At 72.2% G+C, this 111,722-nt stretch carries 101 protein-coding genes (2 of these 101 cut by a window edge); 35 read left to right on the top strand and 66 right to left on the bottom strand.

What is annotated here, in order from left to right:
• A protein-coding gene (locus tag AB8O64_RS10725) for a hypothetical protein (RefSeq protein WP_370418925.1) crosses the window boundary here: on the bottom strand, positions 1–58 show its 5' end (the start). 470 nt of this gene lie to the left of the window's left edge; only the first 58 of its 528 coding nucleotides appear in the window; its start codon is at positions 56–58; its stop codon lies beyond the left edge, outside the window.
• A 263-nt stretch (positions 59–321) separates the two neighbouring features.
• On the opposite strand from AB8O64_RS10725, the gene AB8O64_RS10720 reads away from it, so the two are divergent.
• Positions 322–1,098: an ALF repeat-containing protein gene (locus tag AB8O64_RS10720; RefSeq protein ID WP_370418924.1), complete on the top strand. Its 777-nt coding sequence runs from the start codon at positions 322–324 to the stop codon at positions 1,096–1,098.
• A gap of 11 nt (positions 1,099–1,109) precedes the next feature.
• A complete protein-coding gene (locus AB8O64_RS10715; protein WP_370418923.1) occupies positions 1,110–1,667 on the top strand; it encodes an EF-Tu/IF-2/RF-3 family GTPase in 558 nt (185 codons plus the stop codon).
• 9 nt (positions 1,668–1,676) lie between these two features.
• Here AB8O64_RS10715 and AB8O64_RS10710 read toward each other — a convergent pair whose 3' ends face one another.
• Positions 1,677–1,928, bottom strand: a complete 252-nt coding sequence (locus AB8O64_RS10710) for an SCO4226 family nickel-binding protein (protein ID WP_356455706.1) — start codon at positions 1,926–1,928, stop codon at positions 1,677–1,679.
• Between the two features lie 207 nt (positions 1,929–2,135).
• Between AB8O64_RS10710 and AB8O64_RS10705 the strand changes: the two genes are divergently transcribed.
• Entirely contained in the window at positions 2,136–2,609 is a 474-nt protein-coding gene (locus tag AB8O64_RS10705) for a hypothetical protein (RefSeq protein WP_370418922.1), read from the top strand.
• Positions 2,610–2,648: 39 nt separating this feature from the next.
• Here the strand turns inward: AB8O64_RS10705 and AB8O64_RS10700 are convergent, their stop codons facing one another.
• From AB8O64_RS10700 to AB8O64_RS10690, 3 genes are all read right to left on the bottom strand, one after another.
• A complete protein-coding gene (locus AB8O64_RS10700; RefSeq protein WP_370418921.1) occupies positions 2,649–3,053 on the bottom strand; it encodes a hypothetical protein in 405 nt (134 codons plus the stop codon).
• A gap of 124 nt (positions 3,054–3,177) precedes the next feature.
• On the bottom strand, positions 3,178–3,861 hold the full coding sequence (locus AB8O64_RS10695) for a hypothetical protein (RefSeq protein WP_370418920.1): 684 nt from the start codon (positions 3,859–3,861) through the stop codon (positions 3,178–3,180).
• Between the two features lie 145 nt (positions 3,862–4,006).
• A complete protein-coding gene (locus AB8O64_RS10690) occupies positions 4,007–4,909 on the bottom strand; it encodes a PhzF family phenazine biosynthesis isomerase (protein ID WP_370418919.1) in 903 nt (300 codons plus the stop codon).
• Positions 4,910–5,016: 107 nt separating this feature from the next.
• On the opposite strand from AB8O64_RS10690, the gene AB8O64_RS10685 reads away from it, so the two are divergent.
• From AB8O64_RS10685 to AB8O64_RS10675, 3 genes are all read left to right on the top strand, one after another.
• Positions 5,017–6,504, top strand: coding sequence for an alkaline phosphatase (locus AB8O64_RS10685; protein ID WP_370418918.1), 1,488 nt, complete (start codon positions 5,017–5,019; stop codon positions 6,502–6,504).
• A gap of 84 nt (positions 6,505–6,588) precedes the next feature.
• A complete protein-coding gene (locus AB8O64_RS10680) occupies positions 6,589–7,863 on the top strand; it encodes a Bcr/CflA family multidrug efflux MFS transporter (protein ID WP_370418917.1) in 1,275 nt (424 codons plus the stop codon).
• A gap of 323 nt (positions 7,864–8,186) precedes the next feature.
• A complete protein-coding gene (locus AB8O64_RS10675; RefSeq protein WP_370418916.1) occupies positions 8,187–9,203 on the top strand; it encodes a small ribosomal subunit Rsm22 family protein in 1,017 nt (338 codons plus the stop codon).
• 293 nt (positions 9,204–9,496) lie between these two features.
• Here the strand turns inward: AB8O64_RS10675 and ddaH are convergent, their stop codons facing one another.
• Together ddaH and AB8O64_RS10665 are read right to left on the bottom strand one after the other, a co-directional pair.
• Positions 9,497–10,336: a dimethylargininase gene (ddaH, locus tag AB8O64_RS10670; RefSeq protein ID WP_370418915.1), complete on the bottom strand. Its 840-nt coding sequence runs from the start codon at positions 10,334–10,336 to the stop codon at positions 9,497–9,499.
• Between the two features lie 115 nt (positions 10,337–10,451).
• Positions 10,452–10,634 carry a DUF6243 family protein gene (locus AB8O64_RS10665; protein ID WP_130877491.1) on the bottom strand — a complete coding sequence of 61 codons (183 nt, stop codon included), beginning with the start codon at positions 10,632–10,634 and terminating at the stop codon, positions 10,452–10,454.
• A gap of 130 nt (positions 10,635–10,764) precedes the next feature.
• Between AB8O64_RS10665 and AB8O64_RS10660 the strand changes: the two genes are divergently transcribed.
• Both AB8O64_RS10660 and AB8O64_RS10655 read left to right on the top strand, forming a co-directional pair.
• On the top strand, positions 10,765–11,358 hold the full coding sequence (locus tag AB8O64_RS10660) for a TetR/AcrR family transcriptional regulator (RefSeq protein WP_356455723.1): 594 nt from the start codon (positions 10,765–10,767) through the stop codon (positions 11,356–11,358).
• A 131-nt stretch (positions 11,359–11,489) separates the two neighbouring features.
• Positions 11,490–12,221: a bifunctional DNA primase/polymerase gene (locus AB8O64_RS10655; RefSeq protein ID WP_356455725.1), complete on the top strand. Its 732-nt coding sequence runs from the start codon at positions 11,490–11,492 to the stop codon at positions 12,219–12,221.
• A 133-nt stretch (positions 12,222–12,354) separates the two neighbouring features.
• Here AB8O64_RS10655 and AB8O64_RS10650 read toward each other — a convergent pair whose 3' ends face one another.
• The 7 genes from AB8O64_RS10650 to AB8O64_RS10620 all read right to left on the bottom strand — a co-directional run bounded on the left by AB8O64_RS10650 (position 12,355) and on the right by AB8O64_RS10620 (position 19,821).
• Complete coding sequence (locus AB8O64_RS10650; RefSeq protein ID WP_370418914.1) at positions 12,355–13,245, bottom strand: hypothetical protein; 891 nt, start codon at positions 13,243–13,245, stop codon at positions 12,355–12,357.
• A complete protein-coding gene (gene efeU / locus AB8O64_RS10645) occupies positions 13,232–14,188 on the bottom strand; it encodes an iron uptake transporter permease EfeU (RefSeq protein ID WP_370418913.1) in 957 nt (318 codons plus the stop codon). Before efeU ends, AB8O64_RS10650 begins: the two co-directional genes overlap by 14 nt.
• Before the next feature lie 49 nt (positions 14,189–14,237).
• Complete coding sequence (gene efeB / locus AB8O64_RS10640) at positions 14,238–15,527, bottom strand: iron uptake transporter deferrochelatase/peroxidase subunit (RefSeq protein ID WP_370418912.1); 1,290 nt, start codon at positions 15,525–15,527, stop codon at positions 14,238–14,240.
• 10 nt (positions 15,528–15,537) lie between these two features.
• The gene (gene efeO, locus AB8O64_RS10635; RefSeq protein WP_370418911.1) at positions 15,538–16,674 is read right to left on the bottom strand and encodes an iron uptake system protein EfeO; all 1,137 of its coding nucleotides are present in this window, start codon (positions 16,672–16,674) and stop codon (positions 15,538–15,540) included.
• Positions 16,675–16,812: 138 nt separating this feature from the next.
• The gene (locus AB8O64_RS10630) at positions 16,813–17,694 is read right to left on the bottom strand and encodes a heme ABC transporter ATP-binding protein (protein WP_370418910.1); all 882 of its coding nucleotides are present in this window, start codon (positions 17,692–17,694) and stop codon (positions 16,813–16,815) included.
• Entirely contained in the window at positions 17,685–18,770 is a 1,086-nt protein-coding gene (locus AB8O64_RS10625; protein ID WP_370418909.1) for a FecCD family ABC transporter permease, read from the bottom strand. The genes AB8O64_RS10630 and AB8O64_RS10625 overlap by 10 nt, the downstream gene beginning before the upstream one ends.
• A 1-nt stretch (position 18,771) precedes the next feature.
• Positions 18,772–19,821, bottom strand: a complete 1,050-nt coding sequence (locus AB8O64_RS10620; RefSeq protein ID WP_370418908.1) for a hemin ABC transporter substrate-binding protein — start codon at positions 19,819–19,821, stop codon at positions 18,772–18,774.
• A gap of 140 nt (positions 19,822–19,961) precedes the next feature.
• Between AB8O64_RS10620 and AB8O64_RS10615 the strand changes: the two genes are divergently transcribed.
• A complete protein-coding gene (locus tag AB8O64_RS10615; protein WP_370418907.1) occupies positions 19,962–21,404 on the top strand; it encodes an HtaA domain-containing protein in 1,443 nt (480 codons plus the stop codon).
• Between the two features lie 61 nt (positions 21,405–21,465).
• Positions 21,466–22,992 carry an HtaA domain-containing protein gene (locus AB8O64_RS10610; RefSeq protein ID WP_370418906.1) on the top strand — a complete coding sequence of 509 codons (1,527 nt, stop codon included), beginning with the start codon at positions 21,466–21,468 and terminating at the stop codon, positions 22,990–22,992.
• A 143-nt stretch (positions 22,993–23,135) separates the two neighbouring features.
• Here the strand turns inward: AB8O64_RS10610 and AB8O64_RS10605 are convergent, their stop codons facing one another.
• Both AB8O64_RS10605 and map read right to left on the bottom strand, forming a co-directional pair.
• Positions 23,136–23,798 carry a heme oxygenase (biliverdin-producing) gene (locus AB8O64_RS10605; RefSeq protein WP_370418905.1) on the bottom strand — a complete coding sequence of 221 codons (663 nt, stop codon included), beginning with the start codon at positions 23,796–23,798 and terminating at the stop codon, positions 23,136–23,138.
• A 148-nt stretch (positions 23,799–23,946) separates the two neighbouring features.
• Positions 23,947–24,804 (bottom strand): type I methionyl aminopeptidase, encoded by an 858-nt coding sequence (gene map, locus AB8O64_RS10600; protein WP_356455745.1) that lies wholly within the window; start codon positions 24,802–24,804, stop codon positions 23,947–23,949.
• Between the two features lie 68 nt (positions 24,805–24,872).
• Here map and AB8O64_RS10595 point away from each other — a divergent pair, with 68 nt between their 5' ends.
• The gene (locus AB8O64_RS10595) at positions 24,873–25,121 is read left to right on the top strand and encodes a hypothetical protein (RefSeq protein WP_370418904.1); all 249 of its coding nucleotides are present in this window, start codon (positions 24,873–24,875) and stop codon (positions 25,119–25,121) included.
• Between the two features lie 72 nt (positions 25,122–25,193).
• Here the strand turns inward: AB8O64_RS10595 and AB8O64_RS10590 are convergent, their stop codons facing one another.
• Both AB8O64_RS10590 and AB8O64_RS10585 read right to left on the bottom strand, forming a co-directional pair.
• The gene (locus AB8O64_RS10590) at positions 25,194–26,525 is read right to left on the bottom strand and encodes an MFS transporter (RefSeq protein ID WP_370418903.1); all 1,332 of its coding nucleotides are present in this window, start codon (positions 26,523–26,525) and stop codon (positions 25,194–25,196) included.
• Between the two features lie 83 nt (positions 26,526–26,608).
• A complete protein-coding gene (locus AB8O64_RS10585; protein ID WP_370418902.1) occupies positions 26,609–27,223 on the bottom strand; it encodes a hypothetical protein in 615 nt (204 codons plus the stop codon).
• Between the two features lie 180 nt (positions 27,224–27,403).
• On the opposite strand from AB8O64_RS10585, the gene npdG reads away from it, so the two are divergent.
• Together npdG and AB8O64_RS10575 are read left to right on the top strand one after the other, a co-directional pair.
• On the top strand, positions 27,404–28,108 hold the full coding sequence (gene npdG, locus AB8O64_RS10580) for an NADPH-dependent F420 reductase (RefSeq protein WP_370418901.1): 705 nt from the start codon (positions 27,404–27,406) through the stop codon (positions 28,106–28,108).
• 82 nt (positions 28,109–28,190) lie between these two features.
• A complete protein-coding gene (locus AB8O64_RS10575; protein ID WP_356455752.1) occupies positions 28,191–28,385 on the top strand; it encodes a hypothetical protein in 195 nt (64 codons plus the stop codon).
• Positions 28,386–28,391: 6 nt separating this feature from the next.
• On the opposite strand, the gene AB8O64_RS10570 is transcribed toward AB8O64_RS10575, so the two are convergent.
• The gene (locus AB8O64_RS10570; RefSeq protein ID WP_370418900.1) at positions 28,392–29,204 is read right to left on the bottom strand and encodes a site-2 protease family protein; all 813 of its coding nucleotides are present in this window, start codon (positions 29,202–29,204) and stop codon (positions 28,392–28,394) included.
• 139 nt (positions 29,205–29,343) lie between these two features.
• Between AB8O64_RS10570 and AB8O64_RS10565 the strand changes: the two genes are divergently transcribed.
• Positions 29,344–32,784: a BTAD domain-containing putative transcriptional regulator gene (locus AB8O64_RS10565; RefSeq protein WP_370418899.1), complete on the top strand. Its 3,441-nt coding sequence runs from the start codon at positions 29,344–29,346 to the stop codon at positions 32,782–32,784.
• Positions 32,785–32,830: 46 nt separating this feature from the next.
• Here AB8O64_RS10565 and AB8O64_RS10560 read toward each other — a convergent pair whose 3' ends face one another.
• The 3 genes from AB8O64_RS10560 to panB form a co-directional block, all read right to left on the bottom strand.
• Entirely contained in the window at positions 32,831–33,658 is an 828-nt protein-coding gene (locus tag AB8O64_RS10560; RefSeq protein WP_370418898.1) for an ABC transporter permease, read from the bottom strand.
• Entirely contained in the window at positions 33,655–34,680 is a 1,026-nt protein-coding gene (locus tag AB8O64_RS10555; protein ID WP_356455760.1) for an ATP-binding cassette domain-containing protein, read from the bottom strand. The genes AB8O64_RS10560 and AB8O64_RS10555 overlap by 4 nt, the downstream gene beginning before the upstream one ends.
• 322 nt (positions 34,681–35,002) lie before the next feature.
• Positions 35,003–35,881 carry a 3-methyl-2-oxobutanoate hydroxymethyltransferase gene (gene panB / locus AB8O64_RS10550; RefSeq protein ID WP_370418897.1) on the bottom strand — a complete coding sequence of 293 codons (879 nt, stop codon included), beginning with the start codon at positions 35,879–35,881 and terminating at the stop codon, positions 35,003–35,005.
• A gap of 190 nt (positions 35,882–36,071) precedes the next feature.
• Between panB and AB8O64_RS10545 the strand changes: the two genes are divergently transcribed.
• The 4 genes from AB8O64_RS10545 to AB8O64_RS10530 all read left to right on the top strand — a co-directional run bounded on the left by AB8O64_RS10545 (position 36,072) and on the right by AB8O64_RS10530 (position 40,912).
• On the top strand, positions 36,072–37,733 hold the full coding sequence (locus tag AB8O64_RS10545; protein WP_370418896.1) for an MFS transporter: 1,662 nt from the start codon (positions 36,072–36,074) through the stop codon (positions 37,731–37,733).
• The gene (locus AB8O64_RS10540; RefSeq protein ID WP_370418895.1) at positions 37,730–38,383 is read left to right on the top strand and encodes a TetR/AcrR family transcriptional regulator; all 654 of its coding nucleotides are present in this window, start codon (positions 37,730–37,732) and stop codon (positions 38,381–38,383) included. Before AB8O64_RS10545 ends, AB8O64_RS10540 begins: the two co-directional genes overlap by 4 nt.
• Before the next feature lie 215 nt (positions 38,384–38,598).
• Positions 38,599–39,612: an endonuclease/exonuclease/phosphatase family protein gene (locus tag AB8O64_RS10535; protein ID WP_370418894.1), complete on the top strand. Its 1,014-nt coding sequence runs from the start codon at positions 38,599–38,601 to the stop codon at positions 39,610–39,612.
• Between the two features lie 91 nt (positions 39,613–39,703).
• Entirely contained in the window at positions 39,704–40,912 is a 1,209-nt protein-coding gene (locus AB8O64_RS10530; RefSeq protein ID WP_370418893.1) for an MFS transporter, read from the top strand.
• Between the two features lie 369 nt (positions 40,913–41,281).
• Here AB8O64_RS10530 and AB8O64_RS10525 read toward each other — a convergent pair whose 3' ends face one another.
• Complete coding sequence (locus tag AB8O64_RS10525; protein ID WP_370418892.1) at positions 41,282–41,752, bottom strand: ATP-binding protein; 471 nt, start codon at positions 41,750–41,752, stop codon at positions 41,282–41,284.
• 149 nt (positions 41,753–41,901) lie between these two features.
• On the opposite strand from AB8O64_RS10525, the gene AB8O64_RS10520 reads away from it, so the two are divergent.
• The gene (locus AB8O64_RS10520) at positions 41,902–42,687 is read left to right on the top strand and encodes a GntR family transcriptional regulator (protein WP_370418891.1); all 786 of its coding nucleotides are present in this window, start codon (positions 41,902–41,904) and stop codon (positions 42,685–42,687) included.
• Positions 42,688–42,777: 90 nt separating this feature from the next.
• On the top strand, positions 42,778–42,999 hold the full coding sequence (locus AB8O64_RS10515; RefSeq protein WP_209514623.1) for a DUF2277 domain-containing protein: 222 nt from the start codon (positions 42,778–42,780) through the stop codon (positions 42,997–42,999).
• A gap of 43 nt (positions 43,000–43,042) precedes the next feature.
• On the opposite strand, the gene AB8O64_RS10510 is transcribed toward AB8O64_RS10515, so the two are convergent.
• The 3 genes from AB8O64_RS10510 to AB8O64_RS10500 all read right to left on the bottom strand — a co-directional run bounded on the left by AB8O64_RS10510 (position 43,043) and on the right by AB8O64_RS10500 (position 47,125).
• The gene (locus AB8O64_RS10510) at positions 43,043–44,797 is read right to left on the bottom strand and encodes an NAD+ synthase (protein ID WP_370418890.1); all 1,755 of its coding nucleotides are present in this window, start codon (positions 44,795–44,797) and stop codon (positions 43,043–43,045) included.
• Positions 44,798–44,935: 138 nt separating this feature from the next.
• A complete protein-coding gene (locus AB8O64_RS10505) occupies positions 44,936–46,552 on the bottom strand; it encodes a multicopper oxidase family protein (RefSeq protein WP_370418889.1) in 1,617 nt (538 codons plus the stop codon).
• An 87-nt stretch (positions 46,553–46,639) separates the two neighbouring features.
• Positions 46,640–47,125, bottom strand: coding sequence for a hypothetical protein (locus AB8O64_RS10500; protein WP_370418888.1), 486 nt, complete (start codon positions 47,123–47,125; stop codon positions 46,640–46,642).
• 168 nt (positions 47,126–47,293) lie between these two features.
• On the opposite strand from AB8O64_RS10500, the gene AB8O64_RS10495 reads away from it, so the two are divergent.
• Together AB8O64_RS10495 and AB8O64_RS10490 are read left to right on the top strand one after the other, a co-directional pair.
• Entirely contained in the window at positions 47,294–48,748 is a 1,455-nt protein-coding gene (locus AB8O64_RS10495) for an APC family permease (protein ID WP_370418887.1), read from the top strand.
• 397 nt (positions 48,749–49,145) lie between these two features.
• Positions 49,146–50,009 (top strand): alpha/beta fold hydrolase, encoded by an 864-nt coding sequence (locus AB8O64_RS10490; protein ID WP_370423839.1) that lies wholly within the window; start codon positions 49,146–49,148, stop codon positions 50,007–50,009.
• Positions 50,010–50,022: 13 nt separating this feature from the next.
• Here AB8O64_RS10490 and AB8O64_RS10485 read toward each other — a convergent pair whose 3' ends face one another.
• Positions 50,023–50,928, bottom strand: coding sequence for an NAD-dependent epimerase/dehydratase family protein (locus AB8O64_RS10485; RefSeq protein WP_370418886.1), 906 nt, complete (start codon positions 50,926–50,928; stop codon positions 50,023–50,025).
• A 584-nt stretch (positions 50,929–51,512) separates the two neighbouring features.
• On the opposite strand from AB8O64_RS10485, the gene glnA (AB8O64_RS10480) reads away from it, so the two are divergent.
• Positions 51,513–52,874, top strand: a complete 1,362-nt coding sequence (gene glnA / locus AB8O64_RS10480) for a type I glutamate--ammonia ligase (RefSeq protein WP_130877445.1) — start codon at positions 51,513–51,515, stop codon at positions 52,872–52,874.
• A 46-nt stretch (positions 52,875–52,920) separates the two neighbouring features.
• Positions 52,921–56,022 (top strand): bifunctional [glutamine synthetase] adenylyltransferase/[glutamine synthetase]-adenylyl-L-tyrosine phosphorylase, encoded by a 3,102-nt coding sequence (locus AB8O64_RS10475; protein WP_370418885.1) that lies wholly within the window; start codon positions 52,921–52,923, stop codon positions 56,020–56,022.
• A 94-nt stretch (positions 56,023–56,116) separates the two neighbouring features.
• Here the strand turns inward: AB8O64_RS10475 and AB8O64_RS10470 are convergent, their stop codons facing one another.
• The 6 genes from AB8O64_RS10470 to AB8O64_RS10445 form a co-directional block, all read right to left on the bottom strand.
• Positions 56,117–56,974, bottom strand: a complete 858-nt coding sequence (locus AB8O64_RS10470) for a phosphatase PAP2 family protein (protein WP_370418884.1) — start codon at positions 56,972–56,974, stop codon at positions 56,117–56,119.
• Positions 56,975–57,010: 36 nt separating this feature from the next.
• Positions 57,011–58,093 carry a LacI family DNA-binding transcriptional regulator gene (locus tag AB8O64_RS10465; protein WP_370418883.1) on the bottom strand — a complete coding sequence of 361 codons (1,083 nt, stop codon included), beginning with the start codon at positions 58,091–58,093 and terminating at the stop codon, positions 57,011–57,013.
• Between the two features lie 25 nt (positions 58,094–58,118).
• Positions 58,119–59,753, bottom strand: coding sequence for a glycoside hydrolase family 13 protein (locus tag AB8O64_RS10460; protein WP_370418882.1), 1,635 nt, complete (start codon positions 59,751–59,753; stop codon positions 58,119–58,121).
• Positions 59,754–59,939: 186 nt separating this feature from the next.
• Positions 59,940–60,812, bottom strand: coding sequence for a sugar ABC transporter permease (locus AB8O64_RS10455; RefSeq protein WP_370418881.1), 873 nt, complete (start codon positions 60,810–60,812; stop codon positions 59,940–59,942).
• Entirely contained in the window at positions 60,809–61,801 is a 993-nt protein-coding gene (locus AB8O64_RS10450) for a carbohydrate ABC transporter permease (protein ID WP_184730353.1), read from the bottom strand. The genes AB8O64_RS10455 and AB8O64_RS10450 overlap by 4 nt, the downstream gene beginning before the upstream one ends.
• Before the next feature lie 121 nt (positions 61,802–61,922).
• Positions 61,923–63,227 carry an extracellular solute-binding protein gene (locus tag AB8O64_RS10445; protein ID WP_370418880.1) on the bottom strand — a complete coding sequence of 435 codons (1,305 nt, stop codon included), beginning with the start codon at positions 63,225–63,227 and terminating at the stop codon, positions 61,923–61,925.
• Between the two features lie 326 nt (positions 63,228–63,553).
• Here AB8O64_RS10445 and AB8O64_RS10440 point away from each other — a divergent pair, with 326 nt between their 5' ends.
• A complete protein-coding gene (locus AB8O64_RS10440; RefSeq protein WP_370418879.1) occupies positions 63,554–64,963 on the top strand; it encodes an alpha-amylase family protein in 1,410 nt (469 codons plus the stop codon).
• A gap of 196 nt (positions 64,964–65,159) precedes the next feature.
• Entirely contained in the window at positions 65,160–67,751 is a 2,592-nt protein-coding gene (pulA, locus tag AB8O64_RS10435) for a pullulanase-type alpha-1,6-glucosidase (RefSeq protein ID WP_370418878.1), read from the top strand.
• Positions 67,752–67,784: 33 nt separating this feature from the next.
• Here the strand turns inward: pulA and AB8O64_RS10430 are convergent, their stop codons facing one another.
• The 10 genes from AB8O64_RS10430 to AB8O64_RS10385 form a co-directional block, all read right to left on the bottom strand.
• Positions 67,785–68,483 carry a TetR/AcrR family transcriptional regulator gene (locus AB8O64_RS10430; RefSeq protein WP_370418877.1) on the bottom strand — a complete coding sequence of 233 codons (699 nt, stop codon included), beginning with the start codon at positions 68,481–68,483 and terminating at the stop codon, positions 67,785–67,787.
• A 73-nt stretch (positions 68,484–68,556) separates the two neighbouring features.
• Positions 68,557–70,494: a hypothetical protein gene (locus AB8O64_RS10425; protein ID WP_370418876.1), complete on the bottom strand. Its 1,938-nt coding sequence runs from the start codon at positions 70,492–70,494 to the stop codon at positions 68,557–68,559.
• A gap of 85 nt (positions 70,495–70,579) precedes the next feature.
• Complete coding sequence (locus tag AB8O64_RS10420; protein ID WP_370418875.1) at positions 70,580–71,389, bottom strand: tyrosine-protein phosphatase; 810 nt, start codon at positions 71,387–71,389, stop codon at positions 70,580–70,582.
• 18 nt (positions 71,390–71,407) lie between these two features.
• Entirely contained in the window at positions 71,408–72,076 is a 669-nt protein-coding gene (locus AB8O64_RS10415) for a rhomboid-like protein (RefSeq protein ID WP_370418874.1), read from the bottom strand.
• 67 nt (positions 72,077–72,143) lie between these two features.
• Positions 72,144–75,245: an alpha-N-acetylglucosaminidase TIM-barrel domain-containing protein gene (locus tag AB8O64_RS10410; RefSeq protein ID WP_370418873.1), complete on the bottom strand. Its 3,102-nt coding sequence runs from the start codon at positions 75,243–75,245 to the stop codon at positions 72,144–72,146.
• A 123-nt stretch (positions 75,246–75,368) separates the two neighbouring features.
• Positions 75,369–75,965, bottom strand: coding sequence for a winged helix-turn-helix domain-containing protein (locus AB8O64_RS10405; protein WP_370418872.1), 597 nt, complete (start codon positions 75,963–75,965; stop codon positions 75,369–75,371).
• 102 nt (positions 75,966–76,067) lie between these two features.
• A complete protein-coding gene (locus AB8O64_RS10400; RefSeq protein ID WP_370418871.1) occupies positions 76,068–76,196 on the bottom strand; it encodes a hypothetical protein in 129 nt (42 codons plus the stop codon).
• A gap of 139 nt (positions 76,197–76,335) precedes the next feature.
• Positions 76,336–77,355, bottom strand: a complete 1,020-nt coding sequence (locus AB8O64_RS10395) for a hypothetical protein (RefSeq protein ID WP_370418870.1) — start codon at positions 77,353–77,355, stop codon at positions 76,336–76,338.
• 151 nt (positions 77,356–77,506) lie between these two features.
• Positions 77,507–78,490, bottom strand: coding sequence for a sphingomyelin phosphodiesterase (sph, locus tag AB8O64_RS10390; protein ID WP_370418869.1), 984 nt, complete (start codon positions 78,488–78,490; stop codon positions 77,507–77,509).
• A gap of 200 nt (positions 78,491–78,690) precedes the next feature.
• A complete protein-coding gene (locus tag AB8O64_RS10385; RefSeq protein WP_370418868.1) occupies positions 78,691–79,464 on the bottom strand; it encodes a polysaccharide deacetylase family protein in 774 nt (257 codons plus the stop codon).
• Between the two features lie 212 nt (positions 79,465–79,676).
• Here AB8O64_RS10385 and AB8O64_RS10380 point away from each other — a divergent pair, with 212 nt between their 5' ends.
• Positions 79,677–80,204 (top strand): N-acetyltransferase family protein, encoded by a 528-nt coding sequence (locus AB8O64_RS10380; RefSeq protein ID WP_370418867.1) that lies wholly within the window; start codon positions 79,677–79,679, stop codon positions 80,202–80,204.
• 11 nt (positions 80,205–80,215) lie between these two features.
• On the opposite strand, the gene AB8O64_RS10375 is transcribed toward AB8O64_RS10380, so the two are convergent.
• Positions 80,216–80,584, bottom strand: a complete 369-nt coding sequence (locus AB8O64_RS10375) for an ArsC/Spx/MgsR family protein (protein ID WP_370418866.1) — start codon at positions 80,582–80,584, stop codon at positions 80,216–80,218.
• Positions 80,585–80,704: 120 nt separating this feature from the next.
• Between AB8O64_RS10375 and AB8O64_RS10370 the strand changes: the two genes are divergently transcribed.
• Complete coding sequence (locus AB8O64_RS10370) at positions 80,705–80,983, top strand: hypothetical protein (RefSeq protein ID WP_370418865.1); 279 nt, start codon at positions 80,705–80,707, stop codon at positions 80,981–80,983.
• Positions 80,984–81,151: 168 nt separating this feature from the next.
• Complete coding sequence (locus AB8O64_RS10365) at positions 81,152–81,898, top strand: excalibur calcium-binding domain-containing protein (RefSeq protein ID WP_370418864.1); 747 nt, start codon at positions 81,152–81,154, stop codon at positions 81,896–81,898.
• Between the two features lie 34 nt (positions 81,899–81,932).
• Here AB8O64_RS10365 and AB8O64_RS10360 read toward each other — a convergent pair whose 3' ends face one another.
• From AB8O64_RS10360 to glnA (AB8O64_RS10350), 3 genes are all read right to left on the bottom strand, one after another.
• A complete protein-coding gene (locus AB8O64_RS10360) occupies positions 81,933–82,124 on the bottom strand; it encodes a hypothetical protein (RefSeq protein WP_370418863.1) in 192 nt (63 codons plus the stop codon).
• Positions 82,121–83,458 carry a phenylacetate--CoA ligase family protein gene (locus tag AB8O64_RS10355; RefSeq protein WP_370418862.1) on the bottom strand — a complete coding sequence of 446 codons (1,338 nt, stop codon included), beginning with the start codon at positions 83,456–83,458 and terminating at the stop codon, positions 82,121–82,123. The genes AB8O64_RS10360 and AB8O64_RS10355 overlap by 4 nt, the downstream gene beginning before the upstream one ends.
• A 244-nt stretch (positions 83,459–83,702) precedes the next feature.
• Positions 83,703–85,112 carry a type I glutamate--ammonia ligase gene (gene glnA, locus AB8O64_RS10350; protein WP_130877418.1) on the bottom strand — a complete coding sequence of 470 codons (1,410 nt, stop codon included), beginning with the start codon at positions 85,110–85,112 and terminating at the stop codon, positions 83,703–83,705.
• A 221-nt stretch (positions 85,113–85,333) separates the two neighbouring features.
• Between glnA (AB8O64_RS10350) and AB8O64_RS10345 the strand changes: the two genes are divergently transcribed.
• Entirely contained in the window at positions 85,334–85,801 is a 468-nt protein-coding gene (locus tag AB8O64_RS10345) for an RDD family protein (RefSeq protein WP_356457338.1), read from the top strand.
• Between the two features lie 84 nt (positions 85,802–85,885).
• On the opposite strand, the gene AB8O64_RS10340 is transcribed toward AB8O64_RS10345, so the two are convergent.
• From AB8O64_RS10340 to lipB, 4 genes are all read right to left on the bottom strand, one after another.
• Positions 85,886–86,566: a DUF4191 domain-containing protein gene (locus AB8O64_RS10340; protein ID WP_356457336.1), complete on the bottom strand. Its 681-nt coding sequence runs from the start codon at positions 86,564–86,566 to the stop codon at positions 85,886–85,888.
• A 10-nt stretch (positions 86,567–86,576) separates the two neighbouring features.
• A complete protein-coding gene (locus AB8O64_RS10335) occupies positions 86,577–86,825 on the bottom strand; it encodes a hypothetical protein (RefSeq protein WP_130877415.1) in 249 nt (82 codons plus the stop codon).
• A 208-nt stretch (positions 86,826–87,033) separates the two neighbouring features.
• Positions 87,034–87,999, bottom strand: coding sequence for a lipoyl synthase (lipA, locus tag AB8O64_RS10330; RefSeq protein WP_370418861.1), 966 nt, complete (start codon positions 87,997–87,999; stop codon positions 87,034–87,036).
• Positions 88,000–88,171: 172 nt separating this feature from the next.
• The gene (gene lipB / locus AB8O64_RS10325; protein ID WP_370418860.1) at positions 88,172–88,954 is read right to left on the bottom strand and encodes a lipoyl(octanoyl) transferase LipB; all 783 of its coding nucleotides are present in this window, start codon (positions 88,952–88,954) and stop codon (positions 88,172–88,174) included.
• 284 nt (positions 88,955–89,238) lie between these two features.
• On the opposite strand from lipB, the gene AB8O64_RS10320 reads away from it, so the two are divergent.
• Entirely contained in the window at positions 89,239–90,684 is a 1,446-nt protein-coding gene (locus tag AB8O64_RS10320; protein ID WP_356457330.1) for a regulator, read from the top strand.
• 155 nt (positions 90,685–90,839) lie between these two features.
• On the opposite strand, the gene AB8O64_RS10315 is transcribed toward AB8O64_RS10320, so the two are convergent.
• Both AB8O64_RS10315 and AB8O64_RS10310 read right to left on the bottom strand, forming a co-directional pair.
• Complete coding sequence (locus tag AB8O64_RS10315) at positions 90,840–92,159, bottom strand: NAD(P)/FAD-dependent oxidoreductase (RefSeq protein ID WP_370418859.1); 1,320 nt, start codon at positions 92,157–92,159, stop codon at positions 90,840–90,842.
• Between the two features lie 258 nt (positions 92,160–92,417).
• Positions 92,418–93,317: a TIGR01777 family oxidoreductase gene (locus tag AB8O64_RS10310; protein ID WP_370418858.1), complete on the bottom strand. Its 900-nt coding sequence runs from the start codon at positions 93,315–93,317 to the stop codon at positions 92,418–92,420.
• 69 nt (positions 93,318–93,386) lie between these two features.
• On the opposite strand from AB8O64_RS10310, the gene AB8O64_RS10305 reads away from it, so the two are divergent.
• Positions 93,387–93,881, top strand: a complete 495-nt coding sequence (locus AB8O64_RS10305; RefSeq protein WP_370418857.1) for an N-acetyltransferase family protein — start codon at positions 93,387–93,389, stop codon at positions 93,879–93,881.
• Positions 93,882–93,946: 65 nt separating this feature from the next.
• Here AB8O64_RS10305 and AB8O64_RS10300 read toward each other — a convergent pair whose 3' ends face one another.
• On the bottom strand, positions 93,947–94,465 hold the full coding sequence (locus tag AB8O64_RS10300; protein WP_356449776.1) for a DUF4240 domain-containing protein: 519 nt from the start codon (positions 94,463–94,465) through the stop codon (positions 93,947–93,949).
• Between the two features lie 234 nt (positions 94,466–94,699).
• On the opposite strand from AB8O64_RS10300, the gene AB8O64_RS10295 reads away from it, so the two are divergent.
• Complete coding sequence (locus AB8O64_RS10295) at positions 94,700–95,629, top strand: SDR family oxidoreductase (protein ID WP_370418856.1); 930 nt, start codon at positions 94,700–94,702, stop codon at positions 95,627–95,629.
• A gap of 213 nt (positions 95,630–95,842) precedes the next feature.
• Here AB8O64_RS10295 and AB8O64_RS10290 read toward each other — a convergent pair whose 3' ends face one another.
• The 6 genes from AB8O64_RS10290 to AB8O64_RS10265 all read right to left on the bottom strand — a co-directional run bounded on the left by AB8O64_RS10290 (position 95,843) and on the right by AB8O64_RS10265 (position 104,076).
• The gene (locus AB8O64_RS10290) at positions 95,843–96,808 is read right to left on the bottom strand and encodes a helix-turn-helix transcriptional regulator (protein ID WP_370418855.1); all 966 of its coding nucleotides are present in this window, start codon (positions 96,806–96,808) and stop codon (positions 95,843–95,845) included.
• 264 nt (positions 96,809–97,072) lie between these two features.
• Positions 97,073–97,696, bottom strand: coding sequence for a GntR family transcriptional regulator (locus tag AB8O64_RS10285; RefSeq protein ID WP_356449466.1), 624 nt, complete (start codon positions 97,694–97,696; stop codon positions 97,073–97,075).
• A gap of 172 nt (positions 97,697–97,868) precedes the next feature.
• Positions 97,869–99,677 (bottom strand): 2-oxoglutarate dehydrogenase, E2 component, dihydrolipoamide succinyltransferase, encoded by a 1,809-nt coding sequence (sucB, locus tag AB8O64_RS10280; protein ID WP_370418854.1) that lies wholly within the window; start codon positions 99,675–99,677, stop codon positions 97,869–97,871.
• Between the two features lie 48 nt (positions 99,678–99,725).
• Positions 99,726–101,114 (bottom strand): dihydrolipoyl dehydrogenase, encoded by a 1,389-nt coding sequence (gene lpdA, locus AB8O64_RS10275; protein ID WP_362216454.1) that lies wholly within the window; start codon positions 101,112–101,114, stop codon positions 99,726–99,728.
• A 291-nt stretch (positions 101,115–101,405) separates the two neighbouring features.
• Complete coding sequence (locus tag AB8O64_RS10270) at positions 101,406–102,950, bottom strand: leucyl aminopeptidase (protein WP_370418853.1); 1,545 nt, start codon at positions 102,948–102,950, stop codon at positions 101,406–101,408.
• Between the two features lie 271 nt (positions 102,951–103,221).
• Positions 103,222–104,076: an adenosylcobinamide-GDP ribazoletransferase gene (locus AB8O64_RS10265; protein ID WP_370418852.1), complete on the bottom strand. Its 855-nt coding sequence runs from the start codon at positions 104,074–104,076 to the stop codon at positions 103,222–103,224.
• A gap of 69 nt (positions 104,077–104,145) precedes the next feature.
• On the opposite strand from AB8O64_RS10265, the gene AB8O64_RS10260 reads away from it, so the two are divergent.
• A complete protein-coding gene (locus AB8O64_RS10260; RefSeq protein WP_370418851.1) occupies positions 104,146–104,886 on the top strand; it encodes a hypothetical protein in 741 nt (246 codons plus the stop codon).
• Here the strand turns inward: AB8O64_RS10260 and AB8O64_RS10255 are convergent.
• From AB8O64_RS10255 to AB8O64_RS10230, 6 genes are all read right to left on the bottom strand, one after another.
• Positions 104,853–105,758 carry a hypothetical protein gene (locus AB8O64_RS10255; protein WP_370418850.1) on the bottom strand — a complete coding sequence of 302 codons (906 nt, stop codon included), beginning with the start codon at positions 105,756–105,758 and terminating at the stop codon, positions 104,853–104,855. The two genes, AB8O64_RS10260 and AB8O64_RS10255, sit on opposite strands and share 34 nt — an antisense overlap.
• Entirely contained in the window at positions 105,755–107,521 is a 1,767-nt protein-coding gene (locus AB8O64_RS10250) for a phosphatidylglycerol lysyltransferase domain-containing protein (RefSeq protein WP_370418849.1), read from the bottom strand. The genes AB8O64_RS10255 and AB8O64_RS10250 overlap by 4 nt, the downstream gene beginning before the upstream one ends.
• Before the next feature lie 60 nt (positions 107,522–107,581).
• Entirely contained in the window at positions 107,582–108,628 is a 1,047-nt protein-coding gene (gene cobT / locus AB8O64_RS10245; RefSeq protein WP_370418848.1) for a nicotinate-nucleotide--dimethylbenzimidazole phosphoribosyltransferase, read from the bottom strand.
• Between the two features lie 165 nt (positions 108,629–108,793).
• Positions 108,794–110,083 carry a sensor histidine kinase gene (locus AB8O64_RS10240; protein WP_370418847.1) on the bottom strand — a complete coding sequence of 430 codons (1,290 nt, stop codon included), beginning with the start codon at positions 110,081–110,083 and terminating at the stop codon, positions 108,794–108,796.
• Between the two features lie 165 nt (positions 110,084–110,248).
• Positions 110,249–110,527, bottom strand: a complete 279-nt coding sequence (locus AB8O64_RS10235) for a hypothetical protein (RefSeq protein ID WP_130877399.1) — start codon at positions 110,525–110,527, stop codon at positions 110,249–110,251.
• Between the two features lie 52 nt (positions 110,528–110,579).
• Entirely contained in the window at positions 110,580–111,359 is a 780-nt protein-coding gene (locus AB8O64_RS10230; protein ID WP_370418846.1) for a PspA/IM30 family protein, read from the bottom strand.
• A gap of 288 nt (positions 111,360–111,647) precedes the next feature.
• Between AB8O64_RS10230 and AB8O64_RS10225 the strand changes: the two genes are divergently transcribed.
• A protein-coding gene (locus AB8O64_RS10225; protein WP_130877397.1) for a DUF3043 domain-containing protein crosses the window boundary here: on the top strand, positions 111,648–111,722 show its 5' end (the start). Its footprint extends 522 nt past the window's final position; the window shows 75 of its 597 coding nt (coding positions 1–75); the start codon lies at positions 111,648–111,650; its stop codon lies beyond the right edge, outside the window.

Raw genomic sequence — 111,722 nt, 5'->3', positions numbered from 1 at the left:
ACAGTGCCACCGCCGCGATGACGGTCTTCCAGGGGCGTCTGATCACCGATCGAGCCATCGTGTGGACTCCTCTCGCTGGCGGCGCCCCTCATCCCGGGAGCACCGCTAGAAGAGCGCGGTTCGTCACCGGGACATAGGCCTGCCGCACGGGTTTCACCCGATGGGGTACACCGCGCCCCGTCCGGGGCCCTTGCGGGGGCACTGCTGCGCAGGAGTGGACGACAGTGCGACGCCTTGCGTCGGGCCCCGCCGAGGAAGCGTTCCTTGATCGACATACGATACGAGAAAGCCTTCATTGCTCGAAAAAGTGGGTAATAGCGCATGAACCGCGCCCGTGTTCTCGCCCTCGTCGCCGCTGCCGCGTTCGCGCCGGCCGTCCTGGTCTCCTCCCCGGCAGCCGCCGCCGGGCTTCCTCAGTTTCCCGTCGCCTCGGCGCCCGACAAGGCGACGGACGTGGAGCCGGGTGGCGACCGGGCCGCCATTCTCGCGATCCTCGCCGACAAGAACTCCGGCGAGATCGTCCGGGAGGCGGCGCAGAAGGCACTCGACGGCACCCCCGAGGACATGCGCCGCTTCCTTGACGACGGCCTGCACGTCGCCCGTCTCACCGACGACCGGCTGCGCGCCTCGCGGCTCGCGTCCGCCGGTGGGCCGACGATGAAGGAGATGGCGCGGGAGGCGTTGCGGGGGAGTGAGGAGGACCTGCGGCGCTTCCTCGACGAGGGTCAGCACTTCGCGCGTCTGACCGACTACCGCATCAGCGTCACGCGCCTCGGGGCTTCCGGTGGTCCCACGATGAAGGAGATGGCGTGGAAGGCGTTGCGGGGGAGTGAGGAGGACCTGCGGCGCTTCCTCGACGAGGGTCAGCACTTCGCGCGTCTGACCGACTACCGCATCAGCGTGACCCGGGTCGGCGGCACCGGCGGTCCCGCTGTGAAGGCGGCCGCGAGGAAGGCGTTGATGGGTACCGAGGCGGACCTCCGTCGTTTCCTCGACACCGGTCAGTACGAAGCCCGTGCCAAGGACGCGTCCGGTGTGAACGCGAAGGCAAAGGCGAAGGCAAAGGCGTGGGCGAAGGCAAGCAAGAACAAGAAGTAGAACCGTTTCTCATGCCCGTCGAGGACGTCTTCGACCGGCCCGGCCGTCGGGGCAGGTTCTTCTGCACCGGTCGCATCGAGCGCGGCGCGATCCGGCCCGGGGACACCGTCGAGGTCATCGGCTTCGGGCGGACAGCGGCGGGCGAGGTCACGGCCCTTGAGCGGCCCGGAGAGGTTCTCGGCGAGGCGGGGACCAGGGCCGGGCCCGGGGAGAACGTCGCCGTGTGGCTGCGGGGGCTACGAGCTGAAGACGTTCAGCGGGGGCACGTCGTCGCCGCGCCCGGCACCGTCACCCAGCACGCCGAGTTCGAGGCCGAAGCGCACATTCTGAGCGAGGAGGAGGGTGGCCGCGCCGACACCCTCGCTCCCGAGGGCAAGCGCGAGGCGCAGTTCTCCTTCCGCGCCACCGTCGTGACCGGCCGCGTCCACACCCTCCTGGCGGACGGCACGGACGCGCTCATGGCCGTCCAACTCGCCGAGCGCGTGCCCATGGCGGTGGGGCAGAGGTTCGCCATCCGCGAGCGGGGCAGGGCTGTCGGGTCCGGTGTCGTCACGAAGGCTCTCGATTAGGGAAACCGGTCAGGAGACCTCCAGCGGCACCTCGTGAATCTCCTCGACCGGGTGGCCTGCCCGCTCGTGGATGCGCTTGACCGCGTCCGCCGAGGGAGCGTCGGACAGGCAGTAGACCGTCCCCGACTTCGGGTCGGCCCATGCGTGTTCGAAGCGCACCCCTTCGTCGCCCTGGATCGACGTGTCCGCCCGGTGCGCGGCGGAGAGCTGGTCGGGTGTGATGCCCTTCATGCCGTGGTGGACATCCATGTACTTGCTCATGTCCCGGCACCTCCGGTGTCGTCTGTCGTCACCCCGGTGGGGAGCCCGGGGAGCCCTCCTCCTTCCATCGTCCGCTCGTGGCGGCTCGGGCGCGACCCCGGTGGCTCGTTCTCGTCCGGTCCGGTTGCCGTGATCACCACGTGCGGACAGGATCACGTGCCGTAGCGGCAACGTCACCGAAAGAACATCACCGAAAGGGAGAAAAACGTGTCCGTTCGTAACGCGTTCCGTGCCACGGCAATAGTGACGGCCACCGCGGCCCTCGGCCTCGGTCTGGCGTCGGGTGCGCAAGCCGCCGGGACGGCCGCCCGGGACGTCTCCGCTGTGACTCCCGCCGCCGATCACCCCTTCGAGGCGATGGAGCTGGACGGGCTGAAGGTCAAGCGGCTCACGATGTGGCCCGCGGGGCACCCCGTGTCGTTCTGGGCGCTGGTCCTCGACGACAAGCGTGCCGGTGAGAAGTACTCGGGCGGGAAGTTCTTCGTCTACGCCCCGGCCACCAAGGAGTTCGGGTGGTTCCTCAACACGGACATCGTCCAGCGCACCGTCTCCCACCCCGGTCAGGTGGTCATCGTCGACAGTGAGTTCCTGAGGTCGCACCCCCGGGTGGAGGTCCGGTACGGCAACCCGGACCGTCCCGAGAAGGCACGTTTCGTCGCCTCCGCCACCACCTGGATGTAGCGGGGCGCCCCGCGGGTTCAGTTCAACGGGCCGCTCGGATCAGCGGACCGTGACCGTGAACTCCGGGGATATGGCGCCGCCGCCCGCGACGCGCAGGGCGTTCTTGCCCTTGATGCCGAGCTTGACGCGCATCGAGTACGCGGAGTTCTTGTTGGTCGTCACGCTCGCGGGGAGCGAGACCCACTTCGTGCCCTGCTTCTGCTGAAGGGTCACGCGGGTGCCGGGCTTGATGTCGGTCGCCTTGCCGCTGACGCGGAACTCCTGCCAGGCGGCCACCGTGCCGGTGCTCGGCTGCGCGGTCAGGGCGGGCTTCGGGGCGGGGGCCTTGGTGGCGGATGCCGCGGGCCTGCTGGTCGGTGCGGCTGCCGAGGCGGTGGCTGCGGCTCCCGCGACGAGGGCGGCGGCGAGGGCCGCGGCGGTGGTGAGGCGGTATGCACGGTTCATGTCGTGTTCCTCCCTGGTGGGCCGTTTGGGGCCTGCACTGAGGAACACGTGAAAAACGGGGCGCTGGTTGCGCTATCCATCGAATTTTCGTGCGGCTGCCCGTACTGGTTCGAACTGATGCGTACTAGCCGCCGTACGTGAAGTTCGAGTGGTTCGTCGCCAACTGCCTGCCGTCCGGGCCGTATGCCGTCACCTGGATCTGCCACCGCGCGGCGGGGTTGGCGACGAGGAACGTGGGGTGCCAGTTCGTGCTGTCCCACTGGAAGACGGGGGACGGGATGGTGCTGACCCCGCTGATGACCTGCTTGGTCGCTTCGTTGTACAGATACCACCGCAGATAGCCCGTCCGGCCCTTGAGGCCGTTGAACACCGCGTTGACCTGCACTTTGGTGACGGACGAGGTGACCGCGCCCAGCGCGCGCACGTCAGCGATCCGCGCCGAGACCCGCAACGGCGCCGAGGCCGACGGCGACGGGCTCGCCGACGGCGACACACGGACCGCGGGCGGCGACGGCGGGCGCGTGGAGACGGCCGGGGTCGTCATGCGCGGGCGTGGTGTCGGTGTGTCGTCGTCCTCGGGCGTGGGCGTGTCGTCGTCCCCCGAGGGGGACGGGTCCTCGATCGGCGTGGTGGCCGGGGGTGGTGTGGGCAGGGCCGAGGTACCGCCGGCGAAGGGGCCCGCCTTCATGAACACCGGGATCACCGCCGCCACGACCAGCGCCAGCCCGGCGGTCACCCAGTACTTCCAGACGTGCGCCCAGAAGGGACTGCCGGGTGGTGAAGGAGGAGGGTCACCGTCCGAGCTCACACCGCCCCACCCCCCAAGGTGTCGCCCCTCGTCTGTGAGGACGCTACACCGGGAACCGGACATTCAGGCAGGAGTGTGCATGCCGCGGCGGGCGCACGGTGGACGCCGTGCGCCGGTCCCCGACCGGCCTACGCGATACGGCAGTTCAGACGAGCCGGGTGGCCGTTCCGCTGACCCTGACCCGGGGGTCGCCCGCGCGCAGCCCGACCTCCAGCAGTCCCGGCCGGCCGAGGTCCTCACCCTGGTGCAGGGTCACCACCGCGTCGGCGCCGACCAGTTGGTACTCGCGCAGATACGCGCCGAAGGCGGCGGCCGCGGCACCCGTCGCCGGGTCCTCGACGACCCCGCCGACCGGGAACGGGTCGCGGACGTGGAAGACGCTCTCCGACTCCCGCCACACGAGCTGCACCGTGGTCAGGTCGAGGGAGCGCATCAGGGCGCCGAGCCGGTCGAAGTCGTAGTCGAGATCGGCCAGTCGCTCCCGGGTCGCGGCGGCCAGCACGAGGTGGCGGGCGCCCGCGAAGGCGATCCGTACGGGGAAGGCGGGATCGAGGTCGGCGGCGGGCCAGGCCAGTGCCGCCAGGGCCTCGGCCAACGCCTCCGGCGCCACCTCCTCGGTGTGCGGCTCCACGCTGGTGAGGGTGGCGCGCAGTCTGCCGCCGCTCCCGGTCACGGTGACCGGGACCGTGCCCGCCGGGGTCGCGAAAACGAAGTCCCCCGCGCCGAGCCGCTCGGCGAGCGCCACGGCCGTCGCGACGGTGGCGTGGCCGCAGAACGGGACCTCCGCCAGCGGGCTGAAGAACCGCAGCGTGAACGCCCGTCCGGGCTCCCCGAGCCCTTCGGGCGGCGCGGTCAGGAACGCCGTCTCGCTGTACCCGACCCCGGCGGCGATGGCGAGCAGCGCCGCGTCGTCGAGCCCCGTGGCGTCCGGCACGATCCCCGCCGGGTTGCCCCCGGCCGGGTCGTGGGAGAAGGCCGTGTAGCGCAGCACTTCGACGCCGCTCGTCGCGCCCGGAGTGCCGTTGCCCGAAGGGTTGTTCGTCGTCATGGCCGCTCCAACCACCCACGCCCCGCCCGCATTCCCGTGCCTCCCCGCGCCACACAAGCCGCGCAGGGCGTCTTCCCAGTCGCCCCACCCGCGCGCACATTGAGAGCATGACCCCCCAGAGCAGCACCGAGAATCCGTTCACGCTGGGCGTGGCCTCCGGTGATCCGCTGCCGGACTCCGTCGTGTTGTGGACCCGACTCGCCCCCCGCCCGCACGAGCCGGGCAACGGGCTGCCGCGCGAGGGCGCGATCCCCGTCGACTGGGAACTCGCCCGTGACGAACACTTCCGCCGCGTCGTACGGTGCGGCACCGCGCAGGCCCGCGCGGAGGACAGCCACACCCTCCATGTGGACCCCCGCGGCCTCGACGCCGACAGCGTCTACTGGTACCGCTTCCGCACCGGTTGCTGGATCAGCCCCGTCGGCCGCACCCGCACCGCCCCCGACCCCCAGGCCGCCGTCAGCTCCGTGCGCTTCGGCATGCTCTCCTGCCAGCAGTACGACGAGGGCTACTACACCGCCCTGCGCCACCTCGCCGACGAGGACCTGGACGCCGTCTTCTTCCTCGGCGACTACATCTACGAGAACGCCATCGACGCACGGGCGGGCGTCCGCGACTACACCGACAACCCCCTCCCCGACTTCTACAACCACTGGCTGATCGACCTCGACGACTTCCGGCAGCGGTACGCCCTGGGCAGGACCGACCCCGACCTCCAGGCCGCGCACTCCGCCCACCCCTGGTACGTCACCTGGGACGACCACGAGGTCGAGAACAACTACGCGGGCGACATCTCCCAGGGCAACCTCCCGCCCGAGCAGTTCCGCGCCCGCCGCGCCGCGGCCTACCGCGCGTACTGGGAGAACATGCCGCTGCGCCGCGCGCAGCGGCCCGCGGGCGCCGATCTGCGGCTCCACCGCCGGTTCCAGTACGGGCAGCTGGCGCAGTTCGACATCCTCGACACCCGTCAGTACCGCTCCGACCAGGCCTACGGCGACGGCTGGAAGTACCCCGGCCCCGAATCCGAGAACCCCGACCGCACCCTCACCGGCGCCGAGCAGGAGCGCTGGCTCCTCGACGGCTGGCGCGAGTCCACCGCCACCTGGAACGTCGTCGCCCAGCAGGTGGTCTTCTCGCAGCGCAAGAACACCACCGCCGCCCGCTCGAAGGTCTCCATGGACGCCTGGGACGGCTACCCGGCCTCCCGCGCCCGCGTCCTCGCGGGCGCCGCGCAGGCGGGCATCGAGAACCTCGTCGTCCTCACCGGCGACGTCCACGTCAACTACGCCATGGACATCAAGGAGGACTGGAGCGCCCCCGACTCGCGCACCCTGGGCGTCGAACTGGTCGGCACCTCGGTCTCCAGCGGCTTCGACGGCGCCGACAGGCCCCACGACTGGTCCGGCATGCTCGCCGCCAACCCGCACATGAAGTTCTACAACGGCCGCCGCGGCTATGTGATCGTCACCCTCGACCCCGAGCGGCTGCGCGCCGACTTCCGCACGGTCTCCGGAGTCGTCGTACCCGGCGCGCCCGTCACCACGGCCGCCTCCTTCGTCTCCCTGGCCGGTGACCCCGGATTCCGGCCCGCATGACCCCTACCGGTGCGTAAGGGCCGGGAGCCGTCGTCACCCATGACAATATGTATGTACTTTCAATCAAAACTCATGGAGCGACGCATGACGGAACCCGGCCCCCGCACCGCCGAGCCCGTGACGGACGCGGGACGGATACCCGCCGCCCGCCGGACGAGCCTGCTCCTCACGCTCGTCCTCGGTGGCCTCTCCGCCCTTCCGCCGCTCTCCATGGACATGTACCTCCCGGCCCTGCCGGAGGTCACCGACTCCCTGCGCAGCCCCGCCGCGACCGTTCAGCTGACCCTCACCGCCTGCCTCATGGGCATGGCGCTCGGCCAACTCGTCGTCGGCCCCATGAGCGACAAGTGGGGACGCCGCCGCCCGCTGCTCGCCGGCATGGTGATCTACGTCCTCGCCACCGCGGTCTGCGCCCTCGCCTCCACCGCCGAACTGCTCATCGCCTTCCGCCTGATCCAGGGCCTCGCCGGGGCGGCCGGCATCGTCATCGCCCGCGCCGTCGTCCGCGACCTGTACGACGGCGTGGCCATGGCCCGCTTCTTCTCCACCCTCATGCTCGTCTCCGGCGTCGCCCCGGTCATCGCGCCCGTCATCGGCGGCCAGGTGCTGCGGGTGACCGACTGGCGCGGCGTCTTCGTCGTCCTCACCGTCGTCGGCGTCCTCCTGACCCTCGTCGTCTGGCGCCGTCTGGACGAGACCCTGCCGCCCGGGCGCCGGCAGACCGGCGGCCTCGGCGAGGCCCTGCGCGCCATGCGCGGCCTGCTCGCCGACCGCGTCTTCACCGGCTACATGCTCGCGGGCGGCTTCGCCTTCGCCGCGCTCTTCGCCTACATCTCCGCGTCGCCCTTCGTCGTCCAGGACATCTACGGCGCGTCCCCGCAGACCTTCAGCCTGCTCTTCGGCGTCAACTCCATCGGCCTTGTCCTCGTCGGCCAGATCAACGGCAAGGTCCTGGTCGGCCGGGTCAGCCTCGACAAGGCCCTCGCCGCCGGCCTCGCCGTCGTCGTCCTCGCCTCCGTCGCCCTGCTGCTGATGACCTCGGGCGTCTTCGGCAAGCCCGGTCTGCTGCCGATCGCCACCGGCCTCTTCGTCCTGATGTCCGCGATGGGCCTCACCCTGCCCAACACCAACGCCCAGGCGCTGATGCGCTCCCGCGACGCGGCGGGGTCCGCGTCGGCGCTGCTCGGTACGTCGACGTTCCTGCTCGGCGCGATCGCCTCCCCGCTCGTGGGCATCGCGGGCTCGCAGACGGCTGTGCCGATGGCTGTGGTGCAGGTGGTGTGCGCGGTGGCTGCGCTTGGCTGTTTCCTGGGGTTGTGTCGGCCGTTCGCCGGCGGCGGGCGTTCGCCTGTGGCGTGAGGCCCGGGGCCGGCGGCCCGGTGCCGTTTCGCCTGCGGCGGGCTGTTGGGGGCCGGGCCGTCGGCTCAGTGCCGCGCCGTTTCCCGCCTTCGGCGGTGGGTGGGGGTTTGGGCCGTCGGCCCTTGTGCGGGCCCGGCCGGAGGTCGGGCCCGTGCCGCTCCGGTGGGTCGCGGGGCTGCTTCGCTTTACGCCCCGCGACCCACCTGCGCGTCCCGAGCCCTTGCGTCCGTAGGCCTGCGGCGCCTCCGCCCCTGGGTGGGGGAAGGATGGGCACCCCGTACGTCTGACGCGGGCGTTCCGCGGGGCGGCATAGAATTCCTCAAATGCATGCCCCCGAATACGCGCCGACCGGCGAGAACCTGCGCGCCGCGCTCGCCGACCTCCTCGACGGGCTGCCGCCCAAGCAGGCGGCACAGGCGGTCGAGCGGCTCATCGCCAATTACCGGGGGCGCACTCCGACCGACGCCCCCGTCCTGCGGGACCGCTCCGATGTCGTCGCGTACGCCGCCTACCGCATGCCCGCGACCTTCGAGGCCGTGCGGTCCGCGCTGGAGGCGTTCCGTGACCGGCTGCCCGAGTGGGAGCCCGCCTCCCACGTCGACGTCGGCGGCGGTACGGGCGCGGCGAGCTGGGCGGTCGCGGCCGCGTGGCCGTCGGGGGAGCGGCGGACCACCGTCCTGGACTGGGCCGAACCTGCCCTCGCGCTCGGCGCCGAACTGGCCCGCGGTGCCTCCTCCGCGGCCCTGCGCGCCGCGCACTGGCGCCGCCAGGCCATCGGCGGCGGGCTCACGATCCCGGACGACACCGACCTGGTCACCGTCTCGTACGTGCTGGGCGAGCTGACCGGGACCGACCGGAACGCGGTGGTCGACGAGGCGGCTCGCGCCGCGCGGACCGTCGTCCTCATCGAGCCCGGCACCCCCGACGGCTACCTCCGCATCCGGCACGCGCGCGACCGCCTGATCGCGGCCGGTTTCCGGATCGTCGCGCCGTGCCCGCACAGCGCGGAGTGCCCGATCGAGGTGGGCGCGGACTGGTGCCACTTCTCCGCCCGGGTGAGCCGCTCGTCGCTGCACCGGCAGGTCAAGGGCGGTTCGCTGCCGTACGAGGACGAGAAGTTCTCCTACGTCGCCGCGGTACGCGGCCTCGACGTCCCGGCCGCGCCCGCACGGGTCGTCCGCAAGCCGCAGATCCGCAAGGGCCAGGTCCTCCTCGACCTGTGCACCCCTTCGGACGCCCTCACCCGGGAAACGGTGACCAAGCGCCACGGCCCCCTCTACCGAGCGGCCCGCGACACGGACTGGGGCGACGAATGGCCTCCGGCCGAGGCCGACGACTGACCGGCAGCGACTGTCCCCTTCCCCCACCCAGGGGCGGAGGCGCCGCAGGCTCACCGGCGTGAGGGCTCGGGACGCGCAGGTGGGTCGCGGGGCGTAAAGCGAAGCAGCCCCGCGACCCACCGGAGCGGCACGGGCCCGCCCCCCGTCCGGGCCCGCACAGGGGCCGACGGCCCGAACCCCACCAGCCCGCCGCAGGCGAAACGGCGCGGCACGGGGCCGACGGCCCGGACCTCAACAGCCCGCCGCAGGCGAAACCGCGCCGCGCTCGGCGAACAGGCCCGCCCGGGGAACCGCTAAGCCGAGCGCAGCTCAAGCGTGCAGCACTTCACGCTCCCGCCCCCCTTGAGCAGTTCCCCCAGGTCCATCCCGATCGGGTCGTACCCCCGCTCCCGCAGCGGGGCGAACAGTCCCACCGCCGCCTGTGGCAGCAGCACATGGCGGCCGTCGCACACGGCGTTCAGTCCCAGTGCCGACGCGTCCTCCTCCGTGGCGATCAGCGCGTCGGGGAAGAGTCGCTCCAGCACGGCCCGGCTGCCGGGGGAGAACGCGCCCGGGTAGTACATGACCTCGTCCCCGTCGAGCACGGACAGTGCCGTGTCGAGGTGGTAGTAGCGCGGGTCGACGAGGTCGAGTCCGATGACGGGGCGGCCGAAGAATTCCTGGGCCTCCGGGTGGGACAGCGGGCTGCTGCGGAAGCCGCGGCCGGCCAGCAGCCAGGAGGCGGTGACCGCGAAGTCGCCCTCGCCCTCGTTGATGTGCTCCGGCTCGCGTACGTCCCGGTAGCCGTTGGCGCGGAACCACTCCGTGTGGACGGCCGCTTCGGCGGCCCGTTCGGGGTGCGCGAAGCGGGCGCCGAGGACCCGGCCGTCGACGACCGTGGCGCCGTTGGCGGCGTAGACCATGTCGGGCAGGTCCGGGCGGGGGCGCAGCTCGGCGACGGTGTGGCCCAAGGCGCGGTAGCGGTCGCGCAGGTCCTCCCACTGCGCGAGGGCCAGCGGCAGGTCGACCGGCTTGTCCGGGTCCATCCACGGGTTGATCGAGTACGTGACCCTGAAGTGCGTCGGGGGGCACATCACATAGTGGCGCGGGGTGGCTGCACGAGCGGGACGAACGGCACGAGCGGCTGTACGCAAGGAGCGCTCCTCACAGGGGCGTTGGGCACGTACGGAGGTAGCCGTACGTGCCCAAATGGTCCACGCTCACCGCCCACCGCGCATGAACCGTACGGGTGGTTTAGCGGTGGCTCGTTCACACTCCCGTGGTTCCGGTTCGGCCTTCCCGCAACTTGCGCAACAGCTCCCGCTTCTGCGCGTTCGCGTCGGCGCCGCCCCCGGCCCGGCCGCCCCGGCCGCCGCCGCGGAGTGCCGTGCGGGAGAGGTTGCTGCGCGTGCCGCCGACTCCGAGCATTCCGCCCGCGTTGCCCCGGCTCATGGGGGTCTCCTTTCACTCGAGGTGGCGAGACGGTTCGTCTCGCGATATCTCTACTTTGAACGAGACGGTTCGTCTTGTCAAGCTTCCGGAGACGATACGGTTCGCCTCGAACCGGGCTAGACTGGCGGACATGGCCACCACCAAGACCCCCGACGCAACCCGCCGCAGTGAACGCTCCCGGCGCGCGATCTTCGACGCGGCCCTCGAGCTCGTGGGCGAGGTCGGATACGACAAACTCACGATCGAAGGCATCGCCGCCCGCGCGGGCGTGGGCAAGCAGACGATCTACCGCTGGTGGCCGTCCAAGGCCGCCGTGCTGCTCGACGCGTTCACCGCGGACGCGGGCGACACCGAGAACGTGCTGCCCGACACCGGCGACCTGGCGGCCGACCTCAAGCTCGTGCTGCGCGCGACCGTCGACGAATTCAACGATCCCAAGTTCGAGGCCCCCTACCGCGCGCTCGCGACCGCCGGGGCGAACGATCGCGAGCTGTCCGAACAGTTCGTCGCCAAGCTCCAGGACACGGGCGTGAAGGCCTACGTCGACCGGCTGACCAAGGCCAAGGAGGCGGGCCACATCGCCGAGGACGTCGAGGTGCGGATCGCCGTCGAGATGCTGCTCGGCCCCTTCACCCAGCGCTGGCTCATGCGCACGGGCCCGCTCACCTACGACTTCACCGACACCCTCGTCGACCTGCTGATGCGCGCCGTCACCCCCCGCTGACACCGCCGTGGAGCCCCGCCGCACGGCGGGGACGCGTCCGGTCTCACACCCCCCGGATGGGTCCGGCGGTCACACCGGGAGCAGGATGGTGGCAGCATTGACCGGAGACCGCGGTCGAAGTGAGGGGATAGATGGAACGCATGAGCAGGTTCTCCCAGTGGCTGCGCCGTCCCAGGGGAGCGGGCGGCGATACGGGCACGGGGGCGGCCCTCGCGGCCGCCCGCGAGGAGCTGCTCCTGGCCGCGGCCGCCGCGGGGTATCCCCTGGCCCCCGCCGCGCACCCTTCCGGGTACGGCTGTTCGTGTGAGCGCATCGGCTGTCCCACCCCGGGCCGGCACCCCGTCTCCTTCGCCTGGCAGACCCTCGCCACGACCGACCCCGAGAAGGTCACCAAGTGGCTGCGCGCCCAGCCGGAGGCGAACTTCATCACCGCCACCGGCATCGCGCACGACGTGCTCGACGTACCGGCCGAGGCGGGCCGGCAGGCCCTGGCCCGGCTGGAGGAGGCCGGCGTGGATGTCGGCCCCGTCGCCACCGTCACCCCCGACCGCATGCTGTTCTTCACCGCCACCCGCGGCACCCCGGACGACGAGGACGAGTGGTGGCCCTGCGAGCTGGACAGCCATCCCGAGACGATGGACGAGCATCCGGGGCTGCGCTGGCACTGCCGGGGCAGCTATGTGCTGCTGCCGCCGTCACAGCTGCCCGATGACGGCAAGGTGGCCTGGCTGGCCGGCCCGGAGCGGCCGCTGCCCGATCCGCTGACACTGCTGGAAGCCCTCACCGACGCCTGCGCGCAGTACGTGGGGGACCGCCCCGACCACGATCATCACGACTCCGCCGCCTGGCCGATCGGCCGCTAGAGCCTCAAGCCTGTCCGGCGGACCGGTTTGCGCTGAGCCCGGCCGCCTCAAGCCTGTCCGGCGATTGAGGACGCGCCCGCAGGGCGCTCGCCGCCGCAGGCGGCCAGACGAAGCCCGCCGGCCAGGCAACCGGCTATTCGCCCTTCGCGCCCGTCAGGCTCTCGATGCGGTTGAGGAAGACGACGCGGCGGTCCGCCGACTTCGCCGGGACCTTCACCGCCGACTCCGAGACCCGCACGAAGGTGACCGCGCGCTTGAGGTCGCCGGACAGCAGGGCCTTCGTGCGCCGCTCGGTAAGCGTGGGCCGCAGGCCCTTGGCCATGGTGCGCTTCTCCCGGTGGTGCGCGGTGAAGAACACCAGCGCCCCACCGTCGTCGGTGCGCAGCGCGAACGAGGGGAAGCCGGGGGCCCGCTCGGGGGTGTCGATGAACTCGGTCCAGTAGTTCGGGGTCCGCACCCGCTTGCCCCGGTCCTCGCGGAGCACCGAGGTCGCCTTGCCCGGGGCGAAGACCGAACCCCGGCCGGTGCGCAGATAGTCCGTGTACGCCGTGCTCACCGCGGCGGGGTCCGTCCGCAGGCCCGCGGCCGCGCCCGACTTGCCGTCCGAACCGCCCGCGGCCGGTACCGGCTCGGCCCAACCGTCCTTGTCGGTGGCGAACTTCGGTATCTCGTGGTCGCTGAGGATCGACAGATACGCGGCCTTCCACGGCTCCTTCGCCGCCGCGCGCGTGAACACCACGAACCAGCGGTTCTTGTCGCGGTTGCTCCGGGCGTCCGCCACGAAGAACTTCGGCCACCCCGCCATTTTGGGGATGGTGAAGCGGGCGTCGGCCAGCGTCAGGGCGGGATAGCCGGGGTTGCCGTCCGGGGTCGCCGCCCGCTGGGCCGCGAGGTCGGCCTTGCCGATCTCGGCCAGGGCACCGGTCTCGACCCGCTCCACGGCGGCCGGGTCGAGCTTGCGGTACGCCTCGTTGTAGCCCTCGGTGAAGCGCTCCAGGACCTTCGGGGCCTCAGCCCTGCTCACCGACGGGATGATCTCCCGTTCGCCGTGCACCGTCATGCATCCGGTCGCCGTCAGCAGCGTCGTCGCCGCCAGAGCTGTGAACAGTCGACGGGGCAACCGGCGTCTCATCGCGCTTCGACTCCTTGGGGGCTGCTTGGGACGGCGCAACCCTACCCGGGGCGAAGAAGAAGACAAGGGTGGGGACCAGATACAGCGCCCACACCGCGACCTGGACCCACGTCGGATCCGGCTGGAAGTTGAAGATGCCCTTGAGCAGCGTGCCGTACCAGCTGTCGCTCGGGATCTGGTCGCTGACGTCGAAGGCCCGGTCGTGCAGCCCCGGCAGGAACTCCGCCTCCTGCAGATCGTGGAAGCCGTAGGCGAGCACGCCCGCCGCCACGACGATCAGCATCGCGCCGGTCCACGTGAAGAACTTCGCCAGGTTGATCCGCACCGCGCCGCGGTAGAACAGCCAGCCCAGCACCACCGCGGTGAGCAGCCCCAGCACCGCGCCGACCAGTGGCCGCACCCCGTCGTCCGTGGCCTCCACCGCGGTCCAGATGAACAGCGCGGTCTCCAGGCCCTCGCGGCCCACCGCCAGGAACGCCGTGACGACCAGGGCGGTCGTGCCCATCGCCAGTGCCGCGTCCAGCTTGCCGTGCAGCTCCCGCTTCAGATGCCGCGCCGTGCGCCGCATCCAGAAGACCATCCACGTCACCAGGCACACCGCGACGATCGACAGCGAGCCGCCCAGCAGCTCCTGCGCCTCGAAGGTCATGGTCCGGGAGCCGAACTGCAGCAGCGCCCCGAAGGCCATGCTGAGCAGCACGGCGGCGCCGATGCCGAGCCAGATGGGCAACAGCGCGTCCCGGCGCCCGGTCTTCACCAGGTAGGCGACGAGGATGCAGACGACCAGGCTGGCCTCCAGACCCTCGCGCAGGCCGATCAGGTAGTTGCCGAACACGCGGCTTCCCCTTCCGTTTCCGTAGAGAGACCGCCGGTCACGCCGTCGGTCACGAGAAGAGCGCCTTGCCCCACCAGTCGTCCTTGTCCCGGACGCCCGGTGGCACGGCGAAGACCGCCGAACCCACGTGCTGGATGTACTCGTTGAGCGCGTCGCTCCGCGAGAGACGGGTCTGCACCGGCACGAAGCCGTCGCGCACATCGCGCTGGTAGGCCAGGAAGAACAGGCCCGCGTCCAACCGGCCCAGCCCGTCCGTGCCGTCGGTGAAGGAGTACCCGCGGCGCAGGATCGTCGCCCCGCCGTTGCTGTCGGGGTGGGCGAGGCGCACGTGCGCGTCCGGCAGCATCGCCTTGAGGTTCGGCTCGTCGCGCTCGCGCTGCTTGCCCTGCGGGGCACCCTCGACCTTGTCGCGGCCGAAGATGTCCTCCTGCTCCTTGAGCGAGGTCCGGTCCCAGGTCTCGATGTGCATCCGGATGCGGCGGGCGACGAGATAGGACCCGTCGACCATCCACTCCGGTCCGTCCTTCTCGCCGACCCACACGTGCTGGGCGAGGGCCTTGGTGTCGGTGCCCGAGATGTTCCGGGTGCCGTCCTTGAAGCCCAGCATGTTGCGCGGGGTCTGCGCGTCGGGCGTCGTCGAGGACGTCTTGCCGAAGCCGAGCTGCGACCAGCGGATCGCGACCTTGCCCATGCCGATCCGGGCGAGGTTTCGGATCGCGTGCACCGCGACCTGCGGGTCGTCCGCGCAGGCCTGGACGCACAGATCGCCGCCGCTGCGGGCCGCGTCGAGATTGTCGCCGGGGAAGACGGGCAGATCGATCAGGGCCTTCGGCCGCCGGGACTTCAGCCCGAAGCGGTCCTTGCCGTCCTTCTCGAAGAGACCGGGCCCGATGCCGAAGGTCAGCGTCAGCCGGGAGGGCTTGAGGCCGAGTGCCTCGCCGGTGTCGTCCGGCGGTGCCTCCGGCTGGGTGCCGGCCGTGCCCTCGCCGACCTCGTGCCCGGCGGTCATGAGCGCGGCGGCCGCGGTCCACTCCTTGAGCAGGGTGATCAGCGCGGTACGGTCACCGGTCGTCACGTCGAACGCCGCGAAGTGCAGCCGGTCCTGGACGGCCGTGGCGATGCCCGCCTGGTGGGGGCCGTGGAAGGGCACCGCGTCACCGCTCAGGGCGGCCGGCTGGGCGTCGCCGCCGGTGCGCAGCGCGGCCGCGGTGCCGCCGGCGGCGACGGCACCGAGCGCGAGCCCGGCACCGCCCCAGCCGAGCAGCGAACGGCGCGAGGGCGCTGCCCCCGGCTTCGCGGTGGTTTCCGCGGTGGTGTCCGCGGTGGTCTCTTCCGGCATCCCGGGCCCCCTACTTGGCGACGGCGGCGGCGAGCTTGGACAGCGGCTCGGCGAGCGCGTTGACCGCGTCGGAGAGCTTCTTGCGGTCGTCCTTGCCGACGGTGTCGGTGTCGTACGACTTGAAGCCGTCACCCTCGCGGTACTCGTCGAGCAGCTTCTTCAGCGCGGCGAACTGCTTGTCCAGCTCCTTGGTGAGCGCCGCGTCGTTCTTCGCGGCGACCGGCTTCAGCAGCTCGTAGGACTTCTCGGCGCCCTCCACGTTGGCGTGGAAGTCGACCAGGTCGGTGTGGCTGTAGCGCTCCTCCTCGCCGGTCACCTTGCCGGTGGCCACCTCGTCCAGCAGCTCCTTGGCGCCGTTGGCCATGCTGGTCGGGGTGATGTCGGCGGTGCCGACGCGCTTCTGCCAGTCCTTGAGGTCGGCCATCAGCTGGTCGGCCAGCTTCTTGTCGTCCTCAGTGATCTTCTTGGCGTCCCACAGGGACTTCTCCAGCTTGTGCCAGCCGGTCCACTTCTGGCCCTTCTCCAGGCCGTCCTCGCGGACGTCGACCTTCGGGTCGATGTCGCCGAAGGACTCGGCGACCGGCTCGGTGCGCTCCCAGCCGATGCGGGAGGGGGCGTAGAGCTTCTTCGCCTCGTCGAGGTCGTCCTTCTTGACCGCGTCGACGAACTTCTGGGCGGCGGGAATGGTCTCCTCGGCCTGCGTCAGGACGTACTTGCGGTACTCCGCGACGGCCTTGTCCAGCTCCGGGTCGCGCTTCTTCGGCGCACCGCCGCCGGTGGCGGTGACCTTCTGCCGGATGCCGTCGCCCTTCATGCCGGGCTTGCACGCGATCTCGTACGAGCCGGCCTTGATCTCGGCGGCGATCTCCACCTTGGTGCCGGGGCCTATGTTCTCCCGCTCGGTCACGATGCGGTCGCCCGGGGCGTAGACGTAGACCTCGGTGACCTTGTCGCCCTTGTTCTGGACGGCGAGCTTCACATGGCCGGCCGGGAAGGACGACTTGGAGACCTCGCACGCGTCGTCGGAGGCCGTGACCTTGATCGCGTCGGAGCCCTCGGCGTCCGACTTCTCGGCGCAGCCGGACACGGCGGTCAGGGCCACCACGGCCGAGACGGCGGCGACGACGGAGGAGCGGAGGACGCGCATGGAAGCTCCAGGCTTGGCTCGGACGGGGCGAGAACAGTACGGAAACAGGCAGGGCCAAATTAAGCCGCCCCAACTTATCTGAGGCTTGCCTAAATAGTTCCCACGGGGGCCGTGATCCTGCTCTCACGGGGCAAAGGCTCATCGATCCCGGCACGGGATCACCAGGGGCCCGCCGGTTCGCGGATGCGGAATCACTTCTACCGGTTGTTGGTATACACGACCGAGCAGCTCCGGCGCGAAGATACGACCGGGCGGTCCGTCGGCGGCGACGCGGCCCTCGTGCAGCACGGCCACTCGGTCCGCGTAGGCGCCGGCGAGCCCGAGGTCGTGCAGGACGACGACCACCGCGGCCCCGGCGGCGGCCCGCTCCCGGCAGATCCTCAGCACCAGTTCCTGGTGGCGCAGGTCCAGCGCGGCCGTCGGCTCGTCGAGCAGCAGCACCGGGGTCCGTTGCGCGAGGACCCGGGCGAGCGCGACCCGGGCCCGCTCGCCCCCAGAGAGCGCCGAGAACGGCCGGGCGGCGAAACCGGTCACCTCCGTCACGGCCATCGCCGCCCGTACCGCCTCCTCGTCCTCGTCCTCCGCGGCCGTCCCCGCCCAGGGCGCCCGCCCCATCCGTACGACCTCCTCGACCGCGAACGGGAACGACAGCGCCGCCGACTGCGGCAGCACGGCCCGGCGCAGCGCCAGTTCACCGGCCGACCACGTCAGGGCGGGCCGGCCGTCGATCCGCACCTCACCCGACTCGGGCGTCAGATCGCAGGCGAGCGCGGCCAGCAGCGTCGACTTCCCGGCGCCGTTCGGCCCGACGAGCGCCAGCACCTCGCCCGCGGCGACGCGCACATCGACCCCGTCCAGGACGGTGCGGGCGCCCAACCGCAGCCTGACGCCCCGGGCTTCGGCCAGCACGGTGCCCGGCGGCACGGGGGCCGGCAGTCGGCGGGTACGGGAGGCGAAGAGGGAGCGGAGCACGGTCGCCGTCCTAGTGGTGGGCGGGTGGTGAGGAGCAGTCACGCCCATCCCCCCTGTTTGCGTCGTGTCTTCCTCAACAGCCAGAAGAAGAAGGGGCTGCCGAACAGAGCCGTCAGGACGCCCAGTGGCAGCTCCGCCGGCTGGGCGGCCGTGCGGGCCGCGAGGTCGGCGGCGACGAGGACGAGCGCGCCGCCCAGGGCGCTGCCCGGCACGAGGAAGCGGTGGGCGGGGCCCGCCGCCATGCGGAGCAGGTGCGGGACCAGCAGGCCGACGAAGGAGATGATGCCGGCCACCGCGACCGCCGCGGCCGTCAGCAGCGCGACGACCAGGACCAGGACGAGACGCAACCGTTCGACGTCCACCCCCAGATGCCGGGCGGGGCGCTCGCCGAGCGCGAGCAGATCCAGCTTCCGCGCGTACAGCGGCGCCACGACCAGCCCGGCCAGCGCGCATGGCAGCACCGCGAGCACCTTCGGCCAGGTCGCCTGCGCGAGCGAGCCGAGCTGCCAGAAGGTGATCTGCGTGAGCTGCGCGTTGTCGGCGAAGAAGATGAACAGGCCGATGAGCGCGCCCGCGAAGGCGTTCACCGCGATGCCCGTGAGGATGAGGGTGACCACCTCCGTCCGGCCGCCCGATCGCGACAGCGTGTAGACGATCAGGACCGTGGCCAGCCCGGCGACGAACGCGCAGGCCGTCACCGTCCAGGTGCCGAGGAAGTTCAGCCCCAGCGCGATCGCGCCGACCGCCCCGACCGCCGCGCCCGCCGAGATGCCGATGACACCGGGCTCGGCGAGCGGATTGCCGAACACACCCTGCATCAGTGCCCCGGCACAGCCCAGCGACGCCCCCACCAGCAGCGCGAGCACCAGACGCGGCAGCCGGACGTTCCACAGCACGCTCTCGCCGACCCGGTCCAGCGCGGCTCCGCCGAGGCCGAGCCGGTGCGCCACCGACGACAGGACGTCATCGACCGGGATCCCGTACGCGCCGACGCCCGCCGAGAACAGACAGAGCAGCAGCAGAGCCGCGGCCATGGCGCAGACGAGCACGGGGGCGCGGCCGCGGCGGCGGGCGGGCTGCCCGGCGGGGGCGGCCGGATCGGCGGCCCTGGCCAGTACAGCCATGTCACTTGCCTCCGGAGTGGATCTGCCGGACAAGGGAGCCGAGCACCTCGTCCGTGCGCGGGCCGAAGTTGAGGAGCACCCCGTCGTCGACGGAGGCGATCCGGCGGTCCATGCCCGCCGGGGTCTCCCCGACCCCGGGGATCTTCACCAGGCCGTCCACGCCGCCGACGGAGTCGAGCCCCTTCGTCATCACGAGGATCACCTCGGGTGCGGCCTTGACGAGGGCCTCGCTCGTGATGGGGGTGAAGTCCTTCTTCAGCCCCGACTCCTTGCCCGCGTCGATGCCGCCCGCCGCCTCGATGAGCGAGTCGGCGCCGGAACCCGCGCCGCCCAGGAGGTAGACGGCGGCGGAGCCGCGCAAGTAGAGGAAGGCGACGCGGGGCTTCTTGCCGTCGCCCTGCGGGATGCCCTTCTTCGCCACCCCCAGCCGCTGCTCGGTGCGCCGGCGCAGCTCGTCGCCCGCGGCGCGGACACCGAGCGCGGCGGCCACCTTGTCGATGCGGGTGCCGACGTCGTCGAGCTTCTTCGCCGGGTCGAGGACGACGAGGGGGATACCGGCGGCGCGGATCTGGCCGATGGCCTCGGCGGGCCCGTTGGTGGTTTCGGCCAGCACGAGGGTGGGCTTGAGGGACAGCACGCTCTCCGCGGAGACATCGTGCGCCCGGGTGACCACGGGCAGCTTCCGCGCCTGCTCGAACGTGGCGGTGACGTCCCGGCCGACGACGTCGCCACCGAGACCGAGGGTGAAGACGATCTCCGAGAGCGAGCCGGTCAGGGGCACGATCCGGGCCGTGGAGCGCACGGTGACCTCGCGTCCGTCGGCGCCCCGGACGGTGACGGGCAGCTGCGGCCGGGGCTGCTCCGCGAGGGGTTCGACCCGGTCGGCCGCCGCCTTCCGCTTGCCCCCGGAGTCGCCGCCGCCCCCCGAATCACCCGCCGGACCACAGCCGGTGAGCCCTCCAACAATGGCCAGAAGTGACAGCAGTGCGGCGAGTACACCGATATGGCGTGGGGTACGTACCGGTGTACCCGCGGACTGCCGTTGAAGCACGGTTCCTGCCTTTCGCTCCGGCCGGGGGTTTCCGACCTGATGGGACGTAGCTTAGGTTAGCCTTACCTAAATCGCCACGGCCCCTCGCGTCGAGGATGCGCTGCGCGATGTCTGCCGTCCTGCCCGGAAGGGGCCCTTCGATGCTGCCCTCCAGACCCGCCCGCGCACCTGTGACCGTGCTCCTCGCGGTGCTGTCGGCGGTCCTGCTGCCCCCGGCCGTCGCACGGGCGGCGGAGCGCCACGAGGTCTCCGGCGGGCGCCTGGACTGGGGCATCAAATCCTCCTTCCAGAGCTATGTCACCGGGCCCGTGGCGCAGGGCAGTTGGGAACTCCGAGAGGGCGCGGCGACCGTCGGCGACAGCCGGTTCCGCTTCCACTCCGCCCGGGGTTCCTACGACCCGGACACCGGCGACTTCGAGGCGGGCTTCTCCGGGGCCGTGCACTTCACCGGTCACAAGAAGCCGGACGGCTCCCATGAACTCGACCTCACCATCAGCCGCCCCACGGTCCGTATCAAGGGCGGCAACGGCACCCTCCATGCCGACATGACCAGCAAGGCGAAGGGGACGGGCCGAGTCACGACGGCCACCGACGTCCCCTTCGCCTCGCTCGACCTCACCGGTGTGAATCTGCGCGGCGGCGGCACCGCCGTCACCCTCGCCGGCATCCCCGCCACGCTCACCGCGCGCGGCGCCGAGGCCTTCGCCGGCTACTACACCGCCGGCACGCCCCTCGACCCCGTCGCCCTCTCGGCCGACGTCGTCGCCGCGAAGCCGACCCCGAGCGCCGCCCCCTCCGCCACCGAGGAGGAGAAGGAAAAGCCCTCCGCCAAGGGCGACTTCACGGGCGCGGCCGTCGACTGGGGCGTCCGCCGTACGTTCCGTGAGTACGTCACCGGCTCCATCGCGCAGGGTTCCTGGAAGCTGGGCGACGGCGCGCAGGACGGCGGGGCGCTGTTCCGCTTCCCGCACGGCAAGGGCTCCTACGACCGCGGGTCCGGCGACGACGCGCCCCCCGCGCTCGACGCGGCCTTCGCGGGCACCCTCCGCTTCACCGGAAAGGACCTCGACCTCGCGCTGAGCGGGGTCCGGGTCGCGGTGAAGGACGGCAAGGGCACCCTGACGGCGGACGTGACCCGGGGCGGGGCGAGCCCGGAGAAGGCCGTCGCGCTCGTCACCTTCGACGCCGGGAAGCTCACGGAGAAGGACGGGCTCGCCTCCGTCACCGAGGCCCCGGCGAAGCTCACGGCCGCCGGTGCCAAGGCGTTCGGCGGCATGTACCAGGAGGGCGCCGACATGGATCCCCTCTCGCTCGCCGTCCCCCTCGACGCCACGGCGAAGCTGCCGCCCCTGCCCGACCTCGGCAGCGGACCGAAGCCCTCCCGGGAGGCCGGGGCGAAGCCCCGGACCGAGCCCGTGGCCGAGGCCGGCCCGTCGTCCTCCTTCCCCGTCCTCCCGGTCACCGCGGCGGGCGCCGGCGCCCTGCTCGTGGCGGCCGTGACCGTCGCCGTGGTGCGCAAACGCCGCGCCACGGCCGCCGCCTCGTCCCCCTCCCCGGCCGAGCCGCCGGCCCCCCGGGCCTGACCTGCCCGGTCCACGCGGCGCGACCCGTCATTCACCCCCGTACAAGAGGAGAGAACCCACGATGACCGTCACCTCACGCCGCTCCCGCGGCGGCAAGCGCAGCGCGCTCGCCCTCGCGGTCACCGCCGCCACCGCGACGGTCCTCGGGGCCACCGCCCTGACGGTGCCCGCCCACGCGGCCCCGGCACCGGACGCGCCGAAGCTGGACCTCAAGGACGGCACGCTGGAATGGGGCGTGAAGGAATCGTTCCGCGGTTACGTCACCGGCCCCATCGGCGGCGGCAGAATCGAGGTCGCCGACGGTGCGAAGCAGGCCGCCGGCAACGGCGCCTTCACCTTCACCGACGGCACGGGCACCTACGACACCTCCACCCACGCCGTCGCCACCACCTTCAAGGGCAGCGTCCGCTTCCTCGCGCACGCCAAGGGCGATGCCTGGGAGCTCGACCTCAAGCTCGCCGACCTGAAGCTGTCGACGCAGGGCAGGACCGGCAGCATCACCGCCGACGTCACGGCCGCGGGCAAGACCGAGAACGACGTCGCGATCGCCTCGCTCGACCTGTCCGCCGTCCGGCCGGGCGGCGGCGCGGGCGGTGCCATGACGTTCGCCAATATCCCCGCGAAGCTGACGGCGGGCGGCGCGAAGGCCTTCGCCTACCACAAGGACGGCAAGGTCACCGAGTTCTACAAGGAGGGCCAGGCCCTCGACCCGGCGACCCTCACGGTGAAGGCGGCCGGCGGCGGACAGCAGCCGTCCCCGAAGCCCACGCCGACGAAGCAGCCGTCACCGAAGCCGACCGTCCAGCCCACGCCGAGCGCCACGCCCACCGTCAAGCCGACGCGGAAGCCCGGCGGCTCCGGCAACGTCCTCGACGGCAACCTCGACTGGGGCGTGAAGAAGTCCTTCCGCGACTACGTCACCGGCCCGATAGCGGGCGGCAAGGCCGAACTCTCCGCCGGTGCCGTGAAGTCCGGCGACGGCTACCGCTTCCCCAAGGGGCGCGGCACCTACGACGCGAAGGCGTCCTCCCTCGACGCGAACTTCACCGGCGCGGTCCGCTTCACCGGCCACGAGGGCCAGTTGGACCTCAAGTTCAGCGACCTCAAGGTGAAGGCGAACGGCACCACCGGCACGCTGCTCGCCGACGTCTCCGCCAAGGCGCGCGCCACGGGCAAGGTCACCAGGACCGACGACATGCCGGTGGCCAAGCTCAAGCTCCCCGCGGGCGCCCTCAAGGCCAGGAACGGTGTCGTCTCCCTCTCCGCCGTCCCGGCGACCCTGACCGCCCAGGGCGCGAAGGCCTTCGACAACATGTACAAGGAGGGCCAGGCCCTCGACCCGCTGACCGCCGCCGTCACCATCGACAAGAGCGCGAAGCTCCCGGGAGGCGGCACGGGCACGAGCTCCGTCGCCACCGGCACGACCGGCGGCTCCGGCGGGGTCACGGGCGGCACCGGCACCGCCGCCCTCGCCGCGACCGGCGCCGACACCCCCACCGGCCCGCTGCTCGGCGGGGCCGGGGCGCTGCTCCTCGCGGGCGGCGCAGCGGTCTACGCCGCGCGGCGCCGGCAGACGCCGCAGGCCTGACACCCGGCGGCGCACCTTCCGCTGCACGGCGGTGACCTCAAGCGCCGGACGGGCCGCAATGCAGCCCGTCCGGCGCCTGAGGACACAACACAGCAGCGCGTCCGGCGCCTGAGGACACAACACAGCAGCCCGTCCGGCGAGGCCTACGCGCTCAGCGGGAACTCCCGGCCCAGCTCCTGGAAGACCGCCGTGTTCAGCGCGAAAGCGCGCTTGCACTCGTCCACCACGCGCTGCTTCTCCAGGTCGTCGACCGGCAGCGCGTCCAGCAGCTCGCGGTACTCGCGCTTGAAGGCGGCGGGGTTGCCGATGGCCTCGAAGACGTAGAAGCGGACGCCGTCGCCCTTGCGGGCGAAGCCCCAGGTCTTCTCGGCGGTGCCGCGGACGATCTGGCCGCCGGACAGATCGCCCAGATAGCGCGTGTAGTGATGGGCGACGTAGCCGGCGGGCCAGGTGCGGGCGCACTCCTCGACCCGGGCCGCGTAGGCCGCCGTCGCGGGCAGCGGCGCGAGCCCCGCCTGCCAGCCGGGTCCGCCGAGGTGGGCGAGGTCGCGCTCCAGCTGGGCGGTCCGGGCCAGCTCGGGCCGTATGAACGGGCCGGCGACGGGGTCGGCGGCCAGCAGGGCCGACGCGGACTCCAGGGCGCGGTAGACGAACCAGAGCTGTTCGGTGTAGCGGCGGTAGGCGGCGACACCGAGCCTGCCGCCGAGCATGTCGCTCATGAACGACGAGTTCTCGGCTTCCGTGTGCTGCTCGTGCGAGGCGGTACGGATCAAGGTGGAGAACGGCGTCGTGACGGGCGAGTCCAAGGCGGACCTCCGGTGACGGAGAGGGCGGGAGGGGACGATGCCGGGGGCGCGCGAGCACGCCGACACCGCCGATTCTCTCTAGTTAGGCTTACCTAAGTCAATCTTTTCCCGACGTGCTGTCGGGAAAACCCTACCGCCCCCGGCCGCGCTACGGCAGGGTGAGGATTTCCGCTCCCGTGTCGGTCACCACCAGTGTGTGTTCGAACTGGGCCGTGCGCTTGCGGTCCTTCGTGACGACGGTCCAGCCGTCCGCCCACATGTCGTACTCGTACGTCCCGAGGGTGAGCATCGGCTCGATCGTGAACGTCATGCCCGGCTGGATCAGCGTGTCGTGGTGGGGGCTGTCGTAGTGCGGGACGATCAGGCCGGAGTGGAAGGACGAGTTGATGCCGTGACCGGTGAAGTCACGCACGACGCCGTAGCCGAAGCGCTTGGCGTAGGACTCGATGACCCGGCCGATGACATTGATGCGGCGGCCGGGCTTGACCGCCTTGATGGCCCGGTTCAGCGCCTCACGGGTGCGCTCCACGAGCAGCCGCGACTCCTCGTCCACGTCGCCGCAGAGGTAGGTGGCGTTGTTGTCGCCGTGCACGCCGCCGATGAACGCCGTCACGTCGAGGTTCACGATGTCGCCGTCGCGCAGCACCGTGGAGTCCGGGATGCCGTGACAGATGACCTCGTTCACGGACGAGCACAGCGACTTGGGGAAGCCGCGGTAGCCGAGCGTCGAGGGGTAGGCGCCGTGGTCGCACATGTACTCGTGCGCGACGCGGTCCAGCTCGTCCGTCGTGACGCCGGGGGCGATGTGCTTGGCCGCCTCCTCCATCGCCCGCGCGGCGATGCCGCCGGCGATCCGCATCAGCTCGATCGTTTCGGCGTCCTGGATCTCGGGGCCGGAATAGGGGGTGGGGGCGTCCTTACCGACGTACTCGGGCCGCGGGATCGAGGCGGGGACGGGGCGGGCGGGGGAGAGGGTCCCCGGGGTGAGAAGCGACTGGCCAGACATGTCAGCGAGTGTAGCCAGCGGCTTTCGGGGAGCATGTGGTCGAGCACCCACGCTGGAGGAGAGACCTGATGGCACTGTTCAAGCGGCGCACGGCCGGCAAGCCCGGTGAGTGGTACTACTGCCTCAAGCACGGCACGGTGGAGGAGGGCCCCCAGTGCCGGGCCGCCGACCGCTTCGGCCCGTACGAGACGCGCGAGGAGGCGGCCCACGCGATGGAGACGCAGCGCGAGCGCAACGAGGAGTGGCGCGAGGACCCCCGCTGGAACGACGGGGACAGGGACGGGGACAGGGACGGGGACGGCGACAAGAAGGCGTGACCATCAGCCTTTGAGTCCGTCCGGCGTTCGAGGACCGGGGCCCGGGGCGGAGCCCCGGGCCCCGGTTCGTGGCTACGCCGCCTTCACCACATCCGCGCGCGCCGCGCGCATCCGCACCGCGTGCTCGTCCGTCCGCTCGTCGTACGACATCAGCTTCGGCAGCGTCAGGGCCAGCAGCCCCACCGAGGCGACGCACGCCAGACCGCCCGCCCACACCGAGGTGCGGACGTTCGTCAGGGTCGCCATGCCGCCCGCGCGGACCTGGCCGAGCTGGGGGCCGACCGAGTACGAGAGCAGTTCGATGCCGGCGAGGCGGCCGCGCAGCTCGTCCGGGATCGTCTGGTCCCAGATCGCCGAGCGGAAGAGTCCGCTCACCATGTCGCAGCCGCCGGCCACGGCCAGGAACACCAGCACCAGCCAGATGTTGTGCATCCAGCCCGCCAGCGCCATCGCCAGACCCCAGCCGCCCGCCGCCAGCACCACCATCCGGCCGTGCCGGTGGATGCGCGACACCCAGCCGCTGGTCAGGCTCACCACGAGCGAACCCACCGAACCGGCCGCGTACATCAGGCCCAGCGCCCAGGGGGCGTCCAGGTCGTCGGCCAGGAACGGGAAGATCGCGGTGGGCATGGCGAAGAACATCGCCGCCATGTCGACCGCGTACGTACCCAGCAGCTCCTTGCGGCGCCACGCGTAGCGCGCGCCCTCCAGGACGCCGCGCAGCGACGGCTTGTCGGCGTCGTGGGAGGCGGGCGAGGCGGCGAGGCCGACGGTGAGGGCGAGCGAGACCGCGTAGGACACGATGTCCAGGACGTACGCCCAGGGCAGCCCGGCGAAGGTGATGATCACGCCGGCCAGGGACGGGCCCGCGATGGCGCCGATCTGCCAGCGCATCGAGTTCAGGGCGATGGCGGCGGGCAGCTGCTCGTGCGCGACGATCCGCGGCACGATCGCCTGCAGCGCCGGACGCTGGAGCCCGGTCAGCGCGCTGACCAGCGCGGCCACCACGTACAGCGGCCAGATCATGGGGTGCGGCAGCAGGGTGTTGAGCAGCAGGATCCCGGACAGGACACCGAGCCCGGCCTCGGTCCACAGGATCAGCTTCCGCCGGTCCATGGCGTCGGCGAGCGCGCCGCCGTAGAGACCGAAGACGATCAGCGGCACGAGTTCGACGGCGCCGACCGCGCCGACCGCGAGTGCCGAGCCGGTCAGCTCCTTGAGCTGCAGCGGTACCGCGATGAAGGTCAGGGAGCTGCCGAAGACCGTCACCAGCCCCGCCAGCCACATCCGGCGGAAGTCGGGGGAGGCGTGCCAGGGGGTCAGATCGGGCAGCAGGGCGCGCAGTCCGCGGGAGGGGGGCTCGGAGGGAGCCGGGGGTTCGGAGGGGGGATGGTGCTCGGTCACGGGGGACCATGGTCCACGCCAGGACGAATGGGAGCAAACGAGTTTTCGGGTCGCCGCCACCGGTCGCCGCTGCCGACGGGTCGCTACCAGCGGGTCGGCGGCGGTGCGGACAGCTGCTCCGCGAGCCGGGCGAGCCGGTCGAGGAAGCGGTGGCGACCGCGCGGCGCGGGCGGCGCGTTCTCCCCGGCGGCGGCGCTGACCAGGTGCTGCACGGTGTCGAGATCGAGCTCCGCCGCGGCCGGCACGGGCAGCGCGTCGTGGGCGAGCGCGCGCAGGTCGCGGCCCTCGTCGCCGTCCGCGCCGTCCAGGGCGAGCACGGTCGCCCCGCCGCGCCGCGCGTCGTGCACCCGCTCCAGCAGCCCCTCGCCGGGCTCCTCGGCCGTCACCACCAGCAGCGTCTCGCCGCGCCGCGCGGCCTCCAGCCGGCCCAGCCCGACCGCCAGATGAGCGGGGACGCCGTCCGGTACCCGGTGCCGGACGAGCGTGGGGGACAGCTCCGGCAGCCCGGACCAGGCGGCCTCGTCGTCCAGGTGCGCGGCCAGGTGCCACGGCTCGTACCGCGGGCTGCCGACGAGGAGCAGCCCGCCGCCGTGCCGGGTGACCGAGGTCCGTAACGTCCCCGCGAAGTGACGCGTGGTGCGTAACCACTCGGTCCCGGCGAGCGCTTCGCGCAGCAGCGCGACCCGTACGGCGTCCATGCGCCCGCATCCTGCCGCAACCGTCGCGCGGGCAACGCGCGTTACGCGGCGCCTCACCCGTACGGGCGGCCGGGCCGGCGGCCGTCCGTACCGGGTACCGGGAATACCGGGACCACGGGGAACACGCTTCGACGGCAGGCCTCGCCGGAGGGGAAAAGACAGCGTGACAGTATCGCTGTCATGACTACTCCTGATGACGTGAAGAAGGCCCCCGCCAAGGCCCCTTGGGACCTCCCCGACGTTTCCGGCCTCGTCGTCGGCGTGCTCGGCGGCACCGGTGACCAGGGCCGCGGCCTCGCCTACCGGCTGGCCAAGGCCGGCCAGAAGGTGATCATCGGTTCCCGTGCCGCCGACCGGGCACAGACCGCCGCCGAGGAGCTCGGCCTGGGCATCGAGGGCGCCGACAACGCCGAGTGCGCGCGGCGCAGCGACGTCGTGATCGTCGCCGTGCCGTGGGACGGCCACGCCAAGACCCTCCAGTCGCTGCGCGCGGACCTCGTCGGGAAGCTCGTCATCGACTGCGTCAACCCGCTCGGCTTCGACAAGCAGGGCGCCTACGCCCTCAAGCCGGAGGAGGGCAGCGCCGCCCAGCAGGCCGCCGCCCTGCTGCCCGAGTCGCGCGTCACCGCCGCCTTCCACCACCTGTCCGCCGTGCTGCTCTCCGACCCGGAGATCGCGGAGATCGACACCGATGTGATGGTGCTCGGCGAGAAGCGGGCCGACACGGACATCGTCCAGGCCCTGGCCGGCCGCATCCCCGGTATGCGCGGCGTCTTCGCCGGGCGGCTGCGCAACGCCCACCAGGTGGAGTCCCTGGTCGCCAACCTGATCTCCGTGAACCGCCGCTACAAGGCGCACGCGGGCCTGCGGGTCACGGACGTCTGAGCCGCCCGGGGGCGTGGGGGACACCTGGGAGATAATGGGCGGGATCCACGCACACGCGTCCGCCGGACCAGGAGCCGCCCCCATGCCCCGCCTCGCCCTCTACGCCATCGCCGTCTGCGCCCTCGCGCTCGCGGCGGCCGTCGTCTCCTTCGCGCGGGGCAGCTGGCTCGGCGTCATCTGGATCCTGCTGCTCGGCGTCTCGTCGAACATCGCCTGGTACTACGTGCGCAAGGAGAAGAACGACCGGGCCGCCGAGCAGGCCGGCAGCGCGGGGTGAGTGGTCTCACAGACCGACGTCGACCGAGGTGAGCGGCGGGATGTCCGGCGTTCTCTGCCAGAAGCGGAACAGCTCCTGGCCCCAGTAAGTGTCCCACTCGGTCACCCCCAGGCCGCGCAGAATCGCGTCGATCATGTCGAAGAAGGCGTGGTTGACCCCGGGGATCCACAGGAAACCGAAGACCGCGATCAGCCCGAACGGCGCGAAGGGCTCCACCTGCCGCCGCAGCTTGTGCGACAGCCACGGCTCGATCACCCCGTAGCCGTCCAGGCCGGGCACCGGCAGGAAGTTCAAGATCGCGGCTGTCAGCTGGAGCAGGGCCAGGAAGCCCAGCGCGTAGCGGAAGTTGTCCGGCACCCCGTCCAGGGCGTCCAGCCAGAACGGCGCGCTGACCACGGCCGCGAACAGCACGTTCGTCAGCGGGCCCGCCGCCGAGACCAGGCTGTGCTTCCAGCGCCCCCGGATGCGGTGCCGCTCGATGAACACGGCGCCGCCGGGCAGGCCGATCCCGCCCATGATCACGAAGATCACCGGCAGCACGATGCTGAGCAGCGCGTGCGTGTACTTCAAGGGGTTCAGGGTCAGATAGCCCTTGGCGCCGATCGAGATGTCCCCGCCGTGCAGGGCCGTGCGCGCGTGCGCGTACTCGTGGAGACAGAGCGAGACGATCCAGCCCGAGACGACGAACAGGAAGACGGCGAAGCCGGGGCTGGCCGAGAAGTCCGTCCACACCGCCCATATGGAGACCGCCATGATGGCGACGAGGGCGAGGAAGACGGGGCTCACGCGCGCCTCGCCGCGGGTCGCTGTGGATGCCATACCTGATGCTCCTGTGAATCGGGGTGGTACCGCCGGGCCGGTGGGGGACGGCCCGGGGCGTACGGACGGTACCGGGCGACGTTACTTGCTCGCCCCGGCGTGGCGTACCGCCTTGTACGCGCCGGGTGAGAATGGGTCCGTGCGCTATGGCATTCTCGGCACCACCCAGGCCCATTCCGCCGACGGCCGGACCACCGCCCTCGGCGGCTCCCGGCTGCGCGGCCTCCTCGCCGCGCTGGCCCTGCACCCCGGCCGGCCCCGGCCCGCCGAAGCGCTGATCGACGAGGTCTGGGGCGACGCGCCGCCCGCCGACGGCCCGGGCGCGCTGCAGGCGCTCGTCGGGCGGCTGCGGCGGGCGATCGGCCACGAGGCGGTGGACCTCGTGGCCGGTGGCTACCGGCTGCGGGCCGAGCCCGACGACGTCGATCTGCACCGCTTCCGCCGGCTCGCCGACGAGGGAGCCCGCGCCCTCGACGACGGCGACCCCGCCAAGGCCGCGGTCCTGCTCGACGACGCCCTCGCGCTGTGGCGCGGCCCGGCCCTCGCCGACCTCCCGGACTCAGGCGCCCTGGCCGTCCGCCACGAGGCCCGTCGCCTCGACGCCCGCCGCCACCGCGCCGCCGCGGCGATCGCCCTCGGCGACGCGGCGGCGGTCCTGCCCGAGCTCGCCGACCTCTGCGACGCCCACCCCCTGGACGAACCCCTCCAGGCCCTCCGGCTCCGCGCCCTGCGCGCCGCTGGCCGCCCGGCCGAGGCCCTCGCCGCGTACGAGCGGATCCGCACCTCCATAGCCGACCGGCTCGGCACCGACCCCGGCCCGGAACTGCGCGCCCTGCACACCGAACTGCTGACGCCCGAGCCGTTGCCCGAGGTGGCTGCCGAGGGGGACCCGACGCGGGGCGGGACGCGGCGAGTCGCCGGACCCGGTGCGGGAGCGGACCGGGGACCGGGCACCCGCGAGGCGGCGACGCCCGACGGGGCGGGTGGCGCCTACGGGGCCGGGACGCCCGTACCGGCACCGCCCGTGCTCCCGCCGCTCGGCAATCTGCGCGCCCGGCACACCTCCTTCGTCGGCCGGGAGGACGAGCTCGCGCTGATCCGGGGGGATCTGGCGCGGTACCGGCTCGTCACCCTGCTGGGGCCCGGCGGGGCCGGGAAGACGCGCCTGTCGCAGGAGGCCGCCGAGGCCGCCGCGCGGGCGGACGGGGCCTGGCCCGACGGGGTGTGGTTCGCGGAGCTCGCGCCCGTCGACGACGGCGGCACCGTGCCCGAGGCCGTGCTGACCGCGCTGGGGGCCCGCGAGACCGTCGTGCGGGGCACCGCCGCCGAGGGGCTGCGGGCCGCGACCGACGCGACCGCGCTCGACCCGTCGGCACGGCTCGCCGAGCACTGCGCGCGCCGCCGCATGCTGCTCGTCCTCGACAACTGCGAGCACGTCATCGACGCCGCCGCCCGGCTCGCCGAGACGCTCCTCGCCCACTGCCCCGGCGTCACCGTCCTCGCCACCAGCCGCGAACCGCTCGCCGTACCCGGCGAGTTGGTCCGGCCCGTCGAACCCCTGCCCGACCCCGTCGCCCTGCGGCTCCTCGCCGACCGGGGCGCCGCCGCACGCCCCGGATTCCTGCTCGACGACGACCCCGAGGCGTGCGCCGAGATCTGCCGCCGCCTCGACGGCCTGCCGCTCGCCATCGAGCTCGCCGCCGCCCGGCTGCGGCTGCTCACCCCCCGCGGCCTCGCCGACCGCCTCGACGACCGCTTCCGGCTGCTCACCTCCGGCAGCCGCACGGTCCTGCCGCGCCAGCAGACGCTGCGCGCGGTCGTCGACTGGTCGTGGGACCTCCTCACCGGCCCCGAGCGCGCCGTGCTGCGCCGGCTGGCGGTCTTCGCAGGCGGCTGCGACCTGTCCGCCGCCGAGGAGGTGTGTGCCGCCGACGGCCCCGACGCCGTCCACGGCCGGGACGTCGCCGCGCTGCTCGGCTCCCTCGTCGACAAGTCGCTGGTGGTCGCGGCGCCCGCCGCCGACGGCCAGATGCGCTACCGGCTGTTGGAGACCGTGGGGGAGTACGCCGCCGAGCGGCTGGACGAGGCGGGGGAGCGGGCCGCCGCGGAGCGACGGCACCTGGTGGCCTACCGCGAACTGGCCCGCACCGCCGACCCCTTGCTGCGCGGCCCCGAGCAGCGGGCCTGGCTGGAGCGGCTGGAGCGGGAACACGACAACATGCGGACCGCGCTGCGGCACGCCGTCGCGGCGCGGGACGAGCACGAGGCGCTGTGCCTGGTGCTGTCCCTGGGCTGGTTCTGGCAGCTGCGGGACCACCGCACCGACGCCCGGACCTGGGCCGAGGCGGCGGCCGCGCTCGGCCCCGACCCCTTCGCGGCGCCCGTGGCCCCGGCCCCGCCGCTGCTCGTCCCGTGCACGGCGGCGCCGCCGCCGATGCCGCCGGACCTGCTGGAGGAGGCCCGGCGCGGGGTGCGACTGGTGGCGCTGTCCAACATGGAGAGCGACATGCGGGTGTTCGAGGACCCCGCCATGCAGACCCGGCTGCGCGGCATCGTCGAGGCCTACGGGGGAGGGCAGCCGCAGAACTGCCGCGTCCCGGGCATGGCGTGGATCTACGCGGCCCTGCTGACCGGTCACGCCGAGAACCTCTACACGATGATCGACGAGGGGGTGGAGCGCTGCCGCCGACTCGGCTACGACTGGGAACTGGCCAACGCGCTCCAATTGCGCGCCAAGCTCTTCAACGACAGCGCGAACCGGTCCGCGCAGGGGGCCCGGGACGCCGACGAGAGCCTGGAGATCTTCCGTCGTATCGGTGACTCCTGGGGCGTGGCCGAGGCGTTGTCCGGGCGCGGCGAGGCACGCGAACGGCGCGGCGAGTACGAGCTGGCGGCGGAGGACTACCGGGAGGCCATCGACAGCGTCCGGGCGCTGGGATCGACCGCCATGGTGCCGATGCTGCGCGGCCGTCTCCTCGAGGTGCGCACGGAGGCGGGGCTCGTCGACGCGGAGGAGGTCAAGCGCACGCTCCACGACATTATCGGGGAGGCGCAGCGGGTCAGCCCCGACGCCGCTCTCTTCGCCCGTCTCCAGCTCGGGGTGCGGCTCGCCCAGCACGGTGACACCGCGGCGGCGCGCGAGGTCCTCGAAGCACTGGAGGCGGAGTTCGAGGGCCGCGCCATCGAGATCCTCGCGAGCACGATCTGCGGGCTGGTCGCCTGGGTCGACACCCTTCAGGGCCGCCCGGCCGAGGCGCTGCCGAGGCTGCGCAGGGCGCTGGCGCACGGGTCCGAGCCCCTGTCCCAGCTGATCGCACCGCACCTGGTGATGGTGCAGTTGCTGTACGCCGCCCACGCCCACATCGCGATCGGCGGCGAGGAGCACGCGCTGACGGCGGCCCGGCTGCTCGGCGCCAGTGTCGCGCTGCGCACCCCGGGCGTCCATGTCGCGTCCATCGAGCGGGAGGTGCGGGCGGAGACGGAGACCGCGACGCGCGCCGCCCTGGGCGACGTGGCGTACGAGCGGGCGTACGCCGAAGGCGGCGGCCTCACGCTGGAGGAGGCCACCGCCCTCGTATGACGCGCCCCCCGGACGCCCCCTGGCACCGCCGGCTCGGCCGTGCCGCTCAGTTGGTCTTGTTGCGGAACTTGGAGATCGCGATCGGCGCGGTCACCAGGGTGATGGCCGCGGCCCAGGCCAGCGTCATCCACACCGAGTCGGCCACCGGGCCGCCGTTGATCAGATTGCGGGAGGCGTCGGCGAGGTTGGACAGCGGGTTGTAGTCGGTGAAGGTCTCCAGCCAGCCCGGCATCTTCTGGGTCGGTGCGAAGATCGAGCTGCCGAACTGCAGAGGCATCAGGACGATCATGGCAACCCCCTGGACGGCCTGCGCGGTCTTCAGGGTCAGACCCAGCAGGATGAAGATCCACATCAGCGAGGCGCCGAAGACCATGGCGAGCGCCACCGCCGCGAGCAGGTGCAGCACCGAGGTGCTGATGGTCAGGCCCAGGATGAAGCCCATGACCAGCAGGATCGTGGTCGCGATGAGCATCCGCCCGACCTCGACGACGATCTTCGCGATGAGGACGGAGGACCGGGCTATCGGCATCGTCCGGAAGCGGTCCATCACCCCCTTCTTGAAGTCGTCGTTGACGCCCGTGCCGACGGCCATGGCGATGTTCATGCCCATCATCGCCATCAGGCCCGGCACGAGATAGCTGACGTACTGCTGCTCGTTGCCCTTGCCGGCGATGTTGCCGCCGAAGACGTAGGTGAACAGCAGGATGAAGATGATCGGCATCAGCACGGCGTCGAACATCGACTCCGGGTCCTGCTTGATCTGGAGCAGATTGCGGCGGGCGAGGGCCCCGATGTGCCGCACATTGGCCCGCAGGCCGATCCGGCCCTCTCCGGCCGGCGCCTGCACGGGCGTCTGAATCGTCGCCGCGCTCATGCCGCGACCTCCTGGAGTTCGTCGGTACGGTCCTGCGGCGCGGTGCTCTCGGAGGTCTTCTGGCCGGTGACGGCCAGGAACACCTCGTCGAGGCTGGGCAGATGGGTGCTGATGCCGGCGATGGCGAAGCCCCGCTCGCCCAGCAGCCCGATCACGGCGGTCAGCTGCTCGTCGCTGACGATCGGGACGTTGACCACGCCCTCCGCCGCGTCGGCGGTCGCACCGGCGATGCCGTCCAGCCCGGCCTGGGCCACCGCGCCCACCATCCGGGGCAGTTCGGCCGGGTCCGCCGGGCGGATCTGCAGGGTGCGCCCGCCGACCTTCGCCTTGAGCTCGTCGACCCCGCCGCCGGCGATGACCCGGCCGCGGTCGATGACGGTCAGCTCGTCGGCGAGCTGCTCCGCCTCCTCCATGTACTGGGTGGTGAGCAGCACGGTGACCCCCTCGGAGACCATCCGCCGGACCTCTTCCCACACCTCGTTGCGCGTGCGGGGGTCGAGGCCGGTGGTGGGCTCGTCCAGATAGAGCACCGACGGCAGGCCGATCATCGAGGCGGCCAGGTCGAGCCGGCGGCGCATACCGCCCGAGTACTGCATGGCGGGCCGCTTGGCGGCCTCCGTGAGCGAGAAGCGCTCCAGCATCTCCGCCGCGCGGCGCCGGGCGTCCTTGCGGGAGAGGTCGAGCAGCCGCCCGATCATGTAGAGGTTCTCGGTGCCGGACAGCTTCTCGTCGACCGAGGCGTACTGCCCGGTCAGGCCGATGACCCGGCGCAGCTGCCGGGGCTGGGTCACCACGTCGTAGCCCGCGACGCGGGCGCTGCCCGCGTCGGGCCGGATCAGGGTGGACAGGACTCGCACGAGCGTGGTCTTGCCCGCGCCGTTGGGGCCGAGGACACCGAGGACGGTGCCCTCGCGTACGTCCAGATCGACCCCGTCGAGGGCTTTGGTCTCGCCGTAGTGCTTGACCAGCCCCCGGACCTCTACGGCGTTCCCGCCGCTTCCAGGGATGTCGTTTCGCGTCATGGAAGCCAGAGTGGCAGGGGCCACTGACAGCGCGCCGATATTTAATCGACAGCCCACCGACATCCTGCCGATGGGCTGCGGGCTTTGCCGCCTGCGGCGGCGAGCGCCCTGCGGGCGCGTCCTCAAACGCCGGACGGGCTGCTGTGCTCTGTCCTCAAACGCCGGACGGGCTGGTGTGCTCTGTCCTCAAACGCCGGACGGGCTGGTTCTGGCTGAGCTCAGCCGCTTGGAGCCTGTCCGGCGATTGAGGACACCGCCGCGCAGCGGTGGAGCGGATGACACGGCCCGCGGCGGGCCGTTCACATGATCCGCCGGACAGGCTCTAGTGGAAGGCGTGCTCCTCCGCCGGGTACAGCCCGCCGACCACGTCGTCCGCGAAGGACTTCGCCGCGCCGCCGAGCACCTCGCGCAGATTCGCGTACTGCTTCACGAAGCGCGGCACCCGGCCCGCCGTCATGCCCGCCATGTCCGTCCACACCAGCACCTGGGCGTCGCACTCCTGGCCGGCGCCGATGCCGACCGTCGGGATGTGCAGCGTCCGGGTGACCTCGGCGGCCAGCTCGGCCGGGACCAGCTCCAGGACGACCGCGAAGGCGCCCGCGTCCTGGACGGCCTTGGCGTCGCGCAGCAACTGCTGCGCGGCCTCCTCGCCGCGGCCCTGCACGGGGTAGCCGCCGTAGGCGTTGACGGACTGGGGGGTGAGGCCGATGTGGGCCATGACGGGGATGCCGGAGCGGACCAGCAGGTCGATCTGGTCGGCGGAGCGCTCGCCGCCCTCCAGCTTGACCGCGCCGACGCCCGCCTCCTTCACCAGCCGGGTGGCGTTGCGCAGCGCCTGTACCGAGCCTTCCTGGTACGAACCGAACGGCAGGTCGCCGACGATCAGGGCGCGCTTGGTGCCCCGTACGACGGCGGCCGAGAGAAGGGCGATCTCGTCCATCGTGACGGGCACGGTGGAGTCGTAGCCGAGGTGACAGTTGCCCATGGAGTCGCCCACGAGCAGGACGGGGATGCCGGACTCGTCGAAGACCGAGGCGGTCATCGCGTCGTAGGCGGTGAGCATCGGCCACTTCTCGCCGCGCACCTTGGCTGCGGCGATGTCGCGGACGGTGACGCGCCGGGAACTCGTACCGCCGTACAGCGCCTTCGGGTTGGCGGGGCTGCTGTCGGGCCGGTTCGCGGCATTCAAGGCATGCGTCATGGCAATGGCTCCTGTGAAGTGTCTCGAGGCGCCCTCACGGCGTCCCCGGATCACCTCCATGCTGACACGCCGCACGCGGGCGGGGAAGGGAACCCCCTGCCCTGGTTGCCGGGCCCGGCGGCGGTCGCCCGTTCGCAAAGACTTTCCAATACGAGACGGACTCGTATCGAAAAGGTTTATGGTGGTGCGCATGGCAGCTTCTTCCGGCACCCCCGACCCCTCGGCGTCTCCCGGCCCCTCCGATGCCTCCGGCGCGGCGCCGGCCCGCCGGGTCCCCGAGGCGGTCCACCGCAGACGCTGGGCGATCCTCACCGTCCTGCTGTTCAGCCTGCTGATCGTGGTGCTGGACAACTCGATCCTCAATGTGGCGATGAAGACGATCGCCGCACCCGCCCCCACCGGACTCGGCGCGACGCAGAGCCAGTTGGAGTGGGCGATCAACTCCTACACCCTCGTCTTCGCCGGGATACTCTTCACTGCGGGCCTGCTGGGCGACCGGCTCGGCCGCAAGAAGGTGCTGCTCTTCGGCATGGTCGTGTTCGGCATCGGCTCGGTGCTCTCCGCCATGGCCGGCTCGCCCGGTGAGCTGATCACCTTCCGCGCGGTGATGGGCTTCGGCGGTGCCTTCGTGATGCCCGCGACCCTCGCCATCATCATGAACGTCTTCGAGCGGGACGAGCAGCCCAAAGCCATCGGCATCTGGGCGGGCGCGGTCGGTCTCGCCATCGCCATCGGCCCGGTCACCGGCGGCGTCCTGCTCGAACACTTCTGGTGGGGTTCCGTCTTCCTCGTCAACGTGCCCATCGTGATCGTCGGTCTGATCGCGATGGTGCTGCTCGTCCCCGACTCCAAGGACCCGAGGCCCGGCCGTCTCGACCCGGTCGGCGTGCTGCTGTCCGTCGTCGGCCTGGTCCTGCTGGTCTACGGCATCATCAAGGGCGGCCAGCTCGCCGACTTCTCCGACCCCGAGGTCTTCGGCACGGTCGGCGGCGGACTGCTCGTCCTCGTCCTCTTCGTCCTGCACGAGCGGCGCAGCACTCACCCCGCCATCGATGTGCGCTACTTCCGCAACCCCGCCTTCTCGGCGGCCGTCTCCTCCATCGCGCTGGTCTTCTTCGCGCTGATGGGCACGACGTTCTTCATCGTCTTCTACACCCAGAGCGTGCGCGGCTACTCCCCGCTGCAGAGCGGTCTGCTGCTCCTGCCGATCGCCGCCGCCCAGATGTTCTTCGCCCCGCGGGCCAGGCTGGTCGTGGAGCGGTTCGGCGCCCGCGTGGTGTGCACCGCCGGCATGCTGATGATCGCCGCGACCACGGCGGGCTTCCTGCTGCTGGAGAAGGACACCCCGATCTGGGTCCTGGAGGTGCTGTTCTTCTTCCAGGGCACCGCGATGGCGCACATCATGCCGCCCGCCACCGTCTCGATCATGCAGTCGCTGCCGCGTGAGAAGGCCGGCTCCGGCTCCGCCGTGAACAACACCTTCCGGCAGGTCGGCGGCGCGCTCGGGGTCGCCGTGCTCGGCTCGCTGCTCTCCACCACCTACCGCGACGGCATCTCCGGCACGCTCGACGACGTCCCCGGCCTGACCGACTCCGCCCGGCACGCGGCGGGCGAGTCCATCGAGGGCACCCTCGGCCTCGCCGGGAAGCTGGGACCGTCCGGCAAGGCGCTGGTCGGCCCCGCCCAGGACGCCTTCATCCACGCCATGCACATCACCGTCACCGGCGCCTCCGCCGTCGCCCTGCTCGGCGCGGCCGTCGTCGCCCTCTTCCTGCCGGGCAAGGCGGCGGCCGCGGCCGCCGGCCAGTCGCGGCCGGAACCCGAGAAGGAGCAGGCGGGAGCGGACGCGTGAACGGGCACGTCGAAGGAAAGCCGGGGGACGGCGTGAGCGCGGTCGCCGAGCGGCGGGGACGCCCCCGCAACGCCGCCGTCGACACCACCGTCATCGAAACGGTGCTGCGGCTCCTGGAGGAAGGCGTCACCATCGGCGATCTGTCGATGGAGCGGATAGCCCGCGAGGCGGGCGTCGGCAAGGCCACCGTCTACCGCCGCTGGGCCGGCAAGGAGGCGCTGATGCTCGACGTCATGCGCTCCCTCGACACCGTCCGCCAGCCCGAGGCCGCCGGGGAATCGGTCCGGGACGACCTCGTCACCATGCTGGAGTTCATGCGCCGCCGCGGCCTCGCCAAGCGCTCCTCGGCGCTGCTGCGCACGGTCGTCGCACAGATGCAGGCGCAGCCGAAGCTGTGGAAGGAGTACCACGACACCGTCGTCACCGCCCGCCGCGAGGCGCTGCTCGCGGTGCTGCGCCGCGGGACGCTCACCGGGGAGATCCGCGCCGACCGGGACCTCGATCTGCTCGCCGACCTGTTCGTCGGCCCGATGCTCACCCGGGCGATGCTCCACGAGTGGAAGGAGATGCCCGAGGGGCTGGCGGAGCAGATCGTCGACACCGTCCTGGAGGGCGCGCGGCCACGGGGGGAGCGCCCGGGGGAGAGCTGACCCGCCCCGCGGTCCGTCCCGGCCGCCGGACGCGGCGAATATGCCCGTTGTGTCACAGCAGGCCCGCACAGCCGCTCGACAGGAACCCGGGCGGGCCGTGCCCTCGTCCTCCAGACCGACGCCCCTGCCAGGGGCGCCGCGGAGAAACCCGGCCCACGGTGATCACTTATCGTCAGGTGGCGGGGACGCAGCAGCTGAAGAGTTAAGGACGACGGATGTCGCAGGCGTACATGGAGGAGACGGGCCACGACGGGCCGGGCCCGGAGCGCACCGGATCCAGGTTCGAGCACTTCGTGAGCCAGTGGCGGGACCGGAATGTCTGGCGGCGCGGACTCGTCGTCGCCGCCTTCGCCGCGCTGCTCGGGCTGCTGATGCTCTTCCACTCCGGGCTCCCCAACCGCGTCGGCAACCTCGGCAGCCTCACCGAGACCTTCCTCCCCTGGCTGGGCCTCGGCATTCCGGTGCTGCTCGTCCTCGCCGTGCTGCGCCGGTCGGCGACCGCCCTGGTCGCGCTGCTGCTGCCCATCGTCGTCTGGGCGAACCTCTTCGGCGGGCTGCTCAGCGACAAGTCCGGCAAGGGCGGCAACCTCACGGTCGTCACGCACAACGTCAACGCCGAGAACCTCGACGCGATCGGCACCGCCCGCGCCGTCGCCGCCTCGGGCGCCGACATCGTCGCGCTGGAGGAGCTCAGCGACGCCTCCCGGTACGAGCGGGCGCTGGCGGGCACGTACAAATACCACTCCGTGCAGGGCACCGTCGGCGTGTGGAGCAAGTACCCGCTCGCCGACGCCCGGCCGGTCGACATCCACATGGGCTGGACGCGCGCCCTGCGGGCCACGGTCAACACCCCCCAGGGCCCGGTGGCCGTCTACGTCGCGCACCTGCCTTCCGTGCGGGTCAAGTTCAACGCGGGCTTCACCGCGGGCCAGCGCGACAACAGCGCCGAGGCGCTCGGCCAGGCCATCGCGCGGGAGCCGGTGCGCAAGGTCGTCCTGCTCGGCGACCTCAACGGCACGATGAACGACCGCTCGCTCGCGCCCATCACCTCGCAGCTGCGCTCGGCGCAGGGCGCGGCGGGCGACGGCTTCGGCTTCAGCTGGCCCGCGAGCTTCCCCATGGCCCGCATCGACCAGATCATGGTGCGCGGCATGGACCCCGTCTCGGCCTGGACCCTCCCCGCGACGGACAGCGACCACCTGCCGGTGGCCGCCCGGGTAAAGATCTGACCAGCCGTTCACCTTCGCGTCCGGGGGCGGGAACATTTGACCTGAGAGGCTTTGTTCCGGAAGGGAACATCCTCTGAAAGGTCTGTCCTCCATGCCCCTGGCGCTGCTCGCCCTGGCGATCTCCGCGTTCGGTATCGGCACCACCGAGTTCGTGATGATGGGCCTGCTGCCCAATGTCGCCGACGATCTGGGCACCTCGGTGCCCACCGCCGGATACCTCGTCTCCGCCTACGCCCTCGGCGTCGTCATCGGCGCCCCGCTGCTCACGGCGATGGGCTCGCGCATCCCGCGCAAGCGGATGCTCGTCCTGCTCATGGGCCTCTTCACCATCGGCAACCTCGCCTCCGCGCTGGCCCCCTCCTTCGGGTTGCTCGTCGTGGGGCGGGTGCTGGCGGGGCTGCCGCACGGCGCGTTCTTCGGCGTCGGGGCGGTGGTCGCCGCCCGGCTGGTGACCGAGGGACGGCAGGCCCGGGCGGTCGCGACGATGTTCCTCGGCCTGACGGTCGCCAACATCGTCGGCGTCCCCACCGCCACCCTGCTCGGCCAGCACCTCGGCTGGCGCGCCACGTTCCTCGTGGTCGCCGGCATCGGGCTGGTGGCGATGGCCGCGCTCACCCTGCTCGTCCCGCAGCTCCCGCGCGAACGGCACCAGGGCCTCGGCCAGGAACTGCGCGCCCTCGGCGACCGGCAGGTGCTGCTCGGGCTGCTCACCGCGGTCTTCGGCTTCGCCGGGGTCTTCGCGGTCTACAGCTATCTCGCCTCGATGATGACCGAGGTCACGGGCTTCTCCGAGACCTCCGTCACGCTCGTCCTCGCCCTCTTCGGCATCGGCATGACGCTCGGCGCCCTCGTCGCCGGTCCCCTCACCGACCGGGCGCTGCGGCCCACGCTCTACGGGTCGCTGGCCGCGCTGGCGGCCGTGCTGGTCCTCTTCGACTTCACCGTGCACGTGAAGTGGGCGGCCCTCGCGACGGTCGTCGTCCTCGGCGCGGTCGGCTTCATGACTACGACGCCGCTGCAGATGCTCGTCATGAACAAGGCCCGGCACGCCCCGACCCTGGCCTCCGCCTCCAATCACTCCGCCTTCAACCTGGCCAACGCCGGCGGGGCGTGGCTCGGCGGCGTCGCCATCGCCGCGGGCTGGGGCTGGACCTCCCCGACCCTGGTGGGCGCGGTCCTCGCGGTGATCGGCCTGGCCATCGCGGTGACGGCGGGGCTGCTCGACCGGGGCGTCCCGGGCGCGTCCCGGCTGGTCGCCGCGGGCAGCGAGCGGATGCCGGAGGCGGAGCGCGTCGGCTGACGCGGCCACCCGTGCGGGGCGCACATCCGTGCGGGGGGGGGCGGGGACGGCGTCGGCCCGTGGGGTGGGCCGGCAGCCCTGCGGCCGCCGCGGGGCGGTCGGCGGTGCGCTGTCCTGCCTGTGCCGCCCCTGGGCGCGCCCCGGCTGACGCGGCCACCCGCGAGGAGCGGCCGGGGAGGGCGTCGGCCCGGGGTGGGCGAGCCGGGTGGAACCCGCGGCCCGCGAGGGGGCGGTCGGCGCTGATCGGCCGGCATGCCTGCGCCGCCAGGGCGTTGATCGGCCAGGCCGGTGTGCGGGCCGCGGTGCATCCCGGCTGACGCGGTCATCCGCGCGGCCCCGCCCCGCCCGCGCCGCCCCGGCGCCCATCGCTCACGCCGACTGCGCGGGCCGCGCAGTCCGCCAGACGCCCTCGATGACGAACGAGACCATCGTGCCGCCGTGCCGGCTCGGCTCCACGGCCCATGCGTCGGTGAGCAGATCGACGAGCAGCAGTCCCCGCCCGCGCGGGTCGTCGTCACGCGGCCGCCGTAGCCGGACCCCGTCCGGCGGCCCCCCGCTGTGGACGTCGACGCGCAGGCCGTCCCGCACCCGCCACCAGTCGACACGGATCTGCCGGGCGCCGTCGCCCTCGGCCCGCCCGGCGTGGTCGACCGCGTTCGTGACCAGCTCGGAGACCAGCAGGACGCAGTCGTCCACCGGGAAGCCCAGGTCGTGGGCGCCGGTGAGCTCGCGGAACAACCGGCGGGCCAGGGCGACCGACTCCGGCACCGCCTCCACCGTGATGCAGCCGAGCGGCTCGGGCTTCAGTCCGGTGCCGACGATGCTGGCCACGCGTGCCATGCCGCCTCCCCTGATCGGTGCGGTGCACCCACGGGAACGTCTCTAGACAACTCCAGTGAAGCCGACGTCTCTAGAGATGTCAACGGTGTGACAGCGGCGGCCCTGAGCCTCACCTCCCCGCCGCACGCCGCTTAGGGTGGTCTCTAGAGATGACGGGGTCCCGGAGCTTCCCGGAGACGACGAGGAGGCGCGCAGTGGCCGAGCCGAAGTACCGGCGGATCGCCGCCGCGCTCAAGGACGCCATCGCCGCCGGCGAGTACGGCCCCGGCGACCGGCTGCCCGGCGAGAACGACCTGATGGCCGCCCACGGCGTGGCGCGCATGACCGCCCGGCAGGCCCTCGGCGTCCTCCAGAGCGAGGGCCTCGCCGAGGCCCGCAAGGGCGCCGGGGTGTTCGTGCGGACGGCCTCCCCGCTGCGCAGGCTGAGCATCCAGCGGCTCGCCCGGCGGCACTGGGGCGCGGGGCACTCCGTCTGGGCCGCCGACGCGGCGGGCCGGGACCTGGTCGTCGACCAGGTCGCCGTCGAGGAACAGCCCGCCCACCAGCGCATCGCCGCCGTACTCGACGTCGCGCCCGCCGCGCCCGTGTGCGTGCGCCGGCGCCGCTACGTCCTGGACGGCGAGCCCGTCATGCTCTCCACCTCGTACCTGCCCACCGCGCTCGTCGCGGGCTCGCCCATCACCCGGCCCGACACCGGGCCCGGCGGTACGTACGCCCGCCTCAAGGACCTGGGGTACGAGCCCGTCCGCTTCCGCGAGGAGATCCGCTCCCGGATGCCCACCGCCGAGGAGGTCAGCCGCCTCGGCCTGCCGGGCGGCACCCCCGTGATGCTCGTCTGCCGCACCGCGTTCACCGCGCGGGGCGACGCGGTCGAGGTCAACGAGATGGTCATGGACGCGAACGCCTACGTGCTGGAGTACGACTTCGAGGCGTAGGCGCGGCTGTGCCCGTCGGCGGGCTCACCGCCCACGGGCTCCCGGCGCAGCGCCCGGCGCGATGTCGGTGGGGCGCGTCACACTGGGGGTATGTGCCGCAGCATCAAGACGCTCAGACCGCCCATGACCCCCGAAGTGGGCGAGGAGGACATCAGGGCGGCCGCCCTGCAGTACGTGCGCAAGGTGTCGGGCTTCCGGGCGCCGGCCGCGCACAACCAGGCGGTCTTCGACGAGGCCGTGGACGCGGTGGCCGACGCCACCGCGCGCCTGCTGGACGGACTGGTCGTGAAGTCCGGCCCCGCCCGCGCCTGAGCCCCGGCCCGCGCCTGAGCCTCACCCCGCGCCTGAGCCCCCGTCAGACGCTCTCCCGCCAGGCGTTCGTGATCGGCAGTCGGCGGTCCTTGCCGAAGCCCTTCGCGGAGATCTTCGTGCCCGGCGGGTACTGCCGGCGCTTGTACTCCGCCGTGTCCACCAGCCGCAGGATCCGCGTGACCAGCTCCGCGTCGAAGCCCGCCGCGACGATCGCGTCCCGGCCCTGGTCGCGGTCGACGTACAGCTCCAGGATCCGGTCCAGCACGGGGTAGTCCGGGAGCGAGTCCGTGTCGACCTGGCCGGGGCGCAGCTCGGCGCTCGGCGGCTTGCTGATGGAGTTCTCCGGGATCGGCGGCGTCTCGCCGCGCTCGGCCGCCGCCTGGTTGCGCCATCGGGCGAGCCGGAAGATCAGGGTCTTGTAGACGTCCTTGATCGGGCCGTACGCGCCGACCGAGTCGCCGTAGAGCGTGGAATATCCGCAGGCCAGCTCGGACTTGTTGCCCGGCGCGAGCACGATGTGGCCCTCCTGGTTGGAGAGGGCCATCAGCAGCGTGCCGCGCAGCCGCGACTGGAGGTTCTCCTCGGCCAGACCGGTCAGGCCCAGCGCGCCCATGTACGCGTCGAACATCGGGCCGATCGGCACCGTGCGGAAGTTCAGACCGGTGCGCCGGGCGAGTTCCTCGGCGTCGGCGAGGGAGTGGTCGGAGGAGTAGCGCGACGGCATCGCCACGCCGTGGACGTTCTCCGCGCCGATGGCGTCACAGGCGAGGGCGGCGACGAGCGCCGAGTCGATACCGCCGGACAGGCCGATGAGGACGCTGCGGAAGCCGTTCTTCACGACGTACGCGCGCAGGCCCTCCACCAGCGCCTTGTACACCTCCTCCGCGTCGCCCAGCCGGGGCGCGAGACCGCCCGGCGTCTCCGGCTCGTACGCCGGGAGCGGCTCGGCCGAGAGGGTGACGTGATCGATGCGCAGCCCGTCGTCCACGACCCCGGACGGGGCCTCGGGCGCGGCGGCCGGCAGGTCGAGGTCGATCAGCACACAGCCCTGCTCGAACTGCGGGGCGCGCGCGACGACCCCGCCGTCGCGGTCCACGACGATCGTGTCGCCGTCGAAGACCAGCTCGTCCTGGCCGCCGGTCATCGCGAGATAGGCGGTCGTGCAGCCGGCCTCCTGCGCGCGCTTGCGCACCAGCTCCAGCCGGGTGTCGTCCTTCTCGCGCTCGTACGGGGAGGCGTTGATCGACAGCAGCAGCCCGGCCCCGGCGGAACGGGTCGCGGGCACCCGGCCGCCCTCCTGCCACAGGTCCTCGCAGATCGCGAGCGCGACATCGACGCCGTGCACCCGCACCACGGGCAGCGTCTCACCGGGCACGAAGTAGCGGAACTCGTCGAAGACGCCGTAGTTGGGAAGGTGGTGCTTGGCGAAGGTCAGCGCGATGTGGCCGCGGTGCAGCACAGCGGCGGCGTTGCGCGGGGCACCGGCGGGCTGGCCGAAGCGGACACTGCCCTGCTCGCTGCGGTCGAGATAGCCGACGACCACGGGCAGATCCCCGAGGCCCTCGGCGGCGAGGCGGGCGGCGAGCGCGCGCAGCGCGGACCGGCTGGCCTCGACGAAGGAGGACCGCAGCGCCAGGTCCTCGACGGGGTAGCCGGTCAGCGCCATCTCGGGGAACGCCACGAGATGGGCGCCCTGCCCGGCGGAGTGCCGGGTCCAGTGCACGATCGTCTCGGCGTTCCCGGCGAGATCGCCGACGCGGGAGTCGATCTGATTCAGGGCGAGACGAAGTTGAGGCACGCCGTTCAGTGTAATCGTCTGTCTGACGCGATGTGGGGTCGAGCGCGCCCAGGTGGCCGATGCCCGGTGGGGCGGCCTCCCGCAGGGACCCGCCCGCGCCGGCGGTGTTCGCGCCGACGCGGACGGGCACCGCCGCCGCTACCTCCGGTAGCCGAGGACCGTCATCATCCCGGACTCCGAGTGGTAGACGTTGTGGCAGTGGACCATCCACCGGCCCGGGTTGTCGGCGTCGAAATCGACCGCCAGTCGCCGCCCCGGCAGGACGATCGCGGTGTCCTTGCGCGGCCCCCGCCCGGGCAGGGCGAAGGTGTGCCCGTGCAGATGCATGGGGTGCCACATCTCCGTGTCGTTGACGAAGACCAGCCGCACCCGCTCGCCCGAACCCACGAGATGGCGGGGCTCCGGCGCGTACTTCTCGCCGTTGATCGCCCAGTCGTACTTCGCCATCGAGCCCGTCAGCCGGAGGGTGACCGTACGGTCGGGGCGGCGTTCCCCGAGCGCGACGGAACGGTCGGCCCGCAGCCGGTCGGCGGTGAGCGGCGTGGCCTCCAGCTCCTTGGGGCGTACGTCGGCGTCGGGCGCCCCGCCCCCGCCGGTGCGCAGGAGCGCGAGGGCGGTCCGCTTCTTGCCCTCGGCCAGCGCGGTCAGCGGGAAGACGCCGTCCTTCACCTCGACCAGCACGTCGTACCGCTCGCCCATGCCCAGCAGCAGGGCATCGGCCTGCCGGTGCTCGACGGGGAAGCCGTCGGTGTGCGTGATGGTCATGCGGTGGCCGCCGAGGGAGACCCGGAAGGCCGTGTCGCCACCGGCGTTGACGAACCGGATCCGCACCCGGTCGCCGGGCTTCGCCGTGAAGGTCTCCGGGTCCTCGGGCGTACGGCCGTTGACGAGGTAGTGCGGGTAGGCCACGTCGCCCGCGTCGCCGCCGAGGAGCGGGCTGGTCGCGCCCATCATCATCCGGGACGGACCGGAGGGGGACGGCGAGGTGGACGCAGGCGTCCGCGATGACCTCGATGCCCTCGACGTCATCGACATGTGCGACATGTCGTGCCCGCCGTGGTCCATGCCGCCGTGGCCCCCGCCGTGGTCCATGCCGCCCATGCCCCGGCTCAGCTCGGCGAGGACCGCGTCCGGCGTGCTGCCGTCCACCCCGTCGACCCAGTCGTCCAGGACGACCACCCACTCCTTGTCGTACTTCAGCGGCTCCTTCGGGTCCTCGACGATCAGCGGCGCGTACAGCCCCCGGTCCTGCTGGGTGCCCGAGTGCGGGTGGAACCAGTACGTGCCCGGGTGGGTGACGGCGAAGCGGTAGTCGAAGGACGCGCCCGCCTTGACGGGCCGCTGGGTGACGCCCGGCGCGCCGTCCATGTCGTTGCGCAGCGCGAGTCCGTGCCAGTGCAGGGACGTGGCTTCGGGCAGATGGTTGGCGAGGGTCACCGCGAGCGTGTCGCCCGCGGTGACCCGGATCTCCTTGCCGGGCAGCCGGTCGCCGTACGCCCAGGTCGGGACGGTACGGCCGCCGCCCAGGTCGAGCCGGGTCGGCGTGGCCGTCAGGGAGACCTTCCGTACGGGGCCGCCGCCGCGCTTCGCCTCGGCGGCGGCGACCTCCTTCCCGTCCGGGGAGACCGCGTCGGCGGTGGGCGCCGGTGCGGCGGAGGAGCCGCTGTCCGAGCCCTTCGAACAGGCGGCGAGCAGGCTGCCGCCGGCAGCGGCGATGCCCGCGCCGAGTACGGCGCGGCGGGTGGTCGTGCGCATGGGAGTGCACCTCGTGAGGTTGTCGATCGGGTACGGGTCGGAGCGCGTCCGCCGCCTGCCGGGGGAGGGTAGGGGCGGGACGCGGCTCTACACGCGCAGGACCGACAACCGGGCGAGGGCTTTGTGACGTGGTGGCGGTATGGGCCACAGGGTGCGCAGGAGGCGGGCGCGGGTCGTGGGGGCGGCCGCGCCGGACCGTCGGAGGAAGGCGGCCAGGCCGAGGAGGAGGGCGACGGCCCAGCCCGCGGCGAGCACGGCGAGGCAGACCGACATGGGGTCCATGCCGCTGTGCGGCGGGGGATCGGTACGGGGCGCGTCGGCCGCCGGAGCGGCCATCGCGGCCGGTGCGGTGTCGTCGGCCCGGGTGGCCGCGGCGTGGGCGGGCATCGCGTGATCCGGCATCACGTGGGCCGGCATCGCGTGGGTGACGGGCCGGGCAGCGGCCGGGCCGGGCTGCCCCGAGCCGTGCTCGCTCGGGTGGCCGAGGGTGTGCATGGTGACGATGCCCAGGAGGAGCGCGGCGAACAGCAGCAGCCGGCCGCACCAGGCGGTGGCCTTCCGCCGTCCGTCCATCACGAGCCTCCACCGCCCCGGAAATCCTCGCCCGCACCCTACCCCCTCGGGGTATCGGCGGCCGAGGGGGAGGGTGACGGATGTGCGCGGAGGGGGCCCAAGGCCCGATTATGGGGCGATTCGATTCCCCGTCTCATTTCCTCGCACGGCCCGAAGGACGCTCCACCCATGACCCTCACGGAACCGGCCCGGGAGACCCCCGCCGCCGGTGCCTCCTCGACCCCGTCCGCCCCGCAGGCGCAGCAGTTCATCTCATGGGTGACCCTCGCGATGATGACGACCGCCTCGGTCGCGAACCTGCGGCCCTCCCCGTCCATGGCGCTGTACGGGCTGGCCGCCGTCTTCCTCTACCTCGTCCCCGCCGTGGTGTTCCTGCTGCCCACCGCCCTGGTCTCGGCCGAGCTGGCCTCCGGCTGGACCGGCGGGGTCTACCGCTGGGTGAGCGAGGGGCTGTCCAAGCCGCTCGGCTTCCTGGCCGTCTGGTGCCAGTTCGCGATGACGATCGCCTACTACCCGAGCCTGCTCGCCTATGTGGCGAGCACGTTCGCCTACGTCATCGACCCGAGGCTCGCGGACAACGGCCTCTATGTTGCCGTCGTCATCGTCGTCATCTACTGGGCGGGCGTCTTCATCTCCTCGCGCGGCACCAAGGCGGTGGCGGGGCTCGCGGGCATGGGGCTGGTGATCGGCACGTTGATCCCCGGTGTCGTCCTCGTCGCCCTCGGCCTGGTCTTCCTCGCCCAGGGCAACCCGTCGGCCGCCCCCATGGACTCCGGCCACTTCCTCCCGCCCTGGACGGGGCTGGCCAGCCTCGTGCTGATCGTGGGCAACTTCCTGTCCTACGCGGGCATGGAGATGAACGGCGTGCACGTCGCCTCGCTGCGCGAACCCGGCAAGCAGTTCCCGCGCTCGGTCTTCGCCGCCACCGGTCTCGTCCTGCTGATCTTCATCCTCCCGGCGCTGGCCATCAGCTGGGTCATGCCGGGTGAGGACCTCAGCCTGACGGCCGGGGTGATGCAGGCGTTCCAGGGCTTCTTCGACCACTTCGGCGTGGGCTGGCTCACCAAGGTCGTCGGTGTGCTGCTGGTCGCCGCCGCGCTCGGCGGCATGCTCACCTGGCTGGCCGGTCCGGCCAAGGGGCTGCTGATGGTCTCCCGCCAGGAGGGCTATCTGCCGCCCGTCCTGCAGAAGCTCAACGGGCGCGGTGTGCCGCGGAACATCATGGTCGCCCAGGGCGTGCTCACCACCCTGATCGCCCTGCTCTACGCGTTCATCCCCGATGTCTCCAGCGCCTACTGGATCTTCTCGGTCATCACCACGCAGATCTACCTCGTCGTCTATCTGCTGATGTTCGCCGCCGTCGTCCGGCTGCGGCGCACCCAGCCCGACCGGCCGCGCGGCTTCCGGGTACCGGCCGTGCGGCTCGTCGCCGGTGTCGGCTTCGTGGCCTCCATCGCTGCCATGTGCATCGGCTTCGTACCGCCGGAGCAGTTCGGCGGCGGCCCGCTGTGGCGCTACCTGCTCACCGTCGGCGGCGGTCTCGTCGTCCTCGGCCTCCTGGCGCCTCTGGCGTTCCTGAAGTTCCGCAAACCCCATTGGGTGGCCCCGGAGCACCGCGCGTAGGCCTGTCCGGCGGATCTCCGGCCGCGAGCCGTCTGTGCCGCCTGCGGCGGCGAGCGCCCTGCGGGCGCGTCCTCAATCGCCGGACGGGCTGCTGTGCCTTGTCCTCAATCGCCGGACGGGCTGCTGCGCCTTGTCCTCAATCGCCGGACGGGCTGAAATCAGCCCGTCCGGCGATTGAGGACACCGCCGCGCAGCGGAGGTGCACACGCACGGCCCGCAGGGGCCAACGCACGGCCTGCAGGGGCCAACGCACGGCCCGCAGGGGCCAACGCACATCCGCGACGTACCGCCGGTGAGGCCCAGGTACGGTCATCCCAGGTCGGGGACCCGCTCCGCGGCCGGCGCCGCGCCGCGTACGGGCGGTGGCGTGAACGACGAACCTCAGGGGGCGACGGGGATGAAGCGGCCACCAGGGCGCATGCTGCGGGTCGGCGGAGTGCCGCTGCACGTACTGCGCGAGGGCTCCGGACCGGTGTGCGTGCTCAGCGCGGGGCTCGGCATGGGCTGGTTCGACTGGGAGCCCGTCGTGCCGCTGCTCACCGAGCACCGCACGGTCGTCCGCTTCGACCGGCCCGGCCTGGGGTTCAGCGCACCGCCCGTCGAGCCGCCCACCGCGGTGGGCGAGGCCGCCCGCATAGCGGGCGTCCTGGACGCGCTGGAGCTGCCCGGTCCGGCGACGGTCGTCGGCCACTCCCTCGCCGGGTTCCACGTCGAGGCGTTCGCCCGGCTGCACCCGGAGCGCACGGCCGGGGTCATCCTGGTCGACGGCAGCGTGGAGGAGGACGTCCGGCCCATCCCGGCCCGTGATCTGCGCACCGCCGCCGCCCACGCGCGCGGCCACGCCGTCGCCGCCACCGGACTGCCCCGCGCCCTGGGCCCCGCCCTGCGCCGGCTGGCCGTCCGGGTCTCCTCCGTCAAGCGCCTCGACCCCACCCCCGACGAACTGGTGCGCCGCACCTACGGCACCGGCCGGGTGGCCCGTGCCCTGCTGATGGAGAACGCCCGCTACTACGACGTGGCCGCCGAGCTGGAGGAGCTGCGGGCCCTGCACCCGCTGCCGCCCGTGCCGGTGAGCGTCCTCGCGGCCTCCCCGGGCACCGGCTCCTGGCTGGAGCGCCGCTGGCTGGAGCGCCAGCGCGCCCTCGCGGACCGCCTCGACGCCCGCTTCGAGGCGGTCGCCCCGGCCGGTCACCTGGTCATGTTCGACCGGCCCCAGTCCATCGCGGCCGCCGTCCTCGCGATGCCGCCCGTACGGGCCTGAGGGCCCAGCGGCGTCACGGGGTCAGCGCCGTCCGCAAGCCCTCGGGCAGGGGCACGCACGGGCCGAACGGCAGCCGGCCGACCGCGCTCGTCCACGCGGGGTGCGCGGCCTCGGCGACCTTCCCCGGGTTCAGCACGGACGCGCCGCCCAGGGTGCGGGCCACCGTCAGCGCCAGCCGCAGGGGGATGTGGACGACCCGCGGCGGGCGTCTGCCGAGCACCTCGGCGGCGGTGGCCCCGATGTCGTCCCACAGATGCTCGACACCATCGCTGACGTGGTAAGTCGCGCCGGGCACACCGGAGTCGGCGGCCGTGAGCAGCGCGCGGCACAGGTCCTCGACGTGGAGCAGGGAGTAGTGGCGCGGGCCCGGCCGGCCGACGGCCGGGAGCAGCCCGGTGCGCACGGCGGTGGCCAGGCGCGGCAGGAACTCGCGGTCGCCCGGCCCGTAGACGATCGGCGGGCGGACGACCACGGCGGACACCCGGCCGGCGCCATCGCGCAGGGCGAGTTCGCCGCGGAGCTTGCTGCGGCCGTACGCGGAGACCGGGGCGGGCGGATCGTCCTCGTGCCGCCGCCGCCCGGGGCCGACGGCGGCCAGCGACGAGCAGTACACGAGCCGCGGCGGCTCGGGCCGGGCGGCGACGGCGGCCAACAGCCGCTCCGTACCGACGGTGTTGACCATGGTGTAGAGGCGCGGGTCGGCGGCCTTGGTGACCTGGGCGAGATGGATGACACGGTCCACGCCCCGCACGGCCGCCGCCAGTCCCTCACCGGTGACGAGGTCCCCGCGGACGGTCAGCGACCCGAAGACGCGCCCGTCGCGGCGGACGAGGGCGGTGACGTGGTGGCCGCGTTCGAGCAGGTGCCGGGCCAGATGCCGGCCGATGAAGCCGGTGGCCCCGGTGATCAGGTACCTCACCGCTTCTCACCCCGCCCGCCGGGCGCCTGCGCGGCGCCCGTCCGCCGCGGTGTGTCGTTGATGTCTGGCATGTTGGCCTTCGGCCTCCGTCGGCTGATGGTGCACGTGAGGGGGCGGCCCCCGGGCGGCCCGAGGCCGTGCGCCCACGCCGTACGGGGCAGGGGGGATCCGCACCGGCAGCCTGCCCCGGCCGGTCCGTCCACAGCCGGACCCGCGGGCCGTTTCACCCGCCCGTGGCGCTCGTGTCGCGTTTGACCGCCCGCTTCTATAGGGTCGCGGCCCCGTCGGGGCGCGGGTCGCCGTACGTGATCGGCGACTACGGAACGTAGGGCCCCAAAAGTGTGGGTCGACCAAGATCAGGGCGTGTCCCACAATGGAGACAAGTCGCACGTGCTCCGGGGTGCTCCACGAGTACCCGGGGCGCTGGCGGACGGGCAGTATGGGGAGAGAGCGGTACACCCAGGTGATGCGGGACGTTCAGACGCCTGTACGCAACGCAGTCGAAACCGTGTGGTGGGATGCTCATGTGCCCCCGTGCTCCGCGGCCCGGGAGCAGGGGGCCGAACCGGCGAGGATTGGTGGAAATGGATAAGCAGCAGGAGTTCGTGCTCCGCACCCTCGAAGAGCGCGACATCCGCTTCGTGCGGCTGTGGTTCACCGATGTGCTCGGCTATCTGAAGTCGGTGGCCGTGGCACCCGCCGAGCTGGAGCAGGCCTTCGACGAAGGCATCGGCTTCGACGGATCGGCCATCGAGGGCTTCGCCCGGGTGTATGAATCCGACATGATCGCCAAGCCGGATCCGGGCACCTTCCAGATCCTGCCCTGGCGCGCCGAGGCCCCGGGCACCGCCCGCATGTTCTGCGACATCCTCATGCCGGACGGCTCGCCCTCCTACGCCGACCCGCGCTACGTCCTCAAGCGCATCCTCGCCAAGACCTCCGACCTCGGCTTCACCTTCTACACCCACCCCGAGATCGAGTTCTTCCTGCTCAAGGACAAGCCCGTCGACGGCACCCGCCCGGTGCCCGCCGACTCCTCCGGCTACTTCGACCACACCCCGCAGAACGTGGGCATGGACTTCCGCCGCCAGGCCATCACCATGCTCGAATCGATGGGCATCTCGGTCGAGTTCAGCCACCACGAGGGCGCCCCCGGCCAGCAGGAGATCGACCTGCGCTACGCCGACGCGCTCTCCACCGCCGACAACATCATGACGTTCCGCCTCGTCATGAAGCAGGTCGCGCTGGAGCAGGGCGTGCAGGCCACGTTCATGCCCAAGCCGTTCTCCGAGTACCCCGGCTCCGGCATGCACACCCACCTCTCCCTCTTCGAGGGCGACCGGAACGCGTTCTACGAGTCCGGCTCGGAGTACCAGCTCTCCAAGGTCGGCCGGTCCTTCATCGCCGGACTGCTGCGGCACGCCGCCGAGATCTCGGCCGTCACCAACCAGTGGGTGAACTCCTACAAGCGCATCTGGGGCGGCTCCAGCCGCACCGCGGGCTCCGGCGGCGAGGCCCCCTCGTACATCTGCTGGGGCCACAACAACCGCTCGGCGCTGATCCGCGTCCCGATGTACAAGCCCGGCAAGACCGGCTCGGCCCGTGTCGAGGTCCGCTCCATCGACTCCGGCGCCAACCCCTATCTGACCTACGCCGTCCTGCTGGCCGCCGGCCTGAAGGGCGTCGAGGAGGGGTACGAACTCCCCGCCGGCGCCGACGACGACGTCTGGGCGCTGTCGGATGCCGAGCGCCGCGCCATGGGCATCGAGCCGCTGCCGCAGAACCTCGGCGAGGCCATCGAGCTCATGGAGCGCAGCGAGCTGGTGGCCGAGACCCTCGGCGAGCACGTCTTCGACTTCTTCCTGCGCAACAAGAAGCAGGAGTGGGAGGAGTACCGCTCCGAGGTCACCGCCTTCGAGCTGCGGAAGATGCTGCCGGTGCTGTAGGCAGGACGTCGGGGTTCGGCGGGGCGAGCGGACGAGAGGGTTGTCGATGACGGTGCCGCAAGGGCGTCGCAGCAGCGCGTACACCCGGCTGCTGAAGTACGGCTTCACCGACGCGGCCGCCGCCGAGCGGCTGCTCGACGCCCCCGAGCTGGCCGCCGTCCGGGACGACACCGCGCTCCTCGACGCGCTCGGGGCCACCGCCGATCCCGACCTCGCGCTGCACGGGCTCGTCCGGCTGGTGGAGGTGCTCCAGGCGCGGGACCCCGGCCGGCGGCAGACGTTCCTGGACACCCTCGTCTCCGCCAAACCGCTGCGCGACCGGCTGCTGGGCGTGCTCGGGGCGTCCGAGGCGCTCGGTGACCACCTCGTGCGGCACCCCGACGACTGGCACGCGCTCGTCAGCTACGAGTCGGCCGATCTGCACCTCACGACACCGGAGTTCGAGAAGGCCCTCGCCGAAGGGGTGCGCGGCGAGCGCGGCGCCGGGCTCGCGCCCGCCGACGCGCTGCGCGCCGCCTACCGCCGCGCCCTGCTGGCCATCGCCGCCCGCGATGTCTGCGGCACCATCGACGTCGCCCAGACCGCCGCCGAACTCGCCGACCTGGCCACCGCCACGCTGCGCGCCGCCCTCGACATCGCCGCGCGGGAGCAGCCGGCCGATGCCGCGGCCTGCCGGCTCGCCGTCATCGGCATGGGCAAGTGCGGCGGCCAGGAGCTGAACTACGTCTCCGACGTCGACGTCATCTTCGTGGCCGAGGCCAGGAGCGGCACCGCCGAGGGCACCGCGGTGCAGGCCGCGACCCGGCTGGCCTCCCGGATGATGCGGGTCTGCTCCGACGTCACCCCCGAGGGCACCATCTGGCCCGTCGACGCCAACCTCCGCCCCGAGGGCCGCAACGGCCCCCTCGTGCGGACGCTGTCCAGCCATCTCGCCTACTACCAACGCTGGGCCAAGACCTGGGAGTTCCAGGCCCTGCTCAAGGCCCGCCCGGTGGCCGGCGACCCCCAGCTGGGCCAGGAGTACGTGGACGCCGTCGCCCCCCTGGTGTGGCAGGCCGCCGAGCGGGAGAACTTCGTCACCGACGTCCAGCAGATGCGCCGCCGCGTCGTCGCGAGCATTCCCGCCACCCAGATCGACCGGGAGCTGAAACTCGGCCCCGGCGGGCTGCGCGACGTCGAATTCGCCGTCCAGCTCCTGCAATTGGTGCACGGCCGCGGTGACGCGACCCTGCGCGGCGGCAGCACCCTCGGCGCGCTGGCCGCGCTCGCCGCCGGTGGCTACGTGGGCCGGGCCGACGCCGCCTCCCTCGACGCCGCGTACCGCTTCCTGCGCACCATGGAACACCGCATCCAGCTCTACCGGCTGCGCCGCACCCACCTCGTCCCCGAGGAGGAAGCCGATCTGCGCCGGCTCGGCCGCTCCCTGGCTCGGACGTTCCAGTGGCCGAGCGGCAAGGAGCCCGTCGACGAGCTGGGCAAGGAGTGGAAGCGGCACGCCCGCGAGGTGCGGCGGCTGCACGAGAAGCTCTTCTACCGGCCCCTGCTGGACGCCGTCGCCCAGCTGGAGCCCGGCGAGATCCGGCTCAGCCCCAAGGAGGCCGGCCACCGGTTGGAGGCCCTCGGCTACGCCGACCCGGCCGCCGCGCTGCGCCACCTGGAGGCCCTGGCCTCCGGCGTCAGCCGCAAGGCCGCCATCCAGCGCCATCTGCTGCCCGTGCTCCTCGGCTGGTTCGCGGACTCCGCCGACCCCGACGCCGGACTGCTCAACTTCCACAAGGTCTCCGACGCGCTCGGCAAGACCCCCTGGTATCTGCGGCTGCTGCGCGACGAGGGCGCCGCCGCGGAGAACCTCGCCCGGGTGCTGTCCGCCGGGCGGCTCGCCCCCGACCTGCTGCTGCGCGCCCCCGAGGCCGTCGCCCTGCTCGGCGACCCCGAGGGGCTGCGTCCACGCGGCCGGGAGCCGCTGGAGCAGGAGGTGCTGGCCGCCGTGGGCCGCGCCGAGGACGCGGAGGCGGCGATCGTCGCGGTGCGCGGCGTCAGGCGCCGCGAGCTGTTCCGCACCGCCGCCGCCGACATCATCGGCGCGTACGGCGGCGCCGGCTCCGACTCCGGGGCGCACGCCGCCGAAGAGCACGGCTTCCGGGCGTACCGGGCGGGCGAGGCGGTGGGCGCCGGCCCGCGCGCGGCCGTCGACACCGTCGGCAAGGCCGTCTCCGACCTCAATGCCGCCACCATCGCCGGCGCGCTGCGCGCCGCCGTCCGCGCCGAGTGGGGGGACACCCTCCCCACCCGCTTCGCCGTCATCGGCATGGGCCGCTTCGGCGGGCGCGAACAGGGCTACGGCTCGGACGCCGACGTGCTGTTCGTGCACGAGCCACGGGACGGCGTCAGCGACGAGGAGGCCGCCAGGGCCGCCCACGCCGTCGCCACCGAGATGCGGCGCCTGCTGCAACTGCCGACCGCCGACCCGCCGCTCCTCGTCGACGCCGATCTGCGGCCCGAGGGCAAGGCCGGACCCATGGTGCGCACCCTCGCCTCGTACGCCGCCTACTACCGCCGCTGGTCGCGGGTGTGGGAGAGCCAGGCGCTGCTGCGCGCCGAGCCGGTGGCGGGCGACGCGGAACTGGGGGCGCGGTTCGTCGACCTGATCGCCCCGCTCCGCTACCCCGCCGAGGGGCTCGGCGAGGACGCGGTGCGCGAGATCCGCCGGCTCAAGGCCCGTATGGAGACCGAGCGGCTGCCGCGCGGCGCGGACCCGACGACGCACACGAAGCTGGGCCGGGGCGGGCTGTCGGACGTGGAGTGGACGGTGCAGCTGCTGCAGATGCAGCACGGCTGGGCGGAGCCGGGGCTGCGCACGACGCGTACCCGCGAGGCACTCGCGGCGGCCTGCGCGGCGGAGCTGCTGAGCACGGAGGACGCCCGCATCCTCGACGAGGCGTGGGTGCTGGCGACCAGCGTCCGCAACGCCGTCATGCTGGTCCGGGGCCGCCCCGGGGACACCTTCCCCGGCGACCCCCGCGAGCTGGGCGCCGTGGGCCGTTACCTCGGCTACGAACCGGGGCACGTCGGGGAGATGCTGGACGACTACCGCCGTACGACGCGACGGGCCAGGGCCGTCGTCGAGGAGCTGTTCTACGGGGCGTAGGGCCTGGCCGGCCGGTTTTGGCGTCTGCGGGCCGTGGCGTGCGCACCACCGCTGCGCGGCGGTGTCCTTAATCGCCGGACGGGCTTGGTTTTCGCTAGCGCCGCGTCGACGCGTCGGTGGCCGCCACATGGCGGGCCAGCCGGTGCGGGAACGCCCGGTACCAAGCGTAGGACAGGGCGAAGCCGAAGGCGAGGCAGAGCAGACCGCCCACCGCGTCCAGCCAGAAGTGGTTGGCGGTCGACACGATGACGACCAGGGTCGCGACGGGGTAGAGCAGGCCCAGCACCCGCACCCAGACCGCCCGCGCCAGCAGGGCGATGGTGATGCCGCACCACGTCGACCAGCCGATGTGCATCGACGGCATCGCCGCGTACTGGTTGGACATGTCGGCGAGATTGCCCGAGGCCATCGAGCCCCAGGTGTGGTGCACCACGACCGTGTCGATGAAGCCGCCGCCGTTCATCAGCCGTGGCGGAGCGAGCGGATACAGGTAGTAACCGAGCAGGGCCACACCCGTGGTGGCGAAGAGGATGAGACGGGCGGCCGCGTACCGCCCGGGATGCCAGCGGTACAGCCACACCAGTACGCCGATCGTCAGCACGAAGTGCAGCGTGGCGTAGTAGTAGTTCATGCCCACGATCAGCCACGTCACCGAATTCACGGCGTGGTTGACGGTGTGCTCCACCGCGATGTGCAGGGACTGCTCGGCCTGCCAGATCCAGTCGGCGTTGCGCAGGGCGGCGGCCCGCTGCTCCGGGACCGCGTTGCGGACAAGGGAATACGTCCAGTAGCTCACCGCGATCAGCAGGATCTCGAACCACAGCCGTGGCCGTCGCGGTGAGCGCAGACCCGCCAGGACGCGCCGGTCCGGGGACGGCCGCTCCACGCTCTCCCCGGTGGGTGGCAGGGTGGCCGTCCGGCCTTCCGCGGTCCTCACTGTCGCTTCACCCATAGGGAAACAGTCTGCCAGATAGCCGCCGGGCGCAGATCATCCCCAAGTCTGGTCTTCCCGGCTTTGCGTACTATTCGTGACGGTCGTCCCGGAATCGCGACGAGGCCCTGGTACAGAAGCCGTTGAACCCCGAACCACCAATTCGGGAAGGAAAACGAACTCGCTGTGCGGGGCCGGGGTGCCGCCGATCTCCTCCAGCAGCGCCCGCACGGCCGCCTGGCCCATCGACTGGACCGGCTGCCGGATCGTGGTCAGCGGCGGATCCGTGAAGGCGATGAGCGGCGAATCGTCGAAACCGACCACCGAGACGTCGCGCGGCACCTCCAGCCCGTGCTGCCGGGCCGCCCGCACCACGCCCAGCGCCATCATGTCGCTCGCGCACACCACGGCCGTGCAGCCGCGGTCGATGAGGGCCGCGGCGGCTGCCTGGCCGCCTTCCAGGGAGAACAGCGAGTGCTCCACCAGCCGCTCGGCCTCGGCTTCCGCCACCCCGAGCTGCTCGCGCATGCTCAGCAGGAACCCCTCGATCTTCCGCTGTACCGGCACGTAGCGCTTGGGCCCCAGCGCCAGGCCGATGCGCCGGTGGCCCAGTGCGGCCAAATGGGTGACGGCGAGCTTGACGGCCGCACGGTCGTCGGGGGAGACGAACGGCGCCCGCACCTTCGAGGAGAAGCCGTTGATCAGGACGAACGGCACGCCCTGGCCGCGCAGCCGCTCATAGCGCTGCATGTCGGCGGAGGTGTCGGCGTGCAGCCCGGAGACGAAGATGATGCCCGCGACGCCCCGGTCGACGAGCATCTCCGTCAGCTCGTCCTCCGTCGAACCGCCAGGGGTCTGCGTCGCCAGCACCGGGGTGTACCCCTGGCGGGTCAGCGCCTGCCCGATGACCTGGGCGAAAGCGGGGAATATCGGGTTGTCCAGCTCGGGGGTGATCAGACCGACCAGCCCCTCGCTGCGCTGCCGCAGCCGCACGGGCCGCTCGTAGCCCAGCACATCGAGCGCGGCCAGCACGGACTGGCGGGTGGAAGCGGCGACCCCAGGCTTTCCATTGAGGACGCGGCTGACGGTTGCTTCGCTGACACCCGCCTGGGTCGCGATATCGGCTAGCCGGGCGGTCACAGGACTGGACCTTACCCGTCGCATCTCAGACTGCCCACCAGACGCATGAGTCGGAGGGGACCCGCACCGTGCCCCCGGAGAACTCGAGGGCGGCGGTGGCGAGCAGCGGGCGGCCCGGCACGGGCAGTTCCGCCTCGGCCCCGCCCGTGTTGAGCGTGCACACAAAGCCCGGACGGGAGAACGCCAGCACCCCCTCGGGCGCCTCCAGCCAGGTCATCTCCCCGTCGCCCAGCCCCGGCAGCTCATGCCGGAGCGCCAGCGCCGAGCGGTACAGCTCCAGCGTCGAACGCGGGTCGCCCGACTGCGCCTCCGCCGACAGCCCTCGCCACTCGGCGGGCTGCGGCAGCCAGCTGCCGCCCGGCCCGAAGCCGTACGGCGCCTCCTCGCCCGACCAGGGGAGCGGCACCCGGCAGCCGTCGCGGGTGCCGTCCTGGCCGTCCCCGCGGAAGAACGCCGGGTCCTGACGGACCTCGTCCGGCAGCTCCACGACCTCCGGCAGCCCCAGCTCCTCACCCTGGTAGACATAGGCGGAGCCGGGCAGCGCCAGCATCAGCAGTGCAGCGGCCCGGGCCCGGTTCAGCCCCCGCTCGCCACCGCCGTAGCGGGTCGTGTGCCGCACGACGTCGTGGTTGGACAGCACCCAGGTCGTGGGCGCCCCGACGGAGCAGGTGGCGGCCAGCGACTCGTCGATGACGGTCCGCATCGCCTCGGCGCCCCACGCGCAGGTCAGGAACTGGAAGTTGAACGCCTGGTGCAGTTCGTCCGGGCGTACGTACAGCGCGAGCCGCTCCGAGGTCGGCGCCCAGGCCTCGGCCACCCCGATCCGCTCGCCCTCGTAGGAGTCCAGCAGCCGCCGCCAGGAGCGGTGGATCTCGTGCACCCCGTCCTGGTCGAAGAACGGCAGCACCTGCGCGCCGATCAGCTTCGCCTGCTCCTTGCGGCCGATGTCCGGCAGCCCCGGCGCCTTGACCATGCCGTGCGCCACATCGATCCGGAACCCGTCCACACCCAGATCCAGCCAGAACCGCAGGACCGAGTCGAACTCCTCGCGGACCTCCGGATTGTCCCAGTTCAGGTCCGGCTGCTCGGGCGCGAAGAGATGCAGGTACCACTCGCCCGGGGTGCCGTCGGGGTCCACCGTCCGGGTCCACGCCGGACCGCCGAAAACCGACTCCCAGTCGTTGGGCGGCAGCTCGCCGGCCGCGCCCTTGCCCGGCCGGAAGTGATAGCGCTCGCGGGCCGTCCCCCCGGACCGGTCCGCGAGCGCCGCCTGGAACCACACATGCCGGTCGGAGGTGTGGTTGGGAACGATGTCCACGATGACGCGCAGCCCCAGCCGGTGCGCCTCGCGGACCAGGTCGTCGGCGTCCGAAAGATCCCCGAACAGCGGGTCCACGGCCCGGTAGTCCGCCACGTCGTAGCCGCCGTCCGCCTGCGGCGAGGCGTAGAACGGCGTCAGCCACACGGCGTCCACGCCCAGCGAGGCCAGGTGCGGCAGCCGCTCGCGGATCCCCCGCAGATCACCGATGCCGTCGCCGTCGCTGTCGGCGAACGAGCGCACGTACACCTGGTAGATGACGGCGCTGCGCCACCACTTCTCCGGCCGGCGGGCGGCGGGAACGGCGGCGTCGCGGACGGAGGGCGCGAGGTCCTGGGTCATGTACTTCCCTATCGGGTGGGCCCAACCAAGGGGGCTGCGATGCGTAAGACGATGCGGAGGAGCTGTGCGTAAGAGCGGTGCGTGAGAGCCGTGCGTACGTACGCGAGCGAGTCGGCGAGCAGGGGGTACGAGCGAAAGTGGTACGAACTGCTCAACGCGCGGTCACGCGACCGGTGACGGATGGAATCAGCCCTTGGTGCCACCTGCGGTCAGTCCGGCGACCAGGTGCTTCTGCGCGAGGAAGAAGACGAGTCCGGCGGGCACGGTGATGAGCACCGCGGCGGCCGTCATCAGGCCCCACTCGGCCTTCTGCTGGCCGACGAAGGTCTGCAGGCCCACCGCCAGCGTGTAGTGCTTCTCGCTGCTCATGAACTGGGTCGCGAAGGCCACTTCGCCCCAGGCGGTGATGAAGGAGTAGAAGCCGGTGACGGCCAGGCCCGGCCGGGCGAGCGGCAGGATCAGCCGCCAGAACGTGCCGAAGGGGCTCAGCCCGTCGACCCGGCCCGCCTCGTCGATCTCGGCCGGAATCGTGTCGAAGTAGCCCTTCAGCATCCACGCGCAGAACGGCACCGAGATCGAGCAGTACGTCAGGATCAAGCCGGTGTAGGAGTCGAGCAGTTCGAGCCGGCCGAGAATGTTGTAGAGCGGCACGATCAGCACCGCCATCGGGAACATCTGGACGACCAGGAAGGTCCACATCAGCGGCCGGTGGCCGGGGAAGCGCATCCGGGAGACGGCGTAGCCCGCGGTCGCGGCGACGAGCACACCGAGCACGGTCGCGCCGAGCGCGATGATCACGGAGTTGCCGAACCAGGTCAGGAACTCGGTGTTGTTCAGGATGTGCGTGTAGTTCGAGAGCTCGAAGCCGACGAACTTCGTAGGCTCCTGCCAGCCGTCGCGCCCGCGCAGGGAGACGAAGACGACGAACAGGACGGGGAAGACCGAGACCAGGGACGCGACGACCAGCGCCGTGTGCAGGGCCACGGAGACACCGCGGGAGCGCTCACCGCGCGGACGGGACTTCACGGGGCCGGTGGCGGGGGAACTCGTCGCACTCATCGCACAGACTCCTGTCGGGAAAGCATCCGGCGGTAGAAGACGGCGAAGACCAGCAGCAGCGAGAGGATGAGGATGCCGTACGTCGCCGAGCCCGCGTAGTCGCGTACGCCCTGGAAGGCGAGCCGGTAGGAGTAGGTCACGAGGATCTCGCTCTCCGAGCTCGCGCCCTGCCCGATCAGCAGGTAGATCACCTGGAACATGTTGAACGTCCAGATGACGCCGAGCAGGATCACCGTGCCGCTCACCGGCCGCAGCCCGGGCAGCGTCACATGGCGGAACCGCTGCCAGGGCGTCGCGCCGTCCATCTCCGCGGCCTCGTGCAGCTCGGCGGGTATCGACTGCAGACCGCCCAGGATCGCCACCATCATGAACGGCACGCCCAGCCATACGTTGACGGCGACGGCCGACAGCTTCTGCAGCGTCTCGTCACCGAGCCAGTCGACCGGCCCCGCTCCCAGCTTGGCGAGAAACGCGTTCAGGACGCCGTACTTCTCGTTGAAGATCAGCCGCCAGGAGAACGTGGCGACGAACGCGGGCACCGCCCACGGCAGGATCAGCAGCACCCGGTACAGCGAGCGGAACCGCATCCTGCGGTTGAGCAGCAGCGCCAGCCCGAGGCCGATCGTGTAGTGGAGGAAGACACAGGACGCGGTCCATACGACGGTCCAGGTGAGCCGGGAGTAGAAGTGGCCCTCCTGGCCGGAGAGCACCTTCCAGTAGTTGTCCAGACCGACGAACTCGTACGTCGAGGGAATGTGGTTGACGCCGATCGTCCGGCCGATGTTGGCCTCGTTGGCGTCGGTGAAGGACAGATAGATGCCCCGGCCCAGCGGATAGCCGACCAGCACGGTCAGGACCACGACCACCGGCAGCACCATCGCCCAGGCGTACCAGTGGGTGTCGAACGAGCGCCTGGCACGGGTGAGCAGGCCGGGGCGGCGCACCTGCCCCTCGGGCGGGCTTCCGGTCTCGGAAACGGCTGTGGTCATGGCTCGGCGGCTTTCCTCGGGAAGGGAGGGGGAGAAGAAGGGGGAACACGACCGGTCCGGCCGGCCGGGGGCGTCGTCGGAGCGCCCCCGGCCGCACCGGGGTACCTGGAGGGCGGGCCGACTACTCCTGGATCGCGTAGTCCTTCAGGAGCGCGGACTTCCAGGCCTTGGCCGTGGCGTCCAGACCCTCCTTGGGGTCCTCCTTGAGGGTCAGGATCTTGGTGTAGTGCTGGAGCCAGTCGGTGAACAGGTCGCCGCCCTGGGGGATCGCGGGCCGCGGGTGGGCCTTGTCCAGCGCCCGGTAGTAGGCGTCGCGCACCGGGTCCGACAGCACGGCCTTGGTGTACGCGGACTTACGGGTCGGCAGCACACCGATGGTGGTCGAGGCCGTCTCCTGCTGGGTCGCCTCGGTCATGAACCTGGCGAAGAGGTAGGAGGCGTCGAAGTTCTTGGTGCCCGCGTAGACGACGAGGTTGTGCCCGCCGACCGGGGCGCCCGCCGTGCCGGTGGAACCGGCCGGGACGGCCGCGATGCCGAGGTTGTCCTTCGACTTGTACGCCTCGCCGCCGAAGATCTCCTTGGTCGCCCAGGGACCGTCGATCAGCATGGCGAGCTTGCCGTTCTTGAAGTCCGTCTTGAGGTTGTTGTACCCGTCGGTACCGGCCGGCTTGGGCGCGGCGCCGGACTTCACGAGGTCGACGGCGGTCTCGATGCCCTTGCGGGAGGCGGCGTCGGAGATGGTGATCTTCTTCTTCTCGACGTCGACCATGTCGCTGTTCTCGCCGTAGAGGAAGGGCAGCGAGTAATAGCTGTCGGGGTTGAGGCCGATGCCGGCCGTGCCCGTCTTGTCCTTGATCTTCTCCGCGGCCTCCTTGACCTCCTTCCAGTTGGTCGGCGGCTTCTCGATGCCGGCCTTCCGGAAGAGCTCCTTGTTGTACAGGAGTCCGAGGGTGTCGGTGACCTGCGGGACGCCGTACGTCTTGCCCTGGTACGCGGCGTTCTTCAGCGGCCCTTCGAGGAAGTCGTCGGTCTTGTCGAGGGCGGGCGTGCCCGTCAGGTCCTTGAGGTAGCCGAGCTGGGCGAAGCCCGCGGTCCAGCCCACGTCGGAGCGGAGCACATCGGGCGCGCCCTGGTTGGAGGAGGCGGCCGTCTTGAACTTCTGCTGTGCCTGGTCGAAGGGCACGTTGACGTAATTGACCTTGATCTTCGGGTACTTCTTCTCGAAGTCCGCGACCAGCTTCTTGAACGTCGGCGCCTCATTGGTGGCGTCCGAGGTGTCCCACCAGGTGATGGTGCCGCTCACGCTGCCCGGATCGCTCGCCGCCTTGGAGCCGTCACCGGCGCCACCGTCGCTGTCACCGCCGCACGCGGTCGCGGTGAGGGCCAGCACGCCGACGAGGGCGGCGACCGATATGCCTCTTCGCATAGGGGATCTCCTCTTCAAGGAGGCCGACCTGTCGCGGGCGGCCCGAGCTGAGGAGGAAGCTAACAGGCTGCAATCTCTTGCGAAAGACCTTGCAAGAAGGAAACGGCGAGATTTCCGGGTCGTAACCTGACTGTGTCCAAAGGCTTGACCAGCGACGGGGCGGCTCGTACGGTCCAGTGCGCGGCAAGTGACCGCTGTCGTGCGGGCGGCCTTGCAGCAAGAACCGCAAGAACCTTCATGGGCCTTACGGGCGCGGCGCGTTGCCCTCGCCAGGCCGTGTCCCACCGGCTTCCCCGCCTTGTGCTCCTCACCCCCCAGGAGAACCCATGGCCCCCACCGCCATGCCCACATCCCCCCGAAGGGCCCTGTCCGCAGCCCTCGCCCTCGTCGCGACTGCCCTGTTCTGCGCCCCGCCGGCCCGGGCGAGCGCACCAGGCGACCCGGCCGAAGGACCGGCGACGGCCGTCCTCTTCGAGTGGACCTACGACTCGGTCGCCAAGGAGTGCGCGGACACCCTCGGCCCCGCCGGCTACGGCTACGTCCAGGTCTCACCGCCCCAGGAACACATCCAGGGCCCCCAGTGGTGGACCTCCTACCAGCCCGTCGGCTACCGGATCGCCGGCCGTCTCGGCGACCGCGCGTCCTTCGCCCGCATGGTCGGCGCCTGCCACACGGCCGGCGTCAAGGTCGTCGTCGACGCCGTCATCAACCACATGGCCGCCGGCTCCGGCACCGGCACCGGCGGCTCGTCGTATACGAAGTACGACTACCCCGGCACCTACCAACGCCAGGACATGGACGACTGCACCTCGGTCATCACGGACTACCGCGACCGCGGCAACGTCCAGCGCTGCGAACTGGTCGGCCTCGCGGACCTCGACACCGGCGAGGAGTACGTCCGCGAACGCATCGCCCGCTACCTCGACGACCTGCTGTCCCTCGGCGTCGACGGCTTCCGGATCGACGCCGCCAAGCACATCGCCGTGGAGGATCTCACCGCGATCAAGGCCAAGTTGAGCAAACCCGGCGTGTACTGGAAGCAGGAGACCATCTTCGGCGCGGGGGAGGCCGTCCGGCCCGACGAATACCTCGGCAACGGCGACGTCCAGGAGTTCCGCTACGCCCGCGACCTCAAACGCGTCCTCCAGCACGAGCGGCTCGCCTACCTCAAGAACTACGGCGAGGGCTGGGGCTACCTCCCCGCCGGCAAGGCCTCCGTCTTCGTCGACAACCACGACACCGAGCGCGGCGGCGACACCCTCAGCTACAAGGACGGCGCCGACTACACCCTCGCCAACGTCTTCATGCTCGCCTGGCCCTACGGCTCACCGGACATCCACTCCGGCTACGAATTCACCGACCGCGACGCGGGCCCGCCGAACGGGGGCAAGGTCGCCGCGTGCTGGCAGGACGGCTGGAAGTGCCAGCACAAGTGGCCGGAGATCAAGGCCATGGTGGGCTTCCGCAACGCGGTGCGCGGCACGGCGGTGACGAACTGGTGGGACAACGGCTCCCAGGCCATCGCCTTCGGCCGGGGGAACAAGGGCTACGTCGCCATCAACCACGAGACCTCCGCGCTGAGCCGCACCTTCCAGACGTCGCTGCCGGGGGGTGAGTACTGCGACGTGCAGAGCGGACGGCGGGTGACGGTCGGCGGTGACGGCCGCTTCACGGCGACGCTGGCCGCGAACACGGCGCTGGCGTTGCACGCCGGGGCTCGCGCCTGCGGGAAGTAGGAACCTTGCCCCGGCCCCGCCCTTTCACCGTTTCTCGCCCTCAATCGCCGGACGGGCTGGCTTTGCTGCCGGTCCGGGCAACCATCAAGCCGGTCCGGCGATTGAGGACCGGGGTCCGGGGCGGAGCCCCGGTTACGGGAAGGGGCGGGTCAGGGGAGAAAACCACGTCCCAACCTCAGCCGAAGGAGCACGTTCCGTGAGACGACTGGCCACCCTGGCCGCAGTCATAGCCCTGGCCCTACCCCTCGTCGGGACGGGCCCGGCCCAGGCCGCCACACCCGCCCCCCAAGGGGCCAAGGTCCATTGGATCGACCAACACACCATCGCCTGGCCCAAAAACCTCGGCACCCCCACGCGCCCCCACCGCCTCACCCACGACCGCGGCAGCTTCGCGCTGACCCCCCGGCCCGGCGGACTGTCCCCGCAACAACGCACGAAATACCCGCACCTGGCGAACTACGACGCCTTCCGCGTCGACGCCCACGGCCAGGAGCGCACGGCCCTCACCGGCCGGCTCGTCGCCGAGACGGACGGTGTCGCCACCGGCGTGCAGATCCCCGGCGTACTGGACGACCTCTACGCCGCCGCGGCCACCAAGGCCCAGCTCGGCCCCCGCTTCCGCGGCGGCCGCCCCACCCTCTCCGTCTGGGCGCCCACCGCCCGCCGCGTCGCCCTGGAACTCGACGGCCGTACCGTGGCCATGCGGCGGGACGCCGGCAGCGGCGTCTGGAGCGTCACCGGTGCGCGCGACTGGGCCGCGAAGCCCTACCGCTACGCCGTCACCGTCTGGGTCCCCTCCGTGGGGAAGGTCGTCACCAACCACGTCACCGACCCCTACTCCACCGCCCTGACCGCCGATTCCACCCACAGCCTCGTCGTCGACCTCGCCGACCCCGCCCTCGCTCCCGCGGGCTGGTCGCGACTGCGCAAGCCGGCGGCCGTGCCGCTGCGCGACGCGCAGATCCAGGAACTGCACATCCGCGACTTCTCCGTCGCCGACCGCACCTCGGCCCACCCCGGGCGCTACCTCGCCTTCACCGACCGGGCCTCGGCGGGGATGCGGCACCTGCGCGCGCTCGCCGCCGCCGGCACCTCCTACGTCCATCTGCTGCCGGCCTTCGACTTCGGCACCGTCCCCGAGCGGGCCGCGGACCAGGCCACCCCCGACTGCGACCTCGCCGCCCTGCCCGCCGACTCCGAGCGACAGCAGGAGTGCGTGGGGAAGACGGCGGGCCGCGACGCGTACAACTGGGGCTACGACCCGCTCCACTACACCGTCCCCGAGGGGAGCTACGCCTCCGACCCGGACGGGCCGGGCCGGACCCGTGAATTCCGGCAGATGGTGCAGGGCCTCGCCGGGGCGGGGCTGCGGACCGTCATGGACGTCGTCTACAACCACACCGTGGCCTCCGGGCAGGATCCGAAGTCCGTACTCGACCGGATCGTCCCCGGCTATTACCAGCGCCTCCTCGACGACGGCGGCGTCGCCACCTCCACCTGCTGCGCCAACACGGCGCCCGAGCACGCCATGATGGGCAAGCTCGTCGTCGACTCCGTCGTCACCTGGGCGAAGGAGTACAAGGTCGACGGCTTCCGCTTCGACCTCATGGGCCACCACCCCAAGGCCAACATCCTCGCCGTGCGCAAGGCCCTCGACGCCCTCACCGTCGACAGGGACGGCGTCGACGGGAAGGCCGTCGTCCTCTACGGCGAGGGCTGGAACTTCGGCGAGGTGGCGAACGACGCCCGCTTCGTCCAGGCCACGCAGAAGAACATGGCGGGCACCGGCATCGCCACCTTCGCCGACCGCTCCCGCGACGCGATCCGCGGCGGCGGCCCCTTCGACGAGGACCCCCGCGTCCAGGGCTTCGCCTCCGGACTGTTCACCGACCCCAACGGCTCGCCCGCGGGCAGCCCCGACGAGCAGCGGGCCCGGCTGCTGCACGCCCAGGACCTCATCAAGGTCGGCCTCACCGGCCATCTCGCCGACTACCGCTTCACCGACTCCACCGGCCGTGACGTCCGCGGCGCCGACGTCGACTACAACGGTGCGCCCGCCGGTTACGCCGCCGCCCCCGGTGACGCCCTCGCCTACGCCGACGCGCACGACAACGAATCCCTCTACGACGCCCTCGCCTACAAGCTCCCGCCCGCCACCCCCGCCGCCGAGCGGGCCAGGGCGCAGGTCCTCGCGATGGCCGCCGCCGCGCTCTCCCAGGGGCCGTCCCTCTCCCAGGCCGGCACGGACCTGCTGCGCTCGAAGTCCCTGGACCGCAACTCCTACGACAGCGGCGACTGGTTCAACGCGATCCACTGGGACTGCGCCGACGGCAACGGCTTCGGCCGCGGACTGCCGCCCGCCGCCGACAACCGGTCCAAGTGGCCGTACGCCCGGCCGCTGCTCGCCGACCCGGCCCTGCGGCCCGGTTGCGGGCCGATCCGGGCCGCCTCCGCCGCCTACCGGGACCTGCTGCGCATCCGCACCACCGAGCGGGCGTTCCGTCAGGCGACCACCGCCGACGTCCAGCGGACGCTGTCGTTCCCGCTGTCCGGCGCCGATGAGACACCGGGCGTCGTCACGATGCGGCTGGGGAACCTGGTCGTGGTCCTCAACGCCACACCGCACGAGGCGACCCAGCGGATCGGGGCGCTCTCCGGAACGGATTACGCGCTGCACCCCGTCCAGGCGCGCGGCGCGGACACCGTCGTCAAGTCCGCCTCGTACGCACGGGAATCGGGCGCCTTCACGGTCCCGGGCCGCACGGTCGCCGTCTTCCGCCGGGGCTGACCGGCGCCGACAGGTAGCAGGCAGGGGCCGGGGTCAGGACGGCTGCGGCGCGAGCGCGGCCAGCCGTCCGACCAGGTCCCCGAAGGGCCCGTCGGCGGGCTCGTCCCGCAGCACGCGGCGCAGCACGGTCGCCATGTCCTCGTCGTAGGCGGCGCTCACCGCCGTGAGGGCCGCGAAGTGGTGGACGAGCTGCAACTCCAGCTCCGCGCGGGCCACCGGGCAGCCGTCCAGCCAGAGCAGCGCCGTGGTCTCGGCCAGCGATATCCAGGACCGGACGGCCAGCTCCAGGCGCGGCGCCGGAGCGCGTACCCCCAGGTGCCCGATCATCTGCTCGTACGCGGCCCGGCGCACCCCGTCGATCAGGGCGTTCGCCCGGCCGGTGCCCACCGCCGGGCCGCCGCGCATCAGCGCCGAGAACCCCGGTCCGTGCGTCTCGACGAAGTCGAAGAACCGCCGCATGACCCGCAACAGCCGGGCTCCCAGCGGGCCTTCGCGCGGCTCGTCGAAGAGGGAGACCAGCTCCTCGGCGGCGCGGCCCAGGGCGGCCTCGTACAGGCTCTGCTTGCCGGGGAAGTAGTGATAGACCAGCGGCCGGGAGATCCCGGCCGCCTCGGCTATCTCGTCGATGGCGACATCGTCGGGGCAGCGCCTGCTGAAGAGGTCGAGCGCCACCGCGATCAGCTGCTCGCGTCGCTGCTCGACGCCCATCCTGCGGCGCACCCCGGTCGTCATGCGGTCATCCTAATGCCGACGCGCGGCGGCCCACCGGGCGTGAAAGCCCGGTGGGCCGCGGGGCGCGGGCCGCTCACCGCAGAGTCGTGAGCTTCTTCCCGGCGGTGGTCAGGGCGCTCAGCTCGGCGTGCGCGCCCGCCCGCGCCGGGACGGCCAGCAGGGCGCCGCGCGTGCTGCCGCGCACCCCGCCCGTCGCGGTGATCGAGGCGACGTCGTCGCTGCCCGCCGCCAGCGCGTACCAGGCACCGGTCTTCGACTTCCACAGCACGCCCGCCAGGACGTGCGGATCGCGGGCACCGCACGCGGCGGAGTCCTCGGCGCGGGCGACGACCGTCCCCGGTGCGCCGGGCCGGGCGCCGGGGACCTGGAACTGCGCCTGCACCCGGCTGCCCGGGCCCCGCCACGTCTCGGCCCGGGTGCACAGCCAGGCCGCGCTGCCCGCGCCGCCGGGCAGCGGCTGCGTCGCGAACTGCCAGGCGTTCACCGACCGGACGCCCTGCGAGCGCACGGTCTGCAGATGGCAGGCGGAGTGCGCCCAGCCGGCCAGCGCCCGGTCGCCCGCCACGTCGCGGGGGGAGCCGGGGGCGCCGACGGTGAGCCGTGCGGGGACCAGCTCGCCGAGGTCGGTGACCAGCCGGCCGCCGAGCCGCAGCGCGGGCCAGGCGCGGCAGCCGCCGGCCGGGGCGGGGCTGGGCGTCGCGTCGGTCACGCCCTCGGCGTCCCGGTGCAGCGGCCGCCCGGTGCCCGTGGGCGCGAGCAGGTCGCGCACGGCCGCGTCGGTCACCCAGGGGGCGGTCAGATAGCGGACGTTGCCGTCGGTGCGGCCGACGACGACCGCGGTGGAGGTGTCGGCGTCCGCCGCGTCGGTGCGCGCGAAGTCCAGCGCGGCGGCACCGGCCTCACCGCTCTTGGCCTCCGCGTAGCGCACCACGCGCAGCCCGTCGTGGAGCAGCACGACGGCCGCCGCGTCGACCTCGCCGGCGTACAGCAGCTGGGGCGGCCCGGAGGCGGGGCCGACGGGGGTGCCGGGCGTCGCCGTGACCCGGACCGCGCGGCCCGGCCGGGCCCAGGCGGCGAGCGCCCGGCGCAGCAGCTCCCGGTCTCCGGTGCGGTCGCCGCGGGCGGGCCAGGTGGCGAAGCCGGGGCGGTCCGCGCTCTTCCAGGCCGAGGAGGTGGCCTGGGTCAACCTGGCCGGGTCCAGGGCCGCTTCGGCCGCCGCGTTCTGCGCGTACGGGGGCGCGGCGGCGCCGTCCCGGCCCCAGCCGTCACCGGGCAGTCCCAGGAGCGTGGCGCACACCACGGCCGCGGCGGCGGCCGCGAGCGCGGCCCGGGTGTGCTGGCGGCGGCGCATCAGATCCGTCGGCCGGGCCTGCAGGGAGCACGGGTCGAATTCCACCGACTCCAGCAGCGGGGTGTCGCGGCTGCCCGCGGGGGTGCGGACGCGGTCCGCCTCGGCGAGCGCCGCGCCCGGGTCCTCGACCCCGGCCGCGGACAGCACCCGCCGTACGTCCCGGTCGTCGGACAGCTCCAGTCCGCGCAGGACGTACGCGGCCCGGCCGGGCCCGGACAGCGAGGAGAGCGCCTGGTCCAGGGCGAGTTCGTCGGCGCCGCCCGAGCGGGGGAACAGCCGCAGCCCCCACACCTGCGGTAGCAGCGGCGGGAGTTGGCCCGGCCGCGGCGGCTGCCAGCGGCCCCGCGGCCGCCCCGCGTCCAGCGCGGCCCGCAGCACCCGCTGGCGGACGTAGGTGTAGCCCGGCTCGCTCGGCACGCCGTCGGTGCCGCGCGGTGCCGGTACGGTCAGCTCCGAACCGCCCACCCGGTTGCGCGGCAGCGACCGCTGGACGAGGGCGTGCGCGGTCAGCACACGGCGGTTGCGGCCCAGCGCGGGCGGCAGCACCAGATACCCGAGCCGCACCAGGCGTGGGTAGTGCTCGATGAGCGCGGCCTCGGCCTGCTCGACGTCGACGGGGGCGATGGACCGGGGGCGGGGGGCTGTCGCTTGCTGCTCCACGATCCATAGAACGAGTGAATGGTGGGATGGTCACCTCACCCGTGCCGGGGACCGGTTGGGTGCTCGTTGGGTGCTCGGGGCTGCCTCAGGCGACGTAGCGGGCGCGGATCCGGTCGACGGCGTCGTCGGGGACGCCGAGCCCGTCGCGGACGTAACGCTCCACATCGCCGTGCGTCCGGTACATCTCCTCCAGCGCCGCCGCGAGGTAGGCGGGGCGGACGCCCAGGATCGCGTCGGCGATCTCCGGGTCGCCGCCCGCCGAGGTGAAGCGCTCGGTGATCGGCGCGAAGGCCGCGCGCACGGCCGGGTTGACGTCGAGGTACTCGCGTTCGGCCGTGGCCTCGTCCGCGCCGAGCAGCAGCAGGATCACGGTGGCCGCCCAGCCGGTGCGGTCCTTGCCGGCCGTGCAGTGGAAGAGCAGCGGGCCGCAGTCCGGCTCGGCGAGCGCGGAGAGCAGCAGCCGGTAGGCGTCGCAGGCGGCCTGGGAGGACACGAAGGCGCGGTAGGAGTCGCAGAGCAGCTTCTCGGCCTTGCCGCCGCCGAGGTGCTCCTCGGCCAGGGCCGGGCTGCCGAGCACCGACTCGATCCGGGCGGGCACCTGATCGCCCTGGACGGCGGCGGGGAAGGCGCCGGCCAGCACGTCCGCGACGATCAGCCGGGCGCCGTCCGGCACCCGGTCGGGCCGGTCGCGCCGCTCGTGCTCGGTGCGCAGGTCCACGACCGTGTGGATGCCGAGGGCCGCGACGGCCGGGTCGGCCATCGGATCGAGCCGGTCCAGCTGGCCGGACCGGAGCAGCAGGCCGGGGCGGACGGCGGAGTTTCCGGCGAGCGCGATGCCACCGAGGTCGCGGAGGTTGACGATGGTCGAGACATCGAACTGGTGTGGCATGCGCACGGCTCCTTTATCGGATATCTACCGATATTGTGACGAACAGTGGCCGAGTGCGCGACGCCGCCCCTGCCCGAAGCCGACGCCGAGCGCCAGCGCGAGGAAATGCCCCAGGTCGGTGAAGCCGGGGCGATGCGCGCCGCCACGCAGCAGGGGGCGCGCGCCGAGCGCGAACAGCGCGGCGTACGCGCCTGTACGTACCGGTCCGCGCGGCAGGGTCGTGGCGAGGGCGCCCACCACGGCATTGAAGCCGTAGCTGGTGCCCACATCGATCGCGGACCGCGTGCGCGCCCCCGCCCGCGCGCCGCGCAGCACCCCGTAGACCACAAGCGTCGCGCCCACGTGCCCGTACACGAAGACCCCCGCCGCCCACCAGGCGCCGTGCGCGTGCTCGGCGTAGCCGAGGACGGCCAGCAGGAGCAGCGCGTACGGCAGCTCCATCGGTTCCTCGACGACCAGCGCGCTGGTGGCGAGGGTGTGCCGGCGGCGGCCCCGCAGGTTGTCCACGTTCGTCGAGCAGAGCCGCAGCACCCGTTCCCGGACGGCGGGCGCGAGCAGCCGTCCCATGGCGTACGCGCCGAGCTGCACGCCCCCCACGTACGCGGGCGCGAGGCGCGGCAGCCGCGGGAGGGGCGGCCGCGTCCATCGGGGTGACGGTCCGGGGGTGCCGAGCGCATCAGGGGAACGACTCATCCGGCCATGATCCGTGGTGGCCGCCCCGGCCGCCAGGACCGGTGCGGCCCAACCCGGCGCGGTGTCCTCAGCCCAGCCGCCAGCCGCTGAAGTACGCCGTCCCCCGCTCGCCGCTGCCGTCGTTGCCCGCCGTCATGAACAGCCCCACGTCCAGGTCCCGGGCCGCGCCCGGGACGGTGACGGACGCGACCGTCCGCCAGGTCGCGCCCTCGTCCGTGGAGCACTCGGCGGTGAAGCCGCCCGTGGCCGAACGGGTGAGCCGGAGGTGGACGGGGGCCTTGAGGCCGGTGATGCGGCGGTAGCCGTCGAAGGTGCCGTCGCCGTTGGTGTCGTAGGACAGCACCACGCCTTCCGCCGGGGTGACGGCGAGGTTGACCGCCCCCGGGGAGCGGCCCGCCAGGGTGTTGCGCACGATGATGCCCGTACGCGCCCAGCCGCCCGTGTCGCTCTGCTCGTCGACCCGGACCGTCGCCGACCCGCCCACCGCCAGGGCACCCGGCCGGTAGACCACGCCGAAGGCCTCCGTGCCCTTCCACAGGTCGTCGCCCGAGCCGTCGACGGCGAAGCGGTCGTCCCCCAACTGCCCGAAGACGGCGGCGTTGTTGGTGAAGGTCCGCCATCCGTCGGCGAGCGGGCCCGCCACGAACAGCGTGCCGGTCCGGGCGGTCCGGATCCGGTCCCGCCCCCGCGGCCCGTAACGCGCGCCCGCTTCGTACGGCAGCGGCAGCAGCGGGCGCTCCAGGGGCCCGGCGGGCGCGGTGACGCTCCAGCGGGCCGTGCCCGTGGCGCCCGGCGCGAGGCTCTCCAGCGACGTGGGGCCCTGCGGTCGGGCCTGGAGGCCCGAGACGCCGAGGTCGACGCGGCCGGTGGCCCGCAGACCGTTCACATTGGTGAGCGCGACGGTCAGCGTCGCGACCCCACCGGGTGGCACGGCGGCCGGGACGGGCGTCGTGGTCAGCGTCCCCTGGTACGGGGCGAAGGCCAGGGTGTCGTGGACCCGCAGGGCGGTGCGGTACGGGTCGGTCACCGGGCGCACCGGGTACTCCTCGCGCTCCCGCGTCCACGGCTCCTCCACCGCGAACCAGTCCACGGCCCGCGGCGCCCGGCCCTCCCGCAGGGCGTCCTCCAGCTCCTCCAGCCACCGCCGCCAGCGCGGCAGATAGAAATCGCCCATCAGCCCGTGCCAGTCGCGGTTCGCGTACTCGTGCAGCTTGCCGCCGTCGGACGTGGCCCGGCCGCCCCACACCGTGATCAGTACCCGCGCCGTCCGCTCCAGCTCCGCAGCCTCCGCCGCGTCCGACCCCATCGCCCTGGCCGCCGCCGTCCACGGCCCGAGCAGGAAGTCCCGGTGGGCGCCGGCGATGTCGTCGGCCAACCGCATCAGCCTCAGCCACAGCGCGGCCAGCGCGCGGAAGGCCGGCAGGTCTTTACGGTCGTATGCGTTCCGCAGCTGGGGCAGGAGCTGCCGGCTGCGGTGCGCCAGGGCCTGCCGGGCGACGTCGACCAGGTCGTAGCGGTACGCGTCACCGCCGCGCAGCCCGGCGGCGACGCCCAGCAGCCCGGTCAGCGCGGCGTCGAAACGCGACGGGTCGTAGGACAGGGCGCTCGGGGCGTACTCACCGGCCCGGTTGGCCCGCAGGTCCGGGCGGGCGGCGAAGAGACTGTCGTGGGGGTCGCTGCGCTCGGGCGCGCTCTGCCGGTAGGCGGTCTCCTCCAGCACGGCCCAGGCGTCCCGCGCGCCGCGGTCCGCACGGCCGTAACGCGCGTCGGCGTACGCGGCGAACCACCGCCCGCGGTCCGGTGCCGTCTCCTGCCAGGCCAGGTCGGTGAAGTACGCGAAGGCGGCCGGGTCACGGTCGGCGGCCTCCGGCATGTACGCCGTGCCGGCCAGGGCGCTGCCGGGCTTGTCGCGCCACGCGAAGAACTTCTCGTCCCAGATGTGCGTCCGGGCCCCCAGCGTCGTCCGCCCGCCGAAGTTCGGGATCGAACCGAAGGCGTACGGGGTGCCGCCCCAGTCCTTCTCCCGGTCGGTGACGGACCGGTAGCGGTCCGAGGCGCCGTCGACGATCAGCATCCTGCTCCGGTCGACCGCGCCCAGCAGCGCGGGCAGCGGATTGTCCTGCCAGCCGAGGATCACCCACGTCGCGTCGGGATGCGCCGTGCGCAGCGCCCGCTCGACGCTCCGCGCGGCGTCCGCGACGGGCAAACCGCCCGCCGTGCCGCCCTCGTGCAGCAGATCCATCTTGAAGTGCGCCGAAGGGCCGAGCAGTTCGGCCTGGTGGCGGTAGAACGACGCGGCGACCGCGGCGAAGGGCGCGGTGCGCGGGTCGAGCCAGTCCGGGCGCTTGAAGCCGTGCCAGATGCCCTGCGGGACGACCCGCGCCCCCGGATTCCGCTCGGTGAACCCGTCGGGGACATGCCCGTAGTAGCCCGGGAAGACCGGCGCCATGCCCAGCTCGCGCAGCCGGTCGGCGATGCGCCGCCCCAGCGCGGCGCGCCGCTCGATGAGCGCGGGGCTCAGCGGTCCGCCGAAGCCGCTGAGGTTCTGCAGCAGCCACCACGGCTGGTGCGAGGGCGCGGGCAGCCACGCGCGGGCCTCGGCGTCGCTGTACCCGAAGTCCATGAGGACCCGGTGGTAGACCGCCTCATGCCCGGCGATCACCAGCACCTCGTTGCAGCCGTGCAGGGCGAGGACGTCGATCATCCGCTCCCAGTACGGCCAGTCCGCGTAGGGGAAGGTGTAGCCGTCGTTGGTGTCGTTGAGCGCGAAGCGGTGCCGCAGCCGCGTCGAGCGCGCCAGCGGCCGGGCCGGGGCGGGCAGGGTGCGCGGCAGCGCGGGCCGTCTCGCACGCCAGCCGAGATGGACGCGGCAGACGTCCCGCAGATACCGGTGCACCCCGGTCAGCAGCACCCCCGCACTGGTGCCCGCCACCTCGATCCGCCCCGCCCCGCCGGTGACCTCGAACCGCTCCTCGCCGCCGGTCAGCGCGCGCAGCCGGAACTGCTCCGCGTGACCGGCGAGCAGCCGCTCCAGCGCGGCCCGCGCCGGGGCGACCTCGAACGGCCTCGGCGCTACCCCGGCCGCCGCGGGGGTGCGGGCCCCGACGGCGGCCCCAGCACCGATCGCTCCGGCGGTACCCAGTAACAGGCGTCTCGACAGATCGGTCATGGCGCTCCCCAGTGTGCGAATGCAACAACGGACGCATGCGCAGCGCACGGTAACTGCCGTTACGGGGCACAGCAATGGGGTGCGCGCAGGGGAAGTGCCGACCGGGGAACAGCCGACGTGAGCTCAGAACCCGACCGGGGGAGCGTACTTGTAGCCCACGCGGCGGACGGTCACGATCGACGCGCGGTGCTCGGCCCCCATCTTGCGGCGGAGCCGGGCGACGTGGACGTCGACGGTACGGCCGTCACCCACGTGTCCGTAGCCCCAGACGGTGCTCACCAGCTGGTCGCGGGTGTGCACCCGGTGCGGGTGCGCGACGAGATGGGCCAGCAGCTCGAACTCCAGGTAGGTGAGGTCCAGCAGCCGGTCCGCGACCCGGGCCGTCCGCTGCTCGGGGTCGATGCGCACCAGCGCGTCGCCGTGCGTGGCCGGCGCGGGGGCCTCGGGAGCCGGCTGCTCGGCCGGTACGAGCACCAGATAGCCGACCATCGGCGGCTGGCCCGGCAGGTTCGGCACCGTGTGCGGCGGGGCGGGCAGCCAGGTGGCCCCGGAGTGCAGCAGCTCGGCGACCGGCGGCACCTCGTCCGGGGCGACGGCCCGCAGTCGATGGCGGTGCGCGGCACCGACGGCGGTGGGGACGCCGGTGGGAACGACGGCCGAGGAGCCGACGGTCGCCGGGGCGACGGAGGGGGACGCGGCCAGGGTACGGAGGTTCGTCATGGAAAGCTCAGCTCTTTCGCGCGAGAGACCGTCGAGGGGTCGTGCTGGTGCGCGGGGCCGTTGGCCGGGACTGATGTCCGGCGGCTGACTTCGACGTGGGGGTCAGCGGGAGGAGTGGGCCTGCGCGAAGGTCGCGCGGCAACACACTCGGTCGAAGTCGTGGTGCTGACGGGAAGGCCAGAAGGGCTCGAGGTCGCTGCGACCCGTCGCGGTGTTCTGATGGCTGGCCATGCCCCCTATTGAAGCATGACCTGCGACGGGGCAGCAGAGCCCTCCGGGCACTTGTACGGAACCTTGGTGGTCGGCGTTCGTCCGGACGCCGACCGGCCGACGTCCGGCCGGCGTCCCGGCAAAAAACGGAACGTGTGGCTCAGCGCGTCGGCAGCCGCTTGCGCCAGTCCAGCGGGTCGATCTCTATCGCCTGGCCCGGGTGGCCGTCCCAGACCACACCGAGCCCCGCCTCGACGAGCGCGGCCGCGACCTCACGGCCGATCGAGGCGGTGTCGTCCTTGCCGTCGGCGGCGTCCTCGCCCGTGCCGTGGTGGACGCCGTACCGCAGGCACAAGGCGCCGCCCTCGACGGCCCGTTCGGTGTCCTGGTAGTGGAAGAAGACGAACCCGCGGTCACCCTCGGCCGCCTCCGCACCGATCTCCGCCAGACCGCAGTTCCCGCAGCAGGTGAAGTTCATCCGGGCGGTGATGCCCTGCTCCGCCAGCGCGGCGAAAGCGGTCTCGACCCGGTCGGCGTCCGTCACCTCGGGCCACGACGCCTGCTCGGCCAGCCGCTCGCGCCACAGCGGACCCACGATCCCGCGGGCCGCCGCCACGGACACCGGGGTGTCACCGTCCTCGTAGAAGTAGTCGGACACGGCTTCCGCGATCTCGCCCGGCAGCTCGAAACCGCCCCGGACCAGCACCCCGGCGTGCTCCTCGGCCTCCTCCCGCAGCTCGGGGTCGAGGGCGTCCGCCGCCCGGGCGTCGGCCTCGTCGTCGAAACGGTCCGTGGCATCGGCCCCCGAGCCGCCGCCCTCGTCCCCGTCCTCCTCCTCGTCCTCTTCCTCCGCGGAGAAGTCCACCTGCTCCCAGTCGTGCCCGCCGCCCCAACCCTCCGCCTCCATGGCCCAGCCCACGAACACCGCCACGACGTCCTCGACGTCGGTCATCCGCGCCGCGAAGTGCCGCTCCTGCGAGCCGTCGCGGTACTCCACCTCGTAGGCGCCACCGCGCTCGTGCCAGGTCTGGATGTAGAAGTCGGCGTCACCGGACGTCCGCTCGACCACCGCGAACCGGTCGTCCTTCCCGCCCAGCCGGCCGATCACGGTGGCCAGCTCCTCGGCGGTGATCCCCGTAAGGACTTCGCCGGGCTCGGTGTTCACGGTGATGGGCAGCATGGGTCCCCCTCGCTTTGAGGGCCGCTCATGATCAGCAGCCCACGTAGGAGCATCCTGACATCCCCCACTGACAGTTCCGGCCACGAGGCCCCGGCCCGTTCGCAACGGGGCCGGGGCGGCCGGGGAGGGAAGGGGAGCAGAGCCGGACGGGTCAGCCGGTGCTGCCGACGACGGGGTAGTGGTCGCTGAGGTTGGTGTACGTGTACTCCTTCCCCCAGCTGCCGACGGTCCACGGCGCGGACGACTCCTTGACCACGCCGTTCCCCCACGTCGCGGGGCGCGCGTGGCCGTTGCGGTGGAGGACGTAGTCCAGGTCCTCGCGACCGTCCGTCGGGTAGCGGTAGGCGGCGATCGAGTTGTCCTTCGTGTCGAAGGAGTACGGGTGGCCCGTACGCGCGGTCGTGGGTGCGAAGTCGCCGTCGGCGAGCATCGACCGGTACTCCGCGCTGTGCGAGTCCACGTTCAAGTCGCCCGCGACCATCACCTGTTCACCGGCCGGGATCTTCTTGGCGTCCAGGAACGCGTCGATCTGCCGGAACTGCTTCGCGCGGTCGGCGGCCGCCTCGCCCGCCTTGCAGCCGCTGTCCGTCGACTGCGCGTGCGTACCCACCAGGTGCACCTTCGTGCCGTTCACGTTCAACACCACGTAGGCGAAGCCCTTGTTGGACCACCAGTCCGCACCGCAGGCGTCATGGAAAATGACCTGCTCCTTGCGGACGATCGGCCACTTGCTGAGCACGGTGACCCCGCCGTCCTCCGGCGTGGTGGTGGAGTAGTCGCCGCCGGTGGCGTCCCAGCCGTCCTTGCTCCGCCCGACGACCGGGGTCTGGTACGGGTACTGGCCGGCCGCGTCGGCCTTGAGCGCGTCGGAGGCGCCGTTGTCGAACGCCTCCTGGAGCACCACGACGTCGTTGCCCTTGAAGAAGCCGGCGGCGGGTATCGCCTTGGCCCGGTGGTCCTGGCCCCAGTTCGGGTAGAGGCCCTTGTCGAACAGGAAGGTGTTGTAGGTGAGCACCTTCAACGCCGGCACGGCGGCGTCCGCCGGAGCGGCGGCCCGAGCCGTCTGCGGCAGGGACACGACGAGCGCGGCCGAGGCGAGAGCGGTGGCGAGGGCGGAGGACTTCGTGAGCGGCACTGCGTCTCCCTGTGGGGTGGGGGCCCTGGGTGGGGTGAGGTGCGGAGGCGATACGGACGGGGTGTCGCGCCGTCGACATCCCATCAGCCGCACTTACTTCCAGGTGACCCCCAGATGATCAATCCCCCTATGGAAGCCGTCCAATTCCCCTCGGCCTCACATCACTCACCATTCCCCCACACCCGCCCCTCGTCCCGCCGCTACGCCTTGGGAAAGCTGAACCCGTAGCCCTCCTGTTTGAACCAGGGCAGCAACTGCTCCAGCGCTTCCATGGACTGCGAACGGTCCCCGCCCCCGTCGTGGAGCAGCACGGTGGGCCCGTTGGGCAGCTGCTCCTTCACCGACCGCACGATGCTCTGGGTCCCGGGCCGTTTGTAGTCGCTGGGGTCGACGCTCCAGCCCAGACTGCGCATGCCGTACGCCGCGGCGATCTGCCGGCTCGCGGGGGTGAACGCGCCGCCGGGGGCGCGGTAGTACCAGATCTTCTCGTTCCCGGAGGCCGCGTCGATCATCTTCTTCGCTTCGAGGATTTCCTTCGACTGGTACTCGACGGACTTCTTGTCCATGGCGACGTCGTGGTTGACGGAGTGGTCGCACAGCCGGTGCCCCGCCGTGACGATCTTCTTGATCAGATCCGGGTGGGCCTTGGCGTTCGGCCCGGTGACACAGAAGGTGGCCTTCACGTCGTACTTCGCGAGCAGCTCCAGCGCCTTCGGGGTCCACCGCGGGTCGGGCCCGTCGTCGATGGTGATGGCGACGACCTTGCCGCTGTCCTCGGCCTCCCGGACGAGGTCCATGTTCACCTTCGGCGCGGGCAGCGAGGGGTCGGGCGTGGAGGTCTGGCCGGGCTCGGGGGTCCGCAGCGGCGCGGGACCGGACGGACGACGGCTCTCGGCGGCGCCCGCCGAGGTATGGACGGAGAGAGCGACCACGCTCGTCAGTGCGGCCGCTATCGCCGACGCGGACGCGATCATGCCGGCACGCTTCATTCGTACCCCCCGGATTTTGCTGTTTTCCTTTTCCGCCATGTGGCTGCCCAATCCGTGCATCTCGTACGCCTCTTGCCCCTTCGAGGCAAACACGGGAAAGGAGGGGAAAAGGGGGTGGTCATCATTCCGTCACGGAATGGGTACCGGGGCATCATGAATCGGGCGAAAACCCGTTTCGGAAGGGCTACGGTGTCCTCATGGTGCGTGTGCGGGAGATGACGGAAGCGGATATAGAAGCCGTCTCCGGGATCCGGGTGACGGGATGGCAGACGGCGTACGCGGGCGTGGTCCCGCAGCCGTACCTGGACGCGATGACGGTCGAGGACGACGCCCGGCAGCGCAGGACGTGGTTCACGCCCTCGCGTGGGCAGGTGCTGGACCTCGTGGCCGTCGACGACGGTGCCGGGCCGGTGGGTTGGGCGAGCCTGGGGCGGTACCGGGAGGAGGAACCGGGCGATGTCTCCGGGGAGTTGCGGGGGGAGCTGTACGCCCTCTACGTCCGCCCGGACGTGATCGGCACGGGAGTGGGCCGCGACCTGCTCCAGGAGGTGCACCGGCACGCGGCGGCCCGCCGCTTCGACAGCATGCTGCTGTGGGTGCTCCGAGACAACCCCCGCGCCCGCCGCTTCTACGAAACGGCGGGCTACACGGCCGACGGGGCGGCGCGAAGCGACCTGTACGGCGAGGTGGAACTCACCGAGGTGCGCTACAGAAGGGCTTTGTGACCCTTTGCGCCTTAACGCGCGGACCGGGTGAGTGCCTCCCGTACGGCCTCCTCGGTGCGCGCCACCACGGCGGAACCGTCGTCCGCGGTGATGATCGGCCGCTGGATGAGCTTGGGATGCCGCACGAGCGCGGAGACCCACCGCGCCCGCTCGCCGGCCTCGCGCGGCCAGTCCTTGAGCCCGAGTTCCTTCGCCTCGGCCTCCTGCGTCCGCGTGATGTCCCACGGCTCGAGCCCGAGCCGGTCGAGGACGGCGCGGATCTCGTCCTCGTCGGGCACGTCGTCGAGGTAGCGGCGGACGGTGTAACCGGCCCCCTCGGCATCGAGCAGCTTGATCGCGCTGCGGCACTTCGAACAGGCGGGATTGATCCAGATCTCCATGCCGGCCACCGTACCGCGAGGGCCGTGAAATACCGTCTGAGCTGGGGCGATTGTCAGTGCCAGGCACTAAAATGGGGGGTGTTGAGAAGGGCGCAGACGCCCCCTGTCAGGAGGAAGCCGATGCCCATAGCCACACCACTTCCGAACCTGCCCAGTGTCCCCACCCTGCCCAAGAAGCGCCTGCCCGCCGGGCACCCGCGCGCGTGGTACGAGTCGCACAACCGCCGGCTGAAGGCGATGCGCCTCGCCATCGCGCTGCTCCACTCCGGCGTGTACCGCCCCGAGCAGGCGGACAACCGCAGGATCCGCAGGGTCGCCGCCAAAATCGGAGTGCACACGCCCTCCAACACGACCTGCCGCATGGTGCGTTCGCTCATCCCGCGCGAGGAAAGCCGCTGACCGCTGAGGTTCGCTGTGCGGGGCCGGGCCCTTGCTTCGGGGAGGAAGCGAGGGCCCGTTCGGGCGCTGATGGGGTAACCCTCGCCGAACGCCCTCGGGCGGCCATGTCGCGGGAGTAGCGTGCGGGTCCCGATTCGCAGGGACCATGCCGCAAGGGGAGAACCAACCGTGCAACAGCCGCCCTACCCGCATCCGTACGCCGTGCCACCGACCGGGCCCAGACCGAAGTGGCAGCACCCGGTGCTGATCATCAGCCTCCTCGTCTTCCTGCCGCCGGTCGGGGTCTTATGGGTGTGGCTGAGCCGTTGGCCACGCCGCAAGAAGACCATCGCGACGGTCCTGTCGCTTCTGTGGTTCGCGCTGATACTCGCGTCCGACCCACCGGCCGAAGGCAAGAAGGCGGACGCGGCCCCGAAGCGGGTGACGGCGGTGACGAAGCCCAGCGCGAGCCCGACGCCGTCGGCTTCCCCGGAGCCGTCCCCGTCGCCCTCCCTTTCCCCTTCGCCGACCCCCAAGTCGACGCCGACCGAGAGTCCGAAGCCGAAGCCGCTGGTTCGACCCGAGGACAGGCGCTGGACGTCATGCGCAGCGGCATGGAAGGGCGGCGTGCCCCGCGACTCGGGCCTGACGCGTGACGAGCACCGGGGCTACAGGTCGGCACTCGACGCGGACGGCGACGGCCATGCCTGCGGCAGCGACCACCCGGAGGAGCCGGAGGAGGAGCCCACGACGGCCGACGACAGCGGGGGCTCCGCCTCCGGGGGTTCGTCAGGTGGCTCGTCCGGGGGCGGCAGCGCCTACTACAGCAACTGCGCGGCAGCCCGCGCGGCCGGCGCGGCCCCGATCCACCGAGGCCAGCCGGGCTACCGCCCAGGCCTGGACCGCGACGGCGACGGCGTCGCCTGCGACAGGTGACGAGCGGGCGCCGCATCGGTGGCACCTTCGTGGCTCAGCTTTCGGCGGGCCACTCGCCCTCCTCGGCGAGCACCTCGTCGAAGATCTGGCGCGCGCGTTCCTGCTCCTGTGCCGAGACCGCGCCTCTGCGGTGCTCGTAGTCAGCCAGATACCCGTCCAGAATCTGACCTCGCAGCCCGGCCGTGCCCTCCCGGAGCGAGAGGCTCACCCTGGTCGTCGGCCTCACCGATGTTCTCGGTTCGCACCGGGGCCGGCACTGTCGGCGGCCTCTCCCGGGCCGCCCTGATGGTCGCGTTCATCGATGACGGGCACGACCCTGCTGGTACGGGGGTTGAGCTGCAGCCGGTCGACGGTCGTCCATTCCACCGCCACGGGGTGGATCAAGTTCCTGGCGATGTGGTCGCGGTAGGGAGGGTGGCTGCTCTGCAGGCGCTCGTGCAGTGCGCGGGCGCAGGCGGCGGGGTCGTCGACCTGGGCCGCGACGCGAACGAGGAGTTCGTCCTTGGCGTGGTGGCGGCGCAGGACGATCTGCATCAGCGGGGGTTCCTTGCTGTCCATGATCTCGGTGAGGTGAGAGTTCAGGACAACGAAGGAGATCTTGGCGGTGCCGACGCGGGCGTGGTCGCTGCTACGGCCGAGCAGACGCAGAAGCCCACGGTGGGGATCGGACCATTCGGCGAGGTCCCCGACGGGATAGCGGATGACGGGCATGAGCCGCCGCAGGAGATTCGTGGCCACGACCCGCCCGGTGCGGCCGGGCTCGGAAATCGGCCGACCGGTGTCGGGGTCGACGATCTCGAGAATGGTGTGGGGCGAGTTGGTCCGGTACAGCCGTGGATCGTCCTGGTCGGGGACCGGGGTGGCGAGGACACCGACGTCGGCGGTGACGTAGGCGAACGGATGCGGCTCGGCGTGGGGGTACGCCGCGTTGAGCAGAGCCCGCTGGTCGGCGTAAAGCGCTTCGCCGGCGTAAAGGAGCAGTCGCGGCCCCGGCAGGACGAGGCCGCGTGCGCGCAGGTGCGCGGCAAGGCGGACGAGGAAGCTGGGGGTGGCGAAGATGACGCCGGGCGTCTGCTCCCGCAGGATCCGGGCGATGTTGTCCAGGTCGGTGTGTGCGGCAATGGGCAGCTCGACGACGGGGACCGGGCACTCGCGCAGGGAGTACGTGACGTGGAGGAAGCTCAGGTACATGTCACCGGCGGACAGCAGATTCGCCACCCGGTCGCCCGGCCGGAGCCCTGCGATGATCATGCTCGCGGCGGTGCAGGCAATGGTCGCGCGCAGTTCCTCACGTGTGTAGAGCGTCGTCTTCGGCAGGCCGGTCGTACCACCCGAGCGGAAGACCATGCCGTCGTGGTGCGGACCCGACAGAATCTCGTTGCCCTCGCGCCGGTGCGCTGCCCAGAAGTCATCCGGGTCGACCATCGGCAGGTCTTGCAGATACGCGGGCCGTTCCGGTGCCCGCTCGTACAGACGGCGGTAGTACGGCGAGTACCGACGGGCGAAGCCCGCCAGCTCGGCCCAGCCGGAGCCCGGCTCGGCGCGTGAGTCGCTTGTCATGACGTGTCCTTCGGACCCTGGGCGTCGGCCTTCGGCGGCATTCCGAGCTGGGCAACGACACGTCAAAGGAAAACGTCACACAGTCCGACGTTTCCCACCCGCCGGGGAAGCGTCCGGCGGTCACATGTGCCGGTCAAGGGAGCCGACAGGGGCCATTCCTGGCCGCTCCCTTCTCGTACGGAGCCCACACGGCGAAGGCCGCCACCCCGGAGAGGGATGGCGGCCTTCATGCGGAATCCGCGATTTAGATGTCGAAGTACAGCTCGAACTCGTGCGGGTGCGGCCGCAGCTGCATCGGCGCGATTTCGTTCGTGCGCTTGTAGTCGATCCAGGTCTCGATCAGGTCGGACGTGAAGACGCCGCCCGCCTGGAGGTACTCGTTGTCGGCCTCGAGGGCCTCGAGGACCGCCGGGAGGGAGGTCGGGACCTGGGGGACGCTCGCGTGTTCGTCGGGGGCGAGCTCGTAGAGGTCCTTGTCGATCGGCTCGGCCGGCTCGATCTTGTTCTTGACGCCGTCGAGGCCCGCGAGGAGGAGGGCCGAGAAGGCGAGGTACGGGTTCGAGGACGGGTCCGGGGCGCGGAACTCGACGCGCTTGGCCTTCGGGTTCGAGCCCGTGATCGGGATACGCATGGCGGCCGAGCGGTTGCGCTGGGAGTAGACCATGTTGACCGGGGCCTCGAAACCGGGGACCAGGCGGTGGTAGGAGTTCACCGTCGGGTTGGTGAAGGCCAGCAGCGACGGGGCGTGCTTGAGGATGCCGCCGATGTAGTAGCGGGCGGTGTCGGAGAGGCCCGCGTAGCCCTGCTCGTCGTAGAAGAGCGGCTCGCCGCCGGTCCACAGGGACTGGTGGACGTGCATGCCCGAGCCGTTGTCGCCGAAGATCGGCTTCGGCATGAAGGTCGCGGTCTTGCCGTTGCGCCAGGCGACGTTCTTCACGATGTACTTGAAGAGCATCAGGTCGTCGGCCGCGGCGAGCAGCGTGTTGAACTTGTAGTTGATCTCCGCCTGGCCGGCCGTGCCGACCTCGTGGTGCTGGCGCTCGACCTGCAGGCCGGCCGCGTCCAGCTCCAGGGAGATCTCGGCGCGCAGGTCGGCGAAGTGGTCGACCGGCGGGGCCGGGAAGTAGCCGCCCTTGTAGCGGACCTTGTAGCCGCGGTTGTTCTCCACCGCACCGGTGTTCCAGGCGCCGGCCTCGGAGTCGATGTGGTAGAAGGACTGGTTCGCGCTGGTCTCGAAGCGCACGTTGTCGAACACGTAGAACTCGGCCTCGGGGCCGAAGTACGCGGTGTCGGCGATGCCCGTGGAGGCGAGGTACGCCTCGGCCTTCTTCGCCACGTTCCGCGGGTCACGGCTGTACTGCTCGCCGGTGATCGGGTCGTGGATGAAGAAGTTGATGTTGAGCGTCTTGTCCTTGCGGAACGGGTCGAGGCGTGCGGTCGACAGGTCCGCGCGAAGCGCCATGTCGGACTCGTGGATGGCCTGGAAACCACGGATCGAGGAGCCGTCGAACGCCAGCTCCTCGGCCGGGTCGAACGCCTTCGCCGGGATCGTGAAGTGCTGCATCACGCCGGGCAGGTCGCAGAAGCGGACGTCGACGAACTTGACATCCTCGTCCGCGATGAACTTCTTGGCGTCGTCGCCGTTCTGGAACATCCAACTCCTCCTAGCCCGGCCGAGAGCGGTCGGGGGTTGCTTCGGTGGCGCAGTCCATGTGCGGGTGACGCGCTGGGGCCGACCCTAGAGAGACGGGATTTCCCAAGCATGACCCATTTGTTTCGCCGAGGTTAACCGGAGCGAGGCCCTCTCACTGGGGGGACAGGCTGACGACCGACCCGGGCCGAAAGGAACGTATGCGGTCGCAGTACCGTGGACGGGTGGACAACAGGCAAGCAATCGGCTCGTGGCTCTCGGGTCCCCGCGCCGCCGCGGAGGAAATGGGCGTCGAATTCGGCTACCGGGGCGAAGGCCTCGGGCTGCCGGAGAAGGGGCCCGGGTCCGTCGCCCCGCTCGGGCGGCGTTTCGGGGCCATCTTCATCGACTGGGCACTGTGCATGCTCATCGCCTACGCGTTCCTCGCGGACGGCGAACCCCAGCGTGCGGGCAACTGGGCTGTGCTCATTTTCGTCCTGCTCAGCCTCCTCACCGTCGGTACGGTCGGCTGCACTCCCGGCAAGCGCCTGCTGGGCCTGCGGGTCGTCGCGGAGGACGGCGGGCGGCTCGGCCTGCCCCGGGTGCTGCTGCGCAGCGTTCTCCTTGCCATCGTAATCCCGGCGGTCATCTGGGACCGGGACACCCGCGGTCTGCACGACCGGCTCGCCCGAGCCGTCCAGGTGCGGATCTGAGCCCAGACCCCGGAAGGCAACGCAAAAGGGCGGGGACGGAACCGAAAAGTTCCGTCCCCGCCCTTTTGCGTTGTGAAGAGACCCTCAGCGGCCCTTCGGCATCCGCATGCCCTTCGGCATCGGACCCTTCGGGATGGGCATGTTGCTCATCAGGTCGCCCAGCGCCCGGAGGCGGTCGTTGACGACCGTCACCTGCGCGCCCGGCAGCACCCGCGGCAGCTTGAGCAGCGTGGTGCGCAGCTTCTTGAGCGGCACCTGGCCCTCGCCGTCGCCCACGACCACGTCGTGCACCGGCGTGTCCGCGACGATGCGCGCCATGCGCTTCTTCTCGGCCGCCAGCAGGGTCTTGACCCGGTTCGGGTTGCCTTCGCCGACGAGCACAATGCCCGCCTTGCCGACAGCCCGGTGGACGACGTCCTGGCTGCGGTTCATCGCCACCGCCGGAGTCGTCGACCAACCACGGCCGATGTTCTCCAGCACTGCCGCCGCCGCTCCCGGCTGGCCCTCCATCTGCCCGAAGGCAGCACGCTCGGCCCGTCGCCCGAAGACGATCGCCATCGCGAGGAAGGCCAGCAGGAAGCCCAGGATGCCGAGGTAGACCGGGTGGTCGATCAAGAAGCCGATGGCGAGGAGTACACCGAAGGTGACAATTCCCACAGCCGCGACGACAAGACCGACCTTCGAGTCGACCTTCTTGGTCATCTTGTAGGTCAGGGCGATCTGCTTCAGTCGCCCGGGGTTCTCGGATGTTTCCTTCCTCGCCATGTAGCGAAGTTTACGTGGCCTGCGGACCCGGGGCGGCCACGGCCTCCAGTACGTGCTGAGCCTCGCGTCGGTCCTTGGCCCGGCGGCGGTCCTCGAGCACCGCGGTCCAGGCGTTCCTGCGGGCGGTGCGCTGGCCCCCGCGCAGCAGCAGCCCTTCCAGGGCGCGCAGGGCGCCGGTGACGGACGGAGGCCGTACGGAGAGCGTGGCGGGAAGGGCGGAAGGCGGTGCGGAAGCGGCGCGTACGGTCGCGGCCTGCATTGGCGAAGTCCCCTCGGAAACGGAAGCGGGAATGAGGCGCGGGGGGCTGGGTGCTGCTGTGGGTGCTTCTATCGTTACGGAACGGTGTTACCAATGGATGACCTGTTGGTCAAACACCTATGAAACGTTGACGCGGCCCGCACCGCCCCGCGCTCTTGCGGGGGGTGCGGGCCGCGTTGTACGGCATGCCGGGGGAGGGCCGATACGGTCAGACGGCCTGCGCCGACGCCACGGTCTCGCGCCGCTCGATGGCCTGCTGGAAGAGCCGGCCGGCGCGGTAGGAGGAGCGGACCAGAGGCCCGGACATCACACCGGAGTAGCCGATCGCGTCGGCCTCGTCCTTCAGCTCCACGAACTCCTGCGGCTTCACCCAGCGCTCGACGGGGTGGTGCCGGGGGGAGGGGCGCAGGTACTGGGTGATGGTGATCAGCTCGCAGCCCGCCTCGTGCAGATCGCGCAGCGCCTCGCTGACCTCCTCACGGGTCTCGCCCATGCCCAGGATCAGATTGGACTTCGTCACCAGACCGGCCTCGCGGGCCTTGGTGATGACCTCCAGGGAACGCTCGTAGCGGAAGCCGGGGCGGATGCGCTTGAAGATCCGGGGCACCGTCTCGACGTTGTGGGCGAGCACCTCGGGGCGCGCGGAGAAGACCTCGGCCAGCTGCTCGGGCACCGCGTTGAAGTCGGGGATCAGCAGCTCGACCTTGGTGTGGCTGCCCTCGCGCTCCGCCGTCATCGCGTGGATCTGCCGCACGGTCTCCGCGTACAGCCAGGCGCCGCCGTCCTCGAGGTCGTCGCGTGCGACGCCGGTGATGGTGGCGTAGTTCAGGTCCATGGTGACGACGGACTCGCCCACGCGGCGCGGCTCGTCGAGGTCCAGGGCCTGCGGCTTGCCCGTGTCGATCTGGCAGAAGTCACAGCGCCGGGTGCACTGGTCACCGCCGATGAGGAAGGTGGCCTCGCGGTCCTCCCAGCATTCGTAGATGTTCGGACAGCCGGCCTCCTGGCACACGGTGTGCAGGCCCTCGCTCTTCACGAGGTTCTGCATCTTGGTGTACTCGGGGCCCATCTTCGCCCGGGTCTTGATCCACTCGGGCTTGCGCTCGATGGGGGTCTGGCTGTTCCGGACCTCCAGGCGCAGCATCTTGCGTCCGTCGGGTGCGACAGCGGACACGTCCGGCTCCCTACGACTTCGATTCTTCGGCGGACACCAGGGTACGCCCGTTAATTGTGCGTCTTTACGTGCAGACCAACCTGGGGAGACCGGGGACCATTCCCCGGACCGGTCCCAGCGGGTTCTCCGACCGCCGCTCCGGGCGGTCGTCGAGGGGGCCCGACCCCCGTCGTCACACCGCCCGCGGCAGGGGTTCCGCCGACTCCAGGATCTCCCGGAGGTGCTTCTCCACCACCGGCAGGACCTCGGCGACCGGCACCCGCCGGCCCAGCTCGTTGGAGAGCGAGGTCACGCCGGCGTCGCGGATGCCACAGGGCACGATCCGGTCGAACCAGGTGTTGTCGGGGTCACAGTTCAGCGAGAAGCCGTGCATCGTCACGCCCTTGGCGATGCGGATGCCGATCGCGGCGAGCTTGCGGTCCTCCCGGCGCTGGCCGGCGTTTGACGGGGCGTACTCCGGGCCGTTGAGCCGGGGGTCGAACTCCTCGTCCGTCAGCCGCGGGTCGAAGTCCAGGCTGAGGCCGCCGAGAGCCGGGCGGTCGGCCACCGGGTCGCCCAGCACCCACACCCCGCTGCGGCCCTCGATCCGGGTGGTCTCCAGACCGAAATCGGCACAGGTGCGGATCAGTGCCTCCTCCAGACGCCGGACGTGCGCGATGACGTCCACCGGGCGCGGCAGCTTCAGGATCGGGTAGCCGACGAGCTGACCCGGGCCGTGCCAAGTGATTTTTCCGCCACGATCGACATCGATCACAGGAGTGCCATCCAGGGGGCGCTCGCTGTCCTCCGTGCGCCGTCCCGCGGTGTAGACCGCCGGGTGCTCCAGCAGCAGGCAGGTGTCCGGGAGCTCGTCCGCGAAGCGGGCCGCGTGCACCCGTCGCTGCTCCTGCCAGGCCTCCTGGTACTCGACGGCGTCCGTTCCGAAGCCCAGGTGGACAAAGCGCAGCTCACTCACGGCAGCTCCTCTTCGAACCATTTCGAACCTTGCGTGGTCTGTCTCGGTGTTCCCGCGCCGTTTCCCGCGCCCCTGCAACTGTACGGCCGGGGTCCGACAAGCCTGCGGGCGGCCGACTCCGGGAGCGGTCCGGGCACCGCCAAGATCGACCCGGACGGCCCTCCGGGCGTATTTGATCTGTCCTCACACGATCGGATGAATGCGGGGCGAAGGTGGCGATCGGGGCGGCGGACGACGCTAAATTCACGCCGTTCCAGAGGGCGATAAGGGAGACCGGCAGGCTGATGACGGAACGACCCCCACAGCGCATCCCCAACCGTCAGCTCGCCGCGCTCATCGCGGAGGCCGGCTTCTCCAACGCGGGGCTCGCTCGTCGTGTCGATCAGTTAGGGCTGGAGCACGGCCTTGACCTGCGATACGACAAGACGTCCGTCACCCGGTGGCTGCGCGGGCAGCAGCCGCGCGGCACGACCCCGGCGCTGATCGCCGAGGTCTTCACGCGACGGCTCGGGCGACGGCTGTCCGCGCAGGATCTCGGACTCGACGCGTGTGCGCCGGTGTACGCCGGTCTGGAATTCGCCGCGTCCCCCGAAGAGGCCATTGACATCGTCAGCGGGCTCTGGCGCAAGGACTCCGGAAGCCACACCGAGCTCCGGAAGATCGCGTTCACCCCCGCCGGGCTGGTGGTGCCCAGCCGCGACTGGCTGATCGGGCGGGCGGACGAGCGCGTGGCCCGCGGCGGCCCGCCGCCCGCGGCGGACACCGGCCGGGTGCCCCTCCAGGCGCGGGGCGCCCCGCCCCGTCAGCGGAGCGCCGAGCGGGGGCCGGGCGGCCGGGTCTCGATGGGCGACATCGCGGCCCTGCGGTCGGTGGGCGAGCTGTTCCGCACCCTCGACCACGCCTACGGCGGCGGCCACGCCCGCCAGGCCCTCGTGCGCTATCTGGAGCACGAGGCCGAGCCGATGCTCCGCGGCACCTACGGGGAGGCCATCGGCCGGCGGCTGTTCGCGGCGGCCGCGGACCTCACCCGGCTCGCGGGCTGGACGTCGTACGACATCGCCGCCCACGGGCTGGCGCAGCGGTACTTCGTCCAGGCGCTGCGGCTGGCCCAGGCGGCGGGCGACCGGGCCTACGGCAGCTATGTGCTGGTCACCATGAGTCGGCAGGCGGTCTACCTGGGGCACGGGCGCGAGGCGGTGCAGCTCGCGCGGGTGGCGCAGCAGGGCGTGGGCTCCGGCGCGCCGCCCGTCGTCCAGTCGCTGCTGCACGCCGTGGAGGCGCGCGGGCACGGCGTGCTCGGCGAGGTGCGGGCGTGCTCGGCATCGCTCGCGCGGGCCGAGCGGGCGCTGGAGACATCCCGGCCGGGCGACGACGTGCCGTACTGGGCGCGCTTCTTCGACGAGGCGCAGCTCGCGGACGAATTCGCCCACTGCCACCGCGATCTCCAGCAGTACCGCGCGGCAGCGCAGCACGCGGAGCGCTCGCTCCAGCTGCGCAGCGCCTCCTACGCCCGCAGCAGGCTCTTCTGCAAGGTGGTGCTGGCCTCGGCCCGGCTCGGCCTCGGCGAGCTTGAGCAGGCGTGCGCGCTCGGAGTGGAGGCGGCGCAGCAGGGCGCCGAGATGCGCTCGGTCCGCGCGCTGGAGTACATCCGCGACTTCGAGCGGCGCCTGGAGCCGTACCGTGACGCGGCGCCGGCGCGGGCGTACCGGGAGAAGGTGGCGGCGCTGTAAGGGTCCCCGTGCGGCGGGCCTGGTTTGGCTGAGCTCAGCCAAACCAAGCCCGTCCGGCGCTTGAGGACGCGCCCGCAGGGCGCTCGCCGCCGCAGGCGGCACGACGGTCCGCAGGCGGCACGACAGTCCGTAACCGGCGATCCGCCGACCGGGCCTTAAGCCACCTGCAAGGTCTGCGCGTCGAAGTCCGACCGGATGCCGAAGTCGCGCAGCACCGCGTGGGCGGCGCGGCGGCCGGAGTGCAGCGCGCCCTGGACGGTGCTGGTGTCGCGGTGGTCGCCGCAGACGTACAGGCCGTCCAGGATCCGCACCGGGCGGCGTACGTCGTGCGGCGCGGGCATCGCCGGGACCGCGTCGGGGTCGTGGTGGGCGGCGAGGAGCCGCCAGCCCGTGGTGGACGTGCCGTAGACGCGGGCCAGCTGGGCGCGGGCCGCCCGGTCCAGCTCGGTCACGGGCATCCCGGCGGCCGCGCCGAGCACCGTCGAGGTGATCAGCGGCCGGCCGTCGGGGGCCCGTGAGGGGTCCACCTCGCTGGCGACGGTGGTGTGCGCGACCGGGCCCCGGCCGGTGGTCAGGATGAGCGACGCGTCGCGCAGCGGCGGTGCGTCGGCCGTGTGGTGCAGCACCGTCACGGGGTGGAAGCCGGGCAGCCGCAGGCCCGGGATCAGCTCGGCGGCGGCGCGGGCCCCGGTGGCCACGATCACCGAGCGGCAGCCGATCTCACCGTGCTCGGCCGTGCTGACGGAGGTGGTGCAGGCGGCCTTGGCATGGATGCCCGTCCGGACCGTGCCGGGCGGCAGGGCCGCCGCCAGCAGCTCCGGGACGCTGTCCGCGCCGCCCGCCGGCAGACACAGCCGGCCCCGCGCGTAGCCGCGCAGGACGAGGTCGGCGCAGCGGCTGGAAGTGGTCAGTTCCGGGTCGCACAGCAGGGACGTCAGCAAGGGGCGCAGAAAGCCCTCGACCGTGCGGGCCGGCAGGCCGCGGGTGGTGAGGGTGTCGGCGGTGGGCCGGTCGGGCCGGGCGAGCATCCGGTTGGTGGACAAGGTGGCCAGGCGGGCCAGCGCCGCGCCGAGCCGGGCCTGGTCGAGGCCTCCGCCGCGCGGTGCCCGGGCGGCCGTGGCGAAGGCCCGCGCGGTGGTGAACGCGCGCCGGGCACCACGGGGTTCACCGGTGCGCTGGATACGGCCTCCGCTGTGGACGAGCACACCGGGAGTGAAGGGGCGCAGGGCGAGCGCGCCGAGCCCGGGGGCCAGCAGTTCGGGGAAGGAGGTATTGAGCAATTGGCCCGTGCGGTCGAGCCGGAAGCCGTCGACCGTATCGGTCGTCATCCGGCCGCCCACGTACGGAGCGGCCTCCAGGACTGTGACGGTCACCCCGGCGCTGGTGAGCTGATGAGCCGCGGAGAGTCCGGCGAGGCCGGCTCCCACGATGACGACGTCAGCGTGCTGTGCGGTGTCGCGTGCGCTGCTGAGCACGTGCCCTCCCGGGATCGGTCCGCTCACTCGGGGGCCTGATGCCCTCAACGGGCGGCGGGGAAGCGCGAGTTTGCCTCGACCGTAGAGAGAAATTCGGTCAATAACAGTCGCGCACAAACAGGGCACGGTCGCACAGCGGTCGCACGGTGCACAGTCCGCGGCCCGGCTCCCTCTCCAGGAACCCGAAGCGCGCCCGGCTCACCCCGGTGGCCCGCGCCGGTGTTCCGCCAGGTACGGCCCAAGGAAGCGGTCCAAACGTCAGCGTGGAGCCGTCAGCGCCGCCCGTAGCGCCCCCTCGATGTCCGGGAAGGCGAAGGCGAAGCCGGAGTCCAACAGCCGCCGGGGCAGCACCCGCTGACTGGCCAGGACATCCGTGGACATCTCGCCCAGCGCCAGCTTCAGCGCGGGGGCGGGCACCGTGAACAGGGTCGGGCGGCGCAGGACGCGGCCCATGGCCGCCGTCACCTCGCGGTTGGTGACGGGATCCGGCGCGGTGAGATTGACGGGCCCCGACAACCCCGGGGTGTCCAGAAGGTGGCGCAGCGCGGCGATGTGGTCCCGCAGGGCGATGAAGCTCCAGTACTGGCGGCCGCTGCCCAGTCGTCCCCCGAGGCCCAGCTTGAAGAGCGGGAAGAGCCGGCCCCACGCGCCGCCGCCCTGGGCCACGACCAGTCCGGTGCGGGCGAACACGGTCCGTACGCCCGCCTCCACGGCCGGGCCGGCCGCCGCCTCCCACTCCTGGCAGAGGTCCGCGAGGAAGCCGTGGCCGGGGGCCGTGGACTCGTCGACGGCCCGGTCGCCGGTGTCCCCGTAGATACCGACCGCGCTGCCACTGATCAGCACGCGCGGTGGGGTGGGGAGGGCGGCGACGGCCTCGGCGAGCGTGGCGGTGCCCAGCACCCGGCTGTCGTGGAGCTCCCGCTTGTAGGCAGCGGTCCAGCGGTGGTCGCCGACGCCCGCGCCCGCCAGGTGCACCACGGCCTCGCACCCGGTGAGGCCCCCGGTGTCGACCCGGCCGCCCTTCGGGTCCCAGGTGACCTCGCCCTCCCGCTGTGGCGGCCTGCGGACGAGTCGCAGCACCTGGTGGCCGTCCGCCTCCAGGGAGCGCAGGAGTGCCGTGCCGATGAGCCCGGTCGAGCCGGTGATCGCGATCCGCATGCCGCCCATCCTGCACGGAATTCCGAACGGGGGGTGGGTGCCCGGCCGGGTGCGTGGCACAGTGATCGCATGCCCGAGCCGGTCATCCGCCCCGCCACCCACGCCGATGACGAGGAACTCGCCGAGCTGGACCGGCGCGCCTGGTCGCCGCTGCACGCCGTCCAGCCGCGACCCCGGCCGCCGTACGAGCCGTTCTTCGACGCCCGGCATCCGCCCGAGCACATCCTCGTGGCGGCCGTGTCCGCCGGCCCCGGGCTCGTCGGCTATATCCGGCTCGCCCCCGCGACCCGGCTGGTCTGCAACGCCCACGTCCGCCAGATCCAGGGACTGGTCGTGGACGACCGCTTCCGGGGGCGGGGGATAGCGCGCGCCATGCTGCGGGCGGCGTGCGCGGAGGCGCGGCGGCAGCGGGCGCGCCGCGTCACGCTGCGGGTGCTCGGGCACAACGCGCCCGCCCGCGCGCTCTACGCCTCGGAGGGGTTCACCGTGGAGGGCGTGCTGCCGGGCGAGTTCCTGCTGGAGGGGGCGTACGTGGACGACGTCCTGATGGGCCGCGCGCTGTGACGGGTGGCTCCGGCGACGAGAACGCCGTCCCGCAGCGTCCGCTCACTTGATCCGCCGGACACGGCCTACGCCCTGAACCGGTCCCACAACCTGGGGAACCGTTCCTCCAGGACCGCCTCGTCCTCCAGGTCGAACGGTGACCCCATCGGCTCGGCCGGGGGGCTCGGCAGCCCGAGGTCCGGGGTCTGTGCCCCCGTCAGCTGCTCGTACGCCTCGTCCGCCGCGTAGCCCAGGTCCTCCGCGTCGCCGTCCACCTCGTCGTCGAACTCGTCGAGGAGTTCGGCGAGGTTGTCCGGATCGTGCACCGCGCCCTCGAAGACCTCGCGGCCCTGGCCGATGAGCCAGCAGCGGAAATAGTCGAACGCGTCATCGCTCGCGCCGTTCAGCAGCACGGCGGCCGCGCCCCACAGATCCCAGAGGTACGCACGGTTGTAGCGCGCCTCGAAGTGCCGGGCGAAGTCCACCACGCGGTCGGGGTCGAGCTGCACCAGCCGCTCGACCAGCAGGTCGGCCTGATCCTCGGCGTCACCGCCGGCGGCCTCGCGCGTGCTGTCGACCAGCTCCCAGAACTCCGTCTCGTCCATCACGCCACCAGCATCGGGCCTGGCACCGGGCGGCGCACGCGGAGCGGAGCGGATGCGGCCGTGTCGTTACGTCCGGCTCGTACGACCTCGGCCGTGCCACGGGTGGCAGGGGAGACCCGGGAGGACACGGGAGGGGACACCGGAGGAAACGCCGGGAAATCAGGACGGAAGGTGTCGGGTATCGCTGACAGGGTCGTCCTGACGGAGAACGGCGGAACGAGAGGACCGAGAAACGTGCAGTCGCAGAGTGCGCAGACCGGAGAGCTGACGGGCCGGATCGTGCTCGTCGCGGGCGCGACGCGGGGAGCGGGCCGGGCGATGGCCGTGGAGCTGGGCAGGGCGGGCGCCACCGTCTATGTGACCGGCCGCAGCACCCGGGCGCGGCGCAGCGAGGTGGACCGGCCGGAGACCATCGAGGAGACCGCCGAGCTGGTGACGGCGGCGGGCGGCACCGGCATCGCCGTACCCACCGACCATCTGGACCGTGAGGCGGTGAAGGCGCTCGTCGGGCGGATCGACGCGGAGCAGGGGCGGCTGGACGTACTGGTCAACGACGTCTGGGGCGGCGACCACCTGATCGAGTTCGACACCAAGGTGTGGGACGTGGATCTGGAGAAGGGGCTGCGGATGCTGCGGCTCTCCGTCGAGACGCACGCCATCACCAGCCACTACGCGCTGCCGCTGCTGATCCGCCGGCCCGGGGGACTGGCGATCGAGGTGACCGACGGGACGGCGGAGTTCAATAAGACCTACCGCGGCAATCTCTTCTACGACCTCGCCAAGAACGCCCCGATCCGGATGGCGTACGGCCTCGCGCAGGAGCTGAAGGAGCACGGCTGCACCGCCGTCTCGATCACTCCGGGCTTTCTGCGCTCGGAGCAGATGCTCGACCACTTCGGGGTCACCGAGGCCACCTGGCGGGACGCGATCGAGAAGGTCCCGCACTTCGGCATCGCGGAGTCCCCGGTGTTCATCGGCCGGGCCGTCGCCGCGCTCGCCGCGGACCCGGACAAGGCGCGCTGGAACGGCGCCTCCCTCTCCAGCGGCGAGCTGGCCAAGGTCTACGACTTCGACGACGCGGACGGCTCCCGTCCGGACTGCTTCGCGTACTTCAAGGACGTCGTCCTGGGTGGGAAGGAAGCGAGCGAGGAGGACTACCGCTAGGGCCTGTCCGGCGGATCTTCGTGGAACAGCGAGCGGCGCTGGGGGCACCTCCCGGCGGTAGCTGGGGGAGCGTGCGCTCGCACGGCGGAGGATCGCCCTCGTACCGGGCGTACTCGGGCGACTTCTCCCGACGCGGCGAGCGCGAGTGCCGGGCGTCGGGAGCCTGCGAAGATCCGCCGGACAGGCCCTGGGGCGGCCGGAGACCGCCGGGGGTCACCCGTACAGCTCCGCGCTCCTCGCCGCCGCCTCCGTGAAGCGGGCGCGCAGCTCCGGCGGCCCCAGCACCTCCCCCTCCGGGCCGAGGGCGAGCAACTGCTCGTACGCCACGTCGAGGCTCTCGACGGGCAGGGTGACGGTGACCCGCCCCTGCCCGTCCGGGGCGGCTGCCTCGGTGAGGGCCTCCCGTGCTGCCGTACGGTCCGTTGCCCACGGCAGCCGTCGGGCGCCCTCGGGGGTGAGGCGCAGCTCCACCCGCTCGCGCAGCAGGGACCGGGTGAACTGCGCCGCCCGTTCGTCCCAGAAGGCGGGCAGATCGAAGTCGTCCGCGCGCAGGAATCGCTTCTCGCCGACGGCGACCGCCGTGAAGCGGTCCACCCGGTAGACGCGGTGGTCGCCGTCCGCCCGGGCTGCCAGGTACCAGACGCCTGCCTTCAGGACGAGCCCGTACGGCTCCAGCTCCCGCTCCACCTCGGTGTCCGAGCGGAGGTAGCGGGCGGTGATCCAGCGGTCGTCCCACACGGCGTCCGCGATCGCGGGCAGCAGCTCGGGGGGTTCGGCGGGCTGCCACCAGGTGGGGGCGTCGAGGTGGAAACGCTGGGCCGCGCTCGTGGGGGCGTCGCTCAGCTCGGGCAGCAGGGCCGCCGAGACCTTGAGGCGGGCGGCGGAGGCGGCGTCCGCCAGGCCCATCTCGCGCAGCGCGGACGGCACCCCGGACAGGAACAGGGCTTCGGCTTCGGTGCGGCCGAGGCCGGTGAGGCGGGTGCGGTAGCCGCCGATGAGGCGGTAGCCACCGGTCCGGCCGCGGTCGGCGTAGACCGGGACACCGGCTTCCGAGAGGGCCGACACGTCCCGCGCGACCGTGCGCTCCGAGACCTCCAACTGCCGCGCCAGCTCGGCACCCGTCATCGAGGGCCGGGACTGGAGCAGCAACACCATCTTGATCAGCCGGGCCGCTCGCATGAGGACATCATGACGGTCGGTACGGACAGTGAGGACAGGACCCGTGCGCCGGCCAGGGCAACGGATGACGTACGGGTTCCTGTCCTCACCCTTGAGCTGCGCCGTGTCACAGGACAGGGCGGCATGGCGCAGCTCAGTTCAGGGGGTGGGGTGATGCGTCCCGCGGAGACGATACGCCCCTGATCGATGATCGATCAATGCCGGATGCAGGAAAGTTTTCGACGGGCGTGCGGGCGGGCCCGCAAAAGGGCCGGAAAAAGCCGCTCAGACCCGGGGCGCGCAGCTCAGCACATGGGTCCGCAGCAGCTCGCCGATCCGGGGATCGCGCCGCCGGAACGCCGCGACGATCTCCGCGTGGTCCTCGGCGTGCGCGCGCGGCTCCGGGCTCAGCCAGCGGATCGACAGCGTGGTCCACACCTCGATGCCCAGCGACTCCCAGGTGTGCAGCAGGACGGAGTTCCCCGCGGCCTTGACGATCTCGCGGTGGAAGGCCACCGTGTGCCGCACCTGCGCCTCGCCGTCGCCGGTCCGGTCCGCCTCGTACAGCGCGGCCACCTCCGGCTCCAGGGCCGAGACGTCCTCGGCCAGCACGGGGGCGGCCAGCTCGGCGGCCACCTGCTCCAGGCCCGCCCGCACCGGATAGCTCTCCCGCAGATCGGCGGCGGTCAGATCACGGACCCGGACGCCCTTGTTGGGCGCCGACTCGATCAGCCGCAGCGATTCCAGCTCGCGCAGCGCCTCACGCACCGGCGTCTGGCTCACCAGCAGCTCCGCCGCGATCCGGCGCTCGACGATCCGCTCACCCGGCTGCCAGCGCCCGCTGACGATCCCTTCGAGGATGTGCTCGCGGATCTGGTCGCGCAGCGAATGGACGACGGGTGGGGCCATGGGTGACGTGCTCCTCGGGCGGACGAGCGGTGGCTCGTAGCCCCATTATCGCGGCAGTTCGGGCAGGCAGGGGGCGTGAGGGGCCAGTGATGGACATGGAGAAGGGCGCGGCCCCGGCTCGTACGGATACGAAGACCGGGGCCGCGCCCTCAAGGCAGACGCCTCACGAGACTCAGAGACCGATCTCGGCCTCGAACTCGGCAGCCTCCAGGAGCTGCTTGACCGTGGTCAGGTAGCGGGCGGCGTCGGCGCCGTCCACCAGACGGTGGTCGTAGGAGAGCGCCAGGTACGTCATGTCGCGGATCGCGATGGTCTCGCCGAGCTCCGGGTGGTTGATGACCACCGGGCGCTTGACGGTCGCACCGATACCGAGGATGCCGACCTGGTTCGGGGGCACGATGACCGTGTCGAACAGCGCACCGCGCGAGCCGGTGTTGCTGATCGTGAAGGTCGCGCCCGACATGTCGTCCGGGCTGATCTTGTTGGTGCGGACCTTGCCGGCCAGCTCCGCCGTCTTCCGGGCGATACCCGCGATGTTGAGGTCGCCGGCACCCTTGATGACCGGGGTCATCAGGCCCTTCTCGGCGTCCACCGCGATGCCGATGTTCTCGACGTCGTGGTACGTGATCGTGCCCTCGTCGTCGTTGATCCGGGCGTTGACGACCGGGTGGGCCTTCAGCGCCTGGACGGCGGCCTTGACGAAGAACGGCATCGGGGACAGCTTGACGCCCTCACGGGCGGCGAAGGCGTCCTTGGCCTTGTTGCGCATCCGCATGATCTTGGTGATGTCCACCTCGACCACGGAGGTCAGCTGAGCCTGACCGTGCAGCGCCTTCATCATGTTCTCGCCGATGACCTTGCGCATGCGGGTCATCTTGACCGTCTGACCGCGCAGCGGCGACGCCTCGACGGCGGGGGCCTTCGGCGCGGCGGCAGCTGCGGCCGGCGCCGGGGCGGCGGCGGCCTGCTTGGCGGCCTCGGCGGCGGCGACGACGTCCTGCTTGCGGATGCGGCCACCGACGCCGGTGCCCTGGACCGTCGCCAGGTTGACACCGTTCTCGGCGGCGAGCTTGCGCACCAGCGGCGTGACGTACGCGCCGTCGGCCTCGGCACCGGAGACCGGGGCGGCCGGAGCAGCCGGGGTGACCGGGGCGGCGGGTGCGGCCGGCGCCTGGGCGGCGGCGGGCGCGGCGGCCTGGACCGGAGCAGCCGGGGCTGCGGCGGGGGCGGCCGGAGCCGGAGCGGGGGCCGGGGCGGCCGGAGCCGGGGTGGGCTCGGGCTGCGCGACCGGAGCCGGCGCCGGAGCCTCGGCCGGAGCGGCCGGGGCGGGGGCAGCGGCGGCGGCCGGAGCGGCACCCGCGACACCGATGACGGCGAGCTTGGCGCCGACCTCGGCGGTCTCGTCCTCACCGACGACGATCTCGAGCAGGGTGCCCGCGACCGGAGCCGGGATCTCGGTGTCGACCTTGTCGGTGGAGACCTCGAGCAGCGGCTCGTCGACGTCGACGCTGTCGCCGACCTCCTTGAGCCAACGGGTGACGGTGCCCTCGGTGACGGACTCGCCCAGCGCGGGGAGCACGACCGGGGTGCCCTCGGCACCGCCGGCGGGAGCCGCCGGAGCGGCCGGAGCCTCCTCGGCGGGCGCGGCCGGAGCCGGGACCTCGGCGACGGGCGCCGGGGAGGACTCGACCTGGGCGGCCGGGGCCTCGGCGGCGGCCGGGGCCGGCTCGCTCGGGGCGCCGGAGCCGTCGTCGATGATGGCCAGCTCGGCGCCGACCTCGACCGTCTCGTCCTCGGCGACCTTGATGGAGGCCAGGATGCCGGACGCGGGGGCCGGGATCTCGGTGTCGACCTTGTCGGTGGAGACCTCGAGCAGCGGCTCGTCGACCTCCACTCGCTCACCCTCGGCCTTGAGCCAACGGGTGACGGTGCCCTCGGACACGCTCTCGCCGAGCGCCGGCAGGGTTACGGAAACCGCCATGGTTGCGGTTGCTCCTTACGAATAGTGCGGATGGTCTAGCGCCCGGACTTAGTCGTGCGAGTGCAGCGGCTTGCCGGCCAGGGCCAGGTGGGCCTCGCCAAGGGCCTCGTTCTGCGTCGGGTGCGCGTGGATGAGCTGCGCGACCTCGGCCGGCAGCGCCTCCCAGTTGTAGACCAGCTGGGCTTCGCCGACCTGCTCACCCATACGGTCGCCGACCATGTGGACGCCGACGACAGCACCGTCCTTGACCTGGACGAGCTTGATCTCGCCCGCGGTCTTGAGGATCTTGCTCTTGCCGTTGCCCGCGAGGTTGTACTTCAGGGCGACGACCTTGTCCGCGCCGTAGATCTCCTTGGCCTTGGCCTCGGTGATACCCACGGAGGCGACCTCGGGGTGGCAGTACGTCACCCGGGGCACGCCGTCGTAGTCGATCGGCACGGTCTTGAGACCAGCCAGTCGCTCCGCTACCAGGATGCCCTCGGCGAAGCCGACGTGCGCGAGCTGGAGCGTCGGGACGAGGTCACCGACGGCCGAGATGGTCGGCACGTTGGTCTGCATGTACTCGTCGACCAGGACGTAGCCGCGGTCCATCGCGACGCCCTGCTCCTCGTAGCCCAGGCCCTGCGAGACCGGGCCGCGGCCGATGGCGACGAGCAGGATCTCGGCCTCGAACTCCTTGCCGTTGGCCAGGGTGACCTTGACGCCGTCGGCGGTGTACTCGGCCTTCTCGAAGAAGGCGCCGAGCGAGAAGTTGATGCCGCGCTTGCGGAAGGCGCGCTCGAGCAGCTTGGAGCTGTTCTCGTCCTCGACCGGGACGAGGTGCTTCAGGCCCTCGACGATGGTCACGTCGGTGCCGAAGGACTTCCACGCGGAGGCGAACTCGACGCCGATGACGCCGCCGCCCAGCACGATCGCGGACTTCGGCACACGGTCCAGGACCAGGGCGTGGTCCGAGGAGATGATGCGGTTGCCGTCGATCTCCAGGCCCGGCAGCGACTTCGGCGTGGAGCCGGTCGCCAGCAGCACGTGGCGGCCCTGGACGCGCTGGCCGTTCACGTCGACGGAGGTCGGGGACGACAGACGGCCCTCGCCCTCGATGTAGGTCACCTTGCGGGAGGCGACCAGGCCCTGCAGGCCCTTGTACAGGCCGGCGATCACGTCGTCCTTGTACTTGTGGACGCCCGCGATGTCGATGCCCTCGAAGGTGGCCTTGACACCGAACTGCGCGGCTTCACGAGCCTGGTCCGCGATCTCACCGGCGTGCAGCAGCGCCTTGGTGGGGATGCAGCCGTTGTGCAGGCAGGTGCCGCCAAGCTTGTTCTTCTCGATCAGGGCGACGTCCAGACCCAGCTGCGCTCCGCGCAGGGCAGCGGCGTAACCGCCGCTACCGCCTCCGAGGATCACTAGGTCGAAAACGGTGCTGGCGTCGTTCGCCACGTCACGTCCTCCATGCATGGAATACGCCGGAGCCGGTCGTCGATGACCGGGCGGCGGCTGTTGTTCGGCCGCTTTTGCTTCGGCCCTGGGTCAATGGGGCCCTGTCCTGCCGAGACAACATCTTCGCACTTGTTGACGGACGGCGGGACGCCGGGCCGGGCTGTGGGGCGACGGATGCGTCACCTTCACGGGTTACTCGCGCGTACGAGTGTGTGGATTTCGTTAAGGGCGAACGAACGCCCGGCGACCCCGAGCGGAACGCGCCCGGGGTCGCACGGGTGTGCGAATGGTTCAGCCGAGGTCGCCCGCGGCGGTGCGCTCCGCGAGCCGGACCAGGGTGCGCACCGAGGATCCGGTGCCGCCCTTGGGGGTGTAGCCGTACGGGGCGCTCTCGTGGTAGGCGGGGCCCGCGATGTCCAGGTGGGCCCAGGTGATGCCCTCGCCCACGAACTCCTTCAGGAAGAGGCCCGCCACCAGGCCGCCGCCCATCCGCTCGCCCATGTTGGCGATGTCGGCGACGGGGGTGTCCATGCCCTTGCGCAGCTCGGCGGGGAGCGGCATCGGCCACGCCTGCTCGCCGACCTCCTCGGCGATCTCGTACAGCGACGTGCGGAACGCGTCGTCGTTCGCCATGACGCCGAACGTGCGGTTGCCGAGCGCGAGCATCATGGCACCCGTCAGGGTGGCGACGTCCACGATCGCGTCGGGGTTCTCCTCCGAGGCCCGGGCGAGGGCGTCGGCCAGGACAAGCCGGCCCTCGGCGTCGGTGTTGAGTACCTCGACGGTCTTACCGCTGTACATCTTCAGCACATCACCCGGGCGGGTGGCGTTGCCGGACGGCATGTTCTCCGCGAGGGCCAGCCAGCCGGTGACGTTGACCTCGATGCCGAGCTTCGCGGCGGCCACGACCGTGGCGAAGACGGCGGCGGCGCCGGCCATGTCGCACTTCATGGTCTCGTTGTGGCCGGCCGGCTTCAGGGAGATGCCGCCCGAGTCGTAGGTGATGCCCTTGCCGACCAGGGCGATGGTCTTCTTCGCCTTGGCGTGGGTGTAGGCGACCCGCACCAGGCGGGGCGGGTTGAGGGAACCCTGGCCGACGCCCATCAGGCCGCCGTAGCCGCCCTTGAGCAGCGCCTTCTCGTCCAGGACCTCGACCTTGAGGCCGTGCTCCTTGGCGGCGGCCTGGACGGCCGCGGCGAAGGACTTCGGGTGCAGGTCGTTGGGCGCCCTGTTGACCAGGTCGCGGGCGCGGTTGACCTCTTCGGCCACGGCGACGGCGCGCTCGGCGGCGGCCTTGGCCGCCTTGTCGCGGGGCTTGGCCCCGAGGACCGTCACCTCGGCGAGCGGCGCGCTCTTGTCGGCGGCCTTGGCGTCGCCCTTCTTGGCGGAGCCGTTGCCCTCGGCGCGGTAGGCGTCGAAGACGTACGCGCCGAGCAGCGCGCCCTCCGCGACGGCCGAGACGGCCTCCGCGTCCTCGACCGGCAGGGCGAACGCGGCCTTCTTCGTGCCCGACAGCGCGCGGGCCGCGACACCGGCGGCGCGGCGCAGCGCCTCCTCGTCGTAGCCTTCGCCCTTCGCGGGGACGTCACCGAGGCCGACCGCCAGCACGAGGGGGGCCTTGAGACCGGACGGAGCGGGGAGCTTGGTCACTTCGCCCTCGCCGCCCGCGGCGCCGAGGGTCTCCAGAACGGCGGCCAGCTTCCCGTCGAACGCCTTGTCGACGGCTTCGGCGCCGGGCGCGACGACGGGACCCTTCGGGCCCTTCGCCACACCGACGACGACGGCGTCCGCGCGCAGCGTCGCCGCACTGGAAGTGCTGAGAGTCAGAGCAGTCACGGTGGTTGGGTCCCTACTTCCGTTGAGTTTTGACGGCCGGGGGGTGTGCGGCCGCACCCTGCGCATCGTATGCGGCACGCCCGCGCCGCCGGGGTGCGGGCCAGCCGGGCACGCGCGAGCGTATCCCCGCCGGGCCGCGAGGGGTTCGCCCGTGACCGCACCGATTTGCCGGATCCGCCGGGCGCCGGGTTCGGCGTACGTCGGACGGGGAGGGAACAACGGCGGTGACGCGCCTGTTCCGTGCCCCGCGTTCCGACCGCCGCGCGGCGCCTCAGCCGAGCGTCAGCGCGAGCAGCGCGACCGTCGCCGACGTCTCGGCCAGGGCGCCGAAGACATCGCCGGTGACGCCGCCGAAGCGGCGCGTGCAGTGCCGCAGCAGCAGTTCCCCGCCGGCCAGCGCGGCCAGCGCCGCGGCAGCCGCCCGCGCCGCCTCGAACCCGAGGGCGAACGGGCCCTGGTGCCCGTCCTCGTAGGTGCCGAGGAGCGCGCCCGCGGCCGCGGCCGCGCAGACCGTCAGCGCCGCCACCACCAGGGCCGAGCGCGTGGACACCACCCCCGCCACGGCGGCCCCCAGCCCCTCCGGCCGCGCCGCGGGCACGCCCGCACGGGAGGCGAGGGTCAGGGCGCAGCGCGCGGCGAGGGCCGCGACCAGCGCCGCGAGGGCGCCGCGCGCCCAGCCGCCGGTGTACAGCTCGTGGAGGGCGGCCACTTGGCCGAGCAGGGTCAGCAGCAGGGCGACGACGCCGAAGGGGCCGATGTCCGACTGCTTCATGATCCGCAGCGCGTCGGCGGCGGGCCGTCCGCTGCCCAGCCCGTCGGCGACATCCGCGAGACCGTCCAAGTGGAGTCCCCGGGTGAGCACGGCCGGCACCGCCACCGTGGCCACCGCGGCGAGCATCGGCCCGGCGCCCAGCAGCAGGAACAGCGCCCCGGTCAGAGCCGCGAAACCGCCCACGACCAGGCCCGCCAGCGGTGCCGCCAGCATTCCGCCACGGGCCGCCGGGCGGTCCCAGCGGGTGACGCGCACAGGCAGCACGGTGAGCGTCCCGAAGGCGAAGCGGAGGGCGTCGCCGGGCGTCGCGGAGGCGGGCTGTGCCGGGTCGGGGTCAGGTCTCGTGTCGGTCATCGCGGGCAGGGTATCCCGCCCGCTCCGGGCAGTAGGTTGCCGATAGGGCACGTATCGGGAGCGGGAGTCATGGGTCACTGGTTGGGCCGCAACATCGTCGAACCGGGCAAGCTGCCGCTGCTGCTCGCGCTCACCGCGTTCGTCATGACCTTTCTGGTCACCCGCGTCATCACCCGGCTGATCCGGGCCGGCAAGGGACCCTTCCGTAACGTCAGCGCCGGCAGCGGTCTGCACGTCCACCATGTCGTGCCGGGCATCGTGCTGATGGTGGTCGGCGGCTTCGGCGCGGTCGCCGCGGGCCGGCACGGATTCGCGGCGGCGGTCTGCGCGGTGCTCTTCGGCGCCGGCGCCGGTCTGGTGCTGGACGAGTTCGCGCTCGTCCTGCACCTGGACGACGTGTACTGGACGGAACAGGGCCGCAAGAGCGTCGAGATCGTGGTGCTGACGGCGGCTCTGGTGGGGCTGGTGCTCGCCGGCTCCTCGCCGTTCGGGGTGAACGAGCTGACCCCCGACGAGCTGCACAACCGCGGCATCGTGCTGACGACCGTCGTCATCAACTTCCTGATCGCCCTCTTCGCCCTGGTCAAGGGCAAGCCGCGGATCGCACTGATCGGGGTGCTGGTGCCGTTCGTCGCGATCGTCGGCGCGGTGCGTCTCGCCCGGCCGGGCTCACCGTGGGCCCGGCGCTTCTACCGCCACCGGCGCCGCGCCCGGGCCAAGGCCCGGGCCCGCGCCCACCGGCACGACCAGCGCTGGGAGGCCGTGCGCAACCGGCTTCACGACCTGGTCGCGGGCGCCCCGGACCGCTGACCGCCCTTGGGCGTGGCCGCGACGTCGCGCCCGGCCCGCGCCGTTCGGCACGCGCGCTCGCCGCGTTGCCGGGCTCGCCCGGGTACGCCCCGTACGAGGGCGGCCCTCCGCCTGGCGATCGCACGCACCACACGCCGCGGGCCACGCCCTTCGGGCGTACGCCGCGACTTCGCGGACACCCCCTCGTCCCGGTCCCGGTAGTCGTCCCGCCGCGGCTTGCGCCGCCGCAGCGCCTCCTCCGCGGCACACAGCACCAGCATCGCGGCCACCGCGGCCACGTGCTCCTTGCCCGCCAGATTGGGTTTGACGACGGCCTCGCCCACCATGGCGAGCGCCACCAGCGCGCAGGTGAACCAGGCGCGGTAGCGCCAGGTGACGTACACCGCGAGCCCGACGACCGCCGCCGACGGGCCGGTGTCGATGACCTTGGCCGCCTCCGGCGGCAGGCCGAAGACGGAGTCGGGGCCGATGTGGATGGCCAGCCGGGCGTACATCGTGCCGGCCAGGGTGGCCACGTACGCGACGGCCAGGGTGCGCCACTTGCCCAGGGCGATCTCGGCGATGCCGAAGACGATCAGCACCTGGGCCAGCGCCCCCCACACCGGCAGGTCCAGCGCCGGGACGAACAGCGACAGCGGCGTGCGCAGCAGCGCCAGCCACCAGGGCAGCCGGGCCTGCACCGAGCCGAGCTTCTGGACCGGCTCGAAGCCCCAGGGCTGGTTCTGGACGATCTGGAAGACCGAGGTGAGGGCCACGGCCGCCAGGGTCATGGGAACGGCCCCGAGACGCCTGGCCATCAGCGCGTGCCGGACGGTGCCGACCAGCGGACCCCACTCGGTGCGCGCGGCGCGGCGCAGCGCCGCGTGGTTCATCGCCGGCTCTCCAAGTGCTTGCGGTTGAGCCACTTGGGGAGACCCGGGGCCTCGAGGAAGCCCTCGGCCCGGGCGCTGGAGACGCCGATCCGCAGCAGGTCACTGCTCTTCTCGAACAGCATGAAGCGAGGTTCCCAGATGGGGCGGTATTTCGCATTTGCTCGGTACAGCGATTCGATCTGCCACCAGCGGGAGAAGAAGCTCAGCAGCGAGCGCCACGCCCGCAGCACGGGCCCCGCCCCGAGCTTCGACCCGCGCTCGAAGACCGACCGGAACATCGCGAAGTTCAGCGACACCTGGGTGATGCCGAGCCCCTTGGCCTGCTGGAGCAGCTCGATCACCATGAACTCCATCAGGCCGTTCTCCGACTGGCGGTCACGCCGCATCAGATCCAGCGACAGCCCCTCGGGCCCCCACGGCACAAAGCTGAGGACCGCGCGGGGTTCACCCTGGCCGTCGTGGCATTCGAGCATCACGCAACGCCCGTCGTCCGGGTCGCCGAGCCGGCCCAGCGCCATGGAGAAGCCGCGCTCGGTCTCCCCGTCGCGCCAGTCGTCGGCGCGCAGCAGCAACTCGGCCATCTCCGCCTCGGGGATGTCCTCGTGACGCCGGATCCGGACGGTGTAACCGGCGCGCTTGACCCGGTTGTACGCCTGGCGGACCGTGCGCATGGCACGCCCGTCGAGGGTGAACTCGGCGGTCTCCACGATGGCCTCGTCGCCGATCTCCAGGGCGTCCAGGCCGTGCCGCGCGTAGATGGTGCCGGCTTCCTCGCTCGCGCCCATCACGGCCGGGATCCAGCCGTGCTCCCGGGCCTCGACCAGCCACGGCTCGATGGCGCCGGGCCAGGCCTCGGGGTCACCGATCGGATCGCCGGAGGCCAGCGACACCCCGCCGACGACGCGGTAGGTGACGGCCGCCTTGCCGGTGGGGGACCAGATGACGCTCTTCTCGCGGCGCAGCGCGAAGTAGCCGAGCGAGTCGCGGTCGCCGTGCTTGTCGAGCAGGGCGCGCAGCCGCGCCTCGTCCTCGGGGGTGAGCGGATCGGTGGCCCGGCGGGCGCGGAAGGCCGCGAAGACCACGAGGAGCAGCAGGACCATGCTCATCACGTTGATGAAGACATCGACCCAGCCGGGGATGGAGATGCCCCGGTAGCTGCTGTCGTCGGCGGCCAGCGAGACCAGCCGCATGACGCCGTAGTGCCAGCGGTCGAGGAACGTCGAGCGGTAGTCGTCGGTCGCCTGATTGGTCGCGGTGACCAGCAGCGCGGCGATCAGCGAGGTGACCAGCAGCCCGCCGGCGGCGACGGCCGAGGCCAGCTTGGGGTTGGCCCGGTCGCCCTTGGCGTAGAACTCGCGGCGGCCCACCAGCAGCGCGACGACGAACGCGGCGGTCGCCACCAGCGAGAACCAGTTCAGCGGGTGCCGGTTGAACTCCCGGAAGAACAGGGCGACGGCCAGGATCGCCAGCAGTACCCCGGACAGCACGAGGTTCAGGATCCACGAGGCGCGCTTGCGCCGGCGCAGGGTGACCGCCATGACGAACGACCACAGCGCCGACGCGAAGCCCGCCGTCAGCAGATAGGGAGTGAAGTACTCCTCGACGTTGTGCCGGCGGATGTCCGCGCCGAACGACACCCAGACGGCGCTGAGCAGGTTGACGAACGTCACGGCACGCAGGTACCACACCGCGAACGCGGCGGCGCGTCGTGGCCAGGCGCCGCTACGGGCGCCGTCCTCCGGAGTCACGCGGACTTCTCCCATGAAAAGTGAGCATATGGGGCACCCTCTACGGGGAAGTCCGAAGCGCGACGACGAGGTCGGTCAGGTGCGCTCGGGGAGTTCCGCCGCCAGGGCCGCGGCCGCCTGCACCAATGGCAGAGCGAGCAGCGCCCCTGTCCCCTCGCCCACAGTGACGCCGTGGTCGAGCAAAGGGTTGAGCGCCATCCGGTCGAGCGCCTTCGCCTGCGCCGGATCGCCGCTCGCCTGCCCCGCCAGCCACCAGTCGGGGGCCCGGAAGGCCACCCGCTGGGCGACCAGGGCACACGCGGCGGAGACGACGCCGTCGAGGATGACCGGGGTGCGCCGCACGGCGCTCTGCAGCAGGAAGCCGGTGATCGCCGCGAGGTCCGCGCCGCCGCACGCGGCCAGCAGCTCCAGCTGGTCGCCGAGGACCGGCCGGGCCCGGCGCAGCGCGTCCCGGATCGCGGCGCACTTGCGCATCCACGCCAGATCGTCGATGCCCGCGCCGCCACGGCCGGTGACCACGGAGGCATCGGTGCCGCACAGCGCGGCGATCAGGGTGCCGGCCGCCGTGGTGCCGCCGACGCTCAGATCGCCGAGCACCACGAGATCGGTGCCGGAGTCGGCCTCCTCGTCGGCGATCGCCATCCCGGCGCGGAACGCGGCCTCCGCCTCCTCGGCGGTCAGCGCGTCCTCGATGTCGATCCGGCCCGAACCGCGCCGCACCCGGTGGCGGGTCACGTCCTCGGGCAGCTCGGCCGGGTCGCAGTCGAGCGACATGTCGACCACCCGCAGCCCCGCGCCCAGCCGCCGGGCCAGGATCGCGGCGCTGCTCCCGCCGGCCAGCGCGGCCCGTACGAGCTCCACGGCACCGCTTGCCGGGCCGCCGGAGACCCCCAGCCCGGCGACCCCGTGGTCACCGGCGAAGACCAGCAGCCTGGCCCGCTCGACCGGCTTGACGGGCACGGCTCCCTGCGCGGCGGCGAGCCACTCGCCCAGCTCGTCGAGCCGCCCCAGCGACCCTGGCCGCGGGCCGATCCGCTCCCGCCGTTCCTCGGCGTCCCGCCGCACGCCGGAGTCGGGCCGCTCGATCAGCGTGGCGAAGTCATCAAGATTCAGACCGCTCATCCGTCGAACATTACCTGTCGCCCTTGGCTCTGCGGGCGGTGGCGGGTGCACCTCCGCTTGTGGCTGAGCTCAGCCGAATCCAGCCCGTCCGGCGTTTGAGGACGCGCCCGCAGGGCGCCCGCCGCCGCAGGCGGCAAGACGGTCCGCGGGCGGCAGCCCTACGCCCTACGTCCCCGCCGCCGACCCCACCGGCAGGGACGCCCTGACCCGGAACCCCGGGGCGCCGCGCTCGCGGGGCCCCGCCTCGCAGCTGCCGCCGAGCGCGGCCGCGCGTTCGCGCATGCCGATCAGGCCGTGGCCCCCGTGGTCCGCGCCGGCGGGGGCCGCCCCCGTCGCGGGGGTGGTGCGGCCGGCGCCGTCGTCGAGGACGGTCAGCAGGAGGCTGTCCGGGGCCCGCAGGAGGGCGACCTCGGCGCGGGCGCCGGGGCCCGCGTGCTTGTGGACATTGGTCAGGGCCTCCTGGAGCACGCGGTAGGCGGCCAGGTCGACGGCGGCGGGCAGCGGTCCGACGACGTCCGCCGCCCCGGCGGCGCCGGTGGCCGTGGCCGGCCCGTCGGGCAGGGTGGAGGCCGCGGCGATGTCGACGCGCAGCCCCACCCGGGCGAACCCGTCGACGAGCTGGTCGAGGACGCCGAGGCCGGGGGCGGGCTCGGTGGGGGCCTCGGGGTCGCCGTGCTGGCGCAGCAGGCCCACGGTGGCGCGCAGCTCCCCCAGCGCCGAGCGGCTGGCCTCACGGACGTGCGCGAGGGCCTCCTTCGCCTGGTCGGGGCGGCTGTCCATGATGTGCGAGGCGACCCCGGCCTGGACGTTGACCAGCGCTATGTGATGGGCGACGACGTCGTGGAGCTCGCGGGCGATGCGCAGCCGCTCCTCGGCCACCCGGCGGCGGGCCTCCTCCTCGCGGGTGCGCTCGGCCCGCTCCGCCCGTTCCTCGATCGCCGCGATGAAGGCCCGCCGGCTGCGGACGGCGTCACCCGCGGCGGCGGCCATGCCGGTCCAGGCGAACAGGCCGAGGTTCTCCTGCGCGTACCAGGGCCGGACGCCGAAGAGCATGACGGTGCCGGTGAGGACGGCGACGGTCACCGCGGCGATCCGCCAGGCGGTGGGCCGGTCGGTGCGGGCGGCGACGGTGTAGAGGGCCACCACGGCGGCGAGCGCGATCTGGGTGTGTGGCGGGTCGTCCCCGGTGATGACCGTCTCCAGGAGGGTGAACGCGCAGGTGAAGGCGAGGACGGCACGCGGCATCGGGCGGCGCAGGACGAGGCCCGTGCAGGCGAACAGCGACATCAGCACGTAGTAGGGCCCTGGCCGGTGCGCCGCCGCGTGCGGGCCGACGTACGCGCCGAGCAGGACGACCGTGAGGACGGCGGCGGCCAGGGCCGCGTCGGCGGCGTAGGGGTGCGCGCGCAGCCAGCGGTGCGGGCGGGCGAGACCTGTGGTGGCGAGGGAGGTCATCGAAGGTCCCATCGGGAGGGCCTGGTGCCGGCGCGTCCCGGGAGGCGTCCGCCGCCCGATCCCGCCGCGCCCCCGTCCCTGGGTGGGGACGGGGGCGCGGGGAGGTGCCGGAGGGTGCCGGGGCCGCTTCGGCCGGACGAACGGGGCGGACCGGGAGCCGGGAGGTCAGCCGGGGATGAGACCGTCGTCGCTGAGCATCTCGCGCACCTCCGACAGGGAGGCGTCGGGCGCGGGCAGGATCAGCTCGGAGGGCTCGAGGGAGTCGTCGGGCAGCGGATCGCCCAGTCGGCGAACGGCGTCGAGCAGCGCGCCCAGCGTGCGGTGGAAGCCCTCCTCGTCACCGCTCTCCATCTCGGCGAGCAGCTCGTCGTCGAGCGTGTTCAGCTCCACGAAGTGGCTGTCGGCCAGCTTCAGCTGCCCTTCCCCCATGATCCGTACGATCATGACGGTCTCCCTCGGTCGGGTGCGGTGCTTACCGGGTGGCTTACCGGGTGTTCTACTGCTTGTCGAACCGCGGCTGCTCCTGGGGCGTCTGCTGCTGCTTGGCCGCACCGCCCTCGATGGCCTGCTGCCCGGCGCTGCTCCCGCCCGCCAGCTCCGCCTTCATGCGCTGGAGCTCCAGCTCCACGTCCGAGCCGCCCGAGAGACGGTCCAGCTCGGCGGTGATGTCGTCCTTGGCCGTGCCCGTCGGGTCGTCGAGGGCGCCCGAGGCGAGCAGCTCGTCGATGGCACCGGCGCGCGCCTGCATCTGCTGGGTCTTGTCCTCGGCGCGCTGGATGGCCATGCCGACATCGCCCATCTCCTCGGAGATGCCCGAGAAGGCCTCGCCGATGCGGGTCTGGGCCTGGGCGGCGGTGTAGGTGGCCTTGATGGTCTCCTTCTTCGTACGGAAGGCGTCGACCTTGGCCTGCAGCCGCTGCGCGGCGAGGGTGAGCTTCTCCTCCTCGCCCTGGAGGGTCTGGTGCTGCGTCTGCAGATCGCTGACCTGCTGCTGCAGCGCGGCCCGCCGGGACAGCGCCTCACGCGCCAGGTCCTCACGGCCGAGCGCCAGCGCCTTGCGGCCCTGGTCCTCCAGCTTGGACGACTGGCCCTGCAGCTGGTTCAGCTGGAGTTCCAGGCGCTTGCGGGACGTCGCCACGTCCGCGACTCCCCGGCGTACCTTCTGGAGCAGTTCGAGCTGCTTCTGGTACGAGTAGTCAAGGGTCTCGCGCGGATCCTCGGCCCGGTCCAGGGCCTTGTTGGCCTTCGCGCGGAAAATCATCCCCATACGCTTCATGACACCGCTCATGGGCCTCGCGCGCCCCCTTCTGACGGACTTTTCGGCTCCGGCACATCTCTCAGAACCCACAGTACGGGCCCTGCTTCCATTACCGCACTGTTCGGGCCCGGATGCGCTCCTCCTCCAGGACGATCACAAGGTCGCCGCCCTCCGGCGCAAGGAGTAGACGTGACCCCGGTAAGCGGTCCGGGGAGCCGCCGGGAGGCGGGAGGGGAGCACCGCCGTTGCCGGATCGTTCCCCATGGGGCTGGGGTAGCCCGCTGGATACCCGTACCCTTGGGTTTTGTGTTCCGAAGCCGTTCGAAGGATGAGCAGGCCGCCGCCGCCAAGGTGACCGCGGACCAGCCCCAGCAGCCCCGT

The sequence above is a fragment of the Streptomyces sp. QH1-20 genome, assembly GCF_041283565.1.
GTDB lineage: Bacteria > Actinomycetota > Actinomycetes > Streptomycetales > Streptomycetaceae > Streptomyces > Streptomyces syringius.
This window is presented reverse-complemented; position numbering and strand designations above follow the sequence as displayed.

Excerpts from the sequence above, each read along its gene's own strand:
- AB8O64_RS10415 (WP_370418874.1), bottom strand. The coding sequence starts at position 72,076 with ATGAGTCGTTCCCCTGATGCGCTCGGCACCCCCGGACCGTCACCCCGA.
- AB8O64_RS10685 (WP_370418918.1), top strand. The coding sequence starts at position 5,017 with ATGACCCCCCAGAGCAGCACCGAGAATCCGTTCACGCTGGGCGTGGCC.
- AB8O64_RS10690 (WP_370418919.1), bottom strand. The coding sequence starts at position 4,909 with ATGACGACGAACAACCCTTCGGGCAACGGCACTCCGGGCGCGACGAGC.
- AB8O64_RS10405 (WP_370418872.1), bottom strand. The coding sequence starts at position 75,965 with ATGACGAACCTCCGTACCCTGGCCGCGTCCCCCTCCGTCGCCCCGGCG.
- AB8O64_RS10555 (WP_356455760.1), bottom strand. The coding sequence starts at position 34,680 with ATGACGCGAAACGACATCCCTGGAAGCGGCGGGAACGCCGTAGAGGTC.
- AB8O64_RS10655 (WP_356455725.1), top strand. The coding sequence starts at position 11,490 with ATGGAACGCATGAGCAGGTTCTCCCAGTGGCTGCGCCGTCCCAGGGGA.
- glnA (WP_130877445.1), top strand. The coding sequence starts at position 51,513 with ATGGATAAGCAGCAGGAGTTCGTGCTCCGCACCCTCGAAGAGCGCGAC.
- AB8O64_RS10700 (WP_370418921.1), bottom strand. The coding sequence starts at position 3,053 with ATGAACCGTGCATACCGCCTCACCACCGCCGCGGCCCTCGCCGCCGCC.
- glnA (WP_130877418.1), bottom strand. The coding sequence starts at position 85,112 with ATGTTCCAGAACGGCGACGACGCCAAGAAGTTCATCGCGGACGAGGAT.
- AB8O64_RS10305 (WP_370418857.1), top strand. The coding sequence starts at position 93,387 with ATGCCCGAGCCGGTCATCCGCCCCGCCACCCACGCCGATGACGAGGAA.
- AB8O64_RS10440 (WP_370418879.1), top strand. The coding sequence starts at position 63,554 with ATGGCCCCCACCGCCATGCCCACATCCCCCCGAAGGGCCCTGTCCGCA.
- AB8O64_RS10710 (WP_356455706.1), bottom strand. The coding sequence starts at position 1,928 with ATGAGCAAGTACATGGATGTCCACCACGGCATGAAGGGCATCACACCC.
- AB8O64_RS10625 (WP_370418909.1), bottom strand. The coding sequence starts at position 18,770 with ATGGCTGTACTGGCCAGGGCCGCCGATCCGGCCGCCCCCGCCGGGCAG.
- AB8O64_RS10475 (WP_370418885.1), top strand. The coding sequence starts at position 52,921 with ATGACGGTGCCGCAAGGGCGTCGCAGCAGCGCGTACACCCGGCTGCTG.
- AB8O64_RS10610 (WP_370418906.1), top strand. The coding sequence starts at position 21,466 with ATGACCGTCACCTCACGCCGCTCCCGCGGCGGCAAGCGCAGCGCGCTC.
- AB8O64_RS10545 (WP_370418896.1), top strand. The coding sequence starts at position 36,072 with ATGGCAGCTTCTTCCGGCACCCCCGACCCCTCGGCGTCTCCCGGCCCC.
- AB8O64_RS10720 (WP_370418924.1), top strand. The coding sequence starts at position 322 with ATGAACCGCGCCCGTGTTCTCGCCCTCGTCGCCGCTGCCGCGTTCGCG.
- efeB (WP_370418912.1), bottom strand. The coding sequence starts at position 15,527 with ATGCCGGAAGAGACCACCGCGGACACCACCGCGGAAACCACCGCGAAG.
- AB8O64_RS10265 (WP_370418852.1), bottom strand. The coding sequence starts at position 104,076 with ATGACCGACACGAGACCTGACCCCGACCCGGCACAGCCCGCCTCCGCG.
- AB8O64_RS10500 (WP_370418888.1), bottom strand. The coding sequence starts at position 47,125 with ATGGACGGACGGCGGAAGGCCACCGCCTGGTGCGGCCGGCTGCTGCTG.
- AB8O64_RS10535 (WP_370418894.1), top strand. The coding sequence starts at position 38,599 with ATGTCGCAGGCGTACATGGAGGAGACGGGCCACGACGGGCCGGGCCCG.
- AB8O64_RS10235 (WP_130877399.1), bottom strand. The coding sequence starts at position 110,527 with ATGATCGTACGGATCATGGGGGAAGGGCAGCTGAAGCTGGCCGACAGC.
- AB8O64_RS10660 (WP_356455723.1), top strand. The coding sequence starts at position 10,765 with ATGGCCACCACCAAGACCCCCGACGCAACCCGCCGCAGTGAACGCTCC.
- AB8O64_RS10715 (WP_370418923.1), top strand. The coding sequence starts at position 1,110 with ATGCCCGTCGAGGACGTCTTCGACCGGCCCGGCCGTCGGGGCAGGTTC.
- AB8O64_RS10340 (WP_356457336.1), bottom strand. The coding sequence starts at position 86,566 with ATGGCGAGGAAGGAAACATCCGAGAACCCCGGGCGACTGAAGCAGATC.
- efeO (WP_370418911.1), bottom strand. The coding sequence starts at position 16,674 with ATGCGCGTCCTCCGCTCCTCCGTCGTCGCCGCCGTCTCGGCCGTGGTG.
- AB8O64_RS10260 (WP_370418851.1), top strand. The coding sequence starts at position 104,146 with ATGGGTCACTGGTTGGGCCGCAACATCGTCGAACCGGGCAAGCTGCCG.
- AB8O64_RS10395 (WP_370418870.1), bottom strand. The coding sequence starts at position 77,355 with ATGCTGCCCATCACCGTGAACACCGAGCCCGGCGAAGTCCTTACGGGG.
- AB8O64_RS10505 (WP_370418889.1), bottom strand. The coding sequence starts at position 46,552 with ATGCGCACGACCACCCGCCGCGCCGTACTCGGCGCGGGCATCGCCGCT.
- AB8O64_RS10300 (WP_356449776.1), bottom strand. The coding sequence starts at position 94,465 with ATGGACGAGACGGAGTTCTGGGAGCTGGTCGACAGCACGCGCGAGGCC.
- AB8O64_RS10560 (WP_370418898.1), bottom strand. The coding sequence starts at position 33,658 with ATGAGCGCGGCGACGATTCAGACGCCCGTGCAGGCGCCGGCCGGAGAG.
- AB8O64_RS10335 (WP_130877415.1), bottom strand. The coding sequence starts at position 86,825 with ATGCAGGCCGCGACCGTACGCGCCGCTTCCGCACCGCCTTCCGCCCTT.
- AB8O64_RS10495 (WP_370418887.1), top strand. The coding sequence starts at position 47,294 with ATGACCCTCACGGAACCGGCCCGGGAGACCCCCGCCGCCGGTGCCTCC.
- AB8O64_RS10455 (WP_370418881.1), bottom strand. The coding sequence starts at position 60,812 with ATGAGTGCGACGAGTTCCCCCGCCACCGGCCCCGTGAAGTCCCGTCCG.
- AB8O64_RS10285 (WP_356449466.1), bottom strand. The coding sequence starts at position 97,696 with ATGGCCCCACCCGTCGTCCATTCGCTGCGCGACCAGATCCGCGAGCAC.
- AB8O64_RS10370 (WP_370418865.1), top strand. The coding sequence starts at position 80,705 with ATGCCCATAGCCACACCACTTCCGAACCTGCCCAGTGTCCCCACCCTG.
- AB8O64_RS10515 (WP_209514623.1), top strand. The coding sequence starts at position 42,778 with ATGTGCCGCAGCATCAAGACGCTCAGACCGCCCATGACCCCCGAAGTG.
- AB8O64_RS10595 (WP_370418904.1), top strand. The coding sequence starts at position 24,873 with ATGGCACTGTTCAAGCGGCGCACGGCCGGCAAGCCCGGTGAGTGGTAC.
- AB8O64_RS10250 (WP_370418849.1), bottom strand. The coding sequence starts at position 107,521 with ATGGGAGAAGTCCGCGTGACTCCGGAGGACGGCGCCCGTAGCGGCGCC.
- AB8O64_RS10575 (WP_356455752.1), top strand. The coding sequence starts at position 28,191 with ATGCCCCGCCTCGCCCTCTACGCCATCGCCGTCTGCGCCCTCGCGCTC.
- AB8O64_RS10290 (WP_370418855.1), bottom strand. The coding sequence starts at position 96,808 with ATGCGAGCGGCCCGGCTGATCAAGATGGTGTTGCTGCTCCAGTCCCGG.
- AB8O64_RS10585 (WP_370418902.1), bottom strand. The coding sequence starts at position 27,223 with ATGGACGCCGTACGGGTCGCGCTGCTGCGCGAAGCGCTCGCCGGGACC.
- AB8O64_RS10355 (WP_370418862.1), bottom strand. The coding sequence starts at position 83,458 with ATGACAAGCGACTCACGCGCCGAGCCGGGCTCCGGCTGGGCCGAGCTG.
- AB8O64_RS10450 (WP_184730353.1), bottom strand. The coding sequence starts at position 61,801 with ATGACCACAGCCGTTTCCGAGACCGGAAGCCCGCCCGAGGGGCAGGTG.
- AB8O64_RS10430 (WP_370418877.1), bottom strand. The coding sequence starts at position 68,483 with ATGACGACCGGGGTGCGCCGCAGGATGGGCGTCGAGCAGCGACGCGAG.
- AB8O64_RS10675 (WP_370418916.1), top strand. The coding sequence starts at position 8,187 with ATGCATGCCCCCGAATACGCGCCGACCGGCGAGAACCTGCGCGCCGCG.
- npdG (WP_370418901.1), top strand. The coding sequence starts at position 27,404 with ATGACTACTCCTGATGACGTGAAGAAGGCCCCCGCCAAGGCCCCTTGG.
- AB8O64_RS10490 (WP_370423839.1), top strand. The coding sequence starts at position 49,146 with ATGAAGCGGCCACCAGGGCGCATGCTGCGGGTCGGCGGAGTGCCGCTG.
- AB8O64_RS10570 (WP_370418900.1), bottom strand. The coding sequence starts at position 29,204 with ATGGCATCCACAGCGACCCGCGGCGAGGCGCGCGTGAGCCCCGTCTTC.
- AB8O64_RS10320 (WP_356457330.1), top strand. The coding sequence starts at position 89,239 with ATGACGGAACGACCCCCACAGCGCATCCCCAACCGTCAGCTCGCCGCG.
- AB8O64_RS10375 (WP_370418866.1), bottom strand. The coding sequence starts at position 80,584 with ATGGAGATCTGGATCAATCCCGCCTGTTCGAAGTGCCGCAGCGCGATC.
- AB8O64_RS10380 (WP_370418867.1), top strand. The coding sequence starts at position 79,677 with ATGGTGCGTGTGCGGGAGATGACGGAAGCGGATATAGAAGCCGTCTCC.
- AB8O64_RS10445 (WP_370418880.1), bottom strand. The coding sequence starts at position 63,227 with ATGCGAAGAGGCATATCGGTCGCCGCCCTCGTCGGCGTGCTGGCCCTC.
- AB8O64_RS10230 (WP_370418846.1), bottom strand. The coding sequence starts at position 111,359 with ATGAAGCGTATGGGGATGATTTTCCGCGCGAAGGCCAACAAGGCCCTG.
- AB8O64_RS10470 (WP_370418884.1), bottom strand. The coding sequence starts at position 56,974 with ATGGGTGAAGCGACAGTGAGGACCGCGGAAGGCCGGACGGCCACCCTG.
- cobT (WP_370418848.1), bottom strand. The coding sequence starts at position 108,628 with ATGAGCGGTCTGAATCTTGATGACTTCGCCACGCTGATCGAGCGGCCC.
- panB (WP_370418897.1), bottom strand. The coding sequence starts at position 35,881 with ATGACGCATGCCTTGAATGCCGCGAACCGGCCCGACAGCAGCCCCGCC.
- AB8O64_RS10530 (WP_370418893.1), top strand. The coding sequence starts at position 39,704 with ATGCCCCTGGCGCTGCTCGCCCTGGCGATCTCCGCGTTCGGTATCGGC.
- AB8O64_RS10520 (WP_370418891.1), top strand. The coding sequence starts at position 41,902 with ATGACGGGGTCCCGGAGCTTCCCGGAGACGACGAGGAGGCGCGCAGTG.
- AB8O64_RS10680 (WP_370418917.1), top strand. The coding sequence starts at position 6,589 with ATGACGGAACCCGGCCCCCGCACCGCCGAGCCCGTGACGGACGCGGGA.
- AB8O64_RS10410 (WP_370418873.1), bottom strand. The coding sequence starts at position 75,245 with ATGACCGATCTGTCGAGACGCCTGTTACTGGGTACCGCCGGAGCGATC.
- sucB (WP_370418854.1), bottom strand. The coding sequence starts at position 99,677 with ATGGCGGTTTCCGTAACCCTGCCGGCGCTCGGCGAGAGCGTGTCCGAG.
- AB8O64_RS10615 (WP_370418907.1), top strand. The coding sequence starts at position 19,962 with ATGCTGCCCTCCAGACCCGCCCGCGCACCTGTGACCGTGCTCCTCGCG.
- AB8O64_RS10525 (WP_370418892.1), bottom strand. The coding sequence starts at position 41,752 with ATGGCACGCGTGGCCAGCATCGTCGGCACCGGACTGAAGCCCGAGCCG.
- AB8O64_RS10385 (WP_370418868.1), bottom strand. The coding sequence starts at position 79,464 with ATGATCGCGTCCGCGTCGGCGATAGCGGCCGCACTGACGAGCGTGGTC.
- map (WP_356455745.1), bottom strand. The coding sequence starts at position 24,804 with ATGTCTGGCCAGTCGCTTCTCACCCCGGGGACCCTCTCCCCCGCCCGC.
- AB8O64_RS10310 (WP_370418858.1), bottom strand. The coding sequence starts at position 93,317 with ATGCGGATCGCGATCACCGGCTCGACCGGGCTCATCGGCACGGCACTC.
- AB8O64_RS10665 (WP_130877491.1), bottom strand. The coding sequence starts at position 10,634 with ATGAGCCGGGGCAACGCGGGCGGAATGCTCGGAGTCGGCGGCACGCGC.
- AB8O64_RS10255 (WP_370418850.1), bottom strand. The coding sequence starts at position 105,758 with ATGAACCACGCGGCGCTGCGCCGCGCCGCGCGCACCGAGTGGGGTCCG.
- AB8O64_RS10630 (WP_370418910.1), bottom strand. The coding sequence starts at position 17,694 with ATGGGCGTGACTGCTCCTCACCACCCGCCCACCACTAGGACGGCGACC.
- AB8O64_RS10240 (WP_370418847.1), bottom strand. The coding sequence starts at position 110,083 with ATGACCTCCCTCGCCACCACAGGTCTCGCCCGCCCGCACCGCTGGCTG.
- AB8O64_RS10460 (WP_370418882.1), bottom strand. The coding sequence starts at position 59,753 with ATGACCCAGGACCTCGCGCCCTCCGTCCGCGACGCCGCCGTTCCCGCC.
- AB8O64_RS10400 (WP_370418871.1), bottom strand. The coding sequence starts at position 76,196 with ATGGCCAGCCATCAGAACACCGCGACGGGTCGCAGCGACCTCGAGCCC.